General features: G+C 57.7%; 108 protein-coding genes, 5 tRNA genes and 1 other RNA gene (2 of these 114 cut by a window edge). 70 read left to right on the top strand and 44 right to left on the bottom strand.

The genetic code is table 11. From position 1 onward, the window contains the following. The 3 genes from ACZ500_RS20920 to ACZ500_RS20910 form a co-directional block, all read left to right on the top strand. Positions 1–225: the 3' portion of a DMT family transporter gene (locus ACZ500_RS20920; protein ID WP_281791813.1), read on the top strand. The gene continues 147 nt to the left of window position 1, outside the view; the window shows 225 of its 372 coding nt (coding positions 148–372); the start codon falls outside the window, past its left edge; the stop codon is at positions 223–225. 73 nt (positions 226–298) lie between these two features. Continuing rightward, positions 299–979: a response regulator transcription factor gene (locus ACZ500_RS20915; RefSeq protein ID WP_464229400.1), complete on the top strand. Its 681-nt coding sequence runs from the start codon at positions 299–301 to the stop codon at positions 977–979. Further along, the gene (locus ACZ500_RS20910) at positions 979–2,391 is read left to right on the top strand and encodes a sensor histidine kinase (protein ID WP_464229399.1); all 1,413 of its coding nucleotides are present in this window, start codon (positions 979–981) and stop codon (positions 2,389–2,391) included. Before ACZ500_RS20915 ends, ACZ500_RS20910 begins: the two co-directional genes overlap by 1 nt. A gap of 648 nt (positions 2,392–3,039) precedes the next feature. Here ACZ500_RS20910 and ACZ500_RS20905 read toward each other — a convergent pair. The 3 genes from ACZ500_RS20905 to ACZ500_RS20895 all read right to left on the bottom strand — a co-directional run bounded on the left by ACZ500_RS20905 (position 3,040) and on the right by ACZ500_RS20895 (position 4,613). Then, positions 3,040–3,207, bottom strand: a complete 168-nt coding sequence (locus tag ACZ500_RS20905) for a hypothetical protein (RefSeq protein ID WP_464229398.1) — start codon at positions 3,205–3,207, stop codon at positions 3,040–3,042. Positions 3,208–3,485: 278 nt separating this feature from the next. Next, the gene (locus ACZ500_RS20900; RefSeq protein WP_464229397.1) at positions 3,486–4,409 is read right to left on the bottom strand and encodes a universal stress protein; all 924 of its coding nucleotides are present in this window, start codon (positions 4,407–4,409) and stop codon (positions 3,486–3,488) included. Between the two features lie 127 nt (positions 4,410–4,536). Continuing rightward, positions 4,537–4,613, bottom strand: a tRNA-Arg gene (locus tag ACZ500_RS20895). A 154-nt stretch (positions 4,614–4,767) separates the two neighbouring features. Here ACZ500_RS20895 and ACZ500_RS20890 point away from each other — a divergent pair. From ACZ500_RS20890 to ACZ500_RS20815, 16 genes are all read left to right on the top strand, one after another. Continuing rightward, a tRNA-Ala gene (locus tag ACZ500_RS20890) sits at positions 4,768–4,843 on the top strand. A 195-nt stretch (positions 4,844–5,038) separates the two neighbouring features. Beyond that, entirely contained in the window at positions 5,039–5,629 is a 591-nt protein-coding gene (gene hisB / locus ACZ500_RS20885; RefSeq protein ID WP_464229396.1) for an imidazoleglycerol-phosphate dehydratase HisB, read from the top strand. Between the two features lie 35 nt (positions 5,630–5,664). Further along, positions 5,665–6,363, top strand: coding sequence for a hypothetical protein (locus ACZ500_RS20880; protein ID WP_464229395.1), 699 nt, complete (start codon positions 5,665–5,667; stop codon positions 6,361–6,363). A gap of 109 nt (positions 6,364–6,472) precedes the next feature. Further along, complete coding sequence (hisA, locus tag ACZ500_RS20875) at positions 6,473–7,207, top strand: 1-(5-phosphoribosyl)-5-[(5-phosphoribosylamino)methylideneamino]imidazole-4-carboxamide isomerase (RefSeq protein ID WP_464229394.1); 735 nt, start codon at positions 6,473–6,475, stop codon at positions 7,205–7,207. Positions 7,208–7,254: 47 nt separating this feature from the next. Next, positions 7,255–7,698: a GatB/YqeY domain-containing protein gene (locus tag ACZ500_RS20870; RefSeq protein ID WP_464229393.1), complete on the top strand. Its 444-nt coding sequence runs from the start codon at positions 7,255–7,257 to the stop codon at positions 7,696–7,698. A gap of 54 nt (positions 7,699–7,752) precedes the next feature. After that, on the top strand, positions 7,753–9,528 hold the full coding sequence (gene dnaG / locus ACZ500_RS20865) for a DNA primase (RefSeq protein WP_464229391.1): 1,776 nt from the start codon (positions 7,753–7,755) through the stop codon (positions 9,526–9,528). A 33-nt stretch (positions 9,529–9,561) separates the two neighbouring features. Next, the gene (gene rpoD, locus ACZ500_RS20860) at positions 9,562–11,328 is read left to right on the top strand and encodes an RNA polymerase sigma factor RpoD (RefSeq protein WP_464229389.1); all 1,767 of its coding nucleotides are present in this window, start codon (positions 9,562–9,564) and stop codon (positions 11,326–11,328) included. 77 nt (positions 11,329–11,405) lie between these two features. Further along, positions 11,406–11,588: a hypothetical protein gene (locus ACZ500_RS20855; protein ID WP_464229388.1), complete on the top strand. Its 183-nt coding sequence runs from the start codon at positions 11,406–11,408 to the stop codon at positions 11,586–11,588. A gap of 148 nt (positions 11,589–11,736) precedes the next feature. Next, positions 11,737–11,812 (top strand) — tRNA-Ile (locus tag ACZ500_RS20850). 138 nt (positions 11,813–11,950) lie between these two features. Beyond that, entirely contained in the window at positions 11,951–12,754 is an 804-nt protein-coding gene (locus tag ACZ500_RS20845; RefSeq protein ID WP_464229387.1) for a Nif3-like dinuclear metal center hexameric protein, read from the top strand. A gap of 120 nt (positions 12,755–12,874) precedes the next feature. Next, the gene (locus tag ACZ500_RS20840; protein ID WP_464229386.1) at positions 12,875–13,612 is read left to right on the top strand and encodes a zinc ribbon domain-containing protein; all 738 of its coding nucleotides are present in this window, start codon (positions 12,875–12,877) and stop codon (positions 13,610–13,612) included. A 14-nt stretch (positions 13,613–13,626) separates the two neighbouring features. Beyond that, positions 13,627–14,018, top strand: an RNA gene (rnpB, locus tag ACZ500_RS20835) — RNase P RNA component class A. Between the two features lie 59 nt (positions 14,019–14,077). Next, complete coding sequence (locus ACZ500_RS20830) at positions 14,078–14,788, top strand: NAD-binding protein (protein ID WP_464229385.1); 711 nt, start codon at positions 14,078–14,080, stop codon at positions 14,786–14,788. 14 nt (positions 14,789–14,802) lie between these two features. Further along, positions 14,803–14,985: a hypothetical protein gene (locus ACZ500_RS20825; protein ID WP_464229384.1), complete on the top strand. Its 183-nt coding sequence runs from the start codon at positions 14,803–14,805 to the stop codon at positions 14,983–14,985. Between the two features lie 134 nt (positions 14,986–15,119). Further along, positions 15,120–15,419: a YggT family protein gene (locus ACZ500_RS20820; RefSeq protein WP_464229383.1), complete on the top strand. Its 300-nt coding sequence runs from the start codon at positions 15,120–15,122 to the stop codon at positions 15,417–15,419. Positions 15,420–15,557: 138 nt separating this feature from the next. Next, positions 15,558–15,860 (top strand): DUF167 domain-containing protein, encoded by a 303-nt coding sequence (locus ACZ500_RS20815; protein ID WP_464229382.1) that lies wholly within the window; start codon positions 15,558–15,560, stop codon positions 15,858–15,860. Between the two features lie 35 nt (positions 15,861–15,895). Here the strand turns inward: ACZ500_RS20815 and ACZ500_RS20810 are convergent, their stop codons facing one another. Beyond that, positions 15,896–16,675, bottom strand: coding sequence for an inositol monophosphatase family protein (locus ACZ500_RS20810; protein WP_464229381.1), 780 nt, complete (start codon positions 16,673–16,675; stop codon positions 15,896–15,898). A 238-nt stretch (positions 16,676–16,913) separates the two neighbouring features. Between ACZ500_RS20810 and mnmL the strand changes: the two genes are divergently transcribed. After that, positions 16,914–17,825: a tRNA modification radical SAM protein MnmL/YtqA gene (mnmL, locus tag ACZ500_RS20805; protein WP_464229380.1), complete on the top strand. Its 912-nt coding sequence runs from the start codon at positions 16,914–16,916 to the stop codon at positions 17,823–17,825. Next, entirely contained in the window at positions 17,801–18,337 is a 537-nt protein-coding gene (locus tag ACZ500_RS20800) for a methylated-DNA--[protein]-cysteine S-methyltransferase (protein WP_464229379.1), read from the top strand. The genes mnmL and ACZ500_RS20800 overlap by 25 nt, the downstream gene beginning before the upstream one ends. Here the strand turns inward: ACZ500_RS20800 and fabD are convergent. From fabD to ACZ500_RS20770, 6 genes are all read right to left on the bottom strand, one after another. Beyond that, positions 18,334–19,275, bottom strand: a complete 942-nt coding sequence (gene fabD / locus ACZ500_RS20795) for an ACP S-malonyltransferase (RefSeq protein ID WP_464229378.1) — start codon at positions 19,273–19,275, stop codon at positions 18,334–18,336. The two genes, ACZ500_RS20800 and fabD, sit on opposite strands and share 4 nt — an antisense overlap. 278 nt (positions 19,276–19,553) lie before the next feature. Next, positions 19,554–20,102, bottom strand: a complete 549-nt coding sequence (locus tag ACZ500_RS20790) for a DUF507 family protein (protein ID WP_464229377.1) — start codon at positions 20,100–20,102, stop codon at positions 19,554–19,556. 3 nt (positions 20,103–20,105) lie between these two features. Further along, a complete protein-coding gene (locus ACZ500_RS20785; RefSeq protein ID WP_464229376.1) occupies positions 20,106–20,432 on the bottom strand; it encodes an FmdB family zinc ribbon protein in 327 nt (108 codons plus the stop codon). 213 nt (positions 20,433–20,645) lie between these two features. Further along, positions 20,646–21,179: a hypothetical protein gene (locus tag ACZ500_RS20780; protein ID WP_464229375.1), complete on the bottom strand. Its 534-nt coding sequence runs from the start codon at positions 21,177–21,179 to the stop codon at positions 20,646–20,648. An 82-nt stretch (positions 21,180–21,261) separates the two neighbouring features. After that, positions 21,262–21,338, bottom strand: a tRNA-Met gene (locus ACZ500_RS20775). 109 nt (positions 21,339–21,447) lie between these two features. Beyond that, positions 21,448–21,720 (bottom strand): hypothetical protein, encoded by a 273-nt coding sequence (locus ACZ500_RS20770; protein WP_464229374.1) that lies wholly within the window; start codon positions 21,718–21,720, stop codon positions 21,448–21,450. Between the two features lie 658 nt (positions 21,721–22,378). Between ACZ500_RS20770 and ACZ500_RS20765 the strand changes: the two genes are divergently transcribed. After that, entirely contained in the window at positions 22,379–23,017 is a 639-nt protein-coding gene (locus ACZ500_RS20765) for a hypothetical protein (RefSeq protein WP_464229373.1), read from the top strand. A gap of 252 nt (positions 23,018–23,269) precedes the next feature. Here the strand turns inward: ACZ500_RS20765 and ACZ500_RS20760 are convergent, their stop codons facing one another. From ACZ500_RS20760 to ACZ500_RS20750, 3 genes are all read right to left on the bottom strand, one after another. Next, on the bottom strand, positions 23,270–24,253 hold the full coding sequence (locus ACZ500_RS20760) for an electron transfer flavoprotein subunit alpha/FixB family protein (protein WP_464229372.1): 984 nt from the start codon (positions 24,251–24,253) through the stop codon (positions 23,270–23,272). Positions 24,254–24,492: 239 nt separating this feature from the next. Continuing rightward, positions 24,493–25,287, bottom strand: coding sequence for an electron transfer flavoprotein subunit beta/FixA family protein (locus tag ACZ500_RS20755; RefSeq protein WP_464229371.1), 795 nt, complete (start codon positions 25,285–25,287; stop codon positions 24,493–24,495). A 73-nt stretch (positions 25,288–25,360) separates the two neighbouring features. Further along, complete coding sequence (locus ACZ500_RS20750; protein WP_464229370.1) at positions 25,361–25,969, bottom strand: TetR/AcrR family transcriptional regulator; 609 nt, start codon at positions 25,967–25,969, stop codon at positions 25,361–25,363. 315 nt (positions 25,970–26,284) lie between these two features. Here ACZ500_RS20750 and ACZ500_RS20745 point away from each other — a divergent pair, with 315 nt between their 5' ends. The 6 genes from ACZ500_RS20745 (at position 26,285) to ACZ500_RS20720 (ending at position 32,803) form a co-directional block, all read left to right on the top strand. Then, positions 26,285–26,839 carry a response regulator gene (locus ACZ500_RS20745; protein ID WP_464229369.1) on the top strand — a complete coding sequence of 185 codons (555 nt, stop codon included), beginning with the start codon at positions 26,285–26,287 and terminating at the stop codon, positions 26,837–26,839. A gap of 674 nt (positions 26,840–27,513) precedes the next feature. Next, the gene (locus tag ACZ500_RS20740; RefSeq protein WP_464229368.1) at positions 27,514–28,590 is read left to right on the top strand and encodes a TRAP transporter substrate-binding protein; all 1,077 of its coding nucleotides are present in this window, start codon (positions 27,514–27,516) and stop codon (positions 28,588–28,590) included. Positions 28,591–28,649: 59 nt separating this feature from the next. Continuing rightward, complete coding sequence (locus tag ACZ500_RS20735; protein WP_464229367.1) at positions 28,650–29,153, top strand: TRAP transporter small permease; 504 nt, start codon at positions 28,650–28,652, stop codon at positions 29,151–29,153. Positions 29,154–29,211: 58 nt separating this feature from the next. Next, the gene (locus ACZ500_RS20730; RefSeq protein WP_464229366.1) at positions 29,212–30,507 is read left to right on the top strand and encodes a TRAP transporter large permease; all 1,296 of its coding nucleotides are present in this window, start codon (positions 29,212–29,214) and stop codon (positions 30,505–30,507) included. A gap of 155 nt (positions 30,508–30,662) precedes the next feature. After that, positions 30,663–32,243 (top strand): class I adenylate-forming enzyme family protein, encoded by a 1,581-nt coding sequence (locus ACZ500_RS20725; protein ID WP_464229364.1) that lies wholly within the window; start codon positions 30,663–30,665, stop codon positions 32,241–32,243. Between the two features lie 410 nt (positions 32,244–32,653). Continuing rightward, positions 32,654–32,803, top strand: coding sequence for a hypothetical protein (locus ACZ500_RS20720; RefSeq protein WP_464229363.1), 150 nt, complete (start codon positions 32,654–32,656; stop codon positions 32,801–32,803). 667 nt (positions 32,804–33,470) lie between these two features. Here the strand turns inward: ACZ500_RS20720 and ACZ500_RS20715 are convergent. Together ACZ500_RS20715 and ACZ500_RS20710 are read right to left on the bottom strand one after the other, a co-directional pair. Then, positions 33,471–33,623: a hypothetical protein gene (locus tag ACZ500_RS20715; RefSeq protein ID WP_464229361.1), complete on the bottom strand. Its 153-nt coding sequence runs from the start codon at positions 33,621–33,623 to the stop codon at positions 33,471–33,473. A gap of 621 nt (positions 33,624–34,244) precedes the next feature. Further along, positions 34,245–34,604, bottom strand: a complete 360-nt coding sequence (locus ACZ500_RS20710) for a hypothetical protein (protein ID WP_464229360.1) — start codon at positions 34,602–34,604, stop codon at positions 34,245–34,247. A 9-nt stretch (positions 34,605–34,613) separates the two neighbouring features. Between ACZ500_RS20710 and ACZ500_RS20705 the strand changes: the two genes are divergently transcribed. Beyond that, positions 34,614–38,045 carry a hypothetical protein gene (locus tag ACZ500_RS20705; RefSeq protein WP_464229359.1) on the top strand — a complete coding sequence of 1,144 codons (3,432 nt, stop codon included), beginning with the start codon at positions 34,614–34,616 and terminating at the stop codon, positions 38,043–38,045. 115 nt (positions 38,046–38,160) lie between these two features. Here ACZ500_RS20705 and ACZ500_RS20700 read toward each other — a convergent pair whose 3' ends face one another. From ACZ500_RS20700 to ACZ500_RS20685, 4 genes are read right to left on the bottom strand one after another with little or no spacing between them, the layout of a single operon-like run. Then, positions 38,161–39,702: a hydrogenase iron-sulfur subunit gene (locus ACZ500_RS20700; RefSeq protein WP_464229358.1), complete on the bottom strand. Its 1,542-nt coding sequence runs from the start codon at positions 39,700–39,702 to the stop codon at positions 38,161–38,163. Beyond that, on the bottom strand, positions 39,699–40,721 hold the full coding sequence (locus tag ACZ500_RS20695) for an FAD-dependent oxidoreductase (protein WP_464229357.1): 1,023 nt from the start codon (positions 40,719–40,721) through the stop codon (positions 39,699–39,701). Before ACZ500_RS20695 ends, ACZ500_RS20700 begins: the two co-directional genes overlap by 4 nt. After that, positions 40,705–41,592, bottom strand: coding sequence for a CoB--CoM heterodisulfide reductase iron-sulfur subunit B family protein (locus ACZ500_RS20690; protein ID WP_464229356.1), 888 nt, complete (start codon positions 41,590–41,592; stop codon positions 40,705–40,707). The genes ACZ500_RS20695 and ACZ500_RS20690 overlap by 17 nt, the downstream gene beginning before the upstream one ends. After that, a complete protein-coding gene (locus tag ACZ500_RS20685; RefSeq protein ID WP_464229355.1) occupies positions 41,589–42,089 on the bottom strand; it encodes a 4Fe-4S dicluster domain-containing protein in 501 nt (166 codons plus the stop codon). The genes ACZ500_RS20690 and ACZ500_RS20685 overlap by 4 nt, the downstream gene beginning before the upstream one ends. Positions 42,090–42,477: 388 nt before the next feature. Between ACZ500_RS20685 and rapZ the strand changes: the two genes are divergently transcribed. From rapZ to glmM, 3 genes are read left to right on the top strand one after another with little or no spacing between them, the layout of a single operon-like run. Next, positions 42,478–43,377, top strand: coding sequence for an RNase adapter RapZ (gene rapZ, locus ACZ500_RS20680; RefSeq protein WP_464229354.1), 900 nt, complete (start codon positions 42,478–42,480; stop codon positions 43,375–43,377). A gap of 20 nt (positions 43,378–43,397) precedes the next feature. Next, entirely contained in the window at positions 43,398–44,669 is a 1,272-nt protein-coding gene (locus ACZ500_RS20675) for a UDP-N-acetylglucosamine pyrophosphorylase (RefSeq protein ID WP_464229353.1), read from the top strand. Continuing rightward, positions 44,666–46,012 (top strand): phosphoglucosamine mutase, encoded by a 1,347-nt coding sequence (glmM, locus tag ACZ500_RS20670; RefSeq protein ID WP_464229352.1) that lies wholly within the window; start codon positions 44,666–44,668, stop codon positions 46,010–46,012. Before ACZ500_RS20675 ends, glmM begins: the two co-directional genes overlap by 4 nt. 4 nt (positions 46,013–46,016) lie before the next feature. Here the strand turns inward: glmM and ACZ500_RS20665 are convergent, their stop codons facing one another. From ACZ500_RS20665 to ACZ500_RS20655, 3 genes are read right to left on the bottom strand one after another with little or no spacing between them, the layout of a single operon-like run. Next, a complete protein-coding gene (locus ACZ500_RS20665) occupies positions 46,017–46,934 on the bottom strand; it encodes a hypothetical protein (protein ID WP_464229351.1) in 918 nt (305 codons plus the stop codon). Further along, positions 46,931–47,842, bottom strand: coding sequence for a hypothetical protein (locus tag ACZ500_RS20660; protein WP_464229350.1), 912 nt, complete (start codon positions 47,840–47,842; stop codon positions 46,931–46,933). Before ACZ500_RS20660 ends, ACZ500_RS20665 begins: the two co-directional genes overlap by 4 nt. A gap of 3 nt (positions 47,843–47,845) precedes the next feature. Next, the gene (locus ACZ500_RS20655) at positions 47,846–48,094 is read right to left on the bottom strand and encodes a cytoplasmic protein (protein WP_464229349.1); all 249 of its coding nucleotides are present in this window, start codon (positions 48,092–48,094) and stop codon (positions 47,846–47,848) included. 202 nt (positions 48,095–48,296) lie between these two features. On the opposite strand from ACZ500_RS20655, the gene mce reads away from it, so the two are divergent. Further along, positions 48,297–48,704 carry a methylmalonyl-CoA epimerase gene (mce, locus tag ACZ500_RS20650; RefSeq protein WP_464229348.1) on the top strand — a complete coding sequence of 136 codons (408 nt, stop codon included), beginning with the start codon at positions 48,297–48,299 and terminating at the stop codon, positions 48,702–48,704. A 52-nt stretch (positions 48,705–48,756) separates the two neighbouring features. Here mce and infA read toward each other — a convergent pair whose 3' ends face one another. Then, positions 48,757–48,972 (bottom strand): translation initiation factor IF-1, encoded by a 216-nt coding sequence (infA, locus tag ACZ500_RS20645; protein WP_464229347.1) that lies wholly within the window; start codon positions 48,970–48,972, stop codon positions 48,757–48,759. 315 nt (positions 48,973–49,287) lie between these two features. On the opposite strand from infA, the gene mobA reads away from it, so the two are divergent. Next, positions 49,288–49,923 carry a molybdenum cofactor guanylyltransferase gene (gene mobA, locus ACZ500_RS20640; RefSeq protein ID WP_464229346.1) on the top strand — a complete coding sequence of 212 codons (636 nt, stop codon included), beginning with the start codon at positions 49,288–49,290 and terminating at the stop codon, positions 49,921–49,923. Positions 49,924–50,083: 160 nt separating this feature from the next. After that, the gene (locus ACZ500_RS20635; RefSeq protein WP_464229345.1) at positions 50,084–51,151 is read left to right on the top strand and encodes a hemolysin family protein; all 1,068 of its coding nucleotides are present in this window, start codon (positions 50,084–50,086) and stop codon (positions 51,149–51,151) included. A 229-nt stretch (positions 51,152–51,380) separates the two neighbouring features. Here ACZ500_RS20635 and ACZ500_RS20630 read toward each other — a convergent pair whose 3' ends face one another. From ACZ500_RS20630 to ACZ500_RS20620, 3 genes are all read right to left on the bottom strand, one after another. Beyond that, entirely contained in the window at positions 51,381–53,123 is a 1,743-nt protein-coding gene (locus ACZ500_RS20630) for a YcaO-like family protein (protein WP_464229344.1), read from the bottom strand. Between the two features lie 195 nt (positions 53,124–53,318). Further along, the gene (locus ACZ500_RS20625) at positions 53,319–54,629 is read right to left on the bottom strand and encodes a histone deacetylase family protein (protein WP_464229343.1); all 1,311 of its coding nucleotides are present in this window, start codon (positions 54,627–54,629) and stop codon (positions 53,319–53,321) included. A gap of 4 nt (positions 54,630–54,633) precedes the next feature. Further along, positions 54,634–56,301, bottom strand: a complete 1,668-nt coding sequence (locus tag ACZ500_RS20620) for a hydantoinase/oxoprolinase family protein (protein WP_464229342.1) — start codon at positions 56,299–56,301, stop codon at positions 54,634–54,636. A gap of 370 nt (positions 56,302–56,671) precedes the next feature. Between ACZ500_RS20620 and lepA the strand changes: the two genes are divergently transcribed. The 4 genes from lepA to ACZ500_RS20600 all read left to right on the top strand — a co-directional run bounded on the left by lepA (position 56,672) and on the right by ACZ500_RS20600 (position 60,780). Next, positions 56,672–58,468 (top strand): translation elongation factor 4, encoded by a 1,797-nt coding sequence (lepA, locus tag ACZ500_RS20615; protein WP_464229341.1) that lies wholly within the window; start codon positions 56,672–56,674, stop codon positions 58,466–58,468. Between the two features lie 11 nt (positions 58,469–58,479). Continuing rightward, complete coding sequence (gene hemW, locus ACZ500_RS20610; protein ID WP_464229340.1) at positions 58,480–59,595, top strand: radical SAM family heme chaperone HemW; 1,116 nt, start codon at positions 58,480–58,482, stop codon at positions 59,593–59,595. Positions 59,596–59,643: 48 nt separating this feature from the next. Continuing rightward, the gene (locus tag ACZ500_RS20605; protein ID WP_464229339.1) at positions 59,644–59,883 is read left to right on the top strand and encodes a hypothetical protein; all 240 of its coding nucleotides are present in this window, start codon (positions 59,644–59,646) and stop codon (positions 59,881–59,883) included. 147 nt (positions 59,884–60,030) lie between these two features. After that, entirely contained in the window at positions 60,031–60,780 is a 750-nt protein-coding gene (locus tag ACZ500_RS20600) for a protein-L-isoaspartate(D-aspartate) O-methyltransferase (protein ID WP_464229338.1), read from the top strand. Here ACZ500_RS20600 and ACZ500_RS20595 read toward each other — a convergent pair. Both ACZ500_RS20595 and ACZ500_RS20590 read right to left on the bottom strand, forming a co-directional pair. Continuing rightward, positions 60,760–61,809 carry a 3'-5' exoribonuclease YhaM family protein gene (locus ACZ500_RS20595; RefSeq protein ID WP_464229337.1) on the bottom strand — a complete coding sequence of 350 codons (1,050 nt, stop codon included), beginning with the start codon at positions 61,807–61,809 and terminating at the stop codon, positions 60,760–60,762. The genes ACZ500_RS20600 and ACZ500_RS20595 overlap by 21 nt on opposite strands. Before the next feature lie 37 nt (positions 61,810–61,846). Continuing rightward, on the bottom strand, positions 61,847–63,142 hold the full coding sequence (locus tag ACZ500_RS20590) for a class II fructose-bisphosphate aldolase (protein WP_464233101.1): 1,296 nt from the start codon (positions 63,140–63,142) through the stop codon (positions 61,847–61,849). A 476-nt stretch (positions 63,143–63,618) separates the two neighbouring features. On the opposite strand from ACZ500_RS20590, the gene ACZ500_RS20585 reads away from it, so the two are divergent. Beyond that, complete coding sequence (locus ACZ500_RS20585; RefSeq protein ID WP_464229336.1) at positions 63,619–64,107, top strand: hypothetical protein; 489 nt, start codon at positions 63,619–63,621, stop codon at positions 64,105–64,107. A gap of 65 nt (positions 64,108–64,172) precedes the next feature. On the opposite strand, the gene ACZ500_RS20580 is transcribed toward ACZ500_RS20585, so the two are convergent. The 3 genes from ACZ500_RS20580 to ACZ500_RS20570 form a co-directional block, all read right to left on the bottom strand. Further along, entirely contained in the window at positions 64,173–66,083 is a 1,911-nt protein-coding gene (locus ACZ500_RS20580) for a SurA N-terminal domain-containing protein (RefSeq protein ID WP_464229334.1), read from the bottom strand. A gap of 221 nt (positions 66,084–66,304) precedes the next feature. Then, complete coding sequence (locus tag ACZ500_RS20575) at positions 66,305–67,786, bottom strand: multiheme c-type cytochrome (protein WP_464229332.1); 1,482 nt, start codon at positions 67,784–67,786, stop codon at positions 66,305–66,307. 175 nt (positions 67,787–67,961) lie between these two features. Then, entirely contained in the window at positions 67,962–70,607 is a 2,646-nt protein-coding gene (locus tag ACZ500_RS20570; RefSeq protein WP_464233100.1) for a M16 family metallopeptidase, read from the bottom strand. 444 nt (positions 70,608–71,051) lie between these two features. Here ACZ500_RS20570 and ACZ500_RS20565 point away from each other — a divergent pair, with 444 nt between their 5' ends. Then, the gene (locus ACZ500_RS20565; protein ID WP_464229330.1) at positions 71,052–73,541 is read left to right on the top strand and encodes a vitamin B12-dependent ribonucleotide reductase; all 2,490 of its coding nucleotides are present in this window, start codon (positions 71,052–71,054) and stop codon (positions 73,539–73,541) included. A 15-nt stretch (positions 73,542–73,556) separates the two neighbouring features. Next, positions 73,557–74,828 carry a M48 family metallopeptidase gene (locus tag ACZ500_RS20560; protein ID WP_464229328.1) on the top strand — a complete coding sequence of 424 codons (1,272 nt, stop codon included), beginning with the start codon at positions 73,557–73,559 and terminating at the stop codon, positions 74,826–74,828. Here ACZ500_RS20560 and ACZ500_RS20555 read toward each other — a convergent pair. Together ACZ500_RS20555 and ACZ500_RS20550 are read right to left on the bottom strand one after the other, a co-directional pair. Next, positions 74,815–75,363 (bottom strand): hypothetical protein, encoded by a 549-nt coding sequence (locus ACZ500_RS20555; protein WP_464229327.1) that lies wholly within the window; start codon positions 75,361–75,363, stop codon positions 74,815–74,817. The genes ACZ500_RS20560 and ACZ500_RS20555 overlap by 14 nt on opposite strands. A 22-nt stretch (positions 75,364–75,385) precedes the next feature. Continuing rightward, the gene (locus ACZ500_RS20550) at positions 75,386–76,216 is read right to left on the bottom strand and encodes a putative molybdenum carrier protein (RefSeq protein WP_464229326.1); all 831 of its coding nucleotides are present in this window, start codon (positions 76,214–76,216) and stop codon (positions 75,386–75,388) included. Positions 76,217–76,812: 596 nt separating this feature from the next. On the opposite strand from ACZ500_RS20550, the gene ACZ500_RS20545 reads away from it, so the two are divergent. The 5 genes from ACZ500_RS20545 (at position 76,813) to ACZ500_RS20525 (ending at position 82,325) form a co-directional block, all read left to right on the top strand. After that, a complete protein-coding gene (locus ACZ500_RS20545; protein WP_464229325.1) occupies positions 76,813–78,927 on the top strand; it encodes a PAS domain-containing hybrid sensor histidine kinase/response regulator in 2,115 nt (704 codons plus the stop codon). Positions 78,928–78,951: 24 nt separating this feature from the next. Beyond that, complete coding sequence (locus ACZ500_RS20540; protein WP_464229324.1) at positions 78,952–79,353, top strand: QcrA and Rieske domain-containing protein; 402 nt, start codon at positions 78,952–78,954, stop codon at positions 79,351–79,353. 176 nt (positions 79,354–79,529) lie between these two features. Continuing rightward, on the top strand, positions 79,530–80,381 hold the full coding sequence (locus tag ACZ500_RS20535; protein ID WP_464229323.1) for a cytochrome b N-terminal domain-containing protein: 852 nt from the start codon (positions 79,530–79,532) through the stop codon (positions 80,379–80,381). Positions 80,382–80,876: 495 nt separating this feature from the next. After that, positions 80,877–81,725: an alpha/beta fold hydrolase gene (locus tag ACZ500_RS20530; RefSeq protein ID WP_464229322.1), complete on the top strand. Its 849-nt coding sequence runs from the start codon at positions 80,877–80,879 to the stop codon at positions 81,723–81,725. Positions 81,726–81,767: 42 nt separating this feature from the next. Further along, positions 81,768–82,325, top strand: a complete 558-nt coding sequence (locus ACZ500_RS20525; RefSeq protein WP_464229321.1) for an O-acetyl-ADP-ribose deacetylase — start codon at positions 81,768–81,770, stop codon at positions 82,323–82,325. On the opposite strand, the gene ACZ500_RS20520 is transcribed toward ACZ500_RS20525, so the two are convergent. Genes ACZ500_RS20520 through selB form a run of 5 tightly spaced genes read right to left on the bottom strand, consistent with a single transcriptional unit; the run spans position 82,265 to position 86,986 of the window. Then, positions 82,265–82,552 (bottom strand): cytoplasmic protein, encoded by a 288-nt coding sequence (locus tag ACZ500_RS20520; RefSeq protein WP_464229320.1) that lies wholly within the window; start codon positions 82,550–82,552, stop codon positions 82,265–82,267. The genes ACZ500_RS20525 and ACZ500_RS20520 overlap by 61 nt on opposite strands. Beyond that, positions 82,553–83,194, bottom strand: coding sequence for a lactate utilization protein (locus ACZ500_RS20515; protein WP_464229319.1), 642 nt, complete (start codon positions 83,192–83,194; stop codon positions 82,553–82,555). It abuts the gene before it with no gap. Between the two features lie 3 nt (positions 83,195–83,197). Beyond that, entirely contained in the window at positions 83,198–84,283 is a 1,086-nt protein-coding gene (locus tag ACZ500_RS20510; protein WP_464229317.1) for an XdhC family aldehyde oxidoreductase maturation factor, read from the bottom strand. After that, positions 84,258–85,085, bottom strand: coding sequence for a selenium cofactor biosynthesis protein YqeC (gene yqeC / locus ACZ500_RS20505; protein WP_464229315.1), 828 nt, complete (start codon positions 85,083–85,085; stop codon positions 84,258–84,260). Before yqeC ends, ACZ500_RS20510 begins: the two co-directional genes overlap by 26 nt. Beyond that, positions 85,082–86,986: a selenocysteine-specific translation elongation factor gene (gene selB / locus ACZ500_RS20500; RefSeq protein ID WP_464229314.1), complete on the bottom strand. Its 1,905-nt coding sequence runs from the start codon at positions 86,984–86,986 to the stop codon at positions 85,082–85,084. The genes yqeC and selB overlap by 4 nt, the downstream gene beginning before the upstream one ends. Positions 86,987–87,149: 163 nt before the next feature. Here selB and ACZ500_RS20495 point away from each other — a divergent pair. The 4 genes from ACZ500_RS20495 to ACZ500_RS20480 all read left to right on the top strand — a co-directional run bounded on the left by ACZ500_RS20495 (position 87,150) and on the right by ACZ500_RS20480 (position 89,590). Next, positions 87,150–87,225 (top strand) — tRNA-Asn (locus ACZ500_RS20495). Positions 87,226–87,722: 497 nt separating this feature from the next. Next, entirely contained in the window at positions 87,723–87,944 is a 222-nt protein-coding gene (locus ACZ500_RS20490; protein WP_459921908.1) for a hypothetical protein, read from the top strand. A 66-nt stretch (positions 87,945–88,010) separates the two neighbouring features. Then, positions 88,011–88,550 (top strand): DUF2924 domain-containing protein, encoded by a 540-nt coding sequence (locus ACZ500_RS20485; protein ID WP_464229311.1) that lies wholly within the window; start codon positions 88,011–88,013, stop codon positions 88,548–88,550. After that, positions 88,547–89,590, top strand: coding sequence for a recombinase family protein (locus ACZ500_RS20480; RefSeq protein WP_464229310.1), 1,044 nt, complete (start codon positions 88,547–88,549; stop codon positions 89,588–89,590). The genes ACZ500_RS20485 and ACZ500_RS20480 overlap by 4 nt, the downstream gene beginning before the upstream one ends. Before the next feature lie 57 nt (positions 89,591–89,647). Here ACZ500_RS20480 and tnpC read toward each other — a convergent pair whose 3' ends face one another. The 4 genes from tnpC to ACZ500_RS20460 form a co-directional block, all read right to left on the bottom strand. Next, positions 89,648–91,204, bottom strand: coding sequence for an IS66 family transposase (gene tnpC / locus ACZ500_RS20475; protein ID WP_464229194.1), 1,557 nt, complete (start codon positions 91,202–91,204; stop codon positions 89,648–89,650). Then, positions 91,201–91,983: a Druantia anti-phage system protein DruA gene (locus ACZ500_RS20470; RefSeq protein WP_464233097.1), complete on the bottom strand. Its 783-nt coding sequence runs from the start codon at positions 91,981–91,983 to the stop codon at positions 91,201–91,203. Before ACZ500_RS20470 ends, tnpC begins: the two co-directional genes overlap by 4 nt. Positions 91,984–92,085: 102 nt before the next feature. Next, a complete protein-coding gene (gene tnpB / locus ACZ500_RS20465; protein ID WP_464229190.1) occupies positions 92,086–92,484 on the bottom strand; it encodes an IS66 family insertion sequence element accessory protein TnpB in 399 nt (132 codons plus the stop codon). Continuing rightward, the gene (locus ACZ500_RS20460) at positions 92,481–92,867 is read right to left on the bottom strand and encodes a hypothetical protein (protein ID WP_464227918.1); all 387 of its coding nucleotides are present in this window, start codon (positions 92,865–92,867) and stop codon (positions 92,481–92,483) included. Before ACZ500_RS20460 ends, tnpB begins: the two co-directional genes overlap by 4 nt. A gap of 60 nt (positions 92,868–92,927) precedes the next feature. On the opposite strand from ACZ500_RS20460, the gene ACZ500_RS20455 reads away from it, so the two are divergent. The 14 genes from ACZ500_RS20455 (at position 92,928) to ACZ500_RS20390 (ending at position 106,459) form a co-directional block, all read left to right on the top strand. Next, positions 92,928–93,146 (top strand): hypothetical protein, encoded by a 219-nt coding sequence (locus tag ACZ500_RS20455; protein WP_464229308.1) that lies wholly within the window; start codon positions 92,928–92,930, stop codon positions 93,144–93,146. Then, positions 93,139–94,209: a hypothetical protein gene (locus ACZ500_RS20450; protein ID WP_464229307.1), complete on the top strand. Its 1,071-nt coding sequence runs from the start codon at positions 93,139–93,141 to the stop codon at positions 94,207–94,209. The genes ACZ500_RS20455 and ACZ500_RS20450 overlap by 8 nt, the downstream gene beginning before the upstream one ends. Before the next feature lie 194 nt (positions 94,210–94,403). Then, positions 94,404–94,721, top strand: coding sequence for a hypothetical protein (locus ACZ500_RS20445; RefSeq protein ID WP_464229306.1), 318 nt, complete (start codon positions 94,404–94,406; stop codon positions 94,719–94,721). 178 nt (positions 94,722–94,899) lie between these two features. After that, complete coding sequence (locus ACZ500_RS20440) at positions 94,900–95,496, top strand: sigma-70 family RNA polymerase sigma factor (RefSeq protein WP_464229304.1); 597 nt, start codon at positions 94,900–94,902, stop codon at positions 95,494–95,496. A 138-nt stretch (positions 95,497–95,634) separates the two neighbouring features. Continuing rightward, complete coding sequence (locus ACZ500_RS20435) at positions 95,635–95,949, top strand: hypothetical protein (RefSeq protein ID WP_464229303.1); 315 nt, start codon at positions 95,635–95,637, stop codon at positions 95,947–95,949. Beyond that, the gene (locus ACZ500_RS20430) at positions 95,949–96,965 is read left to right on the top strand and encodes a PD-(D/E)XK nuclease family protein (protein WP_464229302.1); all 1,017 of its coding nucleotides are present in this window, start codon (positions 95,949–95,951) and stop codon (positions 96,963–96,965) included. The genes ACZ500_RS20435 and ACZ500_RS20430 overlap by 1 nt, the downstream gene beginning before the upstream one ends. Positions 96,966–96,991: 26 nt before the next feature. After that, on the top strand, positions 96,992–97,771 hold the full coding sequence (locus tag ACZ500_RS20425) for an ATP-binding protein (protein WP_464229301.1): 780 nt from the start codon (positions 96,992–96,994) through the stop codon (positions 97,769–97,771). Positions 97,772–97,780: 9 nt separating this feature from the next. Then, on the top strand, positions 97,781–98,290 hold the full coding sequence (locus tag ACZ500_RS20420) for a DUF669 domain-containing protein (protein ID WP_464229300.1): 510 nt from the start codon (positions 97,781–97,783) through the stop codon (positions 98,288–98,290). A 1-nt stretch (position 98,291) separates the two neighbouring features. Then, positions 98,292–98,756: an ERCC4 domain-containing protein gene (locus ACZ500_RS20415; protein ID WP_464229299.1), complete on the top strand. Its 465-nt coding sequence runs from the start codon at positions 98,292–98,294 to the stop codon at positions 98,754–98,756. Continuing rightward, positions 98,726–100,954 carry an SF1B family DNA helicase RecD2 gene (gene recD2, locus ACZ500_RS20410; RefSeq protein ID WP_464229298.1) on the top strand — a complete coding sequence of 743 codons (2,229 nt, stop codon included), beginning with the start codon at positions 98,726–98,728 and terminating at the stop codon, positions 100,952–100,954. Before ACZ500_RS20415 ends, recD2 begins: the two co-directional genes overlap by 31 nt. 29 nt (positions 100,955–100,983) lie before the next feature. Continuing rightward, on the top strand, positions 100,984–104,304 hold the full coding sequence (locus tag ACZ500_RS20405) for a CHC2 zinc finger domain-containing protein (RefSeq protein WP_464229297.1): 3,321 nt from the start codon (positions 100,984–100,986) through the stop codon (positions 104,302–104,304). 418 nt (positions 104,305–104,722) lie between these two features. Beyond that, a complete protein-coding gene (locus ACZ500_RS20400; RefSeq protein ID WP_464229296.1) occupies positions 104,723–105,580 on the top strand; it encodes a hypothetical protein in 858 nt (285 codons plus the stop codon). Next, a complete protein-coding gene (locus tag ACZ500_RS20395) occupies positions 105,577–105,843 on the top strand; it encodes a helix-turn-helix domain-containing protein (RefSeq protein ID WP_464229295.1) in 267 nt (88 codons plus the stop codon). Before ACZ500_RS20400 ends, ACZ500_RS20395 begins: the two co-directional genes overlap by 4 nt. A gap of 85 nt (positions 105,844–105,928) precedes the next feature. Beyond that, positions 105,929–106,459, top strand: a complete 531-nt coding sequence (locus ACZ500_RS20390; protein ID WP_464229294.1) for a hypothetical protein — start codon at positions 105,929–105,931, stop codon at positions 106,457–106,459. A gap of 311 nt (positions 106,460–106,770) precedes the next feature. Here the strand turns inward: ACZ500_RS20390 and ACZ500_RS20385 are convergent, their stop codons facing one another. Both ACZ500_RS20385 and ACZ500_RS20380 read right to left on the bottom strand, forming a co-directional pair. Further along, entirely contained in the window at positions 106,771–107,730 is a 960-nt protein-coding gene (locus ACZ500_RS20385) for a tyrosine-type recombinase/integrase (RefSeq protein WP_464229293.1), read from the bottom strand. Next, positions 107,684–108,085, bottom strand: coding sequence for a hypothetical protein (locus ACZ500_RS20380; protein WP_464229292.1), 402 nt, complete (start codon positions 108,083–108,085; stop codon positions 107,684–107,686). Before ACZ500_RS20380 ends, ACZ500_RS20385 begins: the two co-directional genes overlap by 47 nt. A gap of 331 nt (positions 108,086–108,416) precedes the next feature. Between ACZ500_RS20380 and ACZ500_RS20375 the strand changes: the two genes are divergently transcribed. The 5 genes from ACZ500_RS20375 to ACZ500_RS20355 all read left to right on the top strand — a co-directional run. Next, positions 108,417–109,943 carry a terminase large subunit domain-containing protein gene (locus tag ACZ500_RS20375; protein WP_464229291.1) on the top strand — a complete coding sequence of 509 codons (1,527 nt, stop codon included), beginning with the start codon at positions 108,417–108,419 and terminating at the stop codon, positions 109,941–109,943. Between the two features lie 62 nt (positions 109,944–110,005). Next, entirely contained in the window at positions 110,006–110,548 is a 543-nt protein-coding gene (locus ACZ500_RS20370; protein WP_464229290.1) for a Chromate resistance protein ChrB, read from the top strand. Positions 110,549–110,572: 24 nt separating this feature from the next. After that, complete coding sequence (locus ACZ500_RS20365) at positions 110,573–111,379, top strand: endonuclease/exonuclease/phosphatase family protein (RefSeq protein WP_464229289.1); 807 nt, start codon at positions 110,573–110,575, stop codon at positions 111,377–111,379. Beyond that, positions 111,376–112,659, top strand: a complete 1,284-nt coding sequence (locus tag ACZ500_RS20360; protein WP_464229288.1) for an MFS transporter — start codon at positions 111,376–111,378, stop codon at positions 112,657–112,659. Before ACZ500_RS20365 ends, ACZ500_RS20360 begins: the two co-directional genes overlap by 4 nt. Positions 112,660–113,271: 612 nt before the next feature. After that, positions 113,272–114,234 carry the 5' portion of a phage portal protein family protein gene (locus tag ACZ500_RS20355; protein ID WP_464233099.1) on the top strand. It continues 558 nt past the right edge of the window, so 963 of the gene's 1,521 nt are visible here — the first part of the coding sequence; the start codon lies at positions 113,272–113,274; its stop codon lies off the right edge, out of view.

Raw genomic sequence — 114,234 nt, 5'->3', positions numbered from 1 at the left:
CCCTTTATATTGATCGGATTGGGGTGTTATGTCGTTAGCGTGGCGGTCTGGCTGCTGGTGCTTTCCAGGGTTGAGGTCAGCTATGCCTATCCGCTACTTTCCATCGGCTATATCGTCACGGCTTTTGCCGGTCAAATGTTTTTCAATGAGGGGATCGGCGCTACCCGCTGGGCCGGTATTATTGTCATATGCGCTGGTGTTTGGCTGATTACCCGTTCAGCATGAAAAGCCGTATTCATGGCTTGCCGGCTAAGGCGCTCAAAGATGACGGTAGATCAATTTCATGGAACGTGCGGAAATGAAAATCTTGCTTGTTGACGATAATCTCTCGTTGCTGGATCAGATCCGGCAAATTTTAACAAGCCAGCGCTACATCGTGGAGACGGTGTCAAATGGAGAGGAGGCGCTGGACAAACTCTGCGAAAACCCTTTTGATCTAATCATTCTCGACATCATGATGCCAAAAATGGACGGATTTACGGTACTGAGAGAGATGAGACAGATCAAGATCGACGCCCCTGTGCTGATGCTGACCGCAAAGGGAGACTCGACCGATAAAGTGAAGGGCCTTGATCTTGGTGCGGACGACTATCTGAGCAAACCATTTTCCATGGATGAACTGCTGGCCCGGGTACGCGCCTTGCTCCGGAGATCCGCAGGCCAGTGTCAATCGGTCCTGGAATTTGGGGAACTGGCCCTTGATACGGTAAAACGTAAAGTAACCATGGGTGGAAAGCCCGTTGAACTGACCCCCAGGGAATTTTCCATTCTTGAGTTCCTGCTACACAACAAAGACAGGGTTGTGACTCGCTTCAGCCTGGCCGAACATGTCTGGGGGGATGACTTCGATCCTTTCAGTATGTCCAATTTCATGGATGTTCATATGAAGAACCTGCGCCATAAAATTGGGGATACCGGCAATGCCAGGATCATCCGAACCGTGCGCGGGGTCGGATATATCATCGGAGACACGGAATAATGACCGTCAAGACAAGGATCACCCTCTTCATTGTCGGAGCCGGTTTTTTTTCCAGTTTATTGTTTTCTGTTGTCGTGTTTTACGAATTGATGGAGCAACCTTTCGAACTTCTGGACACCCTGCTGAAAGAGGAAGCATATCGAACAGCTACGATGCTCGTGAAAGCGCAAAAAGAATCAGATTCAGTATTTCTAGATTCTGCTTCTCAAGAAATGGATCGGTATTGGATTGAAATTTACGATGGCAACACCCGCAAAACAATTTTTCAGTCCAATCTGGCAAAATCGGTAAAGTTGCCTCTGGTGAATCCCGGTTCTCGTGCTATTGCACGCCCCCTTGTTTCTGAGGCAGAAATCAAGTCGGCCCAGTCCCGAAACAAAAATTCACCCTTTCGGGTAAGGACCCTGTCAATCGAATTGGACGGGCGATCGTTCATTGTCCAGATCGCACGGCCCATGGAAAAACTGAACGAAGAGATCTGGGAGTTGGTTCTCGGGATATTGGCCGGGCTGGTTTTTTCCTCCCTGGCATTGATCGTTATAAGTCATGTCATGGCCGGCAAGATTCTGCGGCCGATTGGTGAGATGAAAAACTTGGCTCAGGATATCAGCGAAAATAACCTTGAGCAGCGAATACTGCATGGAAAAGAGCGGGATGAATTCAGTGAACTTGCCAGAACCATCAACCAGATGTTGGATCGGCTGCAATATTCTTTTGCAAGGCAAAGGAATTTCCTATTTGATACCTCGCATGAACTGAAAACGCCCCTCACCACCATACGGCTCGCCGTCGATGAAATTGCTTCCCGTGACGACGGAAATCTGCCCCCTCTTATCAGGAGCAATCTCTTCAGACTAAAAAATCAGGTGTTGCGCATGGAGCGATTGGTCAAGGATCTACTGAACCTGTCCTCCTTGGAAACATTGTCCAGTATCGATCCTAAACCGGTCCAAATAAGCGAGTTGTTGTCATCCTTGGTTGGGGAATATAAGTTCCTGGCAGATTCCCGTAACATCAAAATAGACTCTCGTCTTCCCAAGGGGCTCGTCATCCAGGGAGATGAGCAAAAACTGCACCGCGCACTATCGAATATTTTGGATAATGCCGTCAAGTATAACGTGGATGGAGGACAGATTGCGCTGAGGGGCGATCTCTCTGCTGCCGGACTGACGGTAACAGTCGCCAATACAGGCCCAGGTGTTGCCGAGGCGGATATCCCCAGGGTGTTTGACCAATTTTACCGGGTTGAAAAATCTCGATCAATCGAGCACGGGGGCTCCGGCCTCGGGTTAAGCATCGTCAAAAGGATCGTTGAACTTCATGGGGGCGATGTAACATTCGAAAGCGAACAAGGTGGATGGACTCAAGTGACCGTCAGCTTGCCTCGGTACCGGGAGAAAATTTTGGCATGAGTACTACGGGGAGGCAAGTTGTATTGGAGACAGTTTTTTAACGAACTGTCATTATGTTTGAACAAGTTAAACTATTTGATCAAGGAAGCAAACAAGATCCCTTGGAATTCGATTCCCGTTTTGGGAACCGAACCGGCATCCGTAAAACGGATTCGAAGTTGTTGCGGCTCGACGCCAGGTATCCGGTTTTACTGCAAACCCGTCACCCTCGTCCGGTGCCGGGAAATCAGGGGAGAAAATCGTTTCTCTGGTCGAGTTATCGGGAAGTAGTTGTGTGAGATGACTTCGGCGTTTATTATCAATGAGTTACGAGGAGCGCGGGCTTTGAGACTGTTTTGCGGTAGGTCGGCGTTCCCTCCACCATTTAAGAAAATCCAGCCCGTCTTCATGGGGTCATTCTACCAGGAGACGGGTTTTCTTTTTCCCCATATTTCCAAAGGAATTACGCCCGCTTCACATCCTTCCTGAACACCTCTCCAGACCGTCGATTCTCCCCACCCTCCAGGCATTCTTTCTCTGTTTAGCCCCTGGTTCTCTGTTTCCTCCGGATCAATTCCGAGGCTCGCCCAGAAAGCTTATACCCTTGATTGACATGGGTTTTCGGCCTGTTGCCCTATTTGGCGGTTGTCTTAGCCGGAAATGATTTCCCTATAGAACCCAGTTTTTAATCCGGAAATGAGGATTTTTCTTCACCGCTACGCGGCGGGTCCCGGTTTGGCCAATATCAAGGAAATCAAACGTTTGCGCGGAGGCGATTTGTGGGTCGCCGCACAAGCAAACGTGCAGATCGACGCCGAGATTGGCCAAAAAGACCATTTCCGGATGGAAACTAGCTCATCGTTCGGTGCCGCAACCGGAAGCCTTTTTCGAGATGGCTCGAATCGGCACCGAGAAGAAGCATTGGTCACTCCGAGAAGGTGTCAGGTACGATAAGGATATCCGCAGGGGCGGCTGGGAAAAATTCCCGGGATTACAATCAGAGGAGAGGGTTCAAGCCTACGCAAACCAGTTCAGCGCCTGATAGGAACACGAAACTACAGGGCGATCCGGGGTTCACTCCGGGGGACACACCACCGGAGTCAGGGCGGTTCTCCTCATTCGGCGGAACCGTGCGGAGTGCGAATCGACAGCACCGGGCAAGGAGCCAGCCGGGTAAGACGGTCCGTGCATGAGCCCAAAAAAAGCGTCCCGAAGAGGGAATGCCCCCGGGCGCCGACGACGATGAGGTCCATCTCCTGCTCGGAGGCGTAACGGTCCAATGCCTCCCAGGGCCGCCCTTTCAGGATGGCGCTGCAGGAACGAAGGCCCGGACCTCCAATCGTGCGGATCAGGTCTGCGAGCCGGGCCTTCAGGTTCTCGGCCAGAAAGGTTTCCACCCCGCTGAGCCTCCCCGCGTTTGTCCTCGAGAAGGGGACGTGCCTGGACGGCTCCAGAACGTGGACCAGGTGCAACTCCGCGTCGAACCCTCTTGCGAGATCCACTGCATAATCGATCGCCGCTTCCGCGTCGCGGGAAAAATCCGTCCCAACCAGGATGCGCCTCAAACAGAAGCTCTGGAAATCGCTTGCGGCAAGCGGGGCCCGGGACGATCCCACTGTGATCAACGGGCGGCTGATGCTTTTCATGAGACCTTCGGCCACGGACCCGAGAACAAGCCACTTGGCCCCGGAACGTCCATGTGTGGCCACCACGACGATATCGGCATCTTTCTCCTGCGCCAGACGGCAGATCTCGGCCACGGGATGCCCCTTGACCACGACGGGCTCCCAGGTCACGGCCGGATCAATAGCGCAGTTCCTGAACCGAGATCTGACAGTGTCCATAACGAGCTTCTCTTGCTCCTCCGGGGACCGGGAGGAGTCATAGCTGTACATGAAGGCATAAGACATGTCGATGACATGACACAGGAACAGCTTCGCGCTGAACCTTTTTGCCATTTGCTGGGCGAAAGCCAGGGCATGATCCGAACATTCGGAGAAATCCGTCGCGCATAAGATGTTCCTGATGTCGAGTTTCATGGCCGAAAGCCCTCCTTCAAGCGCTTGATCCGTCGCCACGGGATGTGCGGGAGAAGAATCACCGCTCACCAAAATCCATTCAAAGAAAAAGGGGTTTTGGCTTGCGACCTTAACCCCTTGATTTTCCTGGTGCCCCCGGCGCGACTCGAACGCACGACACCCAGATTAGGAATCTGGTGCTCTATCCACCTGAGCTACGGGGGCGTAAGAGTTTTTTCTACCATAGTGTCCCGAAAAGTCAACGCTTTTGAAAGGCGGCGCTGAAAAATCTGTTGCCTATAAGAACAGAATCGTTATAATAACTAAAATAGGGTCTGATCACGGAAGAGGTCAGATGACTCGATTGCCACAACGGTGTGGGGATGTAGCTCAGGTGGGAGAGCGGTACGTTCGCAACGTACAGGCCAGGGGTTCGAATCCCCTCATCTCCACCATATTTTTTTCTGCGTAGACCTTCACAAGGCCGATGTGGCTTCTTGCGCCGGGCAACGTCCATCCGGGAGCAGCGGTGGAGCGGGAACCGGCGGCGGTTGAGACCACCGGATCGTCAACCGGGGTCTCATCCTGAATCTCCCAGCACCTTCTTCATTCCAAGATCTCTGAAACCATTCCTACCGGGGTGACACCTCATGGGCCGTACCGCTGAGATCCGCAGAAAGACCAGGGAAACCGATATCACGCTCAAGCTCGACCTGGATGGCAATGGGCAAAGCCGGATCGCCACAGCAGTGCCGTTCATGGATCACATGCTGACGCTTTTCGCCGCGCACGGATTCATGAACCTCGAGTTGACTGCGGAAGGGGACACCCAGATCGACGACCACCACACCGTGGAAGACATAGGTATCTGCCTTGGCCTCGCACTGACACAGGCACTTCAAGACAAACGGGGCATCCGCCGTTACGGCGCCGCATCCATCCCCATGGACGAGACCCTGGTCCGCGTCGTTCTCGATATCTCCGGCCGTGCGTTTCTGGCCTACGGCGTGACCTTCCCAGCCCCTTTCCCGGGCCGGTTCGATTTCGGGCTTCTGGAGGAGTTTTTCCGGGCGGTTGCCGTCCACGCTGGAATCACCCTGCACATCGACCTGCTTGCGGGAAAGAATGCCCATCACATCGCCGAAGCGGTTTTCAAGGCCTTCGGCCGGGCGCTTGATCAGGCCGTGATGATCGATCCACGCCGCGAGGGGGCCGTCCCGTCTACAAAGGGGGCCCTTTAACCGGCTCATTGAAGAAAGGAATAGGGGTTACTGCCATGGTTCACTCTCTCTTGCTGCGCATGATCTGTGCAGCGGCGTTTCTGTCGATTTGCATGACCCTTTCGGGCTGCGCCGGTGATCGGAAGCCATCCACAACGATCACTGAGCCGGTTGCCATTAAAAAACTCGTTGTTTTCGGGTTTTCCGCCGCGCTGGCACCCGGCTCGACGCCCAACGTCCTTCGCGATCCGCTTTCCGGCTCCCTTTTCAGCGCCGAACCTGTCCCGGCCGAAGCCGTCGCCTTTATGAACGAAAATCTCTTCGCGAAAATTCTCGCCCTCGACGGCTATGAACTGGTCTCGCCGAGACAGGCTGAAGGCGTTTATCAAAAATTGATCGATTCAGGATCGCTCACCGGAAAGGGGCGACTCGACATGCTGCGGGAAATAGGGCTGGCCTTCGGCGCGGATGCAGTCCTCGCGGGCTATCTCTACCGCTGGCAGAACCGGGAAGGCACCGATTTCGCCGCCAATCGACCGGCCTCAGTCGCCTTTTCCTTCAATCTGATCAGCCCGTCCAGTGGAGAGCAGATCTGGCGCAGCAAATTCGACAAGGCACAACAGTCATTGACCGAAAACATATTCGATTTCAAAACGTTCATGAAAGGAAAAGGCCGTTGGATGACCGCTGAGCAATTGGCTGATCTCGGCCTCGAGGGGCTGGTTTCGACCATGCCCCTTGAAGGTAATCGATAGAACCGCGTCCATTTGCAAATGCCGTTTTGCAGGGCAGCGCCGGTCAAGAAGAGCATTTCGGGATGGAAGCCAGTTTGGTGCCATTCCCCAAAACAGGAGAAATGAGAGATTGATTATCATACCCGCGATCGACATCAAGGGGGGTCGCTGCGTACGGCTGCAACAAGGTCTGATGTCGAAGGAAACCGTGTTCTCCGATTTTCCGGAAGAGATGGCTCGGCTTTGGGCAGGCAAGGGTGCTCAGCGGCTTCACATCGTCGACCTTGACGGAGCGGTCCAAGCTCGCCCGGTCAATGCCGAGACCATCGGCCGAATCGTCAAGGCCGCTCAGATTCCGGTCGAACTGGGCGGGGGCATCAGGGACTTTACCACGCTGAGGGCCTACTTCGATCTGGGCATCGCCTACGCCATCCTCGGGACCGTTGCACTGAAAAACCCGGATTTCGTCAAAGAAGCCTGCAACGCCTTCCCCGGAAAAATCATCCTCGGAATCGACGCACGCGGCAATCGTGTCGCCGCGGAAGGATGGACCGAGGAGTTTGCCGAGACCCCGCTGGAACTGGCCCGCAAATTCGAGCCCTATGACCTGGCCGCCATCGTCTACACGGATATCTTCAGGGACGGGATGCGCACGGGACCCAACACGGAAGCCACCAGGGCCCTCGCGAGGAATCTGACAACCCCGGTCATCGCCTCGGGCGGGATCGCCCACATCGGCCACGTGAAAGAACTGCTGCACACTGAAAAAGACGGTGTCATCGGAATGATCACCGGGCGCGCGCTTTATGACGGAACCCTGGACCTCGAGGAGGCTATCCATCTGAGCATTGATTTTTCTTCTTGACATGCGCATAAGAAGGAATAAACTGAAAGTTTTCGATGAGGGTAGATATGTCCCTGGAAGCAACTATCGCCGAAGATCTCAAGCGCGCCATGAAAAATAAGGACGAGCTGCGTGTCTCCTGCCTCCGCATGCTCAAGACCTCCTTGAAGCGTAAACGGGTCGAGGTCAACCGCGATCTGACCGATGAAGAGATTCAGGCTGTGATCGCTTCCTCCATCCGGCAGGGGCAAGAGGCCGCCGAAGAGTTCAAGGCCGGCGGACGAGCCGACCTTGCAGGCAAGGAAGAAGCTGAGATCCGCATCCTGTACGAGTACCTCCCGCGGCAGTTGGACCCGGAAGAAATCGACGGGGTTCTGAGGGAGATCATCGCCGAGAGCGGGGCAAAAGGCCCCAAGGACCTCGGCAAGGTCATGAAAGAAGCCATGTCCAGGCTGGCCGGAAAGGCCCAAGGCAAAGAAGTGAATGAGAGGGCGCGGCGCTTGCTCTCTTGAGATTCGGAATTATATTTGTTGGGCCGCGATACACCGATTCTTATGAAGAGGATCATGGCCACACTGCAAACAGCCAAGGAAGAAATCCGCCGGAAGGCCGATATCGTCGAATTCATCGGTCAGTTCGTTCAGCTCAAAAAGGCCGGCAGGGACTTTGTCGGGCTCTGTCCATTCCATGGAGACAAGGACCCCTCCTTTACAGTCAGCCCGGAAAAACAGATGTTCCATTGTTTCGGGTGCAAAAAAGGCGGGGATATTTTCGCCTTCTGGATGGCATATCATGGCGCCTCTTTTCCGGAGGCCCTGAAGGATCTGGCGGAGCGCTACCATGTCCCGATCGAGTCGGAGGTCTGGAGCCCGGTCGACCAGCGGAGGGCCGATAAACGGGAGGCGCTTTTCCGGATCAACGAAGCGGCTGCCGTTTACTTCGAATCCAGGCTGAAGGATCCCGTTGCTGGGAAACCCGGCAAAGATTATCTTAAAGGCCGTTCTGTAACGGACGACGTCCGCACCAATCTGAGGCTCGGATACGCACCGGAGAGCTGGCACGGACTGGCGAATGACCTGAAGCGCCAAGGCGCCGACCTGTCGGTCGCCGCCGAGGCGGGCCTGGTCGCTCAGGGCGAACGGCAGGGATACTACGATCGGTTCAGGGGACGAATCATCTTTCCCATTTTCGACACCCGGAAAAAAATAGTGGGTTTCGGGGGCCGCGTCCTTGGCAATGGACATCCCAAGTACCTGAACACTCCGGAGACGCCCGTATTTCACAAAAGCGCCGTCCTGTATGGCCTGCACCTCTCCCTGAACTCCATCCGGCAAAGCGGCAGGGCTGTCGTCGTCGAAGGCTACATGGATTTTCTGACCCTTTTTCAGGCAGGGCTTCTGGAAGCGGTCGCCACCCTCGGAACCGCGCTGACGCGGGAACACCTCCGTGCACTGAAAGGCTGCGCAAAGGAGGTCTTTCTGGTTTTCGACGCTGACGCAGCAGGTCGTAATGCGGCACTGCGTAGTCTTCCTCTTTTTCTTCAGGAGGGTGTGCAGGCTCGCGCAGCCGAATTGCCCCCCGGCGAAGACCCGGACAGCCTGGTCAGAAAGGGTGGGCTGGCATCCTTCAACCGTTATCTGGAGAGTGCCCCTTTGCTCTTCGATTTTTTCCTGGCCCACAAAGCGCGCATAGAACCCCCCGATCATATCGAAGCGCTTATGGCCACCCTCAAGGATGTCCTCCCGGTCCTGGCCGAGATACAGGAAGAGGCGCCGCGGCGACTTTACGTCAAACGGCTGGCGGAGCATCTCAATCTTCAGGAAGAAATCATCTGGCCCGAACTCGCCAAGGTCTCCGGCGGGAACCGGATAGGCACGGCGCACGCGGCACGGCTCGAAACCGTGCTGATCGAAAAGGAAACGGCACGGCGCTTCGGAAGTGACCTCCAACTCCTGAATCTCGTCCTTCACCACCCCGAAAAGGCCCTTGAACTGGCGGATTGCCAGTGGCGCTGCCTCGCCGCGGACCGCGTCGTCATCGAGATCGTTGAACTTTTTTTCAGACACTGCAACCCCCAACGACCGCCGACTCATGAGGAGTTGCAGGAGCGCCTCGAAAGCGATGAAGCGCGGATGGTCTTGCGCGAAACCCTCATGCGCCCTTCGTATTATTCCGAAGCGGATGCCTTGTTGGCCGTAACGGAGTTTAAATATAAGATTGAACAACGAGAAATTGCCGTCTCGATCCAAAAGGCAAAGGCGGAAACGGATATAGACATTCGTGCACTGGACCGACTCCGCAAGCTGAAGGCACAGCATCTTGCGGGGCTTACCAAGGCTTAGCGGGTAGTGTAAAAAGGCGGAGGTAGAACTGGAATGGGTAAAAACAACGACATCAACGGGTTGAAACGGTTGATCGATATTGGCAAGGACAAAGGATATATCACCTACGAAGAGTTGAACGGTGATCTGTCGGATGAGCTCATGTCTTCGGAGGACAGCATCGACGATTTGATCATGATGTTCGAAGACCTCGACATCATGGTGGTAGACGAAGCCTCCAAAGAGAGGATCGAGAAATCGAGGGACGAGGCCAAAGACACTCTGATCACGGAAGAGCGGGAAAACTACCGCGTCGATATCGCCGATTCGGCCTCCCGGGCATCGGATCCCGTCAAGATGTACCTGAAAGAAATGGGGTGCATCTCGCTTCTTACGCGTGAGGGGGAGGTTCAAATCGCAAAAAGGATCGAGGCTGGGGAAAAGGAGGCCTTGAGTGTACTCGTCGAGTGTTCGCTGGGTGTCGAGCACATCATCGAACTCGGGAGAGAGCTCGAGGAAGGTCAGATCAAGCTCAGGGATGTCATCAACGACCTGGAAGACGATGAAAACTATACCCAGGTCGGCGAGCGAAAAGGCTCGCTGATCCATCTCATCACCGAGATAGCGCAAATTCATGGCGATATTCAGGCGAAAAGGCTTGAATTCTCAAAAGGGCGGTTGTCCGACGAGGAAAAGAGGAAACTCCAGCCCGAAATAAAAAACGGGCAGATCAAAATCAAGGAACTGGTCAATTCCTTCAAACTGGAGAAAACCCAGTTGGAAGGGATGTACAGGAAATTGAGGACCCTGGCGAATGAAATCGAGGAATGCGAAAAACAGATCACCGAGTGCATGCTCGCTGCAGGCGGAAAGCCGATTTCCTATTTGAGAAAGTGCTTCGCCAAACTGCCTAAGGTTTGCACCGAAGATGAGATCATCCTGCCTATCGCGATGAAAAAAGCGGAACTCGAGGACCTGAAATGCAAGCTTGAACACGCTCAAGAGATCATTTTTCAAGCCAAGCAGCGGACAAACCTTACGCCCAGGCAACTGAAGGATAAGCTGAAGCGGGTCGAGAACAGCCTGGACAAAGCTAAACGCGCCAAATCCGAACTGATCGAAGCCAATCTGCGCCTGGTTGTCAGCATCGCCAAAAAATACACCAACCGGGGGCTCCAATTCCTCGACTTGATTCAGGAGGGCAACATCGGCCTGATGAAGGCCGTAGACAAGTTCGAATACCAGCGGGGTTACAAATTCAGCACCTATGCCACCTGGTGGATCCGGCAGGCCATTACCCGGGCCATTGCAGACCAGGCACGGACCATTCGCATTCCCGTGCACATGATCGAGACTATCAACAAGCTGATTCGGACTTCCCGCTACCTGGTTCAGGAGCACGGTCGTGAACCCACCCCCGAAGAAATCGCGGAAAAGATGGAGTTTCCTTTGGAAAAGGTGCGCAAGGTTCTGAAGATCGCGAAGGAACCTATCTCCCTCGAAACCCCCATCGGAGAAGAGGAAGACAGCCATCTCGGGGATTTCATCGAAGACAAACGGATTCTTTCTCCGGGTGATGCCGTCGTCAACTTCAGTCTTTCCGAACAGACTCGAAAGGTGCTGCGGACCCTGACCCCCAGGGAGGAAAAGGTTCTGCGGATGCGATTCGGCATCGGTGAGAAGGCTGATCACACCCTGGAAGAGGTGGGCCGGGATTTTAACGTGACACGCGAACGGATCAGGCAGATAGAGGCCAAGGCCCTGAGAAAACTGCGGCACCCGAGCCGCAGCAAGAAGCTCAAGAGCTTCATCGAAAACTAAGTTTGTTTCGACGGTTCGATTTTCTGGACCGTGTAGCGTTTTGGCCTCAACGCACAGAGCCTCGTTTCCATCCGGAAATGGTCTTTTTGGCCAATCTCGGCGTCAATCTGCTCGTTTGCTTGTGCGGCGACCTGCAGGTCGCCTCCGCGCAAACGCTTGATTTCCTTGATATTGGCCAAACCGGGACCCGCCGCGGAGCGGTGGGACTGAGCGGCGAAGCGGTGAAGAAACCGGGACCCGCCGCGAAGCGGTGGGACTGAGCACCCGAAGGGTGTGAAGAAAAATCCTCATTTCCGGATGGAAACGAGGCGAGGAGTGGAAATCCGGGCAGGGTATTCGTCTGACTGGGATTTCCCTTGACAAAAGGGCCGCAAGCCAGCATTTTAGAAACGGGTGGATGCATTCAATGGGCCTATAGCTCAGCTGGAAGAGCCACCGGCTCATAACCGGTAGGTCCCTGGTTCGAACCCAGGTGGGCCCACCAGACTTGTTCAGCAGTCCGCAGTTTGTCGGAACAGACGGGATTATATGAATCAGGACTGAGCCATTTTCACGGCAAGGCGCATAACCGAAAGGATGCGCCTTTCACATTTGTGATCCCCTGCCCCGACCCGGTTACCCCATGACCCCTACGTTGGAAGATATACTGGAGTTCATCGAATCAGTGGCGCCGGCCCACCTGTCGGAACCCTGGGATAACCCGGGTCTGCAGGTGGGCAACCGGTCGAAACGGGTCCAGAAAATCCTGCTTGCACTGGACCCCACCCTCAGAGCCATTCGAGCCGCCATCCGACATCAAGCACAACTCCTCTTCACCCACCACCCCCTGATCTTCAAGCCCCTCCTTAAGCTCGACCCAGCAGATTACCCAGGCAACGTGATTTTTGAAGCCATCCGCTCCGGTACCGCCATAGTCTGCGCCCATACAAATCTGGATAGTGCTGCAGGGGGAATCAACGATTGCCTTGCATCCATTTTGGGATTGACCCATGTCACTGTTCTGAAAGAGGTCGCCGGAAGCCCGGACATCGGTCTGGGACGTCTGGGGATGCTGGAGAGGCCGACCACGCTCGATGAAATGGCTGAAAGCATCAAAGAGTGTTTGAAGACACCGGGCGTGCGGGTCATCGGGTCATCGGATACACTGATTGAACGCGTCGCCGTCGTCGGGGGGTCCGGCAGTGACTTGGCCGAATTGGCCTCTCGCAAAGGCGCAGACCTGCTGGTGACTGGTGACGTGAGCCACCACAAGGCCCTGGATGCAGCCGCCCTCGGCATTGCCCTGATCGATGCAGGCCATTACGCCACTGAACGAGCGGCTTTCTGTGCCTTTAGGGATACGCTCGAAACCAACTTTAGAAAGAGAGAGTGGGACACCGTAATCCTCTGGGATTCGAAGGAGGAAGATCCAATCCGGCTTGCCTGAGGTCAAATTGGGATGTCCCTTTGACTCCCCGACAGATCACCCACGGTGAGCCGGTATGTTTCACGGTATTGTTGTTGCCAGAAAAAAGTCCAAGAAAAGATTAAGGAGAGGGAAAATCCATTGGAAGAAACAATCAGACTTTTGATCGGTTTGCAGGATTGTGATTTACGGATCAGAAAGGTCCATCAAAAGCGTGCCGAGGGCCCCGAAACCATCAGGCAGTTGGCCGAAAAAGCCACTCAGGCCGAGGCTGAACTCCAGGATATCCTTGAAAATCTTGAAGACGCCAAGAAAGAGCGGCGGATGAAGGAGCAGAATCTTGACGATCTCCGAAACAAGATCCAGAAAAGCAACCTGAAGCTCTCGAACATCAAATCCAACAAAGAATATAGCGCCGTTCTGAAAGAGATAGAAGATATCAAGCGGGAAAAGAGCATCCAGGAGGACAGACTTCTCGAGATCATGGAAGAACTCGAGCGCCTAGATAAAGAATGCGCTACGGCGCAGCGGCGGTTCGATGATGCCAAAAGACAGTACGAGAGTGATCAGGCGCAAATCCTGAGCGAGCTCAAAAGACTCGAAGGTGATCTTGCCGAACTCTTGCAGGAACGAAAAACCTTCGAAGCCTCGATTGACGCAACGCTCTTGCGGCAGTACACTACCCTTATGAACCACCGGGGTGGGCCTGCCATCAGCCCAGTCGTCAAGGGCGTCTGCCAGATTTGCCGCATCCATATACCACCCCAGAAATTCAATGAGCTGATCCGCGGGGAAGCCATCATGAGCTGCCCGAACTGCCATCGCATCATTTACTGGGGCGAGGACGAGCGGTTTCAGGGGTTGATGGATATATCGTGATCTTCGGGTATGTCGGAGTAGAGCAGGTGGCCGCTGCCTTGTCGACACCGGCAGGGCGGAGGAAAGTCCGGGCTCCGCAGGACAGGGTGCTGGGTAACTCCCAGTCCTGGCGACAGGAAGGAAAGTGCCACAGAAAAGACACCGCCCGCGCGGGATGGCTTCCATTCAGTGCGGGTAAGGGTGAAAAGGCGAGGTAAGAGCTCACCAGTCCCTCCGGTGACGGAGGGAGCTAGGTAAACCCCACCCGGAGCAAGGCCAAATAGGGGAACGTTCGAGGGCTGTCCGTCCAAGTTCCCGGGTAGGCCGCTCGAACCCGCCGGCAACGGCGGGTCCAGATGAATGGTCACCGGCCCGAGGGGGGTGACCCCCTTGGGACACAGAACCCGGCTTATGATCTGCTCCGGCATACCCTACCCGAAAAAGAGATGCAGGAAAGGGGCGTAGAAGCACATGGTGGAAAGCTCCTTGAAAAGGTTGACAACAACAGGAAGGCGTATCGTCCTCGTCATCGGCGCGGGGCGTTTTGGAGCCAGAGCTGTGCGTTTGCTGGGATCCCGCCGACCCGATGATGCCCGAATCGTCGTTGTGGATACCGATGACGAACGACTTTCGGCCCTCAAAGATCCCCCGATTGAAACCGTCCATGCAGACGGCGTTGATTTCCTCGTCGAGCATTTCGCGCAACTCCACCCGCATGACCTCATCGTCCCCGCTGTTCCTGTTCATCTTGCAGGCGAGTGGCTCAAAAGGACGCTTTCCGGACTGTTTCGAATCACGCCCAAACCTATCCCCAATGCCTTGGAAACGACCTTGCCGAACACATGGCGCATCGGTGAAGATGTTCTGCTGGTCAGCTACGCGGATTTCCTCTGTCCGGAGGATTGTGAGGAACCGGAATACTGCACGGTTTCAGGCGAAAAACGCGATGTCCCGATGCGGGAGCTGCTCAGACACCTGAAGGTGGAAGGATTTTCAGTCCACGTGGTTGCGAGCGCACAGCTCGCACCCGGGCTGGGAGGATACCAAGCCGAAGACCTGGAGATCCTGAAAAAAACCGTAACAGCAGATGGACAGCCCCGGAAGTGGCTGGTGGCCACGGCATGCAATTGCCATGGTGTCCTCTCTGCATTCGAAATTGGTCTGCCCCCCGGGAGGAGGCCGTCCGAAACAAGCTAGTTTCCAATCCGGAAATGGTCTTTTTGGCCAATCTCGGCGTCAATCTGCACGTTTGCTTGTGCGGCGACCTACAGGTCGCCTCCGCGCAAACGCTTGATTGCCTTGATATTGGCCAAACCGGGACCCACCGCGAAGCGGTGGGACTGAGCGGCGAAACGGTGAAGAAACCGGGACCCGCCGCGAAGCGGTGGGACTGAGCACCCGAAGGGTGTGAAGAAAAATCCTCATTTCCGGATTCGAAACTTTGTCGTGCTGGGTGCTCTTTTCCGGATGGACACAAATCATTTTCTAACTCCAAACCCATTCGCTGACCGGAGGTACCATAAAGGGTATGTTCGTCTTTGGAAATTTTCTGGCCGCCATCGCCAATGTCCTGGATATCGTCCTCTCCCTTTATATGTGGATCATCATTATCCGGGCCATCATCTCGTGGGTCAATCCCGACCCCTATAATCCCATCGTGCGCTTTCTGGTCTCCATCACCGAGCCGGTACTCTACCAAATCCGCCGCCGGCTGCCTTTTGCGATGGGCGGCATCGACTTCTCACCGATTATCGTCATTCTGGTCATTATCTTTATCAAGCGTTTCCTGGTGCAAAGCCTCGCTCAAATGGCCATGCAAATGGGGTAAAAATGCATCGGAGCAAATCCTGGCCGGCCTTATCGGCCCAAAGCACATCTGCCACAGCCGCTGTGCTCGGAAACGGAAGATATTCCCAATCCGTCAAGTCAACAAGATTCATGGGTCTGACAGTTGCGGACAGCCGACATGAAAAGGCCTGAACCCGCCCCCTCGACGGTATTGCGAATCAAGGTCATTCCACGCTCATCCTGCAATCAGTTGGCCGGGATCGAAAATGGCATGGTGAAGATCAAACTGACCGCGCCACCCGTTGACGGAAAAGCGAACAAGGCCCTATGCAGCTTTCTGGCCGATCTTTTCGGAAAACCCCAAAAAGCGGTCACAATCCTGAACGGCAAAAAGGGGCGCTTGAAGACCATCCAGATAACGGAACTGAACGCCGAAAAGGCTGACCAGATCATCAAGGAGCATATCTCGGAGGATTTCTGAACGTTCCGGTCTGAGGGAAAAGCGGCGGCGGCCACTCAGAATTCACTTCCGAGCACAGCCAGCATCTCCCGGTGCAGGACCGGGTTGGCGGCCAAAACGCTTTCAGCGTATGGTGTAAAGGGCTGCGCGCCGATCGTCGTCACCAGCCCTCCGGCCTCTTCCACCATCAGGACCCCCGCCGCGGTATCCCAGGGTTTCAATCCCACCTCCCAGAACCCATCGAAGCGCCCCGCTGCAACATAGCACAGATCGATTGCGGCCGATCCGGGCCTTCTGACGCCCTGGGCCTTCAAAACCATCTTCGCGAACCGACCGATGTGCATCTCTGGATCATCACGGAGATTATAAGGAAATCCCGTTCCCAGAAGGGCTTCACTCAGGCAGGCTGTACCGGTCACATGAATGGGAAGGCCGTTCAGACGTGCGCCGCAGCCCCGATTGGCTTCGAAAACCTCTTGCATGACCGGGCAGGAGACGACACCCACCTCCACCCGCCTGTCGACCTCCAGACCGATGGAAACGGCAAAGAGCGGGAATCCATGGGCATAGTTCGTTGTGCCATCCAAGGGATCGATGAGCCAGACACGGCCCGAATCACCCCGGTGGCGGCCCGATTCCTCCGCCAGCACATCGTCGGCCGGGAAATGGCCCGCGATTGTTTCCACGATCAACTTCTCTGCCTGAAGATCGGCATCGGTCACCAGATCGACCCTACCCTTTTTCTGCACGTGGATATCGTTCCCATACAGCTTCAAAAGCAAAGCCCCTGCCGCCTCGGCGGCTTGACGGGCCACATCGAGCTCCCGTTCATACATCTCTTTTCCTCCTGACTCTCGGGCTGAGGACCCGGTCGACCCGATCCTTCTGCTTCTTCAGGGTTTTCAACCAGATGCGATCCGGACAGAAAACCGTTTCCGCCGTCCGATACGAAGATTCCCCCATAAAATTCCCGCAGGCGACATCGCTTTCATGATATTATGCAGCAGAAGCCGTGCTCAAATGCCCTGAGGCCTCAATACAACTGTTTTGACTGGAACACCGTCTTCTTTAAGAATGAACCGCTACAGGGACTACAATACCTATCTGCAAGAGATATTCGGGGAGCGCGTTCAGAAGATCCCTCTCGATGCCGGCTTGAGTTGCCCGAATCGCGACGGAACCCTTTCCTCGCAGGGATGCATTTATTGCGATGCCCTCGGCAGCGGGACAGGGGCCTTTTCCTGCAGGGGCGAATCCGTTCCGGAGCAGATTGACCGTGCAAAGGCATTTCTTGCCAAGCGTTACCGCGCAAGGAAATTCATCGCCTATTTCCAATCTTTTACCAACACCTACGGCCCGCTGGACCAATTGAAGCAGCTCTATGATGCGGCCCTTTCCCGGCCCGACATGGTTGGGCTGAGCGTCGCCACACGGCCGGATTGCATCGACCCGGAGAGGCTTCGACTTCTCAGCTCTTACCGGCCCGATCATCTCGTCTGGGTGGAATTGGGGCTCCAATCCGCCCACGATGAGACCCTCCGGCTGATCAACCGGGGTCATGATTCGACCTGCTTCAAGGAAGCTGTCCGGTTGGCAAAAACCTATGATCTGAACGTCTGCGCGCATATCATCCTGGGGCTTCCCGGCGAAACCTCCGTCATGATGCGTGAAACAGCCTGCTTCCTCGCCGAACTCCCCATCGACGGGGTCAAGATCCACTCCCTCTATGTGCTGCAGGACACCGCCATGGGCGCCCTCTACCATTCCGGCCGATTCGAGCCGATGACACGGGATCACTACATCGAAACCGTTGTGCAGGTCCTCGAACTGCTGCCGCCTGACCTCGTCATCCAGCGGCTGACAGGCGATCCACCCAAAACGGGGCTCCTCGCCCCTTTATGGACACTTGAAAAGCAGAAAAACCTGGACATGATAAGAAATGCTCTAGAAAGGGAGAATACATGGCAGGGGCGCCTGTACCGATGATCCATTGCTGGCGGCTGAAAATAGAGCGACTTTCTCTTTATCTCGCGTCGACCCAGCGGGGCGCCAAACGCGTCAAGCTGTCCGTTGACACGAAAACCCCGATCCTCGAATCTTTCCAGCTCCTTTTCCCCGAGTCGGCCCTGGTCCTGAGTCGGGAATGGAACGAACCGTTGATAGCCGCCGTCGAGGCATCACTCGCCGGCGGATCGCCTCCCGCATCTCTGCAAATGGACATTACACTTTCACCCTTTCAGGATCGCGTCCTTTGCAAAATCGCCCGGATCCCATTCGGCTCGACCCTGAGCTACTCGGAGGTTGCTGCAGCCCTAGGAAGCCCTACTTTGGCTCGGGCAGTCGGTCAGGCCTTGAAGCGCAACCCGCTCCCCATCATCTTTCCGTGCCACCGGGTGGTGGCCATTAAAGGGATCGGGGGGTTTGGGGGCAAATCCCCGGAAAATCTGGAGGTCAAACGTTATCTTCTGAAGAGGGAAAGCTCTGTCGAGATCAGCTAAAGCTCCCTCAAAAAGGATTCCAGACTGCTCAAATCCTGCACGCTGAAGGTGCGGATCTTCTCGTCGCGACCGGCAATCTTGCGCATGAGGCCTGTCAAAACCCGCTTCGGCCCCACCTCCACAAAGGTATCGACGCCGTTATCCAGCATGGCCCGCACAATCGGATACCATCTCACAGCGCTCGTGAGCTGTCGGGCCATGATATCCTTCATGGCCTCCGGTTCGGATTGCACCTCGCCGGTTGCATTGAAGTACATCGTTCCAGAAGGTTTTTTAAAAGGTATGTCCGCCATGAAATCCCGGAACTCTCCGACGGCACCCTCCATCAAGGAGCAGTGCCACGCTCCGCTGACGTTCAAGGGCACGGCTTTCGCACCGAGCGCCTGGGCACCTATTACAGCGCGGGACACTGCATCCATCTCGCCTGTGACCACAATCTGTTCGGCGCTGTTATGGTTCGCCACCGCCAGAACCTGGCCCTGGCGGACCTCTGAAACCAAAGCCTCGACCCGCTCAATCGGCAGACCGATGACAGCAGCCATACCACCCGGGTGCGCAACCGCCTCACGCTGCATCAACCGCCCCCGCATATCGACGAGACGAAGAGCGTCCTCCGGAGTGATCACTCCCGCGGCAGCCAGGGATGCATACTCCCCAAGGCTGTGGCCCGCCGTCATATGAGGGACCGCACCCGCCTCCTGCAGGGCGTAGAGGCAGGCAAGACTTACGGCTGTTACAGCCGGCTGGAGATTCTCCGTCAGGGTCAATTCTTCAAGCGGACCATCGAAGCATAGTGTCGAAAGAGGCTTTTTGCAGATCTGGTCCATTTTGCCAAAGATATCTTCCCTTACGGCCGTGTAACGATCGAACAGATCTCGCCCCATTCCTACAAACTGAGATCCCTGCCCGGGAAAAAGATAAGCGATGGTCGCGCTCATTACCCCTCCAATGGATGAAGATTGAATCGACGCTGCTAGGGCTGCATGCCCTGACCACAGTCCTTCTGAAAATGAAAATCCTTAATTTTTAGAGGCTTTTCATCCCCCCTGCACGAATAGGCACCCGCTTGGCGCATCGGGCAAGGCGTATTTCCCCAGGCGGCTCATGAATCGGTAGGACGGGAAAACGATGCGCGGGCCTTTTGAACAGACCCGCGCGAGAAGACCGAGAATCGGCACGGTGACCGGCCGAAAAGATTCTTTTGAAAGGAAGCCCTCTAGACTTTTTGCGGTTCTCCAACCTTCTTTCGAAACAGTTCATCCATGGCGACATCGTATTCCCTGGAGCCGGCAATCAGCGCCTTGTTGTGGCTCAACTGTTCGACCACCTCCGCCTCCGCCCTCTCGAACTTGATGTTGATCTGGGTCAGGACTTCGTTGATCACACGGTATATATCCGAGTCCGTACCATACACTTCGATGATACCCGGCTCGTTCACCAACACCTCCGTCAGATACTGGGTCATATAAAGGGCATAAGGGTTGGGCCTGGGAACCAGGTTGCGGATAGGCGCGATGAAATACCTGAAATCGAATTCATTACTCTTCAGAATGCGTTTGAGACCCTTTAGAACCGAATCCGAAACGGCTGCAGGATTATCCGATTCAACGATACCTTGCATCAAAAGGGCCTGGGTGAGCCGGTTGTGGATCTCCGTCAGCTTGAACTTGAAGAAACGATCCTGGCGATAAGCCTTCTGCTTCTCCTGCCGCTCCAACTGCTTGATCAGACCATCTTGAACTCTGCCGCTATCAAAATTTTTCATAGGCTAACTCGCGGGGGAGCAATCTTTGGCCGTTCCTCCCGCATTCGTGCTTTCACATGATTGCGCCGGCTTGGATTGACCCGTGCCTTCGGCGCCGACTGTGGAGCTACTGGTTGCACCGGTCGAAGCGCTTTGAGTACAGTTGCTTGATTTACTGGCATAATCCGTAACATACCACCCAGAACCCTTGAGGTGGAAGGTGCTCTGACTGATCAGTTTTCTGAGTCTTCCCTTACATGAATCACACAGTGTCAAGGGTTTATCCGAGATTTTCTGCCAGACCTCTTTCCTTTTTCCGCACTGGGTGCATTCATATTCGTAAATCGGCATAGCCAACACCCCCTCTAATGATTTCATCGAACTTTGTCTGAGGCGACATTTCTTTGTAAGACAAACTCCTGCCGCGCCCCATGGCTGTACACGCGCGCATTCATCAGACATCGCAGAGACAAGCCTCTGGTTTTCAACAAGAAACAGGATTCCTCCCGAATCGCGCCTCGCCTCCCTGTGGAAACGCAGAATGAAGGCCGTCCGGAAAAACCCTCAACAAAGTCGGGACAGGCCGCATGTGCGGTGACCTTCGTAAGCGGAAAGCACGTGCGCGAGATTGGGCATGGGCACTTTCCGCAGAATCTCATGTGTAATGTGGTGAACCGCCCTTTCTTCCTCTTCCCGCTTGAAAGAAGGCAAGTAAAACCGCTGCAGGAAATTCGAGAACCTCACAATATGGACCAGTTCATGCGTAAAAACATAAATCATCAGGGGCAGAAGCGATATATCCACATCCCGACTTACCGCTTCGAGCACCTGATGATCTTGAACACAGATTGAATAATGGTCTTCGGTTCTAGGGATCGGGCCGCACTCGTCTCTAACGACAACACCCTTGTTGAGCAGGGCAAAAACGCCGCTACTGATTTCCTGACAACTCAACAGCGGGAGCGTCCTGACATCATAACGGTGCCTGCACCATTGGCGGTGGGAAAACTTGAAATAATTCCCTGTTACATCCTCCGCAATATCTAGCGCATCACCGACCGTATCTAGATCCGAACCTTGAAAGGACCGCAAAGCCATATGGAAAAACTCTTTACTGAAAGGGTTATCCCGATATAGGCGCGCTGTTTACGGGGAGCCGAATCTCCTCAATTGGGTTGCTTGGTGGCGGTGACTGGACTCGAACCAGTGACTCTGCGGATATGAGCCGCATGCTCTGACCAACTGAGCTACACCGCCAATATCTGAGGGTATCCGCTCATTTTACGGAATAGCTCCTTTTTGTCAATCAAATAATCGGTATTTCGCTGCCGATAAACGGATACCCCCTCCCGGCCTTTTCACGCTTTTACGCTCCGGCGCAGCGGCCCTTCAAGAGGGAAAGATCTCCGCCGCACCATACTGCCACGGCGCCGCCTTTATTCCTGCTGGGGTTGTAGAAGTAGCGATATGCAAAATTGACTTTGTTTTCATTCGCTATCTTTTTCCTGCCGTTTACGAAATAAGAACATGAATTATTGTTGCATATAAACATATCATCAGCCCAGCCGCCCTCCGGACCGGGATCCCATGGTTCCATGCCTTTGCCGCAATGCGGACAAATATTTTCTTTTTGCATCATCGTAGACCCTCCATTTTCTGAAAAAAGTAATCCTTCAAGGGGAATTGTCAATGACAGCCTCCTTCTTTAATCGAAATACGTTTCACGGATCAGAATTCTGACAAACCTCGCCGTTCGGTAGATGATTCACCACCTGAACCCCGGGAGAACCCCGAAGAGCAAAAAACCCACGGTTGACAGGTTTGGCTGAGCTATAGTAGATTTTAAATCTTACCGTGTACGCTTCTCTTTCCTGGATTTCTGCTCGACCGGACACCGGTCGAAATGCGATATAGCTCCATCCGCAAATGGCCCTTTTGGCCAATATCGGCGTCAATCTCCAAGTTTGCTTGTGCGGCGACCCATATGGCTGCCTTTGCAGAAACGATTGATCCTCTTGATATTGGCCAAACCGGGACCCGCTGCTGAGCGGTGGGCCTAAGCGGCTGAGGGGTGAAGAAACATTTTCATTTGCGTATTGGAAACTCGGGTACGCTGGGGGAAAGCCTTTCAAGATGGACAGCCTCCACGCATCCAGCGTGCACAGGCTCACACATGGAATTTCGTCCACGGGTATGCCCGCATTTCAGGGCGGGAATTTTGACGTTGAACCATTCTTCACGATCATACAGCTATGGATGTCTTCTCTGATCGCATGGAAAAGGGTATGAGAGGGATTGTGACCGCACGAAAATGCTCTCACTGCGGCCATCACGAAGTGGGGCTGGTCACCCTCGAGGGCGTCTTTCATCCACTTCTTCCCGGCATGCTGGTTCAGGTGCTGGAACCCGCATCCCTCAAACTTACCGCATCCGAGCCTCCCCACCGTGAAACGGCGCGCCCGGACGTGGTCAGAACCTCTGAGGCGGAGCCGAAACAACCTTGGGCGCCGGACCCGGTTCTGAACTCTGCGCCAATGCGCCTGAAATACGGTGTTTTGCTTTCTGAACAGGGTGGAGGACCCGCCATAGACGGCCCCCGATATATCGCGGCTTACATCGAGAAGATCGCCGCTCTTGCAGCCAAAGAAGACCATCCCTGGACAGCCGTTCTCCTCGATCAATATCTGAAAGCGGCCTATCTCGCTTACGATGATCCCAGACAAACGGCCCAAGCCCTTTGGAGTCAGATAGAAGAAATCCGGCGCCCTGCCGAAAGGGTCGCTGAGTGGCTGCAAAACCCCAACGAAGCCACGCGGAAGGCCCTGTTCGAAGCCATTGGCCCTGAAAGAGAGGACGCGTCACAGCCCATCTCCAGTGCGGATTTCGCTGCCGAAATCGAGGCACTCACACTGGAACGCTTTCTCGAGTTGCTATGACCGTAAAGATCCTCCCGGAGGGCTTCTCCTCAGCCAGCCAACACCTCCCTTCCTGAAACGGCCGGTGGGGACCTCGGCTACAGCATGTTTTCTGACACGGACTCTGCAGGTCCTGATAATAACCCGGCGGTGTCGAAGTTCCTTTTCCAACGCCCGTTCAGGGTGGACGAATGTCCGCCCTCATGGATCCCTGAAAAAAAATTGCGGCAGGGCGAAACTCCACCCTGCCGCAATTTTTTGCAGACCATAAATCTACAGGATCTTCTTGATCTCTTCTGTCAAGGCCGGAACCACATCAAAAAGGTCTCCGACTACCCCGTAATCGGCCTTCTGGAAGATGGGTGCATCAGCATCCTTGTTGATCGCGACGATCACCTTGGATGTTCCCATTCCTGCCAGGTGCTGAATCGCGCCGGAAATGCCGCAGGCGATGTAGAGATTCGGCGACACGACCTTGCCTGTCTGACCGACCTGATCGGCGTGCGGTCTCCAGCCCGCATCCACCGCGGAGCGCGACGCACCGACACTGGCGCCGATCACCTGGGCGAGTTCCTCCAGGATCCCATAGTTTTCGGGGCCCTTCATACCCCGGCCACCGGAAACGATCTTGTCTGCTTCCGTCAGGTCGACCTTGCCGCTCGCATCCTTGATGACTTCGGCGACCTTGGTTTTCAGCTCCCCATCGTCCAACTGGAATTGCGCATCGAGCACCTCGGCCGTCTTCGATGCATCCGGCTCGTTGACGCTCATGACATTCGGACGCGCCGTAGCCATCTGAGGCCAGCTCTCTTCGTATGTCACATGCGCATAGGCCTTGCCCGCATAAATGGGCCGGATCGCGACCAAGTTGCCGCCCTCTACGGCAAAAGCGGTGCAGTCCTGCGCGACAGCTGCGTCCAGCCTTGCCGCCAGCCTTGAGGCCAGATCCTTTCCCTGTACCGAGGCACCCATCAAAAGGATTGCGGGATCTTCCGCCTTCGCCAACTGAGCGATCACCGCCGTGTAGGCGTCAGTGGTATAGGTTTCGAGTCTCGGATCATCCGCCACCAGGACCCGGTCCGCACCGTATTGCCCCAAAGCCGCGGCCTTATCCTTGATGCCTTTGCCGAGAAGAACCACGGTCAGAGGTTGGCCCAGCGCATCGGCCAGACGCCGTCCCTCACTGACGATCTCATAGGTAATCTTCCGGATTTCTCCATCCCGCTGTTCAGCGATTGTCCATACTCCCTGTGCCATTTTATATCTCCTCCGAAATCTGGATTGGAATCCTGCTGCATATAGATTGTCGGCAAAACCCACCTTGCCGACCGAAGCCCCGCCACGGAATGGTCTCTTTGGGCAAACGGTCCACCGAACGCTGGATGCCAGGCCGGAACCGGCTTGGTTTCAACCCTGAACCCAAGATCATCGAGGAAAGATTCCTCGGTTCCGGACGACCAGGCTGGTGGTTGGCCGCAGCGGCTCCGAAGCGCAGATTAGATCACTTTGGCCTCGTCGCGCAACAGCTTCGCCAGCGCGGCGGCCTTTTCAGCCGGGGTCTCGCCCTCAATGGTCTTGCCCGCTTTTCTCTCGGGGGGCGGGGTCAACTTCACGATCTTCAATTTTCTTGCATTTTCGCCAAATCCAGCCGGATCCAACCCCAGATCAGCCAAAGACTTCTCTGCAAGGGGCTTCTTCTTGGCCTTCATGATACCAGGCAGGGAGGCATATCGGGGCTCGTTCAAACCTTTCTGGGTCGTGATCAGAGCCGGAAAGGGCGTCTCCACCACAAGCGTCTGCCCTTCAACCGGCCGGTGCACCCTGGCGCTCTTGCCGTCCTCGGCAACCTCCACCTTCACCGCCAGCGCCACATGCGGAATGCCCAGAAGCTCGGCTAAAAACGCGCCGACAACGCCCAGGTCTTCGTCGACGGCACGCTGGCCGGCAAAAATCAGGTCATGGGGCATATCCTTGATCGCAGCGGCCAAGGCCTTTGCGACCCCCAGAGAATCACTCCCCTGCAGGGCATCGTCCACGATCAGCACGCCCTTGTCGGCTCCCATCGCCAAGGCGGTCCGGATACTTTCGGTCACCCGCTTGGGACCGAGCCCGATTACCGTAACATCTCCACCGAATTTTTCCTTGAGCTTCAGCGCCTCCTCGACCCCGAATTCGTCGTAGGGGTTCATCACCCATTTGATGTCATCGGTCGCAATCCCTTTCCCATCCGCTGCGATCTTGATCTGCGTCTCGGTATCAGGCACCTGTTTCAAGCATACAATAATGTTCACGTCGTCCTCCTTTCGCCCGGGAAAGCCGGGGTACTGAATTTACGGCCCACCGTCGCGGTCTATGGTCCGTTTGTTACTCCTTGATTCCACACAAAAAAAACCCGCTGATCTGCTCGGCCGCCGTTTTAATATCATATTGTTTGCGACTTGACAATACCCAGAATCGCGACATTTCATCCAGGGCACCAAAAAACGCCCTCTTGGCTACGGTGGGAATCACATCCTTTCGAAACACACCGGACTCCTGGCCTTCCTTGATGATATCCTCGATCAAATCCAGGTACTGGGAGAACTTTTCGTTTTTGTACTCCTTCATAAATTTGCCGCTCTGGCGCAGCTCGACCTGGATAATCTCCGCCATATCCTTGTTTTCCTCGATCAGACGCAAATGGGTCAAGGCGAAACACCGCAGCTTTCCGATCGGATCCTTTTCCAGCGCCAGGTGGCTGAGCATGTTGTCGATGACCCCCTTCATCTGCTCCTCAAAAAGGCTGATCAGGATATCGTCCTTGTTTTCGAAGTAGATATAAATGGTGCCGTCAGCCACACCGGCCTCCCGGGCAATCTCAGCGATTTTGGCTTGAAAAAAGCCCTTCCTCGCAAAGATCTTCGTCGCTGCCCGAATGATACGCTGGTACTTTTCCCTGTTCTTTTTACGAAGATTTTGATTAATATGACTCATAGCAGTCCCGTTTCTTGTGAATGATTATTCATTCATGAAAACCCATTCATTTCCCCTTGTCAAGCATTTTAAACAGCCTCCTTCAAGGGTCGGTTATGCCATGCCCCGATGCACCTGGAAGACCATTTTTCCGTGCCTTCCTTTCCGATTGATCTTGACAGCCAAATCATGCTTTTCTATAGTTGTCCTTGACGAATCTTGGTATACAGTATTCCCTTCCGTTCAAACCGGTCTGAATGAATGCTATTCAACGGTTTTTATGTTTAAGATCGTTTGAAACATCATCTTTGCCAAAACCCGGGGAGGGTATTCAATATGGCAAAAAAGTCCTACCTTGATGGCATTTCGATCCTGGCAGTCGATGACGAAGAGGATGTTCTGGATACTATCGTAGAAGCGCTGGAAATGTCCAAAGTCGATACGGCCGCCGACTATGAAACCGCTCTTCAGAAGACCCAGAACAAGCATTACGACCTCGCCATACTCGACATCATGGGAGTAAACGGTCTTGAACTGCTTGAGAAAACGGTCGAAAAGGGTATCCCCACCGTCATGCTCACCGCCCATGCGATCAGCGCCGATACGCTCATGGCTTCTATACGCAAAGGCGCAATCTCCTATCTTCCCAAAGAAAAATTATCCGAACTCGAGCCTATACTCGACGAATTGCTTACCGCACTTGCTGCCGGGAAACCTACATGGCAGGTTCTGTTTGAAAAACTCGGTGATTATTTCGACGATAAATTCGGTCCTAGCTGGAAACAAAAAGACAAGGAATTCTGGTCTGAATTCAGCCGAACCTATCATATCAGCAAAGGGATTCAGAGCAGACTGAAACACGATAAGAGGATTTTGTCAAAAGGCATCTGAGATACGGGCAGTCTTTAACTATCTGCAAGCCCTTGTCGGAGATGATTCGGCATGTTTCGTTCGCTGATGAATAGTAGATTTGTCGTTTTTCTCTCAGTAATAAAGAGCGTCTATCCAGAAATAAAAACTGCGCTATTCATCTTTGCAAGCCAGGGTATGATGGTTTTTCTGCGGCATTGGAAAATTCCTTTCCATCCTGAAAGAGTTTTTGGGGGCAATCCAGGCGTCGAGCAGCACGTGTGCTTATGCGGCGATCTGCAGACGTCACTGTGTAAACTATTGATTTTGTTGTCATTGACTAAGGTTGGACTTACGTTGAAGGGGTGGGGTTGAGCAGCCCAAGGCGGCAAGGAAAATCCTCATTTCCGGATTGAAAACGGGTTCATGCTGGATAATCCCCTTCCGGAGGGGTACAATTCAAGGTGCTACCCAGAGGTCGCCGCGCCTGATAAGATGCCGGTCGACCGCCGATGTTGTCAAACGGGCCATGTCGGCAGGGGGTTTCTGACCTCGTGAACCATGGCTACGGCTGTTATACTCCCGATTTGCGTTATACGTTCCGCCCAACGGACGACCGGCAGGTGAGGGCTCCTTTTGTTCCGGTTCTTCGAAATGGCGGGAGTTGGCCGGTTTGTTGGATCAACCTTTAACCAGAGAAAGGAGTAAGTGTGCTTATGAAAAAGCTAGGGTTGTCGGTATTGGTCGGTCTGATCGGGACGGTGCTTCTGATCGGGGGGGCCTGGGCGCAGGCTCCTTCCCTGGATGCCTGGAAACCCAAATTCGACCCGTCTACGGCTAAATACAAATGTGTCGTTTCAAATGTTTCGCATCCCGTTTTGAAAGGCGTTTACACGGGCTTTGCCTTCCGCGACGCCTTGTGGGAGCGCTCCGGAGGCCAGATTTTCATCGATTTCAAGCCTTTTTCGATGCTCGGAGGCGAGGTGGAAGTCTTGAACCAGTTGCAGATGGGGGGTATCCAGGGCATGGGAGTCAGCTCAGTGGCTTCCACCAACCTCGGCCCCCGTTTCGGCCTCATCAACCTTCCATTTCTCGTCGATTCATTCGATAAACTGGATAAATTCGTCAACAGTGGCAAACTTTTCGACCACTTCATGATGGCCATGGATCACCAGGGCATCATAGGCCTCGATATTACCGGCTATGGAAATTACGGTTGGGCCACAACGACCCCGGTGCGCACCATCGAGGATGCGAAGAAGGTAAAATTCCGGATCGCTGAGGCCGCCGTCAACAAAATGCTCTATGGCGCCTGGGGATTCAACCCTGTGGTCATGCCATGGCCGGATGTCCCGGTGGCGCTGAAGCAGGGCGTTATCACAGGACTGGACCATACCCCTTCCGTATGCAATATCACCAAGAAATTCGAGGTGGCGAAATACTTTACCCAAATTAACTACGCTCAGGGGTTGTTCATCTGGGTCTTCAACAAGGCCTGGTTCAATACGCTCCCGCCCGACCTGCAGCAGATCTTCAAGGATACTCTGCGTGAAGTCTCCATAAAGGTCCGTGAAGAGACCGTGCAGCAGGAAGTGGACCAGATCGCCGATGCCAAGGCGAAGGGCATCGAGTTCTTCCAACTCTCTGCCGAGGAATCCGCCATCCTGAAAAAGCAGGGCAATGTGGTCCACGAAAACTACAGGGCCGAAATCAACAAACTTTACCCCGGCGATACCTACCAGCCCCAAGATTACCTCAAAGAGGTCCAGGAATACATCGGCTATACGGAATGATCGCATTCGAGGGGGGAAGCGTCTCGACGTTTCTCCCCTTTTTCATATGAGAGGTGGACATGTTTTCCAAAATCCTGGGTGTCATCGACAAGATTCTCAGCTTTATCGAGGAATGGGTCCTATTTTTCGCGACCATGGCTGCGCTGCTCTCCCTTTTTGCCGCCGTGATTCTGCGCTATGGATTCAACTATTCGCTCGCATGGTCCGAGGAACTCGTCAGGGAGGTGATCATTGTCACGACCTTTATCGGGTGCAGCGCCGCCGTCAAGGCGCGATCCATGATAAAAATCGACGCCCTGATCCAACTCGTCCCCAAGCTGAAGATCCCCCTCTTCTTTTTCAGCAACCTGGTCGCTATGGTATTCGCCGTCATGATGATTTACTACGGTTGGAATATGGCCGCCCTTCAGGTAGCCACCCATCAGAAGACCATCATCATGGAGATCCCCCTCGTTTACCTGTACGCCATCCTGCCCACCATGGGCGTGATGATGATGTTGCGACTCATCCAGGTCATGTACGAGGACTTTGTGGAATGGCGAAAGCCGGCGGAAAACGCCTAGACAGTCGCTGGTGTGCCTGCAACCATGCCGAATCTTTTGACCGGAGACAAGTAAGGCTATGGAACTGAGTCATCTTATCGTTATGCTGATCCTCGTCGGGAGCATGGCTTCCCTTGTTCCTGTCTTCATGTGCCTTTTTTTCACCGCGGTTCTGGGGTTTGCACTGTACACCGATCTGCCGCTTTTGCTTCTGGCCCAGAGTCTCTTTCGCAGCATGGACAATTTCGCGCTGGTGGTGGTTCTTTATTTCATCCTGTGCGGAAACATCATGACGGCCGGCTCCATTGTCGACAAACTCATCAAGGTAGCCAACGTCATGGTGAGCTGGCTTCCCGGCGGTCTCGGGATGGCCGGTGTCATCGCCTGTGGTCTTTTCGGCGCCATCTCGGGCTCGACAGTGGCCACCGTTGTCGCGCTGGGAGGGTTCATGATCCCGGCCCTCATGGAAAATGGCTACCAGGAAAAATATACCCTCGGGCTCATGACCACATCGCCCAACCTGGGCGTCATTATACCGCCAAGCATCGGCATGATCCTCTATTGCATGATCAGCAATGTATCCCTCGAAGGTCTGTTCATGACGGGGTTTCTGCCTGGCATTCTCATCATCGTGGGCGTGTGCATCTATTCGTATTTCTATTACCGTAAACGGACCGACTTCGTTCGGATGCCCGTCCCCAATGCCAAACAGGTCCTTGCGGTCCTCAAGGAGAGCTTCTGGTCCCTGATGCTGCCCGTCATCATCTTCGGGGGCATCTTTTCCGGTGCCTTCACGGCCAACGAGGCCGCCGTCGTAGCCTGCGTCTATGCATTCATCGTCGAAATCTTCATTCACAAATCCATGAAGTTGAGCGCCGTCAAGAAGATTACCGTCAATTCAGCCATAACCTCGGCAACCCTTTTGATCATTGTAGCCGGAGCCACCTGCTTCGGACGCTATCTCACGCTCGAGGGCATTCCCGCTAAACTGACCGAAGCGGTGCTTTCCAGCATCCAGTCGCCCTGGGTCTTTCTGCTGGCAATCAATATCCTGCTATTGTTCATCGGCATGTTCATGGACATCATCTCGGCGACCATGATTCTGGGGCCCGTATTTCTTCCAATGCTCAGTGCTTTCGGCGTCGATCCCCTGCATTTCGGACTCATCCTGACCGTCAACCTCGCCATCGGGTACTGCACGCCGCCCATGGGGGTCAGTCTTTATATAACCGGCGCGATCGCCAATCGTGACCTGATCTATGTGTCACGTGCCGTCTTGCCCTTTTTGGCGATCCAGATCGCCGTGCTCTTGTTCATGACTTATCTCCCGGACGCCGTACTCTGGCTGCCGCGGGTCTTCGGCTTTGCCCAGTAGCAGGAGGGAGGTTTTTCCTGAGTAAGATTTGTGGCCTGACGGCCGCGCCTCTGATCATCGCTTAAACTGCTCCCCAGACGGCCTTATCGCCGTCTGGGTTGTTTCATCAAACCTTAAGCCAGAAAGAAATACAGCCTCGAGGAGGATAAACGTTCATGAATTACGCAAGATATGCCACTTTGCATGCGCGCCACCTGCCCAACAAGACCTGCCTGATCGAAAGAACCCCTTCGAAGGGAGAACGCAGAACCCTCACCTGGAAAGAATTCAACGACCAGATCAACCGTGTCGCCAACTATCTTTCCAAGGAGTTGGGTATCAAGGACGGCGACTACGTCATGCACCTTCAGAACAACAGCCTGGAGTGGTTGGTTACCTACTACGGTATCATCAAGCTTGGAGCCGTTGTCGTTCCTCTGAATTTCCGTTTCGTCGGTTCGGATATTCTCTATGCCGCCAACGTCTGCAATCCCAAGGTCTTCATTTTAGGCTCGGAGTTTCTTCCCGTCGTTCAGCCGGTGCAGGAAACCCTCACGACCCTCGAGCATTATATCTGTGTCGGCGATTCTGTACCCTCCGACATGATCGATTATCGGACCATCGCCGCCTATGAGGATACGACCGAGGCCTTGACCCCTGTCGAGCCCGAGCATGCCCTGGCAATGATGTTTACATCCGGAACCACCGGCAAGCCTAAACCTGTCCTTCACACCCATTTCTCGCTCAACAGCACTGCCATCGGCAATGGCATGAGCTATTTCGTGGAGAAAAACGACAATTACGTCTTTTTCCTGCCTCTTTATCACAGCGGCACTATGTTTCTTTGGGGTCCCTTCTACGCAACGGGAGCTACCGGGACCATTCTGCGCGAGTTTCGTGAACCTAAATGGATCATCGAGGCCCTTGCCGAAGAGAAGGGAACCGATATTCTCTTTGTCGTGCCCATCGCCGTCGCGATCCTGAACGCCATCCGAAAGGGGGAGCTGCGCCTGCAGAACTATGACCTGTCCCATTGGCGTTACCTCGAAATCGGCGCCCAGCCCGTGCCCTTCGAGGTCATGAAAAACATGGTCGAGACGCTGCCCCCCAAGGTGTCGAATATATATGGCATCACCGAGGGCGGTGGCGGCGGCACCTTCAACCTTTATCCCGAGGATGTCCTGCGGAAGCCCGGCTCCATCGGCAAACCGACGTTTGGGGTCGAAGGCAAAGCGGTCGATTTCGAGGGCAAAGAAGTCCCACCCGGTGAGGTCGGCGAACTCGTTTTTTCAACACCCCGAATGATGGCCGGATATTTCAAAAATCCGGAGATGACCGCTGATACCATCAAGAACGGCTGGCTTTATACCGGTGACCTGGTCAAGCTCGATAAAGAAGGCTTCTTCTACATCGTGGACCGCAAGAAAGACATGATCACCAGCGGCGGGGAGAACATCTTTCCGGTGGAAATCGAGGACGCACTGATGGAGCATCCCAAAATCGATGATGTGGCCTGCATCGGTTACCCGGATGAAAGGCTGGTTGAAATTGTCATGGCTATTGTTCAACTCAAGAGCGGTGAACAGATGACAGAACAGGAGGTCATCGACTTTGCCAAGACAAAGCTGGCGCTTTACAAGATCCCGAGAAAGATCCTGTTCGACAACGTCATGCGTAATCCCACCGGCAAGTTGATGAAGCCGCAGATGCGCGAGAAATACACGGGCAGGCGTGAGGCATTCCGAAAGCTCGACTAGCTTCCATCCGGAAACGGCTTTTTTGCCAATCTCGGCATCTATTGAACTGATGAGAAGGGGGCGGCCTTGCAGCCGGCCCCTTTTTCTTATGTTATTTCAACGCACTGCGCCGGATCTTTCTGACGCCAATGAAGGCCTTCCGGGTAGCTGAAGGAAAGTAAATACTTTCCAGCCGGAAATGCTTTTTTGCCAATCTCGGCGTCAATTTGGTTTTTTGCTTGTGCGGCGACCTGCAGGCCGCCTTCGGGCCATACAACCTGGCGGGCCGCAACGCCTGCAGTACAACCCCCAAGCGACAAACACTGGACTTTTTGAGGGTTTGTGGCATACCCTTAGAAAGAATCGGGCAGCACCCGTTTGATGCCAGGCCTATACGCCGCGGTGGATTGTTAAATCGTTTCCATCCGGAAATGGTCTTTTTGGCCAATCTCGGCGTCAATCTTTATGTTTGCCTGTGCGCCGACCTACAGGTCGCCTCCGTGCAAACGCTTGATCTCCTTGATATTGGCCAAACCGGGACCCGCCGCGAAGCGGTGGGACTGAGCACCCGAAGGGTGTGAAGAAAATTCCTCATTTCCGGATTGGAAACTGAGTTCTGCCGCGAAATCATTTCCGGATGGATACTAAATCCAACACCGAACCGTTTCGCCGTGCTGAAGACAATTCACACGTGGGGGAGGACTAGTGGGCAATCAGGAATCCGAGACCATGTCTTGTGGATCAGGCCTGAAGAACCTCTTTGCCTTATTTTGAGAAAAGAAGACACTGGCGTTCCGAAGCAACTTTCAGCCTTCAGATAACCCGTCCGGTTCGACGGTCCTCGGTGACCCTGAAATTCCTTGTTGCCCCTCGGTCCGGTCGGCCTTGGATCTCTTCTCTGGACCCCCAAAAGGGCCTGCCCCTCATAACCCGGATTTGTATCGATGCTCTGGCCGCTTGCCACACTGACCACCCTGCTGTTCCGGGATCTCCTCTACCCGCGGTTTGGGAACACCCTGCAAAGCTTCAGTAAAGATCGTGATTCAGCGGCGAATGAAATCTCTCCCGTCGCGACAACATTTTTCACTTTTTTTCTCGGGAAAACAAATGGATCCTAATGAATCGCTCTCTACGGAACACCTCCTCGAAGAAAGCTCCTTCAAGCCGATCCGCCCTGAAGAATACGCGTCTCTTGGCGTCGATCCAGCAGACATCCTCCTCGGGACATTTCCATCCCTCAAACATCCGTCACAACTTCAAAGCCGTTTTGGTGGCAACGCGTACGGATTGGGTCTTTTCGAGATATATGACCGTCTTGACGACGAGGATATAGAATTTCTTCAGTCGATCGATCTCGACAACACTGAAGATATTCGGAACAACTTCAAGAGAATCAATCAAATTTACAAACGCATTGGACTATTGATCCGTTTTTCAGGTTTCGGACGGCCATATTATCTCATTCCGTTTCACATCCTTTCGAACACCCTTGCACATATCCGATCCAGGGTTTACCAAATAAGCAAAATCATTGAGTATCATAGCAAAAAATTTCTAAAGGAACACAGCGCTATAGGAATCATTGGACAGCAGGATGATCTCGTAGTCAACGAAATCAGCCTTACGTTCAAGGATCATGAATTTATTGTAATCGATTCAATCGATACGATGGTGAATATCAACACGACGTTCGATCTCATCATATTTACAAGTGATATTTATGAAATCATTTTATTCGAAAAATTCAGCACATTATCACGTGAAATTTTGTCAAGAAAACGGATTGATCAATATGCAATTTATGTATTGATACATGTGTATCGTCTATTGAAAGACAACGGCGAAATCTTTATCATTGCAAAATATCATACCGAAAAAACAAGTCGCACCACGGAAGTAAATTTCAAGACCCTAAGAGAGATAAAGAAATTCGCTTTATTTACCCACATTTTCAAAACGAAAAAAAGATATAAATTTAACGGATCCAAAAACGCTGTCAATGTTTCCGATTTCCAGAATTATTTAAGCGGGCTTTATATTGAACAAGAGGTTCTGGATCAGCTTACAAAAGGAAAACCCATTGACGAGATATCTATTGAAGAGATTGAAAACCTCCCATATTTTGATTTCGAATTCGCAGAACCCGCCCTTCTCCGCAACCAGTCCAGGAACTGGGAGCGGACGGTTTCCATCTTCTTCGACAAAATCTTCCTGGAGCCTCTCGTCCCAGAATACGTGGCCGAGGACTGGGCGGAGCGCTTTACCTGCAAAGATTATGAACCGGACTATCTGATCAACTATTTGGGGCAAAAAAAGGTCATCGAACCGGAAATAGCCAAGGTCCTCGAGGAAGTTTCGGAGTCCAGGCTGATCGGATGCCAAACTGAACTCTTGGCCGATTACAGAGATTCCTTCGAGTATGTCCTGCGCACTCTCAGGGTGCTGGACAAACTCAAGAAGGGCAAGTATAAGGGCAGCCCTCAGATTTATATCGACCGTCTTCGACAGCCTCTCGAAAACAAAGCCCGCCGTTATCCTGCCCTTAACGACGCCCTCAAACTGATTCAGAAGATCAACCGCCTGAAAAAGGTGCGCGAATTTCTGAATCCTGAAGGGATCGAAGGCTCCCGGACCCGCGTCCTGAAGAATCTTCCCTACCTCCGCTTCTTCGGTTTTTCACGCAACGAACTTCGGGAAATCGCCCTGATCGTCCTGAGCCACAGCGCCATGGGGCGCGTCATCTCGGGTAAGATGAACGAGAAGGCCCTCAAACCCCTCTCCGATCTGGCCAGGACTTTCGAGCCCAAACAGGCGGTCAACCTCCTCCGATACTGCCGCCTGATGACAATGGCCGAGACCGAAGCCGCCCGCCAGTCTCCGATGCCATCGGAGCAGCTCCTGGAGCTGTTTGAGCTTTATGAATACACGGTTCGAATCGTAACCAACCGCGACCTTGACTGGGATCGTCTTCTCGATGAGAAGATCACGTCCATGGGGGGAATCAAGAGCAAGATCGTTCGCAAAAGTCTCAAAATGATGAATCATTTCGAGTTTATGGAAAACTGGCAGGAACTCTGCCACAAAGGCCCCATGGAGAAGGAAGTCCTCGCCGACTACGATCCCAAAAAGATCTCCAGGATCGAGAATGCCATTCAGTTTGTCGAAACCTTGGAGGAATTCGAATCCGCCTATCTGAGATCCGACCCCATTCAAGCGCCCGAATTTTACCGCAAGTTCTTCGGCATTGAATTTCACGGAACCGGGCACCTATTCCAACGTATGGGGAGCCGCCTCGTATACCTTCTTCTGTGGATCAGCGTTCATATCACCCGAAACGAAATCATCAACTTCAACCCAATCCTGGCGGACCTCGAAACAGCCGATGCCGAAAAGCGCGTCAGAAGGGTCGAAAAGGAAGTACGCACCATCAACACCCAATATCTCAGCCTCGCTTTCCTGCATCAATTCAACCGGCAGCTTTATCTGGCTAAGGCATCCTTTGTCATCGGGACCGGCTTCCAATTCAGGGTCAACGAGCGCCTTCACACACTCGAACTCTCATACATCGACCTGGATCAGGATACCCGCGAACTGCGGGTTCTTGCATCAAAGCTGGAAGGAACCTCTCTGTCAAACATTCCTTTGGAAGAACTGAGCGCCCTCGACGCGCTTTTTTTCAACATCGAGAGCTTTTGTCAAAGCCATCAAAGGATCACGGAACAGAGCGAGAGCCAGTCCCTGCACCTTCCTGCCCGGCAAAGTCGATGGTTCAAACGCGCGGAAGAACTCAAAGAGAAGCTCCGGGCAAACTTTCTGAAAAGCATCTTCAAGCCGGACGAGGTTTACACCAACCTGGATCTTCTCCACCAACACGCCCCCCATTTACTCGCTTTCGCTCTTCCCGAACTGACCGCCCTCGAAAAAGTAGATCTATCAGGCCATATTTATCTCAAATCGCCTATACTCCACTATATCATCGCCACCACAAAGAAACTCCAGGCCCTTTTCACGCACCAGAAAGAAGGGTTTCACGATTTGTCCGTTCTGCACAAGCTCGCCAAAAAAGAGTTCGGGCCGATGGCCACCGGCATTATTGGGACGAGCGAATCCCAGATCGAGGAACTGGAAAGAACGGTCGCCCGTATCGCCGAGAATCGTCCTGTGTTCAATGCCCTTGTCAAGGCCTTCATCATGCAGGACATCGGGCGGATCCCCGAATTGCGGGAAAAGTACCACGGTCTGATCAATCCGGGGGATCTGGGGGACGCCGGGGCATACTTTCTCGCCCACGAACCCCTGGACGAACGCTACGGTATGGCCCCCCAGGAATTGGATGCCCTCATTTTCCTGGTCAGACACCATAGCCTGTTGCACCATATCCTGCGGGGAGAGTTTTCATTCCCGGCTATCCTGCATGTCCTCAAAACCCGGGACCCGCTTATTTTCGACGCCTTTTTCGTCCTTTCTTTCATTATGCTCTCAGCCATTCGGGAAGACCTCCTCCTCGAAGATCTCGCTGACTGGATGTTCCGCACACGAAGCCTCTGCCACGAAATCCTGCAGGGGAAAATCACCCTGTCCCAGGCAATGGAGGATCGTTTCGCTTTGCGCGGCGGGATCTTTTTCGCCCTCGAAGAGTATCAGCAGACCGGCCTGACGGAGGAAACGACCCCCTGGGATTATCTCGAATCCACCCGCTGGGAAAAACTGCCCAAGACCAAGCGTGTTTCCGCCGGTAAAATGATATTCTCGGTCGAACGTATCCTCCGCCTGCGAGGCATCCGCTATGTGGAATTTGTCGATATTGCCAATCTCATCCTGAAAACGCCCCTCGAGTACGTTTATAAACGGCACAAATTCACCAGCATCGGCTATGCGACCTTCGAAAGAGAGGCCTTCGAAGCCCTGAGAATTTACAACACCCTTCAGGCCCTCCCCGAATCACTCCGTCATTTTCTTCTCAATCACCTCGTCGAAGATGAGATCCGCATTTTCTGGTACGAGCGCGTAAGCAATTTTTTGAGTTATGACAACCAGATCAAACTCCTGGCCTTGGTGATTTTAGTCGCCAGGCGCACCTTTGCCCAAAAAAATCCCATTTTCCTGAATTTTTTCCCTGTCAGCCAGACAATCGAAAAACGGTATGAAGCCGTGAACGATTATCTTCACAGCATTTCGCTGGAAAAAATCTGGAACGACAAGCAGCAATTGGAGCGGCTGGTGAGCAGCAACACCGACCTCATTATCAGAAAACAGGATTTCCCCAACACGCTTTGTGTGGACTTCAAAGACCAGCTCGATATCGAAGAAAAGATCACCTACATGCAAGGTATCGACAAAATAGATCAACTCAAGGACTACTTCCACTACAGCCTCAGATCGCTGAGACGATATCCTTTTCAAACGGACGATTATGAACTGAGGCTGGAGAGATCATATGAAAAACGACTCACTGAGATAACGGACATGCTGCTGCAACAGGCCGACAGGCAAATGACCCTATGCCACGACTTTGGGGAAATGCATGCAATATTCTGTGATCTTGCAGGCCGCTCGTGGGAACTCGGCCTTCTCGAAGAACAGAAGCAGCGGCTGAACGACCTCTATGAGTTGAGAAAGGACAATCTGAGGCGGGAAAAGCTGACAGAGATCGAGAGCATCCTCAGGACAATCCACAACGGTGAAGATCTCTTGGACTATTGGAACAGCATCAAATCATTTCTCAAGAAGAACCGGGATTTCATGGGGAAGGAATTCGAGTACCTGATCGCCCGAAAGTTCGATCAGGCACTCGAAGACATGCCTTCTTCCAACGAATCCTGAAACGATCCGATCTGTCATTTGCAGACGGTCTTTCTGAAATCGACGCGACCCGGCACCTTTTCAAGCCTCGACCAGCCCGACAGGCCCTCGAGACAAAGCCGCCATCGGCAGCATATCAACTTAGCGCATCACGGAACGCGGCGATCTTCCTGGCCAACTCGACCCCATCATTGGCCGCAGTCGAGATGTAGCCGATCCGCCCTGCGTCAGCTCCAATAGACTGCAAGAGGGCCTTGACGCTTTCCACCAGCTTCTTCGCCACGACCGTGCCGATCCCGGATCGACAGTTGCCGTCATGGCAGGCCAGAACCAGAACGCCGTCGACCATCCCGGGGCGGGCAAGCAGGCGCAGAACCGAGGTGGTCCGAATCGTTCCGGCACACGAGACCTCCACCCACGCGAGGCCTCTTCTGATATCCGCATCCGCAGGTGCCGCATTCAGGATGCGGCCGGCGGATTTCGTGCAGGCGATCGCGACGATCCGTTTCGAACCATCGGTATCGAGGGGCTTCAGACCGCTCAACGCCTTGAAGAAGGTTTCCTTTTCGTAGCCGACAAGCTCCAGTGCTTCGCCCGGACAGGCGCTCGCACACAGACCACAGCTCTGGCAGGCAAGCGGCAGAAAATGCGGCCGGTCGGTAAAGTGAATAGCACCGTGCGGGCAGACACGGTAACACGTCAGACAGAATGCGCAGAAATCCCGGTTATAAAGGATCGTCTCCGGATGCTCCTCCTCTTCGATCCACCGGTAGAGCTCGTGAATCTCGGACAGCGCGGCCGCGACACTCTGCTCAGTGTCCCATTCCGTCGACGGGGCTGCGCTCGAACCGATAGAAAGGACACCCCGCCGGTTGGTCAAACAGGGCCGCCGCAGAACATTGTCGGCCTGCAGGAATCCCTGCTTGTCGCGCTCGATGCGCAGGATGCCGGCAAGACTTTCCAGCTCGGAAGAAGGGGTTTCATCTTCGGCGGCGATCACCATATCCGCATCCAGAACCACGTTTTCATCCAGAACCGGATCCCTGAATCGAACCTCGACCGCATCCTTTCCCGTCTCCACCTGAACCGCATCAGGCTTGACCACAAGCCCTCCGCCTTCCCTCAAGCGGCTGTAAAGAATCTCGAGCCCGGTCGAGGCGACCTTCACCTGCGAGGTCAAGACATAAATAGAGGCACTGAACTCGGCCTGCAGCCTGAGGGCAAACCTTAGAAGCCTCTCGTGCGATGCCGCCGTCGACAAACCGTCCAGGCGGTCCAGGATAATCACCCTTCGAAAGGATCCATGCCGCTGCCGGCCGAAAATCACGTCTTCGGCCTGCGCCATAGAACACATGCGCTCACCGAACGCCGCGCCGGCAGCCAGTGCGCCCGATTCACGCTTTGCATCCAGCGCCAGAATCACGGCCCCCGCATGACGTTCGAAACGCCCGCCTCCGGACTGCAAACGGACGGCGAAATCACCTACCTGACCGATGACATCGGTCACATGCGCACCGGAAAGCACTTCGACCCCGGGCGGCACCTCGCCCCAACCCGGCTCTCCAGGTGAAGCGACAATGACGGGCAGCGCATCCTGTACCAGGGAACGGGTCATTTTCAATGCGGTCGGTCCGCTTCCGATCACTAAAACTGTCTTATGGTATTCTTCCGCCCTCATTTCCGACCCTCCAGAAAACCCGCCACATCCCTTACGACAGCCCGCGCATGGGCGATGCTGTCGACGATACTCATAGGACCTGCAGCACTCCCGGCAACAAAAACGCCGCTGCCGGGAACCGGCTGCAGAAAGCCTTCAGCTCCCACCGGCATGTCCAACCACCCGCAGAACCGATTCTGATCCGGGGCAGGCGCCATCCCAACTGACAGCACCAGCAGGTCGAACGTCATCTCCTCGACAGCATCCCCCGTCTCGACCAGAACCCCCACCCTGTCTCCTTCGACGTTGAAATAATCGCCCGGGATCTCGCGGATAAATCGAATCTCACCGGCCAGTCCGGGCCAGACATCCACGAAATCCTTCCCGTAAGTCTGGATATCCATATAAAAGCAGGTGAGGCCTGTCTCGGGCAAACGATGCTTGATCTGCCTGGCCATCCGCAACGCGTAGCCGCAGCAGACCTGGGAACAGTAGGGATGCCCCAACCGGGCGTTCCGGCTGCCCACACACTGGACAAAGGCCATCTGCCGGGGGATCTCGCCATCACTGGGCCGAAACACCCGGCCGGAGGCCTTGAGCATCGCTTCCAGTTCATACCCGGTCATGATGTTCGGAACTCGGCCGTACCCCAGATTGGTTCGTGATCGGGGATCGAAGGGGGCAAAGCCGTGGCACAGAACGGCGGCTCTGAAAGACTGTTCGACCTCGCCGTCCGGAGTCTCGAGCACAGCCAGGAACCCGTTTTGCGATGCCGTGATCATCTTGATTGCGGCATTCAGCACCGTCTTGATCCGGGGCTGTTGCGCGTACTCCTTGAGAGCGAGGTCCACCAGGCATGCACCGCACCTTTGACACTGCCCTTCGATCGCCTTGCAGACATAGCCGGCGGCATGCCCCCCCAACTGATCTTCCTTCTCGATCAGCCAGGGATGCCAACCCTCCTTCGCCAGCCCGAGCGCCACAGTGAGCCCGGCAATCCCTCCACCAATCACCAAAACGTCTTCACTCGTCCTGTCCAAGGATCTCCCCCGTCAGTTGCTTCGTCTTGACCACATTCATATTGAGCCCCAATTCCTTGCGGTCCACCCCCATGGCAAGCCCCATGATCTGGGGAAGGAAAAGGACCGGGATCTGGTATCGCGTCTCAAATCTGTTTTCGATGCTCTTCTGGTTGTCGTCGTACATGACACTGCAGAAAGGACAGACAACGCACAGGGTCTTCGCTCCGGCTGCCTTGACATGGTCGAGTTTTCCCTTTGCCATGCCGAGCGCGGTCTCTTCGTCGGCTACCAGGACCGCGCCGCCGCAGCAGTCCCTCTCCCCCGCATAGGCTAGCGGCCGTGCACCGATCGCCTCCAGGATCCGTTCAATCGATTTCGGGGCCTCGGGATCGTCCCAGCCGGGGTAGATCTCCGACGGCTTGAGATAATGGCACCCATAGTGAATAGCGACCGGAAGACCTTTCAGATCCACGGTGATACTTTCCCTGATCCGGTCGAGCCCTACATCCTCAACCAGCACCCGCGCAAAATGCCGTACACGCGCCGTCCCGCTGCAACTGCGGCCGATTCCGGCCAGCTGCCGATTGGCCTCTGCAAGATGACCCGGATCGTGAGAGAGTCGGTGCGCCTCCTCTGTCAGCATGGAGGTACAGGCGCTGCACAGGGTGCAGATTTCCATCCCGGCAGCCTCCGCCAATGCGAGATTGCGGGCAGCCAGCAAACCGGCCGCGGCCTGGTTCGTCGCCTTCATCGGGAACCCGCAGCAGCCGAAATCCGCAATATCGACGATCTCCAATCCGAGCCGCTTTGCAACCGCGCGCGCCGACATCTCGTAGTTACGCGAGCGAGCGGGTATGGTGCAGCCCAGGAAGAAAGCATATTGGTTCATTTTCCCCCCGTTTCCAGTAAACGAGCCACTTCCTCGATCTCGGACGGCAGAGGAGGAAGCCCGGCCTTTTCGCGTTTCTTGTGGTCAAAATCGTCCAGAGGATACAGCCGGCCGTGGCGCCGGATCAGATCGGCCTGCATGGCCACGCCCGATGGAGAAAACCCCTCTCTTACCGCAATGTTGCGCACAGCTGTCATCAGGTCCGTTATTCTCACCCCTTGCGGACACCGCTCCTGACAGGTATAACAGCTCGAGCAGAGCCAGATGAAATCACTCGCCAGAACCCTGTTCTTCAAGCCTAAAAGGATCATGCGGATGATCTTTCGGGGGTTGTAGACGCTGTTGACCCGCCGCACGGGACAGCCGGCGCTGCAGGTGCCGCAAGCATAGCAGGATCGGATACCCTCCCCGCCGTGCTCTGCGGCAACCATTTCTGCAAAGTCGTCAAATACCTCATCCGGGTTGATCTGGGACACGTAGACCTCCTGTCTGCTCACGAACGGACTGAATTCAGCCTGGTTTCTGTCCAAAAACAGCCTTCCCCGTGTAATGGTCATATTATGGCTGTAATATAGCCATTCCATGGTCTGGCGGTAAAGTGAATTTTCTCTGTCCCCGAACCTCTCTTCCCCTGTTCCTTGAGCCGGAAAAGCCGGTCGAAGAGGGAACGATTCTCGGATTCTCTCTGCGGGATCTTTGAAAAGACAGGATCGAAAGCGATACCCGCTTAGGACCCGACACTCCCCCATAGGTGCAAACAACCTGTAGACAGCCATCGACTCCAAGATCTCTTGCATCCGAAAGGACAAGTTTTTATTATATCCACGAAGTTTTCTGCCACAAGGAAAAAGCGGTATACAATCCGGAAGTTCGAAGGATTCGATCGTGAAAAAATTCAACCTGCTCATCATTTCCGGTCTATCGGGCTCCGGTAAGAGTACAGCGATCCACGCCCTCGAGGATGTCGGCTTTTTCTGCGTAGACAACATGCCCGTCCTCCTTCTGCCGAGGTTCCTGGAGTTGCGCTCCGGCAGTGCTTCCGAAGTACAAAAGCTCGCTTTCGGGATGGACTTGCGCGAAAAAGGTTTCCTCCAGCATTACCAGGAGGTGTTCTCATCCTTGAAAAAGGAGGGATACCACCTGGAAATTCTTTTTCTGGAAGCCGATGAAGAAGTCCTCATCAAACGCTACAGCCAGACACGGCGTCAGCACCCCATCGGCCACGGCAAAGGATTGAGAGACAGCATCCGCTCAGAGCATAAACAGCTCGATGGCCTCAAACAGATCGCCGACCAGGTGATCGACACGTCCGGGATGACCGTTCATCAGTTGAAGAAGTGGGTCCTGAACCACACGTCCCGCCACATCCATCCCCGAGGTATGCGGATCAACGTCCTGTCCTTCGGCTTCAAGTATGGAGTCCCCGCTGAGGCAGATGTCATACTGGATGTGCGCTTCATCCCGAATCCCTATTTCATCCCCGAGCTTAACGCCTTGAGCGGGACAGACCCGCGGGTGCAGCAGTTTGTTCTCAAGTGGCCCGAAACCGATGCCTTCCTTGACCGTGTCTTCGGACTCCTGGACTTTCTCATCCCTCTTTACCAAAAAGAGGGAAAGGCCTATCTGACTCTTGCCTTCGGCTGCACCGGCGGCCGGCACCGCTCCGTGACCGTGGCCGAAAAGGTCTTCGAACATCTTCGAACCCCCGACCGCGAGGCCGTCCTCACACATCGGGACATGGACCTCGCCTCAAAAGAGAGGGAAGCTCAAAGCCAAACGGCGTAAGCCTGTCCTCTGGAGGTGTCATGCAAACATCCATCGATAATCCTGTCGAAATCCTGCAGCGCAAGGGTGTCCGAATCCCGTCCCCGGCGGGTATCGAGATAGGGCCCGAGGTCCGCCTCGACCGAATATCCGGCGAACGGGTCACCCTTCACGCAGGCTGCCGCATCTTCGGCTCCAAGACGCTTATCCTCCCCGGGGTCGAACTCGGCTATGAGGCGCCTGTTACCATCAAAGACTGCCAATTGGGAGTGAACGTCCAAATCAAGGGAGGCTTTTTCGAGGGGTCCTGCTTCCTCGCAGGAGCCGCCGCCGGGTCAGGGGCCCAGGTTCGATCGGGCTGTCTGCTGGAGGAGAAGGCCCGCCTGGCCCACTGTGTAGGCCTGAAACAAACGATCCTCTTTCCTTTCGTCACCTTGGGCAGCCTGATCAATTTCTGCGACTGCCTCATGGCCGGGGGCACGGACGAAAAAAATCACAGCGAGGTGGGAAGCAGCTACATCCACTTCAACTACACCCCGAACCAGGACAAAGCCACGGCCTCCCTGGCCGGGGATGTCCCCCACGGGGTGATGCTGAACCAGCCGCCGATCTTCCTCGGTGGACAGGGCGGGTTGGTCGGACCTCTGACGATCGCCTATGGAACCGTGGCTGCAGCCGGCAACATCCTTCGAAAGGACGTGCTGAAAGAAAATACGCTGATTCTCGGGCAGAAACCGGTGCCCCGGCAAGTTGCTCACCATCCCGGGCTCTATTCCCAACTCAAACGCATCATCCAGCTGAACCTCTTGTACATCGGGAACCTTGCGGCCCTTCGCCAGTGGTATCGGGTCGTCCGCGCCCGTTTCGTGGACAGCGGCACCATGCAGGGCGACCTCCACAGCGCCGCCATCGACACCCTCTCCAACGCCATTCAAGAACGGATCAAGCGCCTCGGAGAGGTGGCGCAGAAGCTTCCGCGGTCCATGGCCCTGATCGAACAGGCCGGCAGTGGAATGGAACTGCCGAAGGCGTGGCATCAGCAGCGCGAGTTTCATGCGCGATGGCCCGAAATTTCGGGGACCTTCGATCAAACCCTCGACTATGAGGGAAACCCTGCTCCGCGGGATGCCTTCCTTCATGAACTGGAGAAGGCAGCCGGGAGGCACGGCCGCGATTACCTGAACACCATCCGAGGGCTCGATCAGGCCTCGAGGGGATCGGGAACCCGCTGGCTGCAGGAGATCGTCGATCACCCGGTCAAAATCGCCATGCAGATGCTTCCCTTCACCAACGGGAAAGGGGCTGCATCATGACAAGATTGTTCGGTACCGACGGAATCCGCGGCATCGCCAACGAACACCCCATCACCGTCGAGATGGGCCTCCATCTCGGCCGCACCCTGGTCCTTTTCTGCAGGAAACACGGTCTGCGCCCCGCCATCGTGATCGGGCGCGACACCCGCCAATCAGGAACCATGCTCGAGCAGGCCCTTTCTGCCGGAATCCTCTCGGCGGGAGGGGACGTCTGTGCAACCGGCGTCCTGCCGACACCCGGCGTCGCCTATTTCGCCCGGCACCTGAAAGCGGGCTTCGGGGTCGTCATCTCCGCTTCCCATAATCCCTATCCCTATAACGGGTTCAAGATCTTTTCAGACCAGGGTCTCAAACTCTCCGATGACGAGGAGGCCGAGATCGAAGAACTGCTTGCAGAGCCGCCGCAGTATCCCCCTCAAAAGACAGCGTCACCCGGTTGGTATCGACAGGCTTTGCGCGCCCAAAACCGCTATGGCCGTTTTCTCGAAACGTCCCTCGCCGGGGGCCCAAGCCTCAAACATCTTTCGGTTGTAATCGACTGCGCCAACGGAGCGGCTTCATCCGTGGCGCCAGCCCTCTTCAAACGGGTGGCAGGCCGGGTTCACGTCCTGCATGCCGCTCCGGACGGCATCAACATCAACCAAGGCTGCGGATCCCAGCACCCGGAGACCCTCTGCAGAGCGGTCGTCGAACAAGGCGCCGATGCCGGGCTTGCCTTCGACGGCGACGCCGATCGGCTGATCGCCGTAGACGAAAACGGCGCCGTCCTGAGCGGGGATCAAACCCTCACGGTTTGTGCAGAGATGCTGCAGCGCCAAGGCGCATTGGCAGGAAACTCGGTGGTAAGCACCATCATGAGCAATTGCGGACTGCAATCGGCTCTTCAAGCGATGGGCATCCGACATGTCACCACCTCCGTCGGAGACCGACAGGTCCTGGCCGCCATGATGGCTGAAGGGGCCGTTCTGGGGGGTGAGGATTCCGGGCATATGATCTTCCTCAGCCACCACTCGACCGGGGACGGTATCCTTTCAGGCCTTCAACTGCTCAAAGCCATGACCCTGCTTGCAGCTCCGCTTTCGTCGCTGGCAAAACGGATGCGCATTTTCCCACAAATCCTCCTGAACGTTCCCGTAAGAGCAAAACCGGATCTGAAAACATTGGCGCCCCTGCAGGACGTGGTGGCCGAAGTGGAAGGCGATCTGAACGGAAGGGGGCGCGTACTCGTGCGATACTCAGGGACGGAGCCCCTGTGCCGGGTCATGGTGGAAGGAGAAGAGGAAAAGGCGGTCGAGGACTACGCCCACCGCATTGCACGGGTCGTACAAACGGTGCTCGGCTGAGCTTTCACTCGAACTCCTCCGATTCTTCGGCAGGGTAAAACCGCGAAAGGTTTTCACGGCGGATGTCGTCCGGGTCCCCGGCGATAAGCATCTCCTCTGCCTGCTGCCGGAACAAATAGGCGGACCGCTCCATGTCCGCGAGTTTTTCCAGCACGCCTTCCGATCGCAGCAGGGCCTTCACCGTCTGGAAAATGTCCTCGTCCCCGTAAAGAAACGCGCCTTCGTGCAGGATCTTGCAGGCCACCATCCGCTTGAAGTCGTCAAAACGCATCTGCTCCCGGACTCGGCTGAGATCCTTGACGACGTAGTCGATCTCTTCCCGCATGTGGGGAGCCATCAGGAGGCGGGATTTCTCCTCGAAGATTGCGGCATCGAGCCGGTGCCAGATCTCGGGCGGACAGCCGTCTTCCACAATCACCACCAGATCCATGTCCGACCCCTGCACCAGCCTTCCGGTGCTGCGCTCGGGGCGAGGAACATCGTGGGCCATGTTGTAGACTATGTCACCGGCGATGATGAAGCAGCACCGCCAGCCGGACTGATATTCCGACTCGAGCCACATCCCCAGACCGGAGGCGATGCGGTATACCAGGTCGACCTTTGCGCGGCTTACCGCCTCGATATGCCGACGGACCTGGTCCGCGCGTGCCTCCACCGCGTCCGGTGCAGACCGGATCCCGACCACGGAGTACGTCAGGAATTCGCGCCAGATCGACGGGGATAGACGCACCAGCCTCTCGAGCCGCCGGTCGAGCCGCAGATAGTGCGTCCCCACGCTCCGCATCAGGAGACGGCTGGATCGTTTGCAGGTCTGCCACAAAACGATGCCATCCTCCTTCAGGGCATTGTCCAGTTCGGCGCCCGTAAGGGGGCCCTTCTGTTCGATCAGACGTATGATCCGCTCCTCCATAACATCACTCATCCCAGGATCGTGTTTCCTCGACTGGCGATGAAGGCTGCGGAACCGTCACAGAGGATCTTCTCGAAGGCCGCATCGATCATCTTCTTGATCGCGATGGCCTTTTCGAGGCCCATCCGCCTTTTCCCCCCCAAAAGGCGGATAAAATCAAGGAACTGACGATCGAGTGGCAAACGATGGATGAAAGGGGTTGCTTCGTCCGCCGAGTCCAACCCGGCACGGACCCTTTCCGCGGCAAACCGGACGAAGTCCTCGAATCTGTCAAGAAAGTCGACCCGCTTCAAGGGGTCCGTCCCGGCGTGATCCAAAGCTCTCTTGAGAAAGTAGCCATGGGCCCTCGGCGTCAGGGCGGTACGGAAAAAGGGCAGCCTTTCACATAGATCCTCCAAAGACCCGATTTCCTCCGTCACCTCGCAGGCAACCGCCTCCATGGCTTCGGCGCCCCAGTCGAGCAGGCTGAAAAGGGGGTTCATCCTGCGGCTCGAATACGCGAAGCTGTCAAGCCCCTTCGTCAACTTCAGCCAGAAACGCTGCGACCCGGGCGACAGCCGTTCGAATACAGCGGCCTGAGGACATTTTTCGCGGCGGCATTTGTCCCCGTAATCGACGCGGTAGCGCAGGTCGACGCCGTCATGCCCTGCGGGGTGAAGCAGGCATCCCACCAGCCGGCATTCCCGGTCGAGGTACCCGAGGGCCCAGCAACTGAAGCCGACAATCGGTGAAACATCTCCGCTGCGGCGGTCGAAGGCGCGTGTATTCTCGCGCAGGATGCGCTGGATGATGATCCGATAGTCGATGTGCTCATAGCCCGCAGGGCGTATCGGAGGGCAGCAGGCAAAGCAGCTTTTCAACCCGTCGGGATAACAAAGGGTGGTTCCGCCGGCGGGCGACGCATCGGTTGCGTTCGTCATCGTTTACCTGACCAGTCCGGGAAACGGGGCCGGGCGATCGATTTTGTCTCCGACCTTTGTTCCGCAGAACTGGCAACGATATTCATACTTGTCCCCCTCCGGCAGAACAAGCAGCAGAAACCGCCTCACGGGGACGGCCCGGCGGCAGTTCGGGCAGTAGAGTTCCGTCGCCTCCAGTTGATCGAAGTGGGCCTGGGGTTGATTCGTTCTTCTTGCCGGACCTTGAGAAAAAACAAACGGGCGTCTATTCATCTTGAAAACCTTTTGAAAAATGTCGACGAATCATGCTAGTTTGTGTCTATCTGGAGATGATTATACAACACGATCTAGTTTCCATCCGGAAATGATTTTCCGGTAGAACTCAGTTTCCAATCCGGAAGCATCCTAGCAATCTCCGCCATTGAAAGCAAGTCTCCGAGAACCGGCATCCTAAGCTCAACAGGGAGGAAGATCCATGAAAGTCAAACACATCGACCACATCGGCATCGCTGTCAATGAAATCGCCTCTGCTGGCAAGTTTTACACCGATATCCTCGGGCTGGAGATCAAGGATATCGAAACGGTCGCCGATCAAAAGGTCAAGGTCGCCTTCCTCCCCATTACGGACAGTGAAGTGGAGTTGCTCGAATCCACCGAACCTGACGGCCCCGTGGCCCGCTATATCGAATCCCGCGGCGAGGGCATCCAGCACATTGCCTTTTGTGTCGAAAATATCGAGGAAGCACTGGAGGAACTCAAAGGCAAAGGCGTCCGCCTGATCGACCAGACGCCGCGGAGAGGGGCGGGAGGCGCAAAAATCGCCTTCATCCATCCGAAAGAGACCAACGGGGTACTGATTGAAATATGCGAACGCGGCGTCTGAGCTTCCGCCGATTCTGGAGAAGCTTCACCGGACTCCTTGCAAGAGTCCTCTCTTAAAAACGATAGGTGACCAGCCCGTGGGTTGTGTCGTAGGGAGAAATGCTGACCTGAACGCGGTCGCCCGCCATGACCCTGATGCGGTTTTTTTTCATGCGGCCCGAAAGCACACCGCGGATGGTCAATTGGTTGTCGCATTGGATTTCCATGGCCCCTCCGCCCAGGACCCTGGTTACCTGGCCCTCCAGCTTGATGAGATCATCTTTGCTCAAAATTGTCTCCCTGTGATCGTGTTGTCATGAAACATTATGCCCCAAAAAGTTCAGGTTTTCCATGTCTATCAACCGGAGGCGCCCCGCTGCGGGTTCGGCCGGCCGGCAACGAGCGGCGAACGCCTTGCTGCACCGGGGTTTCTGTAGCGCCGAAAGGGCTCCCGAATATTTCCGCTTCGATGCCTCCGGTCCACTCACTCCGCTTTTCAAGGACCCCGGGAACCGCCCCGTTCCCCGGTGTGACAGCGGCAGCCCGGGTGAGCCTTCCCTGCTGACATGCAACCAAACGCGGATATCCGGCAAACGCACGCTACCATGTACATCGAGACGAAAATATCCAAGAGTTCAACCTACCCGAAGATCGCCGACGTTACCGGAGTCATCTTGGCGGGGGGAAAAAGTCTTCGCTATGGCAGGAACAAAGCGTTAGTGGAGGTGGACGGCATCCCGCTGATCGAGCGTGTTTTCAAAGTCATGGATGCCCTTTTTCAGCAGGTCATCGTTATCACCAATACACCGGACCTCTACGGCTATCTCGGCCGACCCATGTTTCAAGACATCGTCAAGGGGCTCGGCCCTATGGGTGGTCTACTCACAGCCCTGAGCGCGATCTCTCCCAAACCAGGATTCATCGTAGCCTGCGACATGCCCGCACTCAACGCCAGCCTGATTCGTCACATGGTCATGGCGGGGGAAGGCTTCGACATTGTCGTCCCGATGGTCGGACATCACTTCGAAGCCCTTCACGCCCTATACGGACCTGCCTGCCTTGCCCCCATCAAGACGTTGCTCCTCCAAAACACACTGCAGATCAAACGGCTGTTCGAACACGTATCCGTTCGATATGTGGAAGAAAATGAATTACGGCGCTTCGACCCGCAGCTCGCCTCCTTTTCCAATATCAACAGCCCCATGGAGGTAGAAAGGTTCGTGAAAACAAAAAGGCGATAAGGAATGTGAGATTTTCTCAGCCTCCTGCATCGGTTTATACCCGGGAAAGGGCATCCTGAACGTCAGGCTCACTCCCTTTCTTCTGTCACACCGGCGTGCCCCGTAATGGGCCAAACACAGGGGATATCTTTCACTAACGCGAACATCAGGATGGTTTGTGATGCTCGGACTCATGATCACCGTGGCAATCGTGCTATTCGTATCGGCGGGCTGTTCCCTTTTCGAAGCGGTTTTCTATTCGGTCCCGCGGCGTCACATCGAAGCGAAAGCCCAGGAGGGAAGCACCAACTGGAAGGTTTTCAAAGACATGCGGAGCAATGTCGAAAAACCCATATCCGCCATACTTTCCCTGAATACCATCGCGAATACCGCCGGAGCCGCTTTTGCCGGCTCGGCGGCCAGCGCTGTTTTCGGTGCAGACGGTCTGCCCTATTTTTCCGCCCTTTTTACACTCGCTGTCCTGCTGCTTTCCGAGATCATTCCCAAAACCGCCGGCGTCGTCTATTCAAGGGCCATCGGTGCCTTCATCGGCTATCCGATCAAGGTGCTTGTGGTTGTCATGTCGCCCTTTATCTGGTTGACCGGTACGGTGACGCACCTGATCGCCAGATCCAAGGCCGAAGAAAACGTCACGGCTGAAGAATTGCTCATCATGGCACGGCTAAGCATGCGGAGCGGTGGCATCAAGGCCTACCAGGAAGAGGCGATCGAGCGCATCCTGACCCTTCAGGAAAAGCGCGTCAAAGAAGTCATGACGCCGCGGACCGTCATTTTTTCCCTCAGCGAACATCTTACCCTGGATGAGGTCAGCCTCCTCGATACAGGATGGGAGCACAGCCGTTTCCCGGTCTATGATGAAAGCAAGGAGGATGTCGTCGGCGTGGTATTGACGAAAGAGGTCTTCATGGCCTTGGCCGCGGGCAAGGGACGTCTTCATCTGACGCAGCTGATGCGGCCGGTCCACTTCGTCGCCGAGGCCGCCCCCTTGAACCGCGTCCTGATGGAATTCCTGCAGCTGCGTCAACACCTGTTCGTAGTGCTCGATGAATACGGCGGTCTTTCAGGGCTGATCACCCTCGAAGATATCCTGGAAGAAATTCTGGGCCGCGAGATCATGGACGAATCGGATCAGGTGGCGGACAAGCGCCAACTCGCAAGGATGAGGCGGCAGGTGATCGCGGCACAAACACCGAAGGGCACCCCGCCTTCATCGATCGGGAAAACCTGAAATGGAGCCGCTCGCGAAACGATCTGAGGCCTCGGCGGGATTGCACAATGGAGTTGCCGGCACCATTCAAGCCCTGCATCTGACAGGAAGGTGCGACCGCCCATTCCGCTTCGAGCGCCCGAATCGGTCTGTCGGCCAACCGAAGAAGATTTTCAGACGCGATCAGACGCCCATTGCAACCTGTCTATTTCAGAAGAAGAAATCGTCCGTCGACACATTCTCTTTCCCTTCAGGAGACCGGGCACCCGCCTCTATAGGGCTTTTCCCCGTGGGTCGAATGGAGATAGTGCCCAAACTGCCTCGAACACAGAGGCGTAAACCGATCATAGACCGTCATCATCTCAAGCCCCGGCACCAGCGCCCGATAGACCGGAATCCCCAGATCCTCCCGGGTCAGATCTACGTAGATGGGTCTTAGCCCGTTCGCTTCAAGCAGCTTTTCGATCGTCCTCAAATCGGCTTCCGCGTCCCCCGAGGCATAACAGGGAATGTCCCGCACACGCCGAACCGGCAAGGCGGGGGGCGGCGGCATGGCCCCGAACCAGTAGGGGTAAGGGTATGGGATTTCCGTCAAGGCCGAAAGGAGGGCGCGTCTTCCATCGAGATGGGCGGCACTGCCTTTGAGGACTACGCCCCCTGGCCCCACGACGAAGGCCTGGTGGCAGGGGATGCCGAACTCCGAGGTCATATCCCGAAACTGGATCACGATGCCTTTCCGGCCGAAGGCATCGATGATTTCAGCGCCTTCACTGCCTTCGAAGTCCATCAGAAAGCAGCCTCCTTCCGTAAAGGGCACCACCTTCTCGGCATCCCGCTCGATGACTTCCAGCAGCGCGCTGAGCTTGGCGGCCGCAGGCGACTGCCCGGCCCCGAAACCGGTGGACGAAAGCCCGCTCGTCAGATTGCGCTCGTCCAGATTGGGGAACAGGAAGGCAAGCTGCGCCGGCACATAGATCGTTTCGCTCCGCCCACCGACTGTCCTCTCACCATCCACCCAATACAGGGGATCGCCTGCATAAGGGACTTCCAGGGTCAACGCATCGGGATCGAGCACAGAGACACCAGCAGCCTCGAGTTCGTCATAGGTGCCCTTGATCAATGCATGTTCCAGCCTGTACCCGCGGCACATCCCGTCCCCGACCGTGGCAAAGGCCGAAAAGCGTTCCACAATCTCCATCAAACAGGAGATCCGGGCCTGATGGATGTCGAATCCCCGACCGTAGCTGATCTGATTCACATCCAGTTCAAACCGGTTTCGCTCGACCGCCGCGACCACCGCGGTCCGCCAGGGACGCTCGACCGCGTAAGGGCTCACGGTGGCCTCCGTCCGCGACTCCCAGCCTTGGAGTACCCCCAAGCCTTCCAGCGTGCGAATCAGGGCCCTGCACGTCTCCTTCAGAACGGCTCCGCCCTTGCGCTCGTTATGGCAGCTGGGGGATGCCTGCTGTTCGTGCAGTCGAACCACCGAGCCCTTCCAGACAGCCAGGGTTTCGAAATCGAAAGGAATGTCGTATTCTGCAGCATCCGGATCAGGCAGCGGTTCGTGCTGCATCATGTTCCGGGCAAAACAGCGCAGCCAGTAAAAGTGACCCGGAGGGAGATTTTGCCGGGACCATGGGATATCGATCAGGGGGGATGCCGCGCGCAGAACCGGCCAGGTCACTCCATTCAGCAGTGTCGTCAGCTCTCCGGATCGATCCTTTGCGACCAGGCGCTCCGCCGCAAGGGCCAGGAGCACGGGATCGCCTGTCAGACCTTCGCCCAGGAGCGAGCGCACCTCCCCCTCTTCCAGTCTGCCGACAACCGCGAGGAGATGCCTGTGCATGAAAGAATCATAGGGGTGATCGCGAAGATAGGCCAGCCCCTCCGGCAGACCCCATCCGGCCTCCGGCACGCAGGCGAACCATCCGACGCCCTGGCCTGTCCCGATCCGGTCCAGCCGGAATTTTACCCGTTCTCCCTTCGAAGGCATCGCTTTCAGACCGCCGCCCGTCCAGAAACCGTCTTCCGCTTATCCTCTCCGTTCGATCCACAGGCTCGGACGCAAGGCCGGTCGTGCTTTCCTCCACGCGTTATCGGCATCGATCGTACCCGCAGGGAACCGCTATTCGGGTATGAGCGCGCTGCCAACCCGGAAAACCAATGCCCGGCCGCTATCCGCATCCGCTCAGACCCTCTCGTAGACCCGGCGCACACGGTCCTGCAGGTACACCTGATTGAACGAACCTCCCGAAGCCGCTTCATCGAACCATTTCCGCCCTGTCGCCTGGCACAGATCACAAGCGTCCCGCGGGATGTGAACACCAAGGATGTGACGGTCGGTGCTGGCGCTCGAATCGATCGACAAGGCCCCCGCGCAATGGGAGCATACCCGGATCCTCTCGCGCTGCTTTTCGTAGATGACATCGGTGTCGTAGAAGATATTGCGGTTCCGTTCGACGATCTCCCCCTCGGCGTAGCTGGTCTTCTTCAGCCCCCCCTCGAGAAAGAGGGCCTTGATCTCGTCGACCACGCGGTGGATGTGCATGGTGATATCAGGAGGCTGGGGCCGATAGTCCCGATCGTAATTGGGCTCTTTGACGTAGGATGTGTCCATGCCCGCCATCGCCATGATGATCCCCAGATTGACATAGGGCAGTGCATCCTCCACGGCATAGCCCCCCTCGAGCACAGCGATATCGGGTCTTAGACGGGCATTCAACTGGGCGTAACCGCGCGCCGAAAAATTCATGTTGGTGATGGGATCGTTGAAATGGTTGTCCTGGCCGGCGGAATTGATCACCAACTCTGGCTCGAACCGCTCCAGAAGCGGCATGACCAACTCCTCGAGAGTGTAAAGAAATCCTTCCTCACCGGTCTTGGGGGGCAGCGGGATATTGACGGTGGCACCCTGGGCGTTCGGGCCGCCCGCCTCGTGGGGAAAACCCGAGCCCGGGTAAAGGGTCCGCCCGTCCTGATGAATCGATATAAACAGGGTGTCCGGGTCGTGCCAGTAGATGTCCTGGGTTCCATCCCCATGGTGGCAATCCGTATCGACGATCGCCACCTTGCGGATCCCGTAGCGGTCACGCAGATATTCGATCATGATGGCTTCGATATTGATGTTGCAGAACCCTCGGTTGCCGTGTACGACCCGCATGGAATGATGCCCGGGCGGTCTTACGAGCGCGAAGGCGCTTTCCACTTCGCCTCTGAGCACCGCATCCCCAGCCACCAGACACCCGCCGGCGGATATGAGATGGCTTTCCGTGGTCACGGCCTGCTCGTCAGGCACACAGAAATGCACCCGTTGAATATCAGCCGCCGTGGCCGGCTTGACCCGGTACTCGATGATGCCGTCCACATCCAGCAGCCCTTCCTCCATCACCTGATCCTGGGTGTAAAGGAGTCGCTCTTCTCTTTCAGGGTGGGTCGGGCTGATGGCCCAGTCAAAGGCCGGGAAAAAAACCAACCCGATCTTGCGTGAAGCTCGCAGCATGTCATCAGCCTCGCTTCCATTGGGGGATCAACCCTGGAACAACGCACAGCTTCAGGCGGATAATCTGCCCGGTGCGGGAAAATCCCCTGATCATGTTGAAGACCTGTTTTTCAGCAATCGTGATGGGAACCGTCCCTCCAGGAGCCCCGCTGCGCTCGGCCCGCGCGATGAGGACTTCCGTAGCCCTGTCGACGGCCTGGTCGACATTGAAACGATAGGGTATACTTTCCATGATATCCGCTTCCGGGATAACGAGGGTCCCCCGCTGCGTATCGGCATGAAGGTTGATCTCGGAAGTGACCCGCGCAACCGCGGCCCCGATGGCATTCGCCACGCCGGAGTGGGGGGGCAGACGGTAAGGCAGTTCGAGGGCCGCACTCACGTAATCGGCCAACTGCGCCGCAGGACCGCCGATGATGACGATCGCCTCCGGCACGATCCTGCTCTCCTGCAGCACCTCGTAGATGGTGTAAACGGGTCTTTCGTTGATGGCGAAGACAAAGGCCCGGGCAGCCTCCGCGATGGTCTTGGCCATGCGCTCGAGCACCTGCTCCGCCGCTGTCAGGGGATCCAATCCCCCCATGCGCGCACCAAGGGCCTCCATGGCCGCTCGGGCCCGCTCGCGGCTCCCCATATTCAAAAGCCCCAGGGTAACCATGGCATCGGTAGGCGTGGGCACCGGTCCACCCAGCGCCATCGGAGGGCCCTGCCTCAAAGGGCCGACCTTCAGCGCCCCGTTTTTCTGCAGCTGGACTTCGCTGTCGCCACCTACACCGATAGATCGCGTGTAGAGCGAACGGATCAACGTGCGAAACATTCCGATCTGGATCCCAATCGGGGCCAGAAGTGGAACACCGTTCAGGACAACGGCCATGTCCGTAGTCGTCCCCCCGATGTCCAGGACCAGCGATACCCCGCGGCACCCATCGACGGCCAAGGCACCCATGACGCTGGCGGCGGGACCGGACTGGGCCGTTCTGGCAGGGAAACCGATGCTCTGCTCCAGGGCTATGGTGCCCCCATCCGGCTTCAGAAGGTAGCGGGGCGCGTCAAGCCCTTTTTCCTTCAGGATCTGCGTAAGGCATCCGGCAAAGCGCTTGTGCATTCCGCTCAGGGCCGCGTTGAGATAGGTGGTCGTTATCCTTCGCGGGAAATTCAGAATGCCTGAGACCGAATGCCCCAGCGCCACCTCTGCAAACCGGTCGCCGACCCACTGGGCCATCTGCAGTTCATGCGCCGGGTTGCGCACGGAAAATTTACCTACGATCCCGATGGTGTGAATACCCTCACGGCTGATCGTGTCCGCTGCCGACTGGACCTCTTCCTTTCTGAGAGGCAGGGTTTCGAAACCCTGATGGTCCAGGGCGCCACCCACAACGTGGTAAGACGGACCGATGGTAAACCACTCCGGTTTCATTCCAGGACCTGCAGAGACGATTATACCGGTCGGGTCGAGAAGATCCTGGATAATCGCGTTCGTGGCCAGGGTGGTCGAAAAGGCCATCCGTTCGATCCTGTCGGGCGGTACCCCTTTCAGGGTCTTGTCGAGAGACTCTCTGAGGGTCTGCAGCAAATCATCGCTTGTCGGCGTCTTGGTCTCCAGCAAAACGCCGGATTCATCGATCAGGACGGCATCGGTCTGGGTGCCGCCAACATCCAATCCTAGAATCATGCTATCCCTACCCAATCGTTCGAATTATCGCACAGTCGCCACATCGGGGCCAAACCGCAGGCCAACGGCCCGCTGACCATCAAACACCGTATCTACTCCCCCAAACGGATACGATCCGCCGGACCAAAGCACGGTAACGATAGCTGAAATGCACAGAAAATCAAAGCATATTCCTAGCCCTTCCGCACCCGGGAGGACGGCGGTCCACTACAAGCGTTTCTTGCATCAGCCCGCGATTCAATGTATATTTTTTGTTTATTTGCAGCGATTTTGGGTCCGGCCAATCTCCGGGATGAAGCCGGCGCCTGACAGGCGCTCCCTGCACGATCGACATCAAAAAATCCGCTACCCGGCAAAAAGGCAACACAGAATGCACCAGACACGCAACTTCAGCATCATCGCGCACATCGACCATGGGAAATCGACCCTTGCGGACCGTATGATCCAAATGACCGGGTTGGTCGATGAACGCAAATTCAGAGATCAGATTCTGGACAACATGGACATCGAACGGGAGCGGGGAATCACCATCAAGAGCCAGGCAGTCACCCTCCCCTATGTCGACTCGAAAGGGGAATCCTTCCATCTCAACCTGATCGACACCCCCGGACACGTGGATTTTTCCTACGAGGTCTCACGCGCCCTGGTCTCATGCGAGGGGGTGCTGCTCCTCATCGACGCCTCCCAGGGGGTCGAGGCGCAGACCCTGGCCAATCTGTATGCGGCCATGGAGCACAATCTGGTCATCATCCCCGTCATCAACAAGATAGACCTTCCTTCGGCCGACGTCGAGCGCGTCAAGGAGCAGATCGAGATGGACCTCGGCCTCGATTCCGATACGGCCCTTCTCTGCTCTGCAAAAGAAGGGATCGGTATCCAGGAGGTCATGGAAGCCATCACCCGGCTGATCCCCGCTCCGGAGGGCGACCCCTCGAAACCCCTGACGGCGCTTGTCTTCGATGCCAGTTACGACCCTTTCCGGGGCACGATCGTCAGCTGCCGCATCTTCGATGGAGAGATAAAGGCCGGCGACATCATTCGGTTCATGTCCACCGACAACACCTATAAAGTGGAAGAGGTCGGGCTCTTCCAGTTGACCCGAAATCCCCAGAAAAAGCTTTCCGCAGGTGATGTGGGATACATCATCGCGGGCATCAAGACCGTCCAGGACACCCGGGTGGGTGACACCATCACGCTCGACACGGCGCCCGCCCCTAAAGCGCTGCCCGGGTTCAGGCTGGTCAAGCCCGTCGTTTTTTCTTCGGTCTATCCCATGAGCTCGGAGGATTACGAAGACCTGACGGCAGCCCTCGAAAAATACCAGCTCAACGACGCAGCCCTGGTCTATCAAAAGGATTCCTCAGCAGCCCTCGGCCTCGGGTTTCGGTGCGGGTTCCTCGGACTCCTACACCTCGAGATCTTTCAGGAGCGGCTCGAGCGTGAGTTCGGCCAATCCGTCATCATGACCGTGCCGAGCGTCCGCTACCGGTTCGTTCTCACGAACGGGGAGACCATCGAGGTGGACAACCCACTCTATTATCCTGACCCGGCGACCATCCAGGAATCCCTCGAACCCTACATCCGTACGAGCATCCTGATCCCCGAACGCTACATGGGGACCGTCATGGACCTGTGCCTGGAGCGGCGCGGGGTCAACAGCAAGTTCAATTACCCGACTCAGGGGCGCATCGAGATCCAGTTCGACATGCCTCTGGCCGAGGTCCTTTACGATTTCTACGACCGGCTCAAGACCGTCACCCAGGGGTATGGCTCCTTCGACTACGAATTCCTGGATTACCGTGCCAACGATCTCGTCAAAGTCGATATCCTCGTCAACAGCGAAAAGGTCGATGCGCTGTCTCAGATCGTTCACAAGGACCGGGCCAGAACCCGGGCGCTGCAGGCCTGCGAACGGCTGAAGGAGGAAATTCCGCGCCACCTCTTCAAGATCCCGATCCAGGGGGCCATCGGAGGCACCATTATCGCCCGGTCAACGATCTCTCCGTTCCGCAAGGACGTAACCGCCAAATGCTACGGCGGCGACATCACCCGCAAGCGTAAGCTCCTCGAAAAACAGAAAAAGGGCAAAAAGCGGATGAAAACCATCGGGTCCGTATCCATCCCCCAAAGCGCTTTCGTAGCGGTTTTCCGTTCCGAAAGCAAATAGAGGGCGCCTGATTGGAAAGACCCGGGCTCTATGTCCACGTCCCCTTTTGCCGGGAAAAGTGCCCTTACTGTGGATTTTTTTCGGTGCCCCGTCTGTCCATGCTCCCGCAATGGATGGCGGCCCTCCCGCGGGAGGCCGACTTTTACCGCGGGGCCTTCGATGCCTTCGACAGCCTTTACATCGGCGGCGGCACGCCGTCGATCCTCGGGGTTGAAGAGCTTGCCGCCCTCTCAACCGCGCTCCGCCGGCGCTTCAGCTTTACCAGGGATGCCGAAATCACGCTGGAAACCAACCCAAAGGATCTGACACCCGAAAAGGCGCGCGGCCTCCGCGCCCTCGGCTTCAATCGCCTCATCCTGGGGGTCCAGTCCCTCGATGACGATGTACTTCGCTTCCTCGGTAGAACCCACAACGCCTTCGAGGCGCGTGCGGCCCTCGACCATGCGCGGGACGCCGGATTCCCGGTGATCGGTGTGGATCTCATGTACGCCCTTGGAGACCCGGTCCTCGACCGAAGATGGGGGGAAACCCTTCGCGCCGTTCTCGAATATGAACCCGAACACCTCTCCTGCTACACCTTGACGATAGAACCACATACCGTGTTCGAAGCACGCACCCGCAAAGGTGTGCTCAATCGAACAGGTGAGACGGATGCCCGCCGCTTGTTTTTGGAAACCACCACGTTTCTCGAAGCATCCGGATATCACCATTACGAAGTCTCCAATTTTGCCCGAGAACACTCCTTGAAGGCACGCCACAACCAAAAATACTGGCGCCACACTCCCTATCTCGGCCTGGGGCCCGCGGCCCATTCCTTTCTGGGCAAACGCCGGTGGTGGAACCCTTCATCGATCAGACGGTATTGCAAGGCCATTGAAGCCGGAGTGCAGCCCGCGGAAGGATGGGAAACCCTTACGGACGATCAGATAGCTCTTGAAAAGGTGGCCTTGGGACTGCGGATGCGCGAAGGCTTCCGCCTCGATCCGGCGCTCTCCCGCCGGATACCGGCCGAGCGTCTCCTGCGCCTGGAGGAGGAAGGGTTGATCGAGCTGCATGGAGACCGGGTTCGACCGACCCTCAAAGGGATGCTCGTTGCAGATCATCTGCCGCTGGAGCTTCTTCCCTAGCGGCCATCCGGAAATGATTTCGCGGTAGAACCCAGTTTCCATCCGGAAATGGTCTTTTTGGCCAATCTCGGCGTCGATCTGCACGTTTGCTTGTGCGGCGACCACCAGGTCACCTCCGCACAAATGCTTGATTTCCTTGATATTGGCCAAAAATCCTCATTCCCGGATTGGAAACTACCTAGCGGCGTCCGGGAAATGCCATCCGGTTTCCATCCGGAACACGGCCTTTCCGGCAAACCTTTTCAATTTCGTGCCGCTGCGCCGCGCCGCAAAAACAGCCGAGCCTAGCGGAAAAGCCATCGGAAAGACCCGTCCATTCCGAATCGGGTTAAGGCTTTTGTGGAAAAAAGGTTTTCAGGATCATGCCAAATAAAGGATGATAGAGGATGAACCGTCCAACACAAGTCCATCGTTTGGTCGGCAAGGGAGATCATCATGCAGAAAACCGCTGTGGCGCACCTTTTTTTGTCCATGCTTTTTCTCGCCGTCTTTCCCCTGGCGGCGCCGGCGGAAGAATCCGTCGACACCGACCGCCTCAGAAACGAGATGGTCGAAACGCAGATCCTCGGCCGCGGCCTCACACAACCCCGCGTGATCGAAGCGATGAGGAAGGTTCCGCGACATCTCTTCGTACCCGAATCCTGGCGGGCCCAAGCTTATGAGGATCACCCCTTGCCGATCGGCATGGGTCAGACGATTTCGCAACCCTTCATCGTCGCCTTTATGGCGGCAGCGCTCGACCTGAAACCGGACGACAAGGTGCTGGAGGTCGGCACCGGATCCGGCTATGCCGCCGCCGTCCTCGCGGAAATCGCAGGCAGCGTTTACACCATCGAAATCCTGGAGCCCCTGGCTGAAAAGGCCCGGGTGCTCCTTGCCGAACTAGGGTATGAACGGGTTTATGTCAAGACCGGAGACGGCTATCTCGGCTGGCCGGAGGAGGCACCCTTCGATGCCATGATTGTAAGCTGTGCACCGGACAAGATACCGGGCACCCTCCTCGAACAGCTGGCCGAGGGAGGCCGGATTATCATCCCGGTGGGTGAAGCCGGCGGCGTGCAAAAACTGGTGAAGGGGATCAGGCAACAGGGGCGCCTCAGCATCACGGAGGCCATGAACGTTCGGTTCGTTCCCATGATCCATGCGCCCGCCGCCCCATCCGTTTCACCCTCGGTTGGCGAATAGATTTCCCTGCAGATCGACTTCTTCCACCTTGCCCGTTTCGCCGGTCCTGCCGGCCAGACCAGCCTCGCCTTTGAGGAAGTAGCGCTCGAACATCCGGTTGAATTCGGTCCAGGCACCCTCCTTCCGATCCCGGTCCATAAAACGATGCAGACCGTTCATCTTGGCGTCCAAATCGTCGACCAGGTGCAGCGCGAACCCTTCCAGGAATTTGGGGCGCTTGGGGGAGCCGAATTCAAACTGCCCGTGATGGCTCAGGATCAAATGCCTCAAGCGCAGGGCCAGGTCCTGCGGAAACTGTCTCAGTTCGCCGATCTTTTTGTCCAGGATGGCTATCCCCAGCACCACATGGCCGACCAAGCGCCCTTCATCGGTGTAATCGATCTGGAGATCATAGCTCAATTCCCGGATCTTGCCGATATCGTGCAGAAACGCCCCCGTCAGCAGCAGATCCCTGTTCAGATAGGAGTAATGCTCTGCCACCGCGCGCGCCATACGACACACGGAAAGGGTATGCTCCAGAAGGCCGCCCAGATAGTTGTGGTGCATGTTCTTGGCGGCCGGTGCTTCCTTGAAGGCATCCATCAGAGGCTTGTCGGCGAAGACCCGGTCGATGAGACTGGTCAGGTGCCTGTCCCTGACCGATTTCAGGCTATCCCGTAAACCCACCATCATTTCGGATTGCGGATAAGGCGACGATTCGACGAATAGCGACCGGTCGAAGCGTTCTCGAGGCACGTTCAGACGGTTTATCCTCAGCTGGAGGCGATCCCGGTAAGAGCCGGTATCCCCCTCCACTTCGATGACATCCCCACCTTGAAACAAGGCCCCCAAGGATTCGGCCTGGTCCCATACCTTGGCCTCTATCTCGCCGGTCCTGTCGCCCAGGATGAGGCTCAGAAAAGGCTCGCCCTTGCGCGTGGTGCCGAGCGATTTTTCCTTCACCAGGTACAGCCCGGTGATCCTGTCGTTTGCGCCCAGATCCTTCAACCATATGTGCGGTGCAGGCACCCGGCTCAGGTCTGCCTCCATGCGGAGCCGCCTCCTCCTGTTTGGTATAGGGTGTCTTTCAATCCTCGAAATGCCCGGTCGGACCTTTGTCCCCGCCCAGCTGCTTGCCCATCTCGTGGATCTTCGCCTCGGTCCATTGCGCCGGATCTTCAATGCGGCGCCCTTTGGGGCCCAGATCGTAAGAGCCGGCGTCGAGAATGGCATCGATGCCCAGCGCCGCCGTATCCTCCGCGTTGAAAACCTTGGTCAGCAGATCGAAAACGAAGTCCTCCACCCCTTTCGCCATCCGTTCGCGGACCTCGGCCGGCTGGCTCAGGAGCTTGTTTTCAAACGGCAGGTTCAGCTTCTTGTAGTCCCCGGCCTTGAGCCCCTTGCCTTCAGCGTAGGCGACCATCTCGGTCCAGAGCGAATCCACCATCCCGCGATCCGATTCCTTGATGAAGCGCCCCGCTTCATCCAACTGAGCGTTGCCATACGCATTGACCTTGACGCCCCATGTGAGCATCTGCAGGGCCGTGGCGACATTGGCTTTGGTCGTCCGCGTCTCCTGGGCGATCCGCTTCAGACGTTCGGAGCTGTTGCCGGAGGTCCCGTGCTGAGCGCCCGACACCTTGTATTTCACCAGAGCCTGATGGATCTCGGCCGTCAGAGGAACCTGGATCCCGGCGTCACTCTCCTCGATGCCGTGGGTGGTTCCATTGTTGAGAGCGATCCAGTCCGGGAAAATACTGTGTGCATTGAGACCGCGGATCAGAAAAAGGGCCTCCTCGACCGTCGACAACCCGGCTTTCCCCTTGATTTCACCAACCTCGGTCTCATGCCCAGCCCAGCTCGGCACATACTGACTGAGTTCGATGCTGGCCAGCAGGTTTTCATCGTCAGGCAGGTGGGAGGCATCGATGGCGATCGATGTCATGCCCGCATCGAAGAGAGACGGGATTTCTGTACGGGCCACTGCGATGTCTTTTTCTCCCTTGATCCCGTAGTGATCGGCGTGGACCGCCACAGGCACCGTGATCCCCAGTTCGTTGCATACGGCATCCACCTGACGGGCGATATTCCAGTAGTTGACGGCACAGTATGCGCCGGTCCCGCCTTCGGATTTGGCGATCTCGATGATGATGGCGGCATTGGCCCGCTGTGCGGCGCGCAAGGCGCCGCGGATCACGAAGTGATTCCGCCCGTTGGCGGCGATCGTCATGGCCTTGCCTTTGGCCAGCATGGCCCGATCGATAACCTTTCCGCTGACCAGCAGCGCCCTCGAATGCGGAAACAGCTTGACCACATTGGGGGGACGACCGACCGCCAGCGCCTTGTCGAAATTCGACGATCCTTTTCCCTTCACATATGTCATCATAGGATCCTCCTGTCGTAAGTGGGATGAAAGCGGCTTTTCCGGATACAAAGGCCCGACCGTCCGGTTTTTGTCTTCAAACAACGCTTCGGCGACGTTTCCTTACCGGGCGAAACACGAAAATATCTCTGTGGCATCAGGCGCAGGGCACCCTTACCGAACCAGAATTTTATACGAGAAACGATGTTAAGGATAGGGAATAGACGCAAGGGTTGTCAAGCGGACGTTTGCCGGGCTCCACCCTCTACCGTTGCCGGGAGGCCGACTTTCTGATAAGGTTGGAAGCCACTTTCACGCAAACCCTCTCTCGAAGATCGGCACAAACGGATCGCGGGGGTGAAAAGACAGGCTGACAAAACCATCCGCGGACTGCAAGGTCCGAATTTCAAACGCAGCCAGACCCGAAAACCGCAGACCTCGATCAGCGTCATCGTGCGCCGCCGTCTGCAACAATCTGGAAGGGATAGACACCGACCATGGAAAATCGGAACGAAGCCGGCAGTTCGCCCGAACAGGGGCAAATACCACCCCCCTGCATGATTTATGTCGATCTGGAAGGAAAATGGTACCACAAAGGCGCAGAAATCATTCGGCTGGACATGATCCGGCTATTCTGTGAAAACATGACCCTGGATGAAGCGGGCCGATACATCATTACCTGGGACGGCAAACCGTGCGTTCTGGATGTCGAAGATACGGCCTATGTCGTCCGCTCCGTCACCTGGTCATCTCAAAAAGGAATAGAGAACGGGCGATTTCTTCTCGAGCTGAACGATGAGAGCAAAGAATTCCTGCGGCCCGAAACCCTGAAGATAAGAAAGGACAACGTCCCTTACTGCCAAGTCAAGGAAGGCGCCTTTCCAGCGCGCTTCAGCCGACAGGCCTACTACGAAATCGCCCGGCATATCATCGAGGTCGACGGGAGATTCTATTTACCGGCCGAGGGCGAACGGCACCCTCTCTGAACGGGCATATCCCCGGCAGCTTCGACCGCACGATATCGGGCAAAAAGACCCTTTCCGGTTGGAAACTATCTGTTTTCCACCGGTGAAACAATCTCGATCTTTGCGTGCTTCCTCAAATCGTCCAACCATCCTTCAAAGGCCTGACGATGCTTGACCTGGATGAGGGTATGGCGTAAATCCTGGTTATCCTTTTCGAACAGCTCCATATCGACAGGCTCCACCCCCTCCCATCGCATCACATAAGCCCCGCGCTCGTTGGTAAAAGCCTCTTGCGGATAAGGATTTTCCCGGCTCAAACGGAATGCGGCATCGTTGAACGCCTGGTTGTACCCTATCCCGATCACGCTTCCCCGGCGTGTAAAGGCAGGGGGCGTCTCGATGGTGACGCCTTCTTTACCGACCAGGGCGTCCCATGACTCCCCACCCCGCAAGGCCTCGAGAAAGGACTCGGCGCGCTTCTTCGCCTCATCCAGGAGAATCTCCGCCTGATAGTCCGCCTTCACCTTGTCCGCGACCTCGCCGAAATCAGGCAAACGGGGCTCTTTACGTTCCACCACCTGGAACAGATAATATTTGCCGCCTATCTCGACCACTCCGCTAACTTCGAGTTCTTTCAAAGCAAAAAGCGTACTCAGATCCCGCTTGGGATCGGGGCCAAGCTCCGGAAGGCCGGTCCTGGAATCAAAAAAATCGGACTCTTTGGCCGACAAGTTGTTTTCGGCCGCGAATTCGGTCAATCGGATATCATAAGGCATCCGGTCGATCAGCGAAAGCGCCTGGTCCTTCGCCATCTCGGAAGCGGCGTTTTTGATCAGGGTTTCCTCGATCCTCCCTCTCACCTCATCCAAGGGTTGAACACCCTCTGCCCGGCGCTCCTCCACCTCGATGAGCTGATATCCGGTCGGGGTTCGAACAGGCTCGCTGATCTCCCCGGCCTTCAAACCGAAAACCATATCCCGGACACCTGCCAATTCAACGGGAAGCTTTTCCTTGGAAAAGAAACCGAGTTCGCCCCCCTTGGACCGCGTCTCGCTCTCCGAATAGGTAGCGGCCAACTCGGCAAAATCCACCCCCTCCAACGCCTGGGCGCGGACCTTCCCGGCCATTTCAAGCACTACTTTTTCCTCCGCATCGGTTGCATCTGCAGAGACCTTGAAAAGGATATGCCGCACCCGGACCTCTTCCGGTTTGGTAAACAATTTAAGGTTGTTTTCGTAATAATGGACCACATCCGACTCGTCGATGTCCACCTGCTCCCTTAAATCATCAGGATTGAACTCGATATAACTCACCTTTATTTTTTCGGGCATTTTGTACTTCGGCCGATTTTTTTCGAAATATTCCTGAACCGCTTTTTCATCCATGCCCACATCGGCGTTTTCCTTCGGGCTGAATAGGGCGTATTGGATCCTCACCTTTTCATTGTCAAACAAGAAATGCTCCATCAGCTCCTTTTCGGTCACTTCGGTGAAGGCAAAAATAAACTGTTTGAGCTTCTCCTGAAGCAGATCCTGCCGCAGCGTCGCTTCGAAATCCTCCGGCGCCATCCGATTGTGATTCAAAAGCATCCGGTACCGGTTCAAATCAAAGCGCCCCTCGACCTGAAAGGCGGGATAAGACATGATGGTCTTCTGAATCTCTTCTTTCGTTACGCTGAAACCCAGTCGTTCCGCCTCCTGAACCAGCAGTTTCTGTTGAATCAGGAATTCGAGCGCACGGGTCTTGAGCTGCAGCGCCTCGATCATACCCTCGTTCCAGAAATCCTTATACTGGGAACGCATTCGCTCGACGAAGTCACCATAGGCCTTCTCGTATTCGAGCCCGCTGATCAGTTCGCCGTTGACGTAGGCGACCTTGACACCTTCTCTGGAGGTAAAGGAATACCCGAAATAAAAAACGAAGACCAACGCGATGATGGTTATCAAGAATTTGATCAGCCATGATTTGGCGTGCTTCCTCATGAGACTCAGCAGCATCCGGTGAACCCTCCTGGAACCTCGATATTCTTGGCGGTCCTTGATTTGGCAGAGAAAATCTCTTCTATCCCCCTCCCGTTCGCTCAACTCGCCGGGAAAACGGAGTTCTGTTTGATAACACGATCTTTTTGGGATGTCCATGACAATTTGGGCGGTGCATGGACGCTCCGCCGCCGGTCACTATCCGCAAGACATGCCGCCATCCGGTACCTTTCCGGATCTCAGCGGGAAACATCGGGAACACCCTCGACCCGCTCGAACATATCCCGAAGATTCTTCGACAGATACCATCTCCCGTTGGCAAAGACGCCGTAATCCGCTCCCGCCATGGCCGAAGCGAATCGGATGGAGTTGGCGTAAAACAGCCATTGCTCGACCCACATCTTTTCAATCGACTCGTTGAAGAGACTGTCGCCTTTGTCCAGCCCCTTGGCCAGCCCTTTCTTCCAGGCCGACATGAGCACGTTGGTAGCCGCGAGGGTCATGGCATCCGTCGTCTTCAGACTCTCTTCGAAGCGATTGAAATGCCCGGCGACCCAGCCGCTCGAATGGCAGCCGAGGCAGGTTTTCTGCATCCTTTCGAGGCGCAAGGCCTGCTCCTTTTCCGATATCAGAAAGGCCGCCGCCGGCTCTCCGGTCAGCTCGGTCGGCAGCGTCTGCCCTGCCGCGTTCCGTATGATGGTTGTGTCCGCGCTGATGGGATGCGGATGGGAATAAATGAGTCCGAAGATCCGCTGCGGCAGCCGGTCGTTCATCCGGTGGGTCCGTTCGACCAGCACATCGCCTCCCGGCCCGATCAGCAGGCTGACGTGGCAGGTTGCACAGGTGGGCGCCGTCAGATCCCTGCCGATAGCCCAGGGCACCGCGTCGAAATTCCAATCCCCGCTCTCGGAGGAATAAATGCCTCCGTGCTTACTGACCTGATAGACTGAATAGGCAGGCACATCGGGTCCCTTGTGGCACTCTGCGCAGGTATGCGGCTTGCGGGCCATGGCCATGGAAAACCGATGGCGGGTGTGGCACGCGCTGCACGCGCCCTTCGTCCCATCCGGGTTGATCCGCCCGACACCCTGGTTCGGCCAGCCGGAAAGGACCGGGACCTCCACTTCCCCGAAATCCGAAGCGACAGTCCGTTTGCCTGCCACCGTCACTTTCGTGCCGTGGCAAAAAAGGCAGGAATCGGCATGGGTCTCCGCAGATGGAGGATTCAACTTCATATGGCTCCCCTCGATCTGCGCCACGGCGTTGATGTTGTCCATCAGGTCCCGGTAAACCGGGTTTTCGAGAAGGTTCCCATTGGCGTGGGCCATCAGATTCTCACCATACTGGTCCACCTCTTTCGGGTGGCACACGGCACAATCTCCAGGGGTCACAACGGTATGCACCGTATAGCCGTTGTGTTCGAACGCGTCCGGATGCGCCTCCGATCGCATCGAGTGGCATTCCGCGCAACCAACGACGCGCTGGAGCAGGCCTTCGGGTGGAGTTGCGGCGGAGACCCGCCTCTCGAGCGGCTGTTTCGCAAACGCCTCAGCCGACGTCACCCTCCCGTGCCTGCTCTTCTGCCATTCGGCAACAATCCCCGGGTGCAGATGCGTATGACACTCGAGACAAGCCTGCGTATCACCGCTCGGCCGCACCTCGGCCGCAGCCCCTCCGGCAAGACACAGGACCATGGCAACCGCTGTCAGGCTTGCGCGCATCTTCCTCTCCTTTCCTTCCGAGCCGGCGGTTGCCGCCCGGGCAGCGTGGATCGTCGTTTTCCTATAATCGGAGACCGGGATCGATTTGTCCCGGGAGTCGCCGCCGGTCCGCCCAGGCCGCCTCATCCTTCAAAAAATCAGACAATAAGGATAGACGCCGGCCGGAGACCCACGCTCAGGAGCCGCCGGCTCCCGGTCCAACACTCACCACCACGTATCCTTCAGGCTTGAACACGCTCCGGACCGCCCCCAGGACATCCGCCGACGTCACCTTCCCGATCGCCTCGATGAACCGCGCCTGGTGATCATAGCCGAGCCCGTAAAGCTCGTCCAGAGACATCTGCATCGCCTGGCTGCCGTTGGTCTGCCGGTCGATCGCCATCTGACCGAGCAGATATCTTTTGGACGCCCCCAACTCCTCTTCGGAGACCCCCTCATCCCTCAGCCTCGCCAGTTCCTTGAAGATCATGTCTCTGCCGGTTCCGGCCTTGGCCGGATCACAAGCCAGATAGACCGCAAAAAGCCCGGTTTCGAGGCCCGGCCTCCGGAAGGCCGTCACCGAATAGGCCAGGCTCTGCTTGTCGCGAAGCTCACGAAACAGCCTCCCTCCCATCCCTGAAAGAATGCCGTCGACAAGCGCCATGGACGCATGGGCCGGATCTTTTATCGAAACTCCAAGATACCCGACGGCGAGGTGAGTCTGCGCGCCGGCCCTCTCCAGGTGGGCCAAGCGGGGTTCCGCCAGAGGTGCTTCGCCTGAGACCTCCGGCACGCCGGATGGAGACGAGGAGGTAAAGGAGGAAAAAAGCGACTCCAAAAAGGAAAACAGATCCTCCGAATGGACATCGCCGACCACCGCAAGGACAAAATTGGCCGGAAAGGTCATACGCCCAAACCATTCCGTCAAATCAGAGCGCCGGATGCCGGCGATACTCTCGGCCGTCCCTGTCTCGGGCCGGCCATAGGGGTGCTGCCGATAAAGGGTCGCCTCGAGGAGGTCGAAAAGCAGAGCGGTTGGACGGTCTTCTTTGGATCGGATCGCCGCCAGCAGGTCTTCACGCACCTTTTCGATCTCCGCCTCCGGGAAGCTGGGCTTCAGGAGACATTCAGAGAACAGCAGCATTGCGGGGTAAATCTCTTTGCTGAGGAACCGGCCGCTCAGGCCGAAACTGTTCCGGCCCGAAAATCCCTCGAGCTGCCCCGCCCATCCATCCAGGGTGGAGGCGATGTCCTTCATCGTCCGGTTCTCGGTCCCCCGGGTCAACATGAGGGCCATGAATCTGGAAAGCCCCGCTTTATCCGCCGGCTCGAGACGCAATCCTCCCAAAAAAACACCGACAGCCGAAAATACGGGCAGTTCATGATTTTCTTTGACGATCACCCGCATGCCGTTCGGAAAGACCCTCATGGAAACCGGCTGGGGCGCCGCTTCGCGCTCTTCGCCGCCGGCCGCTCGGCTCGAAACGGGCTCGAAGAGCGCCGCGATCTCGTCAGGGCCGATCTGAAAGGTCGTCTCCGAAGGCAGGAGGATCCCCATCGAGAGGTTCTGCGGCCTGAGATACCGCCTGGCGACCCGCTGCACGTCCGCCGGTCCGACCGCACGCAGATCGGCGAGATAGGTTTCCACACGCTGGTACCCGCCCCCCAGCATCTCGAAAAATCCCAAGGTACGGGCCTGCCCCGATACGCTTTCCATTCCGAAGAGAAAATCCGCCTCCACCTGGTTTACCGCCCGCTCCAGCTCCGACGGGTTCACCGGCTCGGTCCCAAGCAGCGCCGTCTCCTCTCCTATGATCGTCAGGACCTGGCCGAGATGCTCCGGACTCAACGTGGAACTGACAAAAAAGAGACCGGGATCCTTCAAGGCGTATGCCCCTGCTGAAACCGAGTTCACCAGCCGCTCGTCGATCCGCAGCCGTGAATGAAGCCTCGAGATCTTCCCGTCTCCGAGGATCGCGCCGAGAAGATCCAGCGCGGGGATATCCCGATCCAGGAGCGGCGGAATATGCCAGGCCATTTCCAGATAGGCCTGTCCGACCTTTTCCTGCATCATCAGCGTTCTGGCTTTTTCCTGAGGCGGCTCCGCGGGCCGCGCGGCCTTACCTGACCCCGGCCTCTCCGGGAAATCCCGGGTGAGGTCCTGGACCCGGCGCAGGATTTCTTTCCGATCGAACTTTCCGATCGCCACCATAACCATATTTTCGGCTGTATACCACTTATCCATATACCGTATGATGGCCTCATGATCGAAGGCTCGGATGGTGTCCATGGTGCCGATCACCGGCCGTCCGTAGGGGTGCTTCTCGAAACAGAGGGCCATCATCTCGCGGCCAAGCCGCCTGTCCGGGATATCCTCCATGCGCCGATACTCTTCGAGGACAACCTCCTTCTCCCGGGCGATTTCCTCCTCATCGAAAAGGGAAAACTGCACCGCATCCAGCAGGACATCCACAGCCGTATCGGTTTCGGAAGCTGGTATCTCCGCGAAATAGACCGTCCGGTCCAGGCTGGTATAGGCATTGATACTGCCGCCGGCCGCCTCGATGGTGCGGGCGATCTCCCCGGTCTGCCGCCTGGGCGTGCCCTTGAAAATCATATGTTCGATAAAATGGGTGATCCCGGCTTCGGCCTCCGTCTCGTTGGCGCTGCCCGCATTGACCCAGACCTGCACCGAGGAAACGGCGGAGCTTGGAACCTCCTTCAGGAGCACCGTCAATCCGTTTTCGAGCCTGATACGGTCTACGCCCTCCACCACCGTGGCGGCCTGGAGGCCCGCAGCGCCCATCAGCAGGATCGTTATGGCTAGAAAGCAACTACGCATTTTTCGCAAGGGTCTCAACATCTCCGTCCTTTCCCGCGCCGACGCACCGCCTCCAGGAGGACAACTGCACTCTTCGAGTGTCTCCGGGAGGTTATCGGCCGAAACCAAAAATGGCATTTTGAATCTAACATATAGCGTTTGTTTTCTGTTGACACACAATATATAGTTAGTAATATAGATCCAAACTTCAATCTGCAGCCCACTTCCTCCTAGCCTGAGCAGACAGCCCGGACTCATCGGAACATCGTTCCAGCAGGGTTGATTTTACATGATCGTTACCCGGGACGTAAAGATCCAGGGAAAAGATGCGTGAGGGACCCATAAGGACCGGGAACGAAACAGGGGCAAGCTTCGGGCCGACGGCCTGATTTTTTCCATGGGCGGGGCGAGCGGATGTGACCACCTGAAACGCTTGAAAAACCACCAAACGGGGGGAGAAGACCAATGGGGGAGAAGGGAAAATTCCTGGTAACGGAGGACGGCAGCCTGGACCTGGCCGCCTACAGGCTGGACGATCATCGGTTCTCGGATCTGCTCGTCAAGGCAAATCCCATCGACGCGACCCGGGCATTGGCCATCAGCCGCTTTTTGCGGGAAGAGCTGATCAGGATGGAGATCCAGACCATCACCATCCCCATGGTCGAAAAGCTGATCGAATCCAAGCTGATCGAATTCGGTCTCACCAAACCCTCCCCCGTCCGCATCGACAAATCTCTCTTCGTGAAGGATTCCATCAGCCTCTCTCAAAATGCCCGCACGGTGCTCGAAAGGCGCTATCTGCGGAAGGACGAAGAGGGCAAGCTCCTCGAGACCCCCGAGGAGATGTTCCGCAGGGTGGCCCACCATATCGCCCTTGCCGAGGAACGCTACGGCGACGGCGCCAAGGTGGCCGAGATGGAGGAAATCTTTTACGAGATGATGACGGAATTTAAATTTCTTCCCAACTCGCCCACCCTCATGAACGCCGGGAGAAGACTCGGCCAGCTTGCCGCCTGCTTCGTGCTCCCGGTTGAAGACAGCATGGAGGGCATCTTCGACGCCCTCAAAAACGCCGCCATGATTCACAAATCCGGCGGGGGGACCGGCTTTTCCTTCTCGCGGCTGCGCCCCAAGAACAGCCGGGTCGGAACCACCGGGGGCGTCGCTTCCGGACCGGTTTCCTTCATGAAGATCTTCAACACCGCCACGGAGCAGGTCAAACAGGGGGGCACCCGGCGGGGGGCCAATATGGCTATCCTGCGCGTCGATCACCCCGACATCCTGGAATTCATCTCCAGCAAGAAGGAGAACAGGGAACTGAACAACTTCAACATATCGGTCGCCGTGACGGATATCTTCATGGATGCCCTCCGAAAGGGAGAACGCTATGACCTGATAGACCCCAGGGAAAAAAGCCCAATCGGCAGTCTGGACGCCCAGGAGGTTTACCATGCCTTAGTCAAACAGGCCTGGGAGAACGGCGATCCCGGCATCATCTTCCTCGACCGGATCAACCGCGACAACCCGACCCCCTCTTTGGGTGAGATCGAAAGCACGAACCCGTGCGGCGAGCAACCGCTCCTTCCAATGGAGGCCTGCAATCTCGGCTCGATCAACCTCGCCAAATTCGTCATCGAAGACGGCGGGAAGACAGCGATCGACTTCGAGGGTCTGGGCGTCTTGATCCACGACAGTGTGCATTTCCTCGACAACACCATCGATATGTCCAAATATCCGCTACCGGAAATCGACCGGATGGTCAAGGGCAACCGCAAGATCGGGCTGGGCGTGATGGGCTTCGCAGACATGCTTTTCAGGCTCGGCATCCCCTATCATTCCGAAGAAGCCCTCGACACGGCTGAGCGGCTGATGGCCTTCATTCAGAAAAAGTCCCGCGACGCCTCCCGTGCGCTCGCCGAGGAGCGTGGTGTTTTCGAGAATTTCGACAAGAGCATTTTCCGGGGCAAAAAAGGGGCGACCTATCGCAATGCCACCACCACCACTATTGCGCCGACCGGAACCCTCAGTATTATCGCGGGCTGTTCGAGCGGCATCGAGCCGCTTTTCGCCCTGAGCTTCATCCGGCGCGTCATGGACAACGACGAACTACTGGAGGTCAACCCCTGCTTCGAAAACGTCGCCAGAAAGCGCGGCTTTTACACCCGCGAACTGATGGACACCATCGCACACAAAGGGTCCATCCAGGACATAGAAGAGATCCCGGAAGACGTGAGGCGGGTCTTCGCAACCGCACATGACATCACCCCCGAATGGCATGTGCGCATGCAGGCTGCCTTTCAGAAGCACACTGACAACGCGGTCTCCAAAACCGTCAATCTGCCGCGGGATGCCACCGTGGAAGATGTCCAAAATGTCTATGACATGGCCTACGAAATGGGCTGCAAGGGGGTCACGATCTACCGCGACGGCAGCAAGGAACACCAGGTCCTTTCGGTGGCGCACGAGGAAAAACGGGCGGAAGGCTTCATGACGGCCGTCAAGGAACGTCCGGAAACCCTCGAAGGATTCACCACGAAGATGGTGACAGGCCTGGGAACCCTGTATGTTACGGTTACGGACTACGAAGGCCAGCCCTTCGAGGTCTTTGCAACCATCGGAAAATCGGGGCGCTCGACCACAGCCAAGACCGAAGCCATCGGCCGTCTCGTATCCCTGGCCCTCCGTTCAGGGGTCAAGGTCGATAAGATCGTCGACCAGCTCAAAGGAATCGGCGGAGAGCATCCGGTCTTTCAGAAGGACGGGCTGGTGCTTTCCATTCCCGATGCCATCAGCCGGGTATTGGAAAAACGCTATCTCGAAGGCAGGAGTGCCCGGAAAAACGGGCGCTACGCCAACAGCCTCATGGGCGAGACCTGCCCGGAGTGCGGTCAGGTCATCAGTTTCGAGGAAGGCTGCATGACCTGCCACTTCTGTGGATTCACCAAATGCGGCTGAGGCCCGGCCGTCGTCATGAACCCCTACCTCGCCTTTATACTCATCGTCCTGATCGGGTCCTGCTGCCTCGACCTGCTGGTCGAACGGCTGAATCTGAAAAGCTTCGAGGCGACTTTGCCGGCGGAATTCCAGGGTTATTACGATGAGGCTGGATACCGCCGGTCGCAGGCCTATCTGAGAGCCAACGCCCGACTCGAGATGGTCTCGGAGATCGTCCTCACGGTGTTGATCACTGGATTTATCGTCTTCGGCGGGTTCAATCAGGTGGACGGGCTGGCGCGTACGTTCGGGCTCGGTCCGATCTGGACCGGCCTGATGTTCGCGGGGCTGCTGTTGCTGGCCCGCGATCTGTTGGAAATTTCGCTTTCCGCCTATCAAACCTTCGTGATCGAGGAGACATTCGGCTTCAACCGGACCACCGTGTGGACGTTCTTTCAGGATATCCTGAAAGGTTGGGCCCTGGCCGCCTTCATCGGGGGTCCTGTTTTCGCCGTGGTTCTGTGGTTTTTCGATCATGCGGGACATTTGGCCTGGTTATACTGCTGGGGCCTCATCACCGTTTTACAGCTGCTCTTGCTCTTTGTCGCACCGGTCGTCATCCTGCCGGTCTTCAACCGCTTCGAGCCGCTTCCGGAAGGCCCTCTGCGCACCGCGATCCTCACTTATGCCAACTCCCAGGGATTCAAGCTAAAGGGCATTTTTACAATGGACGCCTCCCGGCGCTCGACCAAATCGAACGCTTTTTTCATCGGCTTCGGGCCTTATAAACGCGTCGTCCTCTTCGATACCCTGATTTCAAGGCACAGCGAGGATGAAATCGTAGCGATTCTGGCCCATGAAATAGGCCACTACAAACAGCGCCACATCCATAAAACCCTGATGCTGTCTATCTTCACCACGGGTCTGATGCTGGCCCTCCTTTCTCAGTTCATTGGAAATCAGCGTCTCTTCGAAGCATTCCGCATGCAGCAAACCTCTACGTATGCGGCCTTCTTTTTCTTCGGCCTTCTGTACACCCCGCTCAGGATGCTCTTCGGTATATTCGGCAACTTGCTTTCCCGCCGATTCGAGTTCGCTGCCGACACCTTCGCCGTCAAGACCTCTGCCAGGCCCTTGGCCCTTATCGAGGCCCTTAAGAAGCTAAGCGTCGAAAACCTTTCAAACCTCACGCCCCATCGCCTTAAGGTATTTCTTTCCTACAGCCACCCGCCTGTCCTGGCACGGATCCGGGCGATCCATGAAATGCCCCCTTCCCCGATCGGCAGCCCCAAGATCAGTCTTTCTTGAACTGGAAGATCGTTCCCTCCTCGAAAAGCTCTGTCGGACTCTGCTTGAAAAGGGCCGCTGCGGCCCGCTTGAAGTCCTCCAGCGTGTATTCCACCGCCATCTGTCTGGCGATCGTGCCGTGAAACATCTCGACCGGCTCCGGGTCGAGCCCCACCAACTTGCCGCCCTTGTATATCTTCCCCTCCACCAGAAACATATAGAGCGCGTTCATGATCCCTCCGGCAGCGGTGTCCAGATAGGAATCGAGCCACTCCGGCCTGGCGATCCTCGCGTTGAAAAGCGCGTCGATCTTGCCCAGGGGCTCCGGGAATTCAAAGACCCACAGCGCCAGGGGGATCGGATCCAGCCTTTCGAGGTAGCTGTATCTTCCGAAACCTGTTTTATAAGCAGCCAGTTCATCATCCTTCAGCCTGAATTTCTGAGTCAGCATCACCAGTCCGATATCCCACAGACCCATGACGGTCCCTTCGTTTACGGGGACGGGATAGGGGAAGGCCTTGCCCTCTTCGATAGCGCGGATCCGTTCTTCATTCATGTCGTGTTCGTTCCTCCAACGGTTATTTTATGACCCTTAGCCGATGGGTCTCTCTGAGGTGGTGCCATAAGTTCCGGATAATCAACGCAGATGCCTCTTCTTCGGACAGATCGGCGCGTCCGGCCATGCGGCGGCACGCATCGAGCAATGCCTGATTGCCCGAACGGAGACCGAACTGTTCACGGATATACTCAGCCAGTGTATCGTCGAGACCGGCGACCGCCTCCTCCCCCATGTGGGCGATCTCGATCCTGTCCTTGAGGGAAAGATCCGCCGCGAGGCGCCTCACCGCCTCCCCCACCGAGGCTGGGCCGTCCACCAGGGCCCCATTCCTGCCCGGGCGAGTATGGCCGCCGCCTGCCTCATGCACAGTTCCCGCGCCCTCGACCAGATCGAGATACAAGGCAGCCTTCAACACCTTGCGGGTCAACGCGTAGATCTCGGGATCCTTGCTCGCCCTCGGCCCGGCGACATTCAGGGTTCGAATGCCGTACCGCCTTATGAAGTTCTGAATCGCCTGAGCGGCCTGAAAGCCGTTTTGCCTGGCAAGATCACTATGCAAGACCGGGCGCTCGTATCGAAGCGCCAAATCCAGGGTCAGCTTGGACCCCCCTTCGAGATCCCCCCGGGAAAGAATCAGCGTCCCGTCCGAGTCTTTTACGTTTTGCTCGGTTCGGTCCGCATAGCAGTCCGTGGGCATCTCCTGGACGTGGTAACACATCGGGATGACGCCGTCTTCAGCCTTCCGCCCTTTGGGGACCCACCCGCCATGCGGGATATCCCATTCGATGGCGACATCCAGGGCGGCCCGGTCGACGCCCGTCTGGCCCCCCGATACAATCCTCAAGAGCATGGCGGCACTCCTCGATCACAAGACAATATCCGTGTCACAACGACCATCATCGTTTTCACAGCCCTCCTCCACCTTACATCCCTCTTAGCGCTCAATACGCCGGGACCTTCCTCCGGAAGCGGACGACACGGATGATACAATCGAATGCCTCTCCAGTCCAGAGGGGAAGATTCTGTACCGCAACCAGCTCGGGACCTGTGTCCGAAGCAGCCGTTCGACCGATTTATGGCCCACCGGTGACCGCTTCAAGCCAAATCAGCCCAGTTCACTTCTTTGCTGACAGAAGTGTAGATTTGTTCTAGATTGATTTCCACTAGGAAATGGTCTTTTTGGCCAAAAATCTTCATTTCCGTATTGGAAACCGGGTCGCACTGGATAAGCATTTCCGGATAGAAACCACACCGGGAAATCGGATCTCCCGAAGCACAACCCGGGCTTATGGTGTATGCTGCGCGTCTTGCACCTCATAAAATGAGGTTTTTCCCAAGAAGGAATCTTTTGAAGGCACACGAGATGGTATTCCGATCTTCTGGGGATCGAGCCCGTCTGTGCGGTTTGCTGAACGATCTTTCTGCGTGAAATAAGAGAACCCCCTCATGAACAAGACCTCTCCCCTGAAATCAATCCTCGACAAGATCCACGACCCTGATCTCCGGTCCGAAATCGAAGCCTCCATCGATCGACATACCCGTGAACTGAAGCTCAGCCAGCAAGAGATGCGGTCGGAAATCGAGAAGCACAAACTCACCCTGGCCGCCCTCAAGGCCAATGAGCGGAAGTTCCGCGACATTTTCGAGGGGGTTTCGGACCTCCTCCTCTGTCACGATTTGGAGGGCCGCATCACAGACGCAAATCCGGCATGGAAAAAGGTCTGCGGGTATGAAAGCGACGAATGGCGCGGTATGAACATTCGGGACCTGTTGCCCGAGGATCTCGCCCCCGAATTCCCCGAATACCTTCGACGCATCAAGCGGAAAGGGGCCGCTGCGGGCTTGATGCGGATCAAGGATAGAGCCGGGCATGAACATATGCTGGAATACAAGACGTCTCTTGCTTACGATGGTTCAGGGGTCCCAACCGGGGTGAGGGGCTCCGGACGGGACATCACCGAGGAGATCGCGGCCAAGGCCGCCCTCAAGGAAAGTGAACGCCGGCTTTCCGCCCTCCTGAACGCGATCACCGAAGCCGCGGTCCTCTTCGACTGCAACGGCATCGTCCTCGCTGCCAACCAAATCGCCTGCAAACGGCTCGGTAAATCCCTGCAGGAACTGATGGGAGCCTGCATCTTCGACTTTTTTTCGCCCGAGGTGGCCGCCCGGCTTTGGAGCACCGCCAAGCGGGTCATGGAAACAGGCCTGCCGGTCAGAGAAGAAGATCGTCGTGAAGGGCGGATCTTTGACAACCACTGGTTTCCCATTCCAAAAGCGGATGGATCGGTCAGACAGATCGCCGTTTTCGCAATGGACATCACCGACACACGGCGCGCGGAAAACGAGCGGATTCGGGCCGAAAAGCTGGAATCGCTCAGGATGCTTGCAGCCGGCATCGCCCATGATTTCAACAATCTGCTTACCGGAGTCCTCGGTTTTCTCGAACTCGCCTCAATGAGTGGAGATGGCGGGCCCGCTCTCTCAGATCACCTGGAAAAGGCGAAAGCGAACTGCAGACGCGCCGTGCATTTGACCCAACGCTTCCTCACCCTTTCAAAAGGCGCTGCACCCTGTAAGCAAAAGGGCTCTTTAGCGCCGATTGTGCGGGATTACAGCTCTCTGGTCCTCGCCGGGTCTCCGGTGTCGTTCCAGCTCCATGTGGATGAGAATCTCTGGCCGGTCGCTTTCGATGAAGTGCAAATCGCCGATGTCTTGACCGCCGTTCTTACCAATGCCCAGGAAGCGATGCCGGGAGGAGGAACGATCGAGATCGCTGTCCGGAACACGCTTCTCGATCCGGAGAAGGCCCCGACGTCTCATTACAACCCGCGGGTTCGATACGTGACGATCCAGGTTCAGGACAAAGGCATCGGAATCCCGCCTGAGCATATCCCCAAACTTTTCGATCCCTATTTTTCGACCAAATCCCGCGGAACACAAAAGGGCATGGGGCTGGGCCTCGCCACATCCTATGCCGTAATCCGCAATCACAGCGGCTTTATCGACGTGCAGTCCGTGGTCGACGGCGGGACGACCATAACTATTCATCTTCCCGCAGACTCCGAAACACCTCTCGAGTTCCTGTCGGGCAGCACCCTCAGGCAGGCACCGGATCACGGCACGCCCTCCCACCCGGCCGCAGTGTCCCGCTGCGGCAAGATCCTCATCATGGACGATGAAGAGATGATCCTGGATATCCTGAAGCAGATGCTCACCCTGTCAGGCTACGAATCGGTGACTGCCGGCAACGGGGAAGAGGCGATCCGGCTTTTCGAGGGCGCAAAAAACCGCGGCGAACCCTTCGATGCCGTTTTGTTGGATCTGACCGTCCGGGGGGGCATGGGAGGAAAAGAAACCATCGAGGCACTCCTGAAGATCGATCCCGGCACCAAGGCCATCGTTTCAAGCGGGTACGTGGAAGATCCCCTCGTGCAGGACTATCGGAAGTTCGGTTTTTCCGCTGCCGCATCGAAGCCATACGATATCAAGAACCTGCAGCGGATCCTCGAAGGTGTTCTGGCCCAACCCTCAGACCGGAGCACGACCCCCAGAAACACCTGACCAGCCGGACGGAGGAGTAACGGCTTGGACCGACGGAATTTCCTCAAGAAAGCAGGCGCCTTTTGCGCTCGCCTGGGCCTGGTGCTGGCGGTCGGCTATCCCGCATTCGCATTCGTCCTGCATTCCAGCCGTCGCACCGTCCACGTGATTTTCCTCCATCAGGAGCGGCTAGGCCGGGTATCGTTCAAAAACGGCGTTTTCCTGCTCCAGAGGGAACAGCGTCTCAAAGCCGTTTCTGCACGGTGCACCCACCTCGGGTGCACCGTGCAGCATGACCCGGTCTCGGACCGTTTCGTCTGTCCCTGTCACGGGAGTGTTTTCGACGCTGAGGGACACCGTATCAGAGGACCTGCGGAAAAGGACCTCGAGATCCTGCCGGTCACAATCAGCAAGGAAGGGGATATCACCGCCTCCTATACCCTGTAGGACTATGCCGGCTCAGGGCCATCGGATAAAGGGATCGCCACATGGAAATGCCTCCTTCCCGCCCCACTGCCTGCGCGGCGGACAAGGACAAAATAAAAGGTCCGCCCCTCTTTCCCCGTACCGCTCGGCCCAACCCGGCACAGCCGACCAAACCGTTGTGAGGCAATGAGGCACTCTTGCAACTGAAGCACCTGGTTCTCTCACTCTCATCCCTCCTTCCCCGCCTCGGGCTCGCATGCCTCGCCGTCTGCCTGGCCTCGGGAGTCGTCCTTTCCATAAAGTACCGCCCCATGGGGGACGTTTTCCGGACAGTCGAGGAGATCACCTCGGGAATCCCTTACGGGGCCTTCCTGCGCCAAATGCATTTTGGTTCGGGGCAGGCCTTCGTCATTCTCATGCTGCTCCACACGGCTGATCATTTCATCCGCAGGCGCTACGCAGCCTATCCCTGGCGGACATGGTGCCGTCTGATCGCCTCCCTCCTGCTCTGCTTCTTTACGCTCTTTACCGGATTCATCCTCGAGGGCGACCTCGAAGGGATCTTTGCCGGGCGAATCATGGCGAGCTGCCTGAATGCCGTTCCGCTCGTGGGATCTGTTCTGTCCGGCTTGTCGATCGTAGAGGGAGAGGCTTTTTTCTACCTTCCTTTTCTGTACCATTGCCTCTTCCTGCCCATTCTCACGTGTTACCTGATCCGCGACCATGTGCGGGCCTGGTTTCCCGATTGGGCCTATCTCGGCACGGCCCTCCTGGGATTGACCGTTTACGCCCTGGGGGTGCCGCCCAGCCTCGCCATCCCCGTGCACGCAGCCGTCGAGCGCATCCACGGGCCATGGTTCTTTTTTGGCATCCAATATCTTCTAAGGCACCTTCCCGCCTTCTGGGCCGGGATCTTCATCCCCGCCCTCTGGATCACGGGCCTCCTGTTCCTGCCGGTCCTCCGGCAACCCTGGTCTCATCGGGTGCGGAGCGCTATTATGGGCGGGGGTTTGGCATATATCGTCCTGAGCTTTCTAAATCTTGCCTGATCTTTGACACGCTCCCCCGGTTTCGCGTTATAATCCGTTTTCATCCGGAAAGGGTTTTTTTGCCAATCTCGGCGTCAATCTGCACGTTTGCCTGTGCGGCGGCCTACAGGTCGCCTGCGTGTAAACCCTTCATTTCCTTGATATTGGCCAAAAATCCTCTCTTCCGGATTGGAAACTGGGTTGTACCGGAAAATCATTTCCGGATGGAGACTAATTTGCTTGATATGGGCAAACCGGAACCCGCCCCGATGGGGTCGGACTGAGCACGCGAAACGTATGGGGAAACCGGGACCCGCCCCGAAGGGGTGGGACTGAGCACGCGAAGCGTGTGAAGAAAAAATCCTCATTTCCGGATTGGAAACCGGGTTTTCTTTCCGGATGGACACTCATTCATCCCTGCCCGGCAAAGGCCGGCGGAGGGCTGCGCTGTGCCGCCTTCCGGAAGACCGTTTCCGCCATGGCAGAAGCTCATGACAGGTGAAAATCCCCCCTGCCATGATGGAAAAACAAGCCTTTTCGGGGTTCGACGGTCCTATGAAAACCACCTGTCCCATCGTCCTCGCCCACGGCATCTGCCCCTTCGACCGCCTTCTGAACCCCTTCGTCCGGTCGAACGGAACCCGTGAGGAACGCTTCCAGTATTTTCACCACATCCCCGGCGCGCTCCGGGAGCATGGCTACGAGGTCCTCTATGCGCGCGTCGCCTGGGCCGCCTCGTGCGACCGGCGCGCGCACGATCTCTTCGAGCAGATCCGGCTCTTCACCCGCGATTTCAAACGCCGCCCGCGGGTCCACATCATCGCCCACAGCATGGGCGGGCTGGATGCCCGCAACATGATTCACCGCTACCGGCTCGAAGACCGCGTCGCATCCCTGACGACCATCGGAACCCCTCATCTGGGCACCTCCCTCGCGGACTGGGGGACGCGGCGCCTCGGCTGGATCCTTTCCGCCGGCAGGGCCTTCGGACTCGACCTCAGCGGGTTCCATGACCTCACCCGCGCGGCCTGCCGCCGGATGAACCGCCGCCTGGCCGCCTTCGAGGATCAGTGCGGCGTCCGCTATCAAACGGTCGCGGGCGCCCGTCCCTATGAACTGATCCGGCCGATCTTCAAACCGTCTTTTCGCCTGATTCAGCGGGAGGAGGGGGAAAACGACGGCCTGGTGGCGCTCCGGTCCGCCGTCTGGGACGAGAGATACCTCATCCGCCGGATCGATGCCGACCACCTGAACATGATCGGGTGGTGGGGCCGGCGGGACGCGTTTCGCGGCCTGAACCGGAAAACCTTCAGGGAAACAATGAACCGGCTGTATCTGGACATCGCCGACGGCCTCGGCGATTGAGGAACCGGACCGGACAACCTTCAGCGCAGGAGGTTCAAAAGCATGGAGAAGAAGATACGCATCGTGGAAGGGGACATCACCGGGCAGACGGTCGACGCCATCGTCAACGCCGCCAACACCTCCCTCCTCGGCGGGGGCGGCGTTGACGGCGCCATCCATCGGGCCGCAGGCCCGGAGCTGCTTCAGGAATGCAGACAGCTCGGCGGGTGCCCCACCGGGGAAGCCAAAGCCACCAGGGGATACCAGCTCCCGGCCAAATGGGTCATCCACACGGTCGGCCCGATCTGGAGGGGAGGCACCCGGAACGAGGACGCCCTGCTGGCCTCCTGCTACCGCAACAGCTTCAAGGTAGCCCGGGAGCTGGGCGCCCGCTCGATCGCCTTTCCGTCCATCAGCACCGGGGCGTACGGGTTTCCGCTCGAGCGCGCAACCCGCATCGCGCTCCGCGAGGCCAGGGAAACCCTCGCCGCTGACGACCGGATCGAAGAGGTGGTGTTCGTCTGCTTCGGGCAGAAGGCCCTCGAGACCTATCAGGCGGTCTACCGAGAAGCCTTCGGGGAGGAATCGGCGGGGGGCTCCTCCTCGTCCCGCAGAAAATAGCGGTGATACTCCGGCTCGCTCAGGTATTTCTTCATGATCTGCATGACGAGGTTTGCGAGGGCGTCGATGTCCTCCTGCGAGATGCGGCGGCGGATGAGCGCCATCAGATCGTCCTGGGCGAAGCGCTGCAGGAAATAGGTCAGGGTCGAGGCGTCCACGTCCCGGTCGAAGCCAAAGCCCAGGAGCCCGTCGTAGCTTTCCGAAAAACAGTGGCGGTTTTTTTCCATTCAGAACCCCATGGATCGGCCGATCAGGATGATGGTCATATCGGTCAGGAGCGGGCGCCGCTCGAGGATCGTCGTGATGCGGCAAATCCGCTGCGGGGCGCTGCAGTCCGAGCAGATGCCGGTCTCCGCACAGGGCGTTTTCATGCCGAGGCTTCGGGCGCGCATGGGGGCGGCCACCTCCTTCACGCGCCGGAGGGCGGAGGGCAGATCGGGCGTCAGCTTGTTGACACCGGCCGCCACGATGACCTTGCGCGGCCCGAACGACATGGCGGCGGTCCGGTTGCCGATCCCGTCCACGTTCACGACCTCCCCGGTAAGGGAAACAGCGTTGGCGCTGCATAGGAAACAGTCCGAACGCCCCTGCTGCAGGCGGATCTCCAGATCGGCCTCCTTAGAAAGCCCCGCCTGCCAGTGGTCATAGACCGTCTTCCCCTTTTCCCGCAGCGCCTCGACGAGCCCCAGGGCCCGAACCGTGTCGGAGCCCCCGAAGCCGAAGCTGTCATACGGTTCGACCATCGCGAGGATCCGCTCCCGCGCCTCGGCCGCGGTTTGGACGAACACGGCGTCGAAGTCGTGTTTCTTCAGGTTCGCGACCGCCTTTTCGGCCCATCGCTCCATCAACCAGTCACGATGTTCTTCCACCCTTCACCCCTCCTTCGACGGCGATCCCGCGCGGGCCGCGATCAGTTCGGCCACGATGCTGACCGCGATCTCGGCCGGGGTCTCAGCCCCGATGTCCAACCCGATCGGCGCGTGCACGCGCGCCAGGTCCTCTTCGGTGAAGCCCTCTTCCAGGAGCTTCCGGTAGATGATGTCGCGCTTCCGCCGGCTGCCGATCATCCCGATGTAGCGGGCGTTGGTCCGGAGGGCCTGCTCCAGGACGGTCTTGTCGTGCATGTGCCCGCGCGTGACGATCACCAGGTAGGCGGCCTCGTCGATGGGCAGCTTCTGCATCACGCCCGGGAACTCCATCGCCACGGTCTCCTGGGCATCCGGGAAAAGCCGCGGGTTGGCGAACTCCTCCCGGTCGTCGATAACCACCACCGGAAAATCCACCCGTGCGGCGAATGGCACGATCTGCTGCGAGACGTGCCCCCCGCCGAAGACGTAGAGGACGGTGCGGCCTACGACCGGCTCCACGAAAAGGTCCAACAGCGCCCCCGAATCATCGGCTGCCGAGAGAAGCACCGGCTGCGGCTTCGCGAGGATCGCCTCCAGCCGGGGCTCCAGCGCCGCCCCGAGCGCGCGGTCTTCGGCCCCGTAGCCTGTCCGGGTCCCATCCCCCGCCATGAAGAACTTGGGAGCCTGGTCCGCCCCCCATCTTTCCGGGTTGAGGACCGTTACCAGCAGCCCGCCGCTCCCGCCCCGCTGGAGCGCCTTGACGACCCTGCCGGCAAGCGCCGCATGGGCTTCGTCCCGCGCGGAAACAGGCTCCAGAAAAACCGCCACCTCGCCCCCGCAGAGCATGTCCGTCTCCGCGACGTCCACCCCCGTCAGGTCGAACTCGAGGGTCTCGGGCCGTCCGGCCGCGAGGACCTTCGGCGCCTCGGCCATCGCCTGCCCCTCGAGCGCGCCGCCGCCGATGGTCCCGAAGATGGAGCCGTCCGCCATGACCAGGAACTTGGCGCCCAGCCCCCGGGGCGCCGGCCCGGCCTGCCGGATGATGGTGCCCATGACCGCCGGACGCCCCTCGCGGGCGAGTTCCCTAACCTTGCCGTAGATGTTGATCATCGTTTTTCCCGATAAAGACGTTGAATGTTTTCTGTCTGACGGCGCCCACGACCACCCGCTCGATCCCTCCGCCCGACGCTTCCAGGATCGCGCGGCAAAGCGCCCGTGCCTCCGCCTCCGACCCGAGGAGATCGAGCTTGTTCAGGAACACGACCCGTCTCGCCCCCGACGGGCTGCCTTTGAACAGGCCGGCCTCGGCCAGAAACACCCGCGCGAGCCGGGGCGCCGTCATGATCTCCGAGAACTGCATGCCGGTCAGGGCAGCAAAACGATCGGCCCGGAAGACCCAATTCTCGCTGAACGGCTTCCCGAGGGCCTCGAGTCCCATCACCGCCACGACGAGCGAGGCCCCGCCGGGGATGACCGGTTCGTGGTCCGCCGGGGCCTTGAGCGGCCGGCCGGCGGCGCCGTCCGCCTCGACGATCAGATAATCCACCTCCGGGCGCCGGATAAGGGCATCCGCCTCCTCGGGGGCAATCCCGTCCACCTTGCCCGAAGGGAGAAGCCCTTTGCCCAGGAAAACGGCCCCGTGCCGTTCGAGGCCCTGCACGAGGGCGGCCTCCCAGCCTTCGCCCCCCGCCGTCACCGATTCCGGAAGCAGCCGGGCCTCCTTCTGCCAGACCTTGGTGGTGGTGCTGACCACCACCCGGGCGCCCGATGCCTGCAATTCCCCGGCAAGGGCCAGCATGAGGCTGGTCTTGCCCCCGCCCCCAACGACCGCCACGAGTTCCTTTTCCTTCAGGCCCAGGGCCTCCCGAAGCCCGCCAGCCGCCGCGCCTTCCATGCCGCTCCGCCCGTTCATCTCTTTCTCAGCACCCTGCTGTCCCCGACCCTGACGGTCACCTGCGTGCGGTCGAAATATTCGATCAGCGGGATCGTGTATTTGCGGGAGGCGTCCGTCATGTCCTTGAACTGCGGGGTCGTGATCTCGCCGTGCTCCCTGAGGAATTCGATCAGGCGCGCCTCCAGGTCCTCCATGACCTTGCGGTGGAAGAAGAGATCCTCCTTCACTTTGACGAGCAGACCCTCCTGGACCATGACGTTGAGCACCTCCTCGGCGGTTTTGCCTGGGAACTGATCCTTCACCTCCTTGAAGTAGGGGGGCTGGAGGTCGCCCTTCAGGTACAGCTCCTCGAGGTCCCGGCGCACCTTCTCCTGGTCCTCGGCCAGGGCGACCCGATGCTCGGCCAGCCGAACGACCTCCTTTTCCTGGACCACCCGCCCCTCGGCCGTCAGCTGCGCCATCAGGAACTGAAAGAGCCGCGGCTGTTCGGACCCGACCGTGCGGGAGCGCAGCTCCTCCTTCATGAGACCGGTCTTCAGAGGAAAGTCCCGGTGGTAGCGCTCGAGGGTCTGCAGCAGCTCCTCCCTGGCCCGCTGGTAGAAGTCGGCATGGATGAGCAGCCCGCGCTCCCGGTCATACTGGACGACCCGCTTCTGCGCCTTGAGGGCCTTCAGGCACTCGTCGATCTTCTTCCTGCCCGTGTTGGCCAGAAACGGCAGCTCGCCCTCTTCCACGCCCTTGAAGCGCCCCAGCCGGACGAAGACCTCCGCCACCTCGCTCAGGTCGCCGGTGTGCAGCTTCTTGAGCTCCGCCAGCGGGGCCTCGGAAAAGCGCTTTTTCTTCCCGGGCAGGGCGTTGAGGATCTCCCCGCCGCCGATGGTGCGGACCGGCGAGTAGCTGCGCAGGACGTAGTGGTCGCCTTTGAGGACCGCCGTGGGGGCGTCGAGCCGGACCTGGGCGTAGCAGCTCGACCCGGGTTCGAGCAGATCCCGGTCGAGCAGGACCACCGTCGAGATGATTTCGGAGGTGCCGGTGTGGAAACGGGCCTTGGCGCGGTTCTTGAGCTTTCGGGAGGCGCTCGAGAGCAGGTTCAGCTCGACGTCGACCATGAAGGTCGGCCTGAGGCCGTTGCGCGTCGCGAGCACGTTGCCGCGCTCGATCGAGGCCTTCTCGACCCCCTGCAGATTCACCGCCGTGCGGAGCCCGGCCCGCACCTCCTCCACTTCCTTGTTGTGGACCTGTATCCCCCTGATCTTCGAATCGATCCCCTGGGGATAGATCGTGACCTCGTCCCCGAGCCGGATGCTCCCGGAGATGGTGGTCCCCGTGATGACCGTCCCGAACCCCTTCATACTGAAGACCCGGTCGATCGGCAGCCGGAAGAGATGCCCCATGTCTCTTTCAGGGATCCGCGAAATCTGATCCTCCAATACCTTCAAAAGCGTGTCCAGCCCCTCCCCGGTCTGGGAGGATACCTCGACGATCGGCGCATCGGCCAGGAATGTCTCCGCCAGATACTCCCGCACATCCTCCCGCACGAGTTCCAGCCACTCCTCGTCCACCATGTCGATCTTGGTCAGGACGACGACCCCGTGCCGGATCTTCAAAAGTTCGCAGATCTCGAGATGCTCCCGCGTCTGGGGCATCACCCCTTCGTCCGCCGCGATGACGAGCGCCACCAGGTCGATCCCCGTAGCCCCCGCGACCATGTTCTTGACGAATTTCTCATGCCCGGGGACATCCACGATCCCGATGAGCCTCCCGCCCGGCAGCTCCAGGTGGGCGAACCCGAGTTCGATGGTGATGCCACGCTCCTTCTCCTCCTTGAGACGGTCCGTGTCGATGCCCGAAAGGGCCTTGATGAGGGAGGTCTTTCCGTGGTCGATGTGGCCGGCGGTGCCGAGAACGATCTGCTTCATGAGGGTGTTTCTCACCTTGATGGTTTAGACGTGCAAGCTACCTGATACATAGAGACTCTGCCCGCACCTGTCAAGCGGATTGCCCGCCCGCCGCCCCCGGCCCAAATTTTTTGTTGACCTCCCGCGCAATTCCTGCTAGAAAATTTGCTTCGAATCTCGCCATTCCCCGGTAGCTCAGTTGGTAGAGCGGGTGGCTGTTAACCACTTGGTCGGCAGTTCGAGTCTGTCCCGGGGAGCCAAAATTCAATCCGTCGATTTCGACGGTCATTTGTTAGCACAAAACCCCGTGGGATGATCCCTTCGGGGTTTTGTCGTTTCAGGCGTGTCCACGCCGACTTACGCCCGCCCGAACATTCTCTCCGATTCTCCGTTTTCCTCACAGCATTCGAGTTTCAACCAAGGACGTTGACGTTCGCGCCCGCCGCTCTCTGATGTGTCCCTCGGATTCTCCGATTCTCCGTTCCTTTTTCGGACGCTGTTAACGCCCCCCTGGTCAACTCGGCCCGACACCCCGATGGGTCATCCGGTAGGTATCGAGCGAAGCCGGGTGAATACGCCCGGCGGAAGAGAAACACCAGACAGCGGAATCGGCCGTAAGAATGGAGACCGTTGTGGGTGCCGGCGAGTCAACCCTTCGGGGCGGACCAATGGACTCCGCGGTCGATACCCTCGCGGCTGACCCATCCCTCCTCGACGGCATCCACAATAGCTCAGCGGTCGCCGCAAGGAGGGCACGATGGAATTCAGAGAATCCGCAGAACGCGATCTCGCGGAAACGATTGCCGAGATCGCCTCGATCCTGGGGGAAGGCTACCTCCGCTACCGAGCGGGGCGTCGGTTGCCGACATCCACTCCCGAAATGGCCGGCCATGTGACGCAAACCAAAGAATCCGAGGCGTTTACAGAGAACCGACTTGATTGTTCCGCCAATAGAAGCCTTCATTCATGCACCGGTTAACGCCGCGAGACGGCCGGAGCACAAGGTCGGTTTTGGATACTGATCATATACTCTTTGGAGGTTGCCATGAATGAAACGACGTATCAGCAGGTGCAGGCCCTTTCCCGAATGACTGTCGGGGAGCTCCGGGAAAGGTATATCGATGTCTTCGGAGAGGAGACGAGGTCCCACCACAAGGATTTTCTTCGGAAGCGTATCGCCTGGCGGTTGCAGGCCCTGGCCGAAGGCAGCCTATCCGAACGGGCCAGACGGAGGGCCGAGGAGATCGCCAATGATGCTGACCTCCGAATCCGCATGCTGCGGGACCCTATTAAACCGGGATTGATGGAAGTCAGGGAACGGTCGGTGAGCGGCAGGCTGCAACCGCAGCGCGATTCAAGACTGCCGCTTCCGGGAACATTGCTCGTCAGGGAGTTCCGGGGCCGGGACATCGTGGCAAAGGTGCTGGACAAGGGCTTCGAATATGACGGCCGGTGGTTCAAGTCCCTGTCCGCCGTTGCCCAGGAGGCCACCGGAAGCAAGTGGAATGGCTTCCTCTTTTTCGGACTGGTGGAGCCCAAGGGACCGCAAGATCAAGGCGACGAGCCGGACGGGAGGAACGGATGAGCAGGCAATACGAAAGAAGCAATACACCCAACCACCAATCTATGGATAACCGGCGAGCGACCGTTCGCTGCGCTATCTATACCCGGAAATCCACCGACGAGGGTCTCGACCAGGACTTCAACAGCCTCGACGCCCAGCGGGAATCCGCGGAGGCATATATCGCGAGCCAGCGGCACGAGGGATGGCTGTGCATCGCCGATCGGTATGACGACGGCGGATTTACCGGCGGCAACATGGAGCGGCCCGCCCTCAAAAGACTCTTCGCCGACATCGAGGCTGGTGACATCGATTGCGTGGTCGTCTACAAGGTGGACCGGCTGAGCCGCTCCCTTCTCGACTTCGCCCGCATCATGGAGCTTTTCGACAAGCATGCCGTGAGCTTCGTCTCGGTCACCCAACAGTTCAACACCACCAGTTCCATGGGACGGCTAACCCTGAATATCCTTCTGTCCTTCGCCCAGTTCGAGCGGGAAATCATCTCGGAGCGCACCAGGGACAAAATGGCCGCCGCCCGGAAGAAGGGCAAGTGGGTCGGAGGTATGCCGGTTCTCGGCTATGACCTGGATCGCAAGGGAGGGCGGCTGGTCGTTAACGAGGAAGAAGCCCAGCGGGTGCGAGCCATCTATGTCCTTTACATGGAGCACAAGGCTTTGATGCCTGTCGTCCAAGAACTCGAGCGCCGCAAGTGGGGTGTAAAAAAATGGACCACCCAAAAAGGAGAGGAACGCGGGGGGAATCTTTTTACCAAAAGCAGTCTCTTCCGACTGCTCACCAACATCATTTATACAGGGAACATCAGCTACAAGGGCACCGTCTACCCCGGAGAGCATGAGGGTATCGTAGCCCCGGACCTTTGGCAGCGGGTCCAAGATACCCTTCGGCACAATGGCCGCTCCGGCAGCAAGGAAATCCGAAACAAATACGGCGCGCTGCTGAGGGGGATGCTTTACTGCGCGCCTTGTGGAACCGCCATGGTGCATTGTGTCCTTTCGGCAGCCGTGCAGAGGTCAATAAATTTTCGGCTTGTGGAAAATTTTTAGCGTGCGAGGATGAAGCGGAGGGCGGGAGGCCCCAAGAGGCCCCCGGCCGGGATGGGGTTAGCGGTTTTGATCCTGGTAATGCCACGGCATGAAGGTGTGCGGGGAGGACTGCAGGGCTTTGGTATTCTTCAGGAGCCATGTGAGGTAGTCGAGCGGGTTGACGCCTGAAAGTTGACATGTGTGGATGAGGCTCATGAAGAGATCCCCGACATAGGCGCCGCGTTGCGTCTTGTAGAAGAGGGAGTTTTTCCGGTGTAGGATGGCGAACTTCAGGGCCCTTTCACAGATATTGTTGTCCAGCGGGGCTCCAGGCACCCTGAGAAAACAGGTCAGTTCCTTCCAGTGTTTGAGGAGGTAGGTGATCGCCTTCCCCAAGCCGGAGTTGGGCTCCACGGTCTTCTCCGCAAATTGCTGATGGCACCACGCCTCGAGAGCTGTCATGACGGGCTCAGTGTTGAGCCGATGGTAAGCCAGTCGATCCTGTGGAGACATCTTTTCGCTTTTGGCGATCGCCTCATGCATATAGACCGTTGCCAGCTCGTTGATCACATGAGCGCAGTCGTCCGGGAATCGCTCGACCAGTTCCACGAACTTCCTGCGGGCATGGGCGAGGCAGTTGGCCAGGATCGTCTGAAAGTCCTTGGATACGTTCCGGCTCAGGGCATCGCACATCTGAATCGGTGGTGGGAGCCCCGTTGCCCGGCGTTTCAACAGGTCGTGCAGGTTTTCCCCGGCATGCTGCCTGCCGGTCATGAACATGGCGACCTGATGGCCCTCGGATTCGGTGACCATCCCTGTGGTGAAGATCCCTTTGCGTTTGCTGTCCGGATCCTGCTCTTTGAGGAAAGCGAGCACCTTCGCGGAGGTGTCATCATTGTGGAGCAGCGTGCCCTGCGCGGCGAATGAGACCATGGCATCCATGACCGGGGCCAGAGCTACGGCTGCGGTATCGAGGATATCCCACTGGGTGGAGGCGGGCAGAGGTTGGCCCAGATTCCTTTGAAGGGTCTCGATCCGGTTGAAGGGCATGCCGCAGCCATACTTCAGTATCGCCAGCATGGGCGTAGCGGAATCGTCGTATTTTTGCTCGGATATCCCTTCGGGCAGTTCGGGGGTGAAGATATCTCCGCACAGATTGCAGCGTAAGCGGATTCGCTCATAAACGGTGGCTTTGAGAGGGGCTGTTCCAACGATATGAACAAAGACCGACGGCATGGCCAGCTCGTATAGTTTACCCTTCTCACAGCTTGGGCAGGGGTCCCCCGAGTTCAGAGCGGGGTGTTCGATGCGCACCCTGGCAGCGCCGGTGTACTGGCCTGCGCCGTTTTTCCCGTGCCCCCGGGGTTTTGGTTTGGCGCCTTTTTTCCGGACCGGTTCGGTTTTATCCTTGAGGATGTTTCGGGCTGTCTCGGTCGGGGCCCCCAGCAGGTACTTGCACAGCCGGCCGATGGAGGTTTCTTTCTCGGCAAGCACCTCCCGCAGACGCGCCACCATCTCGGCAAGCCCCAGGAGCACGTCGTAGTCCGAGTCGGTCAGGTTCCGTTCTTTGATGCGGTCCTGGAGCGCTTCGAACTCGCCGGCGGATATCACCAGCTTTTTGGGTGATTTTTTCATCGGCACAAGACCTCCCTGAACCGGCGCTCAAGCGGATAGAGCCAGATCGTCTTGACCGGTTTGTCACAGGCCTTTTTCCGGTCCCACTTGCCTCGCCCCTGCGTCTGCCCCACGCAGACCCAGTTGGCGGCCTTGTACGAGGCGCCGGTGAAACGCTGCTTTTCGACGAAGGTCTCGAGCAGGGAAGGCCGGTAACGGTAGCGCTCTTCCCACCGATCGGGGAGCAACCGCGCCGTGCGCGCAAGGATCTGTGAGGCAAGATTGAAAGATTTTACCCAGGGCAAAATGAGGAAGCGGCTGTTGTCGATCACCCGGTGTAGATTCTCTATACGCTGATCGTCGCTCCAGCCGATGAACTCGTCGCGCGGGGCGACACGCCAGGCGGCGGCCGAGAAACCCAGAAGCGCAACCAGATGCTGTCCGGCCCAGACCATAAAGCGCATCTGCGCCCCGCCCATGCGGGCATAGCCCAGGTAATGGTATCGGTCGATCAGCTCATTCCAAAGAGGGGATGATCTCCGGTCGACCGGCTCGATCGAAAGGCTTATGCGACCGGGGCCGATCTCGATCGGGGATTGGGGTTCTCCTGTCAGGGTGTGTTGGATCCGCTTGGGCACGACGCGCCTTTTCCTTGGCGCTGGAAGCGGGATGACACCGGCCCGGTACAGGCGCAGCAGGGCAACCCGGCAGCTCATGTCCTTCAATCCGCCGTCGGGCTTTCGCCACTCGGCCCATTCGCAGAACATGCGTGAGAGCTGTGCACGGTTCAATCCCGGCACGCTGGTAACTTGACGGCGGATCCAATCCAGATCGGTTGGCGTGAAGTCTCGACCACAAATGAGCAACCTCTGTAATCCTCCTCTTGGTAAAGGTTGCCCTGCTTATAGCAAAGAACGTTTTTTGTGGCCAGTACTTTTTTGAGGGATGGGTCGATTTTTTTCTATCCGCCGAAAATCCTCCGGGATTTTTTTGAACGGATCGGCGTTCCACAAAAGCTGTTGGAGTTGAGCAGCCGCCAGATCGCGGATGGTGCCCGGGCCGAACTTCCACAAGAAACGACCCCGAGACAAGCGTTTATGGCACAACCAAAATCCCTGGCCATCATAAACCAGGATGCGCAGGGCCTGACGGGACTTGTTGGTAAAGATGAAAAGGGTGCCGCTGAATGGATCCACGGCCAGCTTCTGCCGGCATACTGCCACCAAACCGTCGATGCCTTTGCGGAAATCCACCGGGTCCACTGCCAGCAAGATCCGCATGTGGGCAGTGATCTGGATCATGAGAGAAACTGCCCGAGAATGCTTTCAGGATCGGGCGGTTGACCGGTGCCCGAGAGCCTCAGCCTGCTGCCATCCGCGCGTTCGCACTCGACGACCCATTGGCCGAAGAGGCAGGTGGTGTCCAGCTGGATCAGCTCCGGAGTGGCATGATCAGAGGAGAGACGCTTCTTGAGCTCTGTGAAGGAAAGCCTCAGTCTGCGGCATACCTCGGAAACAGAATGCCCTCTGCATTGCTGTACCGCAGCCTCCCACAACTCCTGCGGGATCAGGGCGCGCTTCTTGCCGCGCTGCCGGCGCCACTCGGCAAACCGGCGTTCGACCTCGACGAGGTCGGGCTGGGAGTGGCTGCTGTATGGGACAGGGTTCCTCGAAGTGGTTTCCATCGCCATCCTCCTTATATAATCCAAATGGGATGGCGCTACCTTATAACATCCCGGCCCCGCGTGTTAAGCACGCCTGCCGGAAGGACACAAAAGAACTATCTCCGCAAGCGATTGCCAGGCGGCACGATCCGCCGGGCTGTATTCAAGATCATGTTCCCCGACGACCGGCGGGGGAAACGAATCGAACTCTCCGGTACCAACAAGATCAAGTTCAAGCGGGCTACGCATGCTGAAGATGTATTCCGATATCTGAAGAACTGGGGGATCGTCGTTGACTGAGACGCTCCTCCACTTCATTCTCCAGCGCCTCGATCAGATCGAGTGCCCTGTATTTCTGCATAGGGAGTTGGAGCGGTTTCCGGAAGAGCAACTTCGCGCTCTTCGTGCGGATGGAATCCTGCGGGAAACATCGAGAGCCACTGAGATTCCACGGCCCAAAAATATTCCTTCTGGCGAAGATCTGGTTGTGCGCCATACCTCGAAGGGGATATTCGGGGTTGCGGATGAGGAAGATTATTTCGATCCGATCCCGCTCACCGAGGACGACGTCCGGCAGTATGAAATTTCCCTTCCAAAACTCACGGCGGTGATTCGCCAAGCGAATGGAATTGGAGACTCCGGGTTTGTGAATCATCACGGCCTGATTCCCATGGGAAAAAAGGCGGTTGATGGCTCCGGGAATATAGATGTCTTCTTTTCGATGCCAAACCTGGATGAAAATGAGTTTATCGCTCGGTGCAGGAGGCTTGAACAATTGTGCGATCCTTCCGGGATCGTGATCTTAACCCCACGCACTATCGCGCTTTCCCCAGAAAACCGACAGCAAATGAAACGACTTGGAATTATCACGGTCGCCATCACAACAAACTCGTCCCCTAATGCGTTATCCCTGGACTGGCTTGCCATTTCGAGGCAAGCGAATTCGCAGGTGGTCCATTATGCAGACGACGGCGGTCAAGTATCGCTGGAGGATGAAGCCATAAAGGTCCCGGTCAACACGATTACCGAAGAAGACAAGATCGTTGTTGAACGCAAAAAGGTCGGCGAAAGAATCCACTGGTTCGTGAACGGGGTGGATAAAGGACACATTTTTGTCCGCCAGGAGTCCATCAGCGCCAAGATCACGGAAATCCTTTACGATCAGATCGGCCACGGATGGGTGCCGCATAAGACGTTCATGAATGCGTGTGCGTGGAAAGAAGATGAGTATTTCCCCGCTTCGGGAGAGCCCGGCCGCATGCAGAGGCAACTGAATATAATCCGCAAAAATCTTGGCGTTGCCATAGAATTCCGGAAGGGAAAAGGTGTCCGTTTCGCCGAAAACATAGTCAAGTCCAAATAACAGTCCAAAGAAACATTTCTCAAAAAATATTTCCGCTCCAATGAGGCCGTAGGCGAAAAACCTGACGGCCTTTTGTTTTTTCCGGCCGCCCGGTTGGACAGTCCAGGAATAAGTCCAGAAAACAGGTTCCCCTGAAATCCGGGTTTATTCTGCCTTCCATGAAGATCATCAACCCATTCATAGGAGGCGGAATAATGACCAAAAGCGATCTCTCCCCACCCAAACAGCAACTCATCGGCTTGATGCAGCGAATCAATTTCGGTTGCATCGAGGGACTTGTCGTTCATGACGGCGATCCGGTTTTCGCGCCATCACCCCGCGTCATCAGGGAGGTAAAGTTCTGCGCGGAAAACGGCCCGCGCCCCGAGGCCGCCAAGCAGGATTTTGCGCTGAAGAAGGAGGTTCGCGATCTGTTGGCGCGAATCGAAGATTTGCGGAACGGGACCATTCTCGCGTTGGAGGTCAAACACGGACTCCCGTTCAAGATGACCCTTGAGGAGGATGCTGCCTGAGAACGGGGTCGGCTCCCTCCTTTTGAATCAGTCTTTTCACTTTTCCAAACCTGACAACTAACCGGCCACAAAGTGGAGGTGTTGTGGGTGCCGCTTACGCGGTGAACCTGCAACGCCTTCTTGGCCGGTCGCTGTTTAAGTCGGCACCCACGCCCTCCTCGGCCCCGAGGAGGCTCAAATGGGTTTCGACAAACGCTACAAAGGAATCGACGAGTATGCCGTTCGGATCATCAAGTTCAAGGCGAGACAACTGGTTGGACGGGTGGGTTTCACCGAGTCCGACCGCGAGGACTTGGAGCAGGAAATGATGCTCGACCTGCTCCAACGTCTGTCCAAATACGACCCGGAACGCGCCCAGCGCAACACCTTCATCGCCCGCGTGGTGGACCACAAGATCGCCACCATCATAGAGGCGCGGAAGGCAGGCCTGCGGGACTACCGGCTCTGCCGCTGTTCCCTGGATGATCGATTCGAGTACGGCGAGTATGAAGACAGCTTCTGTATCGAGCGCATGGAGATCATAGACCAGGAAGACTATCTCATGCGCACGGGCAAGATTTCACGCCCCCCTTCAGAGTTGCGCGACCTCTCCATCGATGTCAGCCAGGCGATTGAAAAGCTGCCGCCGGAGCTGCGTGAACTGTGCCGACGTCTCGACACGGACACGGTAACGGAAATTTCCCGCGACACCGGAATACCCCGTGGAACGATCTACGAGTCCATCAAGAAGCTGCGCGCGATCTTCGAGGACGCCGGGCTGAGGGACTACCTCTGATCGTCCGACGGTCCGGGTCCGCCTCCGGTAGGTAATGAGCGGGTCGGATGCACGGAAGGCGTCCGAGAGGCAGCCGAAAGCATCCGGCCCGGGCGCGCCCTCCAACAGACCTAACTGAACGGAATGGAGGCATCAAACATGAACCGAGAACTTTACCGATACAACTTCGACTCCAAGGTTCCGATCCGGGACGTCGAGGAGTCCCTTCTCCTGGCGGTGCTCGCCGCCGAGAGCCTTCACGGCCGATCGCTCGTGCGGCTGGACGCGTCCTTCTGCCTGGATTCGCACAAGCGCTCCTGCATCGTGGATGCGGCGACCGAAGTCGGCCGCGCCATCGCCCGCATCTTCACCGGTTTTCTCACCCGAGAGTTCGGCGAAGAGGCCTTCAAGGTCGAACGAGTGGGCGGGCCCCCGCCCGTCGGCCCCGAACTCAAAGCCACGGGGGCCGCGTGATGAAAGCGAAAACAACCACCACCTATTCGATGTGGAGCCTGTTCCGCAACTGCCGCAAGGCCTGCGAGTGGCGCTATATCCAGGAACTGGCTCCCCTGGAACGGGACCACAACCTGGCCTTCGGCACGGTGATCCACAAGTGCCTTGAGATCTGGCACAGCGGCAGGGACCTGGGACTCGTCCTCGATTTCATCGACCGGACCTACCCCAATCGCGCACAAGAGGAGGACCAGAAGCGGGAATGGCATCTGGCCGCGGCGATGATGAAAGGCTACGCGACCTGCTATGCGAGCGAGGAGTTCGATGTCGCCGCCCTCGAAAAGACCTTCGAGGGGGGCATCGTCAACCCGGCCACCGGCGCTTCATCCAGAAGCTTCGTGCTGGCCGGAAAGGTGGACGGCGTGGTCCGGATCGGCGACGAGCATTTCCTGATCGAGCACAAGACCGCCTCGCAGGTGGATGCGGACTACCTGGAGCGGCTCTGGACCGACTTTCAGATCGTCCTCTACTCCCGCTACGTGGAACAGACGCTCGGCATCCGCATCGCGGGCGTCCTCTACAACATCCTGGTCAAGGCCCGTCTGCAACAGGGACGCGGTGAAACCGAAGCCGAGTTCGAGGCGCGGCGGGCCGATCTGATCGCAAAGTCCAAGACCGGCAAGAGCAGCGCTAAACGCAGACTGCCGGAGAGCGACGACGAGTTCCAGGCACGGCTGGCCGCCAAATATACCGAGCCGGGCATGTTCCACCGGGAGATGCTTTACCTCTCCCGCGACCGGTTCGAAACCCTGCAGTCCGAACTCTGGGAACTGACACAGGCCTTTCTCGACGCTCGCCGTCGCGGCGTCTTCTACCAAAACACAGCCTTCTGTTTCCACTACCGCCGGTCCTGCGCCTATTTCCCGCTTTGCCGCGCCGACGGCAGCACCAACGTCATTGAAAACTTTTACCGCAAAGTCCCCCCGCACGAAGAGCTGCGGGACGAGACCTCGTTCGAAGAGGCTTCGGCTTTTTGAGGACCCCATAGAAAAGGAGAACCGACATGTTGCCTACGAAGAAAAGTCCCCCCAAGCAAGATCACGCCGATCTGACGGTGCTGGTTTACGGCCCGAGCAAGATCGGCAAATCGACCTGGTGTTCCCGGTCCGAAGGCGCGCTGTTTCTCGCCACCGAACCGGGGCTGAATTCGCTGGATGTCTTTCAAGTCCCCATCAGGAACTGGGAAGAGTTGCTGGCCGCCTGCGGCGAAATCGCCGAGGGCAAACATCCTTATAAGACCGTCATTCTCGACACGGTCGACAACGCCTACCGTATGTGCAGCGACTACATCTGCACGAAGTTCAAGATCGAACACGAGTCCGATCTCGGCTACGGCAAGGGCTGGGCGCTGATCAACAACGAGTTCCATCGTGTCCTGACCAAGCTGGCCTTCCTGCCTTACGGACTCGTACTGGTATCCCACTCCCAGGAAAAAGAAATCGAGACGCGGACAGGCAAGTACATCCGCATCATCCCGACGCTCCCCGACAAAGCCCGCAAGATCGTGCTGGGCATGGTCGACCTGATCCTCTTCTGCGACCTGGAAGTGTCGAGCGACGAGAGCGGAAAACCGGTCTACCGCCGCGTCATGCGCACCAAGCCCAGCCCGCACTACGAGGCGGGCGACCGCACGGGACGGCTTCCCGAAACCATCGACCTCAATTTCCAGGCTTTCATTGAAGCGTTCAACAGGCCGGCGGCCGCGCCGAGGGCGAGTGCCCCGCGGTCGGTGCCGGCACCGGGGGACGGGCAGGACAAGAAGCCCGCACCCGCCGGTAAATAAAACCCATAGATGGAGGAACAGACAATGCAGAACGAAGACTACGGACATTTCGACGAGCCCCGCGGCACCGAGGACATCGACCTCGCACAGTTCGACGACGATTTCGCGCATGCCGAGGTCGAAGAACGCGAGTTCGAGACCATCCCGGATGGCAAGTACCAGGTGAACGTGGAGAGGGCGGAGCTGACCCGTGCCCAGACCTCGGGCAACCCAATGCTCAAGTGGACGCTGCGCATCCTCGCCCCGAAGTTCCGGGGAAGACTCCTGTGGCGCAACAACGTCATGGCCACCCGCGAGAACATCAAGTGGCTCAAGACGGACCTGCACACCTGCGGGTTGGATCTGGACAAGCTCTCCGAGCTTCCGGCAAGCCTTTCGAAGCTCATCAACGTCAAGCTCGAGATCACCAAGCGCACGCGCGGCGAGAACGAGAACGTCTACATCAACCGGCGCATCGTGCTCGAAGACGGCGGAGACGAATACGACTCGGCGGCTCGTAACGCCCTGGCCCCGTTCTGACGTGAACCGGGTCACCGTCGTCGTCGACACGCGGGAGCAGGAACCCTACGCCTTCGAATCCGGTTGCACGGAGGTCGTCCGCCGCGCCCTCCCCGCCGGGGATTACTCCGTCGAGGGGCATGAGGATGCCGTGGCGGTGGAGCGAAAGACTCTCGAGGATTTCGTCTCCACCGTCATCCGCTCCCGCAAGCGGTTCACCAGGGAGCTGCGCCGTCTCTGCGAGTACGACGCCGCATGCGTAGTGGTGGAAGCGGATCTCCGGGACATTCTCGGCGGCCGCTACCGCTCCGGAGCGCATCCCAACGCCGTCCTGGGAACTCTGCTTTCCATCGTCGTCGACTTCGGCATCCCCGTGTTTTTCTGCTCCGACCGGCAGGCTGCCTGCCGGTTCGTGGAGGAATTTCTACACAGGTATCACCGGAAGGTATCGAGACGATGCGAACAAGATCAAACAACCAATCCGTAACCGTCCGCGGCCGCGTCGAGACGGTCTTTTACGCCGGGCCGCGGTTTTCCGCAGGCCGTCTCACGACGACCAACGGCGACGAAGTGCAGTTCGCCGGAAGGCTCTTTGCCCGTGAGAACGAACCGGTCGTGTTGAACGGCCGCTGGGTGACCCACCCGAAATACGGTCGACAATTCGAGGTCGAGGGAATGGAATACGACCTCGATCTGGACGCCGACGGTCTCGCCAACTACCTGGCCAACCACCCGGAGATGAAGGGCATCGGCCCGGTCAAGGCCCGTCTGATCGCCGAACGCTTCGGTCACGATTTCGACCGGATCATCACCGACGAGCCCGGACAAATCGCCGAGGCGGCCAGGCTGTCGCCGGATGCCGTGCGGAAGCTCCGCGCGGAGTGGCTCAAGACGCGGGAGACCAACAAGGCGATTACCTGGCTGGCCGCCTTCGATCTCACCCATCACCAGGTGACGAGCCTGGTCAAAAAGTTCGGCAACGACGTGCTGGGACTGCTCAAGGCAGATCCCTACATCATCGTGCGCGAGGTCCGCGGTTTCGGCTTCAAACGCGTGGACAAGATCGCCCGGAAGACGGGCACCGCCAAAGACGATCCCGCGCGCATCCGGGCCGGTGTTCTCCACTGCGTGAACGAATCGCTGGATCAAGGCGACTGCTGGATCGAGTTCGAGGAGCTGGTCGATCAAGCCAACGTACTGCTGGTCATGGACGTCCTCGACAGCCGGGACCGCATCGAGCAGGCGCTTGACCGGCTCATCGACGAGAAGGTCTTGGTCTGCGTCTCCCACGGCGGGAGGTTCCTCGTCGCCAAACCCGAAATCCGCGCGATGGAGGAGGACCTGGCCAAGGTCTTCCGGAACGGCGGAGCGCCCAACCCGCACTTCTCCGACCGAGACCGCCTGCCCGACATGGTCGCTGAAACCGCGCCGCAGCTCAACGCGGGTCAGCGGCAGGCCGCCGTCACAGCGCTTCGTCATTCGATTTCGCTCATCTCCGGCGGAGCGGGCAGCGGCAAGACCTTCACCGTATCCGCCATCACCGGCGTTTACGAGGAACAGGGGCTGCGCGTCATCCTGGCCGCGCCCACGGGCAAGGCCGCCAAGCGTCTCGAACAGGTCGTCGGCCATCCAGCGGGCACGATCCACCGGCTGCTGGGTTTCAACGGCAAAGACTACGCCCGGGGACCGGCCGATCCCCTCGACGCCGACGTGATCATCGTCGACGAGGTCTCGATGGTGGATGTGCCCCTGGCCTGGCACCTCTTTCAGAGCATCGATCTCGAGCGGACCGCCGTTGTGCTGGTTGGAGACCACAACCAACTGCCTCCCGTCGGACCGGGCAATCTGTTGCGGGACCTGGTCCAGTCGCGGATGGTTCCCACGGTGCTCCTCGACCAGGTGGTTCGGCAGGCAGGCATCCTGAAGGAGAACTGCATCGCCGTCTTGAACGGCGAGGTCCGCAAGACGAGCGATGCCGAACCCTCCGGCCGCCGCGCCTGGTACGTCGTGGATCAGTTCACCGATCAATGGGACGCGCAGCGGTTCATACTGGACCTCTTCGAAAATGTACTCGTGGAACGCCTCGGGTTCGACCTGTTGACCGATGTCCAGCTTCTGACTCCGACCCACAAGGGCCCGCTGGGTACGCGCGATCTCAACTGCGAGCTCCAACGTCTGGTGCAGCGCAGACTCTGGAATGTCGAAGCGCCCTCGACGCCCCCCGGTCGCCGGCCCAAGTTTCTCGCGCATGACAAGGTCATCCAGACCCGGAACAACTACGAGATCGGCGTCATGAACGGCGCGATGGGCGTGGTGCTCCACGTCGGCCGCGACGGTTCCCTGAGCGTGGACTTCGACGGCATCCCGGTGGAGATCGAGGCCGGTTCGCCCAACCTGCAGGACATCCAACTCGCCTATGCCCTGACGATCCACAAGGCCCAGGGCTCCGAGTTTCCATGCGCCGTGGTGGTGGTCCACAAGGCCCACTCCTTCATGCACCACCGGAACCTTCTCTACACCGGCGTCACGCGGGCCAGACAGACGACGGTCCTCGTCGGGGACCGCTGGGGCATCTCGAACTGCGCCAAAAAGAGGAAACAGGACGACCGCCGAACGTTCCTCTCCCTCCTGCTGGACGCAGGTCGCCTTGAGGAATCCCGTGTTCCCGCGACGACCGGCCGGTAGCGAATGGACATTCTTGGAGCGGAGCGCGCATGGCATTCGAACGTCAGGACAACGTGAGGGAGTATTACCGGCGGATCACCGAGGTCGACATCGGTGCGGTCGCCCGGGATCTGCTTGGCGCTCACGTCCTGCATGAATCCGACCGCCTGCTCCAATGCGACTGTCCGAACCACAGTAGCCAATCGCACCGGTCCCTTCATGTCATGCTCGACAAGCAGGGTTGGTATTGCTTCGGCTGCGGCGTGGGCGGCGATGTGCTCCAGCTCGTGGAGTTCATCCAGTCGGGCCAGGTGACTCGGGGCCAGTCCGGCCCCATGCCGGAGAGCCATCAGCATGCCCGCGATTTCCTCGCGGCCAAGGTGGGCCTGCCGTCTTTGGCCAAGCACGGACTCTCGCCGGAGGAACTTGCCGAAGCTGAGGCGGAGCGCCTGGTCGAACTGCGGGTCCACGATGTGCTGACGGCCCTGGCGGAACGCTATCACGGGCGGCTCAAGGACAATCCCGAAGTCCTCGAATGGCTCCGGTCCAAGTACGGCCTTTCCATGGAGACAGTCGACAGGCTCCTCATCGGCTATGCGGACAACTACGGCGACGAGGGCATCGTCCGGAAGTTGACCGGCAAGGAGCGCGGTTTCTCCCCGCGGGATTTGGCGGCATCCGGCGCGTTTCGTCCCACCAACCAAGACGGACTCAATCCGTTCTTCGACCGGCGCATCGTGTTTCCCTACTGGAGCCGCGGCCGGATCGTGTTCATGATCGGCCGCAAAACCCCGTGGACACCGGACAAGCCATGGGAACAAGGAAAGTACAAGAAGTTACCGGTCCACGACGAAAACACCCGCAAACACATAGCCCCGTGCATCGACAACAGTCATCTCTACAACGAGGACTGTCTGCTCGCCGGACCGGAGCGGTTGATCATCACCGAGGGAGTGACCGACTGCATCTCGCTTATGGAACATGGATTCCCGGCCGTGTCGCCGGTGACCGTCCGTATCCGCGAGGCGGATTGGGAGCGGCTGCTGCCGCGTCTTCGCAACGTGAAGACGGTCTACATCTGCCAGGACAACGAGATCTCGCAGGCCGGGATGAACGGCGCGCTCAAGACCGCAACGGTCCTTTCCGAACACCGGATACAGACCCGGCTTGCGGTTCTCCCCCTGGACGAAAGACGCGAGAACGCCCGCCGGGAGTTGCGGGAGCGGTTCGGTCTCGACGCGGTGGTGGGACCCCGCGAGCTCGCCAAGCGTCTCGACGGCCGGAATCCGGAGGAAATCCGCGAAGCAGAGCGTCTGCTCTCCGAAGCCAAGATCGATGTCAACGACTACTTCGTGGCGGGTCACTCGGCCCAAGACTTTGAAGATCTGCTGGCGAAGGCCGAGACGCCCTTGGAATTCGGTATCTCCCATCTGCCGACCGACGTCTCGGAGGAGGAGCGCAACCGGCTGCTCGAACCGATTCTGCGTGAAGCCGCGTACCTCTCCCCGCTGGAACAGAACCGCCATCTGAAACTCGTTCAGGAGCGGTACGGCAAAACGGGACTCTCGCTGGCCACGCTGCGCGAACAGGTGCGGGCGGTGAAGAAAGAGCAGAGGTCCCAGGCCAGACAGGAACGAAAGCGGGAGAAACGTTCGTCGGATGCTTCTCCCGGATCGTGCCGGGCGCGCATCGAGGAAGTGCTGCTCGCCACCGAAGAGGAGCGCGGCGCACCCGATTTCACGCTCGCCGCCGAGGCTGCCTACGATTGGTTCGCGGCCCACGGGGCCCGGTTCTTCCGCACGCCGCAGGGCGAGCCGTTCATGTTCTTCGAAGACGCGATCCTGTGGATGGATACGCCGGACCGCGGCCGCAAGCGGCTCTACGCGTCCCTCATGTACAAGCACACCGGGATGGTGCAGACCACCGGTGGCGGCAGGACGTTCTACGAGGTGCTGGCGAACCTGGCGGTGGAGCGCGGGCAGGTGCGGGAGCATTTTTCCTGGCTTCATACGGATGTGGCCAGGGAAACGGTCTACTTCAATCTGAACAACACCGACCACGAGATCGCCAAGATCACTCCCGAGGGGGTCGAAATCCTCAAGAACGGCGGCAATGCGGACGGCGTCATCCTGGACGGCTCGCGGAAGCTGGCACCGATTCGCTTCCTTGCCGACGCCGATCCCGCGGAAGCCGACCGGCTTCTTGTGGACCTGCTGCTCGACAATCTCACCTGCGCGCCGGGGGATCGGGTGCTGATCCTCTCGTGGCTTTCCTGTTTCCTCTTGATCGATTTCGCCGGCACAAGGCCCATGACCCGGTTCGAGGGTCCCGCGGGCTCGGGCAAGACCACCGCGAGCAAATTGATCTCGGCGCTGCTCTACGGCGAGCCCCAGCAGAAGAAGAGCACCGACGCAGCCAACTACACCGACGGCTCGCAGAACCCGCTCATTGTCCTCGACAACATCGAGGTCAAGCAGATGACCGAGGACCTGACGACCTTCATCCTGACCAGCATCACCGGCATCGCCAAGGAAAAGCGCAAGAGCGGCACGGACACCGAGACGGTCATCGAACGGACCAAGTGCCTGCTCAACACCACGGGCATCGAGCCGCTGGGAGGGGAGCTCGCGGAAATCCTGTCCCGCTCGTTCATCATCCGCTTCGACATGGATGAGCAGGCGAGTGACTGTTTCCTCGAAGCGAAAATTCTGGCCGCGCTCCGGGAACACCGCGATCTGATCGTCTCCTCCCTGATGAAGCGCACGAGCCACCTGCTGGCCATGCTCCGGGCCGGCGCTCAAGAGAAGGTGATGCGGCTGTTACACAGAAGCCTCGGCAACCACAGCAAGCGGCGATGCAACGACTACCTGAGCCTCATGTACCTGATGATGCTCGCCGGTGAGCATCAGGAAGAGATCGACCGGGCGCTGGAAGAACTCCATCCGCAGTTCGTGGGCCGGATCGCCACGCTCAACAGCGTCAGCCTCGAGACCGCCCGCGAGTCCAATCCCATCGCCACCTGTCTGGCGGCGCTCTTCAAGGCCTACCGGCACGCGCTCGAAGCGGACCGGGAGAGCACCGCCATGAACGTCGCCAAGACCAACAAGGCGGCATTCCTCGAGCGCTACCAGATCGATTTTCGGAACGAGACGACCATCGAGGGCGCTCTGGCCCGCGACCTTTTCGTGGCCATCAAACGGCTGTCCAAGGATTTCGGTTTGTCCTTCAGCATGAACTCGGTGCAGCAGTTCGCCCAACGCTTCTCGAACGATCTGGACACCATCCGCCAGGCCGGGTTCGAGATCGCCGTCAACCGGTCGGAGCATTCCGTCCGGCGCACCGCCACCTACGACGTCACCTACCTCGTCTGATCCATTTTCCCGCCGACTCCTCCTTGTGCGAAGGGTACCCTTCGCAAACCGCGAAGGACCTTCGCGCCTGTAAACATCGTTAAATCAAGCTGTTGTGACGGGACTGCGAAGGTGCGAAGGGTTTCAGGGGTCCACCCCCCTTACTCAGAAAAAATACATCGCATGCCGTGACCGCGGGTCTCTCCTCGGACCACCTGCTTTTTTCCGCTCATACGTGAGTAATTCCCCCGGTAACCTTCGCACCTTCTTCTTCCTTCTTCATATCTAACAGCAATATCAATCATCTACAGCACCGCGAAGGCTCCTGCGAAGGTTCGAACCGCATTCATAGACCTTCGCACCTTCGCATCCCGGCGGTACAGGCTCCGCTCCGGTAGGTATCCCATGAAACGGAAACCACCCGATTGGAGCAGGGAACGTGAGCCTTCTCGAACTCATGATGCAACAGACCGCCGGAGGATCGGCCCCGGTCGATTCGAACGGCCAAGTCCCGATTGTCTCCGGGCAAGAGACAACGGAAGAGCAGCGCAGGGACGATCCTCCCACAGTCGAGCCCTCCGGAGAGACCGCGCTCTATGCGGCCACGAACCTGGATTCTTGGGAAACCGACAAGCCTCGACACTTCGCGCGGGACGTGGGCATCAACGGCGTCTGCTATCGCCGTCTGGACCCGGAATACTACGCATGGCTCCGGCACAAGATGGCGATGGCCAAGAAGGCGCTGGAATCAGGACGACTCGATCCCGCCGCCTTCGACGGATTGCGAACCCGCTTCAACGACATTCATGCCTGGGCCGTCGCGCGTTTCGGCGAGGACGACCTTCTCGCCGCCGTTCGGAGCCTTGACCCCAAGACCTATCCTCCGCCGACGCTCGGCACGGTTCAGCAGGACCAGCCGTCGTCCGTTTCACTTTCCCGTCCGGTCCCAAACCCTTCGACGCCGCCGGTCGAGCGATACCTGTACCCCAAGGACGGGGAGTGGCGCTTCACGGAGAAGGTCCCGCCTTCGGCCGTCGACAAAGTCGATGCCATCCGGGACCAGGCACTTTCCCTCGATTGGAGCGAGGCGCGGCTTTACCAGAACCGGGGACGGTTCCGCTTCCCCTGCGGCGAGGATTTCGGACTCGTCTGTTTCGTCGATGCCAACGAACGCATCGGCGAAGTGACCCGGCAGTACATCGAGATCATCGGCCCGCCACCGCGGGAGAACCGTCTTCGTTTCCACAACCCGGACGTGGATCAGCCATGGCTCAAGAGAACGAACCCCAAAACATGAAACGGCCCTACGGCAACGCCAGGGACATCCTGCCGCCCGATGTGCTCGACGCCGTCCGGCGGTATTTTACCGGTCTTCTCTGGGTGCCGAGCGATGTGGGCTTCTACGAGGAACGCCGCAAGCTCGTGCTGGCGCTCAAGGGACAAGGCGTGCCCACGCGCGAGATCGCCCGGCTTTCCGGCGTCACATCGCGCCGGGTGCGCCAGATCGTGGCCCAAAGCCGGGCCGAATCCACACCGACGCATTGCGATCCGCTCCGGTAGGTATCGAAGGGGTTTTCCCTGAAAGAGGGCGAAATCCGCCTTCCGCCCCGAACCCCGAGATGCCGAAACGAAAAACGCGGTGACCATGGCAGACGACAAGGCCCAAGACAGGATCGGAAAACACGACGCGGGTCAGCTCAAACGCTGGCACCGCAACGCCGCGCCCGCGCAGGAAGTACGGAAGGCCGCCAAGGCGCGGACCGGCAGCGGCGCAGTCCCGGGCAACCAGAACAGTTTGCGCCACGGCATCTACGCCGACCGCTTCCTCTCTGCAGAGGAGCGTCCCCTCTTCGAGGCCATCATCGGCCAGCTCTACCAGGACTTCGTGTTCAACAAGAGCTCTGACTTCATGCAGGTCGAGCTGGTGGCGGTCTACTTCCTCAAACTGGGCCGGGCCCAGGAGTCCGGCGACTGGGACGCAGCCGAACGGCTGGACCGAATGATCCGCTGCCACCTCAAGGACCTCAAGGCCACCAAGATCGCCCGTGAGGGCGAGGCATCCCAGGGACCGGAGACGACGCCGGCGGAGTGGGCCACGGCTCTCATTGAGAAGCTGGCGGAGTCGCAGAAAAAACCGGCCAGGAAAACGACCGCGGGAGGGAAAACGCGTAAATGAGGTCGGATAACACCACCGCCCGCCATGCAGCGACCCGCGAAACACGCGGACTTGCGGCCACCCCCGGCATGGGAATGTCGGATAAGACGTGTTCTCTGACATTCCGAAGCCGCCGGTCGGCGGAAGGTTCTGTCAATCAATGCTTCCGCCCGGCATCTCAAGGCTTCGATGCTGCCCGCATCATTGTCTGCGGATGTGTTCGGGGACGCGACTGTGGGCTGACTGTCTCTTGCCTCTGTCATTGCCTGTCCGAAGGCGGGAATGGAAAAGCGGCCCGGATGGACCGCTTGGTTTCCATGGTCGGTTGCGGTTCAGAGGCGCTCGAGGGCGTCCTCCAGAGCGCCGTCCACGAGGTGGGTGTAGACCTGGGTGGTCGACAGGTCCCGGTGACCGAGGGCGCGCTGGACCACCAGGATGTCCCCGGTCCGGCTGTAAAGGTGGGTGGCGAAGGTGTGCCGGAGCGCATGCGGGCTGAGCTTCTTGTCGATGCCCGCGGCCTTGAGCCAATACTCGAGCCGCCTGGCCACTTGCCGCTCGCAGAGCCGCTCTCCGCGGTTGGAGAGGAACATGGCCCGGCATTCGCCGTCGCCCCGGCGTCGGCGCTCGACCAGGTAACTCCGCAGGAGGGAGCGCAGGGTGGACTTTAGGAACTTCACTTGCGGGACGGAGCCCTTGGCGAGTACGCGGAGATGCTTGGCGTCGAGGTCTACGTCCTCGATGTCCAGGTCGACGAGTTCCTGCAGCCGGATGCCGGTCCCGAGGAAGAGTTCGATGATGACGCGATCCCGGACCGCCAGCGAGGATGCCCTGCCGCGAAGTTCCTTGAGCAGACGGCGCTTCTCGGCCTCGGTCAGGAACTTGGGCGGAGTCCGGGGAAGCCTGCGAAGGGTCAACGACCCGGCCGGATTCTCCCGGACAATCCCGTTTTGCTCGGCCCAGGTGAAAAACGACCGGACAGCCGCTTTTAACCGGTGCATGGACGCCGGCGACCGGACGCTGCCCCTGGCCGAGATCGCCACCAGCGGCGAGGTCAACGCCTCGTCGATCATGGCGCTGGTCACCTCGTCCGGGGCGGTTCCCGGATGGTTTCGGAGGAGAGTGTCGGACAAGTATGAGAGATCGCGCAGGTATGCGCTGATGGTGTTCTCCGAACGTCCCTCGGCGGTGAGCCTTCTGCCGAAGGCTTCCAAGGCGTCGGTGAAACAGGACCGCGCGTCTGAAGGCTCAGGATTGCTCAGCAACCGGAGCCTCGATGGCATCGTGTTCATCATCGCGCTGTCCTCCCTTCTTGGCGCTCCGGCCCATGGGCGTGTCCTTGGGCAGGGGCAGCTTGTCGATGCGACCGGTCTCCTTGGCCCAGATCAGAAACATGCGGAGCACCCGCTTGGTCTTTTCGACCGTGGGCGTGGACCGCTCCCGCCCGTTGGGCAGCTTGAGCAGCGCATCGGACTTGAAGAATTTTCCCACGTGCGGAATGAGGACGCTGGACAGCTTGCGCTCGGAACCGAAGAATGCCTCGATCTGCTCGAAGTCCTTGCCGTAGGTGTAGAGCGTCCGCTCCTTCTTCCCCTGGGTCCGCAGGTGTTCCAGATAGGCCTGGGCGGCCTGATGCAGGGTCTCGTTCATGACTTGTTCTCCTTTCGTTTGTTGAGTTCAGGTTTCCCGGACCGGATGCCTTGGAGTCGAAAACGCGCATCCGGCGTCTTCCTTCAAATGGCTCAAAGTCTTGTAATTCAAGGCTCCGCGCACATTCACATACAGGCTTCGTGTGCGCAGGAAGTCAAGGCGTTCCATCGGTATTTGCATGAATGTACAAACATTGCAGTGAAAGGCAGGCATTCGTGAAAAAGGAATTTGAACTCATATTGCGGGCGATTGTGGTTGCAATCCTGGCGGCATCGTTGGCCATGTTGTTTAAAATGGTCCCCTGGGGATTTTTTATGGCGAGGCCGTCTTAATGGCCCGCATGTCCGCCAAGGAGCGCAAACTGGCGGAGACCCTGGCGGACCCGGTCCTCTGGGGACAGGGATACCTGCGCAACCGCGACGGTGGGCAACGCATATACTGGCTTCACCAGGCCGAGGACCTTCTCTGTCCGGACAGGAACATCATCCACTTAGACGGGCGCGACGTGGGCAAGAGCGTCTGCATCACCACCGACGCCCTGCATTTCGCCTTCACCAACCGTGGCTGCCAGGGGCTCGTCGCCGCGCCCCACCAAGGGCATCTCGACACGCTGATCGAGGAGATCGAGTTCCAGCTCGACGCCAACCCGGACCTCATGGTCAGCGTTGCCCTCACCAAGTACGGCAAGCCCAAGATTCACCGCAAACCCTACTTCCGGCTCGAATTCACCAACGGCGCGATCCTCTACTTCCGTCCCGCCGGAGCTTACGGCGATGCTTTCCGCTCGCTGCACGTGGACCGAGTCTGGGTGGACGAAGGGGCGTGGCTCACCGAGCGGGCCTGGAAAGCCCTGCGCCAGTGTCTGAAGTCGGGCGGCAGACTGCGCATCTATTCGACGCCCAACGGGCTGCGCGACACGACCTATTACCGCTTGACCGGCTCGACCCAGTTCCGGGTGTTCCGCTGGCCTTCCTGGCTGCACCCGGCGTGGACCCAGGAGCGCGAGGCCGAGCTGCTGGAATTCTACGGCGGGCGGGACAGCGCGGGCTGGCAGCACGAGGTGGCCGGCGAACACGGCAAGCCTTCCTACGGCGCGTTCAATGTCGAGCACCTCAATCTCTGCCGACAGGACGTAGTCGAGTATCAGAAGGTCGTCGTCACCGGCGAGGAACTGCGCGGCTGCGCCACCGAGGAGGAATCCCACGACCGCTTGGAGATGCTGCTCAATCTCATGCCGCGGACCGGCGTCTTCTGGATCGGAGGAGACTTGGGATACACCAACGACCCGACGGAGATCGTCGTTTTCCAGGAAATCGAACTGCCCGAGCGCAGGATCGTCAAGCTGGTCCTACGGGTCCGCATGGAGCACGTGGCCTATCCCCACATCGCCCAGACCATCGCGCTTCTGGACCGGTATTACACAGCCGCGGGCATCGGTGTGGACAACGGCGGCAACGGGATGGCCGTCGTGCAGGAACTGCTTACCCTGGACAAGTACAAGGACCTGGCTCTTCAGGGACGGCTGCGCGGTTACGACTTCGGGGGCATGACCACCCTGGCCGTGCGCGACGGCCACGAGGTCAGGAAGCGGACCAAGGAATTCATGACCAGCCTTATCGCCGGGGCGCTGCAGCGACGACAGCTCGTGTTCCCCATCGAGGACCTGGAGATCGAGGACCAGTTCACCACCCACACCTACACGCTGCACGACGGACGCATCGTCTATTCCAAGGGCAACGATCACGTCATCGACGCCGTGCGCTGCGCCATGTTGGCCCGGGAGCAGTCCACCCTCAACCAAGTGGGCGAGGAGACAGTCTCCCTGGTGCCCCTGACGACCGAGCCGGTGTTTATCTGACCGAAACGTTTCTCTGAAACGTTTCTCTTGACATGTTACGGTCGTTACATTTAATTAGTTCCATGGAAACTAAGAACTGGCTGTTGCTCACATATAAAGTCCCTGCGGAACCCGCCAAAAAGCGAGTCGCCCTCTGGCGCCGGCTCAAGGGCATGGGAGCCGTCTATTTGCAGAACGGCGTTTGTTTGTTGCCCAGAACCGACGACCACGCTCGTCGCCTCAAAATGGTCGAGAATGAGATCTCCGAAATGGCGGGTGAGTCGGTCCTTCTGGAAACCGTTGCTTTGGACCAGGCGCAAGAAAACAAGGTGATTGCTCGCTTCAAGGCTGACCGCGACGAAGAGTATGTCGAGTTTCTCGGCAAATGTAAGGATTTCGAAGCCGAGATCGCCAAGGAAACCGAGGCCAACCATTTCACCTATGCGGAACTTGAAGAAAACGATGTCGACCTGAAGAAGCTACAGTCCTGGCTCGAGAAAATCCGCAAACTTGATTTCTACGGTGCAAACCTGGCGGACGAAGCCGAGCAGCGCTTGAAACATTGCGAGGCATTGCTGGACAGCTACGCGCAGCGGGTTTTCGATGCACACGACGAAAATCAGTAAATTGAAAGGGGATAAGAGGCATCCATGAAACTGACTGTACTTACCTACAACACGCTCTTCGCCGGACGCGATGGCAGCAATGACACACGCGCCAAGGCACAGATCAGCCTGATCAACGATCTAAAGCCCGATGTGCTCCTGATGCAGGAAGCCAAGGGATTTGACGCCAACGGCGGCGCGTGGCTCTATGCGATGGAACAGCAGATCGGCATGCGCGGCTTTCTGGCCGTTGCGCCGCGCACCGGGCAAAACATCGCCATCTTCATTCACGACTCGCTGCGTCCTCTGAGCTTCGATGCCGATGGCGTGCACTTCCACCATACGCTGGCCATGCTCAAGGTGGCCGTGCCCGGTACCGAACAGCCCATAACCTTCATCAGCGCCCATTTGTGCCCCAATGGCCCCGAGGTACGCCGCCGCGAAGCGGCGTATCTGGCGGTGCACGCGGCTCCGGAGCGGCTGACGCTAATCACGGGGGACTTCAACTCGGCTTCTCCACACGATCCGGAACCGAAGGACTGGTCCGCGCTCGCGACGCATCACCGCGCCCGTTACCTATCCGATGACCTGCATGGCATCGACCACAGCGTACTCGCCCATCTGGAGGCGGCAGGCTGGGTCGATCTCGGTTACAAACTGGACGCCGACAGGGTACCTACCGTCCCGACGGCAGCCTACCGCGACGCCGAGTTCGCCACCATGCGCTGCGACTACCTGCTGGCGTCCAAGGCGCTCGCAGCCTGCGCCAGCTCTTATGAGGTCATCCGTACACCCGCGACTGACATGGCTTCCGACCACTATCCTGTTTTGGCCACTTTCGAGGTGCAATGATGAATGAACCAGAAGAATTCATCATTGCCCCCATAGGAGACAACGTGGCAGACACAACGGCCACGAAATCTTCACGCTGGCTCAACCGTACTGTGGCCGGAGCGGGCATCACCAGTGCATTGGGTGACTTCTGCTATGAAACCACCACAGTGATCCTCCCCGGCTTTCTCGCCGTGCTTGGAATTCCAGCAGCGGCGCTCGGTATTATCGAAGGCATCGCCGATGCGGTGGCCAGCTTCACGAAAATGATTTCCGGTTACATCGCTGACAAACTGGGCCATCGGAAACTGTTGGTGCTGGTCGGGTACGGGCTGACCCCCGTCGGACAGGTGCTGATCGCTCTGGCGGCAGGCTGGCCATTGGTCCTGTTGGGACGGCTGGTATCGTGGTTTGGCAAGGGGCTGCGCGGCCCCTTGCGCGATGCCATCGTGACACAGTCCGTCACCCCGGAAACACGTGGACGGGCCTTCGGTTTTCACCGGGCGACCGACACGATTGGCGCGGTGGCAGGCCCTCTACTGGGGGTTGCGCTTCTCGGCCTGGCCCAGGGCTGGCATTGGAACGGTGCCGACGGACCTTTCCGCCTTGTGTTGTGGATGTCGATCATCCCAGGTCTGCTGGCGGTGCTGGCCTTTCTGACATTGGTCAAAGACCCGCAACATTCACCAAATCCCGCCCTGAAGTTTTTCAGTTCGTTGAAGGGATTGCCGGGACGATTCAAGCGCTATCTCGGTTCAGTCGGTCTATTCGGCATCGGCGACTTTTCGCACAGCTTGCTGATTCTGGCCGCCACGACGCTGTTGACATCCTCGCTGGGTGTTGTGAAGGCTGCCCAGGTGGCTGGGCTTCTTTATGTGTGGCGTAATGTCGTGCAGGTCGCGTTGTCCTATCCGGTGGGCATCCTGGCTGACCGCATCGGCCATTTGACGGTACTGATTGTCGGCTATGTGTTGGGAGCGCTGATGGCGATTCTGACAGTGTTGGCGTTCTGGATCGGCATCGACAGCATTCCCTTGCTGGCGGGTCTCTTCTTTGTCGCCGGACTGTATATGGCTGTGCAGGAAACGCTGGAATCGACCGTAACGGCGGAAATGGTTCAGCCTGAGACCTTGGCGATAAGCTATGGCGCTCTGGGCACCGTCAATGGAACGGCGAAATTCATTTCGAGTTCCTTGGTTGGGGTGTTGTGGACGGCATTTTCTCCCATGATCGGCTTCGGCGTCGCCGCACTTTTCATGGTCGCCGGAACAGTGGCTTTGATCCGACTTTCTCCACGATAATCCGATTAATCCTGCCTGAATTTGCGGCTCGGCCCACCCGATTCGAATGCTTCCTTATCAGACAAGTTGTAGCCAGCCGAGAAGAAGTGGCGGCAGTTTGTCTGAAAGGGCTGTTTATACCCACACTGTCGGGGAAAATGCACCCTAGGCATTTTTTCTCAAGTGCAGATGGTCTGCATTTGGATTACATACCAACTGTCATTCCCGCCTCTCCTCTCAACCAAGTGGGCGAGGAGACGATTTCTCTGGTGCCGCTGACGACCGAGCCGGTGTTTATCTGAATTACACGAGCGGAGCTTTCACGATTCTTCGTTGAGATATTCGGTGCTTGACGCAAATACATAAAACCCAGCTTCCCCTCTGGGTTCACCGTGTCAAAGTCAAGCGAAGCCGGTTTCTCTGGTCAAGACCGAAACCCACCCACCGACGTTCCTTCCCCGCCTCCGGTAGATAACCCCAGGGGCGGGCTTTCCCCGCCACACGGCGCGAATGTCGCGCCCACAAGGGCAAGAAACCGAGAGGACCCCGGTGGAAACACAAAGCAACCCGACATCCGACAGCCCGGCATCCGTATCGGGCGCTGAGCCAACACCGCTTTCAGCGGACGGTCTGGTGCTCGTTCCTCTTGCCGCCGCCGCAGCCTTGGACCCGTCCGTGTTCAGCAAGGTCAACGCGTCCGAAGCGATCCCGGCTTCCTGGGACGACCGGGCGCGCAGGGCCTGGGAGTATTACCTCGAAGAGCCGCTGGTGAAGAACTGCGTCAACTCCTGGCGCACCTTCGCCGTGGGCGACGAGATCAAGATCGCGAGCGATGATGAGAAGGTGAAGTGGGAGGCCATGGATGTCGCCGACCGCCTGAGCGTCTCCGAGTTCGTCAAGGACATGATCCTGCAGCTCTTGGTCAAAGGCGACGCCGTCGGATTCAAGCGCTACACCAAAGACGGCAAGGACCTGGAGGAACTGGTCTGCGTCAACCCGGTGTCGGTCAAGGTCAAGTATGCCCAGGGACAACTCGTGGAGGTTCTGCAGGTCCCCGAGGACAATCCGGGTGCGTCGGATGGTCTGGACCTGCCCGTGGAGCAGGTCCTACACCTCAAGTGGGACGCGCCGGCTTTCTCTCCACGGGGCAATTCGCTCGTCCTTCCTGCGTTTCAGTCCATCGAACTCCTGCGTGATTACCGCCGGGCCGAGCAGGCCATCGCCAAGCGCTGGGCTACGCCGTTCAGACTTCTCAAGGTCGGTGGCGCGTTCGGCCAGAAGATGGTCATGCCCGACCAGAAAATGCTCGAACAGGTCCGGGACATGGTCAACAAGATGGACCTCAAGAGCGGCTTGGTCGTCCCCTTCTACGTCACGGTCGAAACCCACGGCACCGAGGGGCAGGTTCTCAACGTCGAGGACAAGGTCAAGGAAGTGAAGGAGGACATCGTCGTGGCGCTTGGTCTCTCGCGGTCGCTGGTGACCGGCGACGGACCGAACTTCGCCACGGCCTCGGTGAGCCTCCAGAAGATGCTGGTGATGATCCGCGAGATCAAGCAGGCCGCCCGGATCATCCTGAACTGGGTATTCAACGAC

The organism is Desulfatiglans parachlorophenolica, assembly GCF_055394735.1.
Note: the sequence above shows the minus strand (reverse complement) of the source record. Positions and strands in the feature narration are given on the sequence as shown.

Bases quoted from the DNA above. Each gene is read 5' to 3' on its own strand.
- ACZ500_RS20360 (WP_464229288.1), top strand. From the start codon at position 111,376: ATGATGAATGAACCAGAAGAATTCATCATTGCCCCCATAGGAGACAAC.
- ACZ500_RS20485 (WP_464229311.1), top strand. From the start codon at position 88,011: ATGAATGAAACGACGTATCAGCAGGTGCAGGCCCTTTCCCGAATGACT.
- ACZ500_RS20700 (WP_464229358.1), bottom strand. From the start codon at position 39,702: ATGAGGGCGGAAGAATACCATAAGACAGTTTTAGTGATCGGAAGCGGA.
- ACZ500_RS20440 (WP_464229304.1), top strand. From the start codon at position 94,900: ATGGGTTTCGACAAACGCTACAAAGGAATCGACGAGTATGCCGTTCGG.
- ACZ500_RS20740 (WP_464229368.1), top strand. From the start codon at position 27,514: ATGAAAAAGCTAGGGTTGTCGGTATTGGTCGGTCTGATCGGGACGGTG.
- ACZ500_RS20605 (WP_464229339.1), top strand. From the start codon at position 59,644: ATGGTCTTTTTGGCCAATCTCGGCGTCGATCTGCACGTTTGCTTGTGC.
- ACZ500_RS20385 (WP_464229293.1), bottom strand. From the start codon at position 107,730: ATGATGAACACGATGCCATCGAGGCTCCGGTTGCTGAGCAATCCTGAG.
- ACZ500_RS20550 (WP_464229326.1), bottom strand. From the start codon at position 76,216: ATGCTCTTGAGGATTGTATCGGGGGGCCAGACGGGCGTCGACCGGGCC.
- ACZ500_RS20770 (WP_464229374.1), bottom strand. From the start codon at position 21,720: ATGATGCAAAAAGAAAATATTTGTCCGCATTGCGGCAAAGGCATGGAA.
- ACZ500_RS20585 (WP_464229336.1), top strand. From the start codon at position 63,619: ATGGAAAATCGGAACGAAGCCGGCAGTTCGCCCGAACAGGGGCAAATA.
- ACZ500_RS20370 (WP_464229290.1), top strand. From the start codon at position 110,006: ATGGAAACTAAGAACTGGCTGTTGCTCACATATAAAGTCCCTGCGGAA.
- ACZ500_RS20480 (WP_464229310.1), top strand. From the start codon at position 88,547: ATGAGCAGGCAATACGAAAGAAGCAATACACCCAACCACCAATCTATG.
- tnpB (WP_464229190.1), bottom strand. From the start codon at position 92,484: ATGATCCAGATCACTGCCCACATGCGGATCTTGCTGGCAGTGGACCCG.
- ACZ500_RS20915 (WP_464229400.1), top strand. From the start codon at position 299: ATGAAAATCTTGCTTGTTGACGATAATCTCTCGTTGCTGGATCAGATC.
- ACZ500_RS20655 (WP_464229349.1), bottom strand. From the start codon at position 48,094: ATGAATAGACGCCCGTTTGTTTTTTCTCAAGGTCCGGCAAGAAGAACG.
- ACZ500_RS20560 (WP_464229328.1), top strand. From the start codon at position 73,557: ATGAACCCCTACCTCGCCTTTATACTCATCGTCCTGATCGGGTCCTGC.
- ACZ500_RS20525 (WP_464229321.1), top strand. From the start codon at position 81,768: ATGGAGAAGAAGATACGCATCGTGGAAGGGGACATCACCGGGCAGACG.
- ACZ500_RS20520 (WP_464229320.1), bottom strand. From the start codon at position 82,552: ATGGAAAAAAACCGCCACTGTTTTTCGGAAAGCTACGACGGGCTCCTG.
- ACZ500_RS20790 (WP_464229377.1), bottom strand. From the start codon at position 20,102: ATGAAAAATTTTGATAGCGGCAGAGTTCAAGATGGTCTGATCAAGCAG.
- ACZ500_RS20880 (WP_464229395.1), top strand. From the start codon at position 5,665: ATGGTTCACTCTCTCTTGCTGCGCATGATCTGTGCAGCGGCGTTTCTG.
- ACZ500_RS20545 (WP_464229325.1), top strand. From the start codon at position 76,813: ATGAACAAGACCTCTCCCCTGAAATCAATCCTCGACAAGATCCACGAC.
- ACZ500_RS20570 (WP_464233100.1), bottom strand. From the start codon at position 70,607: ATGCGTAGTTGCTTTCTAGCCATAACGATCCTGCTGATGGGCGCTGCG.
- ACZ500_RS20905 (WP_464229398.1), bottom strand. From the start codon at position 3,207: ATGGTCTTTTTGGCCAATCTCGGCGTCGATCTGCACGTTTGCTTGTGC.
- ACZ500_RS20580 (WP_464229334.1), bottom strand. From the start codon at position 66,083: ATGCTGCTGAGTCTCATGAGGAAGCACGCCAAATCATGGCTGATCAAA.
- tnpC (WP_464229194.1), bottom strand. From the start codon at position 91,204: ATGAAAAAATCACCCAAAAAGCTGGTGATATCCGCCGGCGAGTTCGAA.
- ACZ500_RS20825 (WP_464229384.1), top strand. From the start codon at position 14,803: ATGGTCTTTTTGGCCAATCTCGGCGTCAATCTGCACGTTTGCTTGTGC.
- ACZ500_RS20665 (WP_464229351.1), bottom strand. From the start codon at position 46,934: ATGAGTGATGTTATGGAGGAGCGGATCATACGTCTGATCGAACAGAAG.
- ACZ500_RS20430 (WP_464229302.1), top strand. From the start codon at position 95,949: ATGAAAGCGAAAACAACCACCACCTATTCGATGTGGAGCCTGTTCCGC.
- ACZ500_RS20725 (WP_464229364.1), top strand. From the start codon at position 30,663: ATGAATTACGCAAGATATGCCACTTTGCATGCGCGCCACCTGCCCAAC.
- ACZ500_RS20510 (WP_464229317.1), bottom strand. From the start codon at position 84,283: ATGATCAACATCTACGGCAAGGTTAGGGAACTCGCCCGCGAGGGGCGT.
- ACZ500_RS20595 (WP_464229337.1), bottom strand. From the start codon at position 61,809: ATGGAGGCAGACCTGAGCCGGGTGCCTGCACCGCACATATGGTTGAAG.
- ACZ500_RS20750 (WP_464229370.1), bottom strand. From the start codon at position 25,969: ATGAGTCATATTAATCAAAATCTTCGTAAAAAGAACAGGGAAAAGTAC.
- ACZ500_RS20660 (WP_464229350.1), bottom strand. From the start codon at position 47,842: ATGACGAACGCAACCGATGCGTCGCCCGCCGGCGGAACCACCCTTTGT.
- ACZ500_RS20405 (WP_464229297.1), top strand. From the start codon at position 100,984: ATGGCATTCGAACGTCAGGACAACGTGAGGGAGTATTACCGGCGGATC.
- selB (WP_464229314.1), bottom strand. From the start codon at position 86,986: ATGAAGCAGATCGTTCTCGGCACCGCCGGCCACATCGACCACGGAAAG.
- ACZ500_RS20735 (WP_464229367.1), top strand. From the start codon at position 28,650: ATGTTTTCCAAAATCCTGGGTGTCATCGACAAGATTCTCAGCTTTATC.
- ACZ500_RS20690 (WP_464229356.1), bottom strand. From the start codon at position 41,592: ATGAACCAATATGCTTTCTTCCTGGGCTGCACCATACCCGCTCGCTCG.
- hisB (WP_464229396.1), top strand. From the start codon at position 5,039: ATGGGCCGTACCGCTGAGATCCGCAGAAAGACCAGGGAAACCGATATC.
- ACZ500_RS20730 (WP_464229366.1), top strand. From the start codon at position 29,212: ATGGAACTGAGTCATCTTATCGTTATGCTGATCCTCGTCGGGAGCATG.
- ACZ500_RS20785 (WP_464229376.1), bottom strand. From the start codon at position 20,432: ATGCCGATTTACGAATATGAATGCACCCAGTGCGGAAAAAGGAAAGAG.
- ACZ500_RS20460 (WP_464227918.1), bottom strand. From the start codon at position 92,867: ATGGAAACCACTTCGAGGAACCCTGTCCCATACAGCAGCCACTCCCAG.
- ACZ500_RS20745 (WP_464229369.1), top strand. From the start codon at position 26,285: ATGGCAAAAAAGTCCTACCTTGATGGCATTTCGATCCTGGCAGTCGAT.
- mce (WP_464229348.1), top strand. From the start codon at position 48,297: ATGAAAGTCAAACACATCGACCACATCGGCATCGCTGTCAATGAAATC.
- ACZ500_RS20555 (WP_464229327.1), bottom strand. From the start codon at position 75,363: ATGAATGAAGAACGGATCCGCGCTATCGAAGAGGGCAAGGCCTTCCCC.
- ACZ500_RS20435 (WP_464229303.1), top strand. From the start codon at position 95,635: ATGAACCGAGAACTTTACCGATACAACTTCGACTCCAAGGTTCCGATC.
- ACZ500_RS20810 (WP_464229381.1), bottom strand. From the start codon at position 16,675: ATGTATGAACGGGAGCTCGATGTGGCCCGTCAAGCCGCCGAGGCGGCA.
- ACZ500_RS20720 (WP_464229363.1), top strand. From the start codon at position 32,654: ATGGTCTTTTTGGCCAATCTCGGCGTCAATCTTTATGTTTGCCTGTGC.
- ACZ500_RS20620 (WP_464229342.1), bottom strand. From the start codon at position 56,301: ATGATTCTAGGATTGGATGTTGGCGGCACCCAGACCGATGCCGTCCTG.
- ACZ500_RS20800 (WP_464229379.1), top strand. From the start codon at position 17,801: ATGGCAGGGGCGCCTGTACCGATGATCCATTGCTGGCGGCTGAAAATA.
- yqeC (WP_464229315.1), bottom strand. From the start codon at position 85,085: ATGAACGGGCGGAGCGGCATGGAAGGCGCGGCGGCTGGCGGGCTTCGG.
- ACZ500_RS20490 (WP_459921908.1), top strand. From the start codon at position 87,723: ATGGAATTCAGAGAATCCGCAGAACGCGATCTCGCGGAAACGATTGCC.
- ACZ500_RS20530 (WP_464229322.1), top strand. From the start codon at position 80,877: ATGATGGAAAAACAAGCCTTTTCGGGGTTCGACGGTCCTATGAAAACC.
- mnmL (WP_464229380.1), top strand. From the start codon at position 16,914: ATGAACCGCTACAGGGACTACAATACCTATCTGCAAGAGATATTCGGG.
- recD2 (WP_464229298.1), top strand. From the start codon at position 98,726: ATGCGAACAAGATCAAACAACCAATCCGTAACCGTCCGCGGCCGCGTC.
- ACZ500_RS20375 (WP_464229291.1), top strand. From the start codon at position 108,417: ATGGCCCGCATGTCCGCCAAGGAGCGCAAACTGGCGGAGACCCTGGCG.
- ACZ500_RS20380 (WP_464229292.1), bottom strand. From the start codon at position 108,085: ATGAACGAGACCCTGCATCAGGCCGCCCAGGCCTATCTGGAACACCTG.
- ACZ500_RS20420 (WP_464229300.1), top strand. From the start codon at position 97,781: ATGGAGGAACAGACAATGCAGAACGAAGACTACGGACATTTCGACGAG.
- ACZ500_RS20575 (WP_464229332.1), bottom strand. From the start codon at position 67,786: ATGCGCGCAAGCCTGACAGCGGTTGCCATGGTCCTGTGTCTTGCCGGA.
- fabD (WP_464229378.1), bottom strand. From the start codon at position 19,275: ATGAGCGCGACCATCGCTTATCTTTTTCCCGGGCAGGGATCTCAGTTT.
- ACZ500_RS20365 (WP_464229289.1), top strand. From the start codon at position 110,573: ATGAAACTGACTGTACTTACCTACAACACGCTCTTCGCCGGACGCGAT.
- ACZ500_RS20815 (WP_464229382.1), top strand. From the start codon at position 15,558: ATGAAAAGGCCTGAACCCGCCCCCTCGACGGTATTGCGAATCAAGGTC.
- ACZ500_RS20625 (WP_464229343.1), bottom strand. From the start codon at position 54,629: ATGCTGCGAGCTTCACGCAAGATCGGGTTGGTTTTTTTCCCGGCCTTT.
- glmM (WP_464229352.1), top strand. From the start codon at position 44,666: ATGACAAGATTGTTCGGTACCGACGGAATCCGCGGCATCGCCAACGAA.
- ACZ500_RS20630 (WP_464229344.1), bottom strand. From the start codon at position 53,123: ATGCCTTCGAAGGGAGAACGGGTAAAATTCCGGCTGGACCGGATCGGG.
- ACZ500_RS20900 (WP_464229397.1), bottom strand. From the start codon at position 4,409: ATGAAACTCGACATCAGGAACATCTTATGCGCGACGGATTTCTCCGAA.
- ACZ500_RS20845 (WP_464229387.1), top strand. From the start codon at position 11,951: ATGACCCCTACGTTGGAAGATATACTGGAGTTCATCGAATCAGTGGCG.
- ACZ500_RS20445 (WP_464229306.1), top strand. From the start codon at position 94,404: ATGACCAAAAGCGATCTCTCCCCACCCAAACAGCAACTCATCGGCTTG.
- ACZ500_RS20590 (WP_464233101.1), bottom strand. From the start codon at position 63,142: ATGACATATGTGAAGGGAAAAGGATCGTCGAATTTCGACAAGGCGCTG.
- ACZ500_RS20855 (WP_464229388.1), top strand. From the start codon at position 11,406: ATGGTCTTTTTGGCCAATCTCGGCGTCAATCTGCTCGTTTGCTTGTGC.
- lepA (WP_464229341.1), top strand. From the start codon at position 56,672: ATGCACCAGACACGCAACTTCAGCATCATCGCGCACATCGACCATGGG.
- ACZ500_RS20760 (WP_464229372.1), bottom strand. From the start codon at position 24,253: ATGGCACAGGGAGTATGGACAATCGCTGAACAGCGGGATGGAGAAATC.
- ACZ500_RS20565 (WP_464229330.1), top strand. From the start codon at position 71,052: ATGGGGGAGAAGGGAAAATTCCTGGTAACGGAGGACGGCAGCCTGGAC.
- ACZ500_RS20820 (WP_464229383.1), top strand. From the start codon at position 15,120: ATGTTCGTCTTTGGAAATTTTCTGGCCGCCATCGCCAATGTCCTGGAT.
- mobA (WP_464229346.1), top strand. From the start codon at position 49,288: ATGTACATCGAGACGAAAATATCCAAGAGTTCAACCTACCCGAAGATC.
- ACZ500_RS20870 (WP_464229393.1), top strand. From the start codon at position 7,255: ATGTCCCTGGAAGCAACTATCGCCGAAGATCTCAAGCGCGCCATGAAA.
- ACZ500_RS20675 (WP_464229353.1), top strand. From the start codon at position 43,398: ATGCAAACATCCATCGATAATCCTGTCGAAATCCTGCAGCGCAAGGGT.
- rpoD (WP_464229389.1), top strand. From the start codon at position 9,562: ATGGGTAAAAACAACGACATCAACGGGTTGAAACGGTTGATCGATATT.
- ACZ500_RS20910 (WP_464229399.1), top strand. From the start codon at position 979: ATGACCGTCAAGACAAGGATCACCCTCTTCATTGTCGGAGCCGGTTTT.
- ACZ500_RS20780 (WP_464229375.1), bottom strand. From the start codon at position 21,179: ATGGCTTTGCGGTCCTTTCAAGGTTCGGATCTAGATACGGTCGGTGAT.
- ACZ500_RS20600 (WP_464229338.1), top strand. From the start codon at position 60,031: ATGCAGAAAACCGCTGTGGCGCACCTTTTTTTGTCCATGCTTTTTCTC.
- ACZ500_RS20425 (WP_464229301.1), top strand. From the start codon at position 96,992: ATGTTGCCTACGAAGAAAAGTCCCCCCAAGCAAGATCACGCCGATCTG.
- ACZ500_RS20395 (WP_464229295.1), top strand. From the start codon at position 105,577: ATGAAACGGCCCTACGGCAACGCCAGGGACATCCTGCCGCCCGATGTG.
- ACZ500_RS20390 (WP_464229294.1), top strand. From the start codon at position 105,929: ATGGCAGACGACAAGGCCCAAGACAGGATCGGAAAACACGACGCGGGT.
- ACZ500_RS20635 (WP_464229345.1), top strand. From the start codon at position 50,084: ATGCTCGGACTCATGATCACCGTGGCAATCGTGCTATTCGTATCGGCG.
- dnaG (WP_464229391.1), top strand. From the start codon at position 7,753: ATGGCCACACTGCAAACAGCCAAGGAAGAAATCCGCCGGAAGGCCGAT.